This window comes from Klebsiella sp. GN_Kp190, from assembly GCF_040061795.1.
Lineage (GTDB): Bacteria > Pseudomonadota > Gammaproteobacteria > Enterobacterales > Enterobacteriaceae > Klebsiella > Klebsiella michiganensis.
Map to the genome: position 1 here is coordinate 172,130 of NZ_JBEAFN010000027.1, position 115,343 is coordinate 287,472.

Annotated in this window: 108 protein-coding genes, 2 tRNA genes and 1 pseudogene (2 of these 111 running past the window's edge); 56 read left to right on the forward strand and 55 right to left on the reverse strand. The window is 50.3% G+C overall.

Annotated elements, in window-relative coordinates; translation table 11 throughout:
• The 6 genes from ABLU67_RS15715 to ABLU67_RS15740 all read left to right on the forward strand — a co-directional run.
• Positions 1 to 116 carry the 3' portion of an integrase arm-type DNA-binding domain-containing protein gene (locus tag ABLU67_RS15715; RefSeq protein ID WP_049112341.1) on the forward strand. 1,135 nt of this gene lie to the left of the window's left edge, so the window shows 116 of its 1,251 coding nt (coding positions 1,136-1,251); the start codon falls outside the window, past its left edge; the stop codon is at positions 114 to 116.
• 759 nt (positions 117 to 875) lie between these two features.
• On the forward strand, positions 876 to 2,324 hold the full coding sequence (xylB, locus tag ABLU67_RS15720; RefSeq protein WP_072351807.1) for a xylulokinase: 1,449 nt from the start codon (positions 876 to 878) through the stop codon (positions 2,322 to 2,324).
• Positions 2,321 to 3,346: an ABC transporter permease gene (locus ABLU67_RS15725; RefSeq protein ID WP_032693575.1), complete on the forward strand. Its 1,026-nt coding sequence runs from the start codon at positions 2,321 to 2,323 to the stop codon at positions 3,344 to 3,346. Before xylB ends, ABLU67_RS15725 begins: the two co-directional genes overlap by 4 nt.
• Before the next feature lie 41 nt (positions 3,347 to 3,387).
• Complete coding sequence (locus ABLU67_RS15730; protein ID WP_049112342.1) at positions 3,388 to 4,368, forward strand: substrate-binding domain-containing protein; 981 nt, start codon at positions 3,388 to 3,390, stop codon at positions 4,366 to 4,368.
• Between the two features lie 19 nt (positions 4,369 to 4,387).
• Positions 4,388 to 5,899 carry a sugar ABC transporter ATP-binding protein gene (locus ABLU67_RS15735; RefSeq protein ID WP_223226851.1) on the forward strand — a complete coding sequence of 504 codons (1,512 nt, stop codon included), beginning with the start codon at positions 4,388 to 4,390 and terminating at the stop codon, positions 5,897 to 5,899.
• A 260-nt stretch (positions 5,900 to 6,159) separates the two neighbouring features.
• Entirely contained in the window at positions 6,160 to 6,444 is a 285-nt protein-coding gene (locus ABLU67_RS15740) for a DUF3892 domain-containing protein (RefSeq protein ID WP_064375576.1), read from the forward strand.
• Positions 6,445 to 6,495: 51 nt separating this feature from the next.
• On the opposite strand, the gene hxlB is transcribed toward ABLU67_RS15740, so the two are convergent.
• The 12 genes from hxlB to ABLU67_RS15800 all read right to left on the reverse strand — a co-directional run bounded on the left by hxlB (position 6,496) and on the right by ABLU67_RS15800 (position 17,205).
• Complete coding sequence (gene hxlB / locus ABLU67_RS15745; RefSeq protein WP_049112345.1) at positions 6,496 to 7,056, reverse strand: 6-phospho-3-hexuloisomerase; 561 nt, start codon at positions 7,054 to 7,056, stop codon at positions 6,496 to 6,498.
• A 15-nt stretch (positions 7,057 to 7,071) separates the two neighbouring features.
• Positions 7,072 to 7,824, reverse strand: coding sequence for an SDR family NAD(P)-dependent oxidoreductase (locus tag ABLU67_RS15750; RefSeq protein ID WP_015697030.1), 753 nt, complete (start codon positions 7,822 to 7,824; stop codon positions 7,072 to 7,074).
• Between the two features lie 109 nt (positions 7,825 to 7,933).
• On the reverse strand, positions 7,934 to 8,578 hold the full coding sequence (gene rpe / locus ABLU67_RS15755) for a ribulose-phosphate 3-epimerase (RefSeq protein WP_049089944.1): 645 nt from the start codon (positions 8,576 to 8,578) through the stop codon (positions 7,934 to 7,936).
• A gap of 24 nt (positions 8,579 to 8,602) precedes the next feature.
• Entirely contained in the window at positions 8,603 to 9,856 is a 1,254-nt protein-coding gene (locus ABLU67_RS15760) for a PTS transporter subunit IIC (protein WP_020439340.1), read from the reverse strand.
• A gap of 24 nt (positions 9,857 to 9,880) precedes the next feature.
• Positions 9,881 to 10,174, reverse strand: a complete 294-nt coding sequence (locus ABLU67_RS15765; RefSeq protein WP_024359913.1) for a PTS sugar transporter subunit IIB — start codon at positions 10,172 to 10,174, stop codon at positions 9,881 to 9,883.
• Between the two features lie 18 nt (positions 10,175 to 10,192).
• On the reverse strand, positions 10,193 to 10,642 hold the full coding sequence (gene gatA, locus ABLU67_RS15770; protein WP_047611334.1) for a PTS galactitol transporter subunit IIA: 450 nt from the start codon (positions 10,640 to 10,642) through the stop codon (positions 10,193 to 10,195).
• A gap of 419 nt (positions 10,643 to 11,061) precedes the next feature.
• Positions 11,062 to 12,030, reverse strand: a complete 969-nt coding sequence (locus tag ABLU67_RS15775; RefSeq protein ID WP_015697025.1) for a sugar-binding domain-containing protein — start codon at positions 12,028 to 12,030, stop codon at positions 11,062 to 11,064.
• Positions 12,031 to 12,228: 198 nt separating this feature from the next.
• Positions 12,229 to 12,540: a hypothetical protein gene (locus ABLU67_RS15780; protein WP_072351805.1), complete on the reverse strand. Its 312-nt coding sequence runs from the start codon at positions 12,538 to 12,540 to the stop codon at positions 12,229 to 12,231.
• A 223-nt stretch (positions 12,541 to 12,763) separates the two neighbouring features.
• A complete protein-coding gene (gene dsbG, locus ABLU67_RS15785; RefSeq protein WP_049112396.1) occupies positions 12,764 to 13,525 on the reverse strand; it encodes a thiol:disulfide interchange protein DsbG in 762 nt (253 codons plus the stop codon).
• A 90-nt stretch (positions 13,526 to 13,615) separates the two neighbouring features.
• Entirely contained in the window at positions 13,616 to 14,968 is a 1,353-nt protein-coding gene (gorA, locus tag ABLU67_RS15790) for a glutathione-disulfide reductase (protein ID WP_064375575.1), read from the reverse strand.
• Positions 14,969 to 15,002: 34 nt separating this feature from the next.
• Positions 15,003 to 16,226, reverse strand: coding sequence for a PatB family C-S lyase (locus tag ABLU67_RS15795; protein ID WP_049112349.1), 1,224 nt, complete (start codon positions 16,224 to 16,226; stop codon positions 15,003 to 15,005).
• A 130-nt stretch (positions 16,227 to 16,356) separates the two neighbouring features.
• On the reverse strand, positions 16,357 to 17,205 hold the full coding sequence (locus ABLU67_RS15800; RefSeq protein ID WP_049112351.1) for a DMT family transporter: 849 nt from the start codon (positions 17,203 to 17,205) through the stop codon (positions 16,357 to 16,359).
• 188 nt (positions 17,206 to 17,393) lie between these two features.
• Between ABLU67_RS15800 and ABLU67_RS15805 the strand changes: the two genes are divergently transcribed.
• A complete protein-coding gene (locus ABLU67_RS15805) occupies positions 17,394 to 17,888 on the forward strand; it encodes a thioredoxin family protein (protein ID WP_024359916.1) in 495 nt (164 codons plus the stop codon).
• Between the two features lie 244 nt (positions 17,889 to 18,132).
• On the opposite strand, the gene ABLU67_RS15810 is transcribed toward ABLU67_RS15805, so the two are convergent.
• From ABLU67_RS15810 to ABLU67_RS15825, 4 genes are all read right to left on the reverse strand, one after another.
• Positions 18,133 to 18,885: an alpha/beta hydrolase gene (locus ABLU67_RS15810; RefSeq protein WP_007374395.1), complete on the reverse strand. Its 753-nt coding sequence runs from the start codon at positions 18,883 to 18,885 to the stop codon at positions 18,133 to 18,135.
• 87 nt (positions 18,886 to 18,972) lie between these two features.
• The gene (locus ABLU67_RS15815; RefSeq protein WP_032693564.1) at positions 18,973 to 19,746 is read right to left on the reverse strand and encodes an SDR family oxidoreductase; all 774 of its coding nucleotides are present in this window, start codon (positions 19,744 to 19,746) and stop codon (positions 18,973 to 18,975) included.
• Positions 19,747 to 19,808: 62 nt separating this feature from the next.
• Positions 19,809 to 20,510 (reverse strand): DsbA family oxidoreductase, encoded by a 702-nt coding sequence (locus tag ABLU67_RS15820; protein ID WP_032693563.1) that lies wholly within the window; start codon positions 20,508 to 20,510, stop codon positions 19,809 to 19,811.
• A gap of 81 nt (positions 20,511 to 20,591) precedes the next feature.
• Entirely contained in the window at positions 20,592 to 21,698 is a 1,107-nt protein-coding gene (locus ABLU67_RS15825; RefSeq protein ID WP_029669914.1) for an alkene reductase, read from the reverse strand.
• A 368-nt stretch (positions 21,699 to 22,066) separates the two neighbouring features.
• Here ABLU67_RS15825 and ABLU67_RS15830 point away from each other — a divergent pair, with 368 nt between their 5' ends.
• On the forward strand, positions 22,067 to 22,630 hold the full coding sequence (locus ABLU67_RS15830) for a YbhB/YbcL family Raf kinase inhibitor-like protein (RefSeq protein ID WP_032693561.1): 564 nt from the start codon (positions 22,067 to 22,069) through the stop codon (positions 22,628 to 22,630).
• Here the strand turns inward: ABLU67_RS15830 and ABLU67_RS15835 are convergent.
• Positions 22,614 to 23,459: a helix-turn-helix transcriptional regulator gene (locus ABLU67_RS15835; RefSeq protein WP_049089937.1), complete on the reverse strand. Its 846-nt coding sequence runs from the start codon at positions 23,457 to 23,459 to the stop codon at positions 22,614 to 22,616. The two genes, ABLU67_RS15830 and ABLU67_RS15835, sit on opposite strands and share 17 nt — an antisense overlap.
• A 288-nt stretch (positions 23,460 to 23,747) precedes the next feature.
• Between ABLU67_RS15835 and ABLU67_RS15840 the strand changes: the two genes are divergently transcribed.
• On the forward strand, positions 23,748 to 24,077 hold the full coding sequence (locus ABLU67_RS15840) for a thioredoxin domain-containing protein (protein ID WP_015697014.1): 330 nt from the start codon (positions 23,748 to 23,750) through the stop codon (positions 24,075 to 24,077).
• A gap of 121 nt (positions 24,078 to 24,198) precedes the next feature.
• Here ABLU67_RS15840 and ABLU67_RS15845 read toward each other — a convergent pair whose 3' ends face one another.
• Entirely contained in the window at positions 24,199 to 25,518 is a 1,320-nt protein-coding gene (locus ABLU67_RS15845) for a 6-phospho-beta-glucosidase (RefSeq protein ID WP_032693560.1), read from the reverse strand.
• A 141-nt stretch (positions 25,519 to 25,659) separates the two neighbouring features.
• Between ABLU67_RS15845 and ABLU67_RS15850 the strand changes: the two genes are divergently transcribed.
• Positions 25,660 to 26,562: a LysR substrate-binding domain-containing protein gene (locus ABLU67_RS15850; protein ID WP_032693559.1), complete on the forward strand. Its 903-nt coding sequence runs from the start codon at positions 25,660 to 25,662 to the stop codon at positions 26,560 to 26,562.
• Between the two features lie 127 nt (positions 26,563 to 26,689).
• On the opposite strand, the gene ABLU67_RS15855 is transcribed toward ABLU67_RS15850, so the two are convergent.
• From ABLU67_RS15855 to ABLU67_RS15865, 3 genes are all read right to left on the reverse strand, one after another.
• On the reverse strand, positions 26,690 to 27,031 hold the full coding sequence (locus ABLU67_RS15855; RefSeq protein WP_032693558.1) for a carboxymuconolactone decarboxylase family protein: 342 nt from the start codon (positions 27,029 to 27,031) through the stop codon (positions 26,690 to 26,692).
• A gap of 16 nt (positions 27,032 to 27,047) precedes the next feature.
• Positions 27,048 to 27,617, reverse strand: coding sequence for a TetR/AcrR family transcriptional regulator (locus ABLU67_RS15860; RefSeq protein WP_024359925.1), 570 nt, complete (start codon positions 27,615 to 27,617; stop codon positions 27,048 to 27,050).
• A gap of 183 nt (positions 27,618 to 27,800) precedes the next feature.
• A complete protein-coding gene (locus ABLU67_RS15865; protein WP_032693557.1) occupies positions 27,801 to 28,358 on the reverse strand; it encodes an OsmC family protein in 558 nt (185 codons plus the stop codon).
• Positions 28,359 to 28,818: 460 nt separating this feature from the next.
• Here ABLU67_RS15865 and ABLU67_RS15870 point away from each other — a divergent pair, with 460 nt between their 5' ends.
• Genes ABLU67_RS15870 through ABLU67_RS15885 form a run of 4 tightly spaced genes read left to right on the forward strand, consistent with a single transcriptional unit; the run spans position 28,819 to position 31,796 of the window.
• The gene (locus tag ABLU67_RS15870) at positions 28,819 to 29,538 is read left to right on the forward strand and encodes a cupin domain-containing protein (protein ID WP_024359926.1); all 720 of its coding nucleotides are present in this window, start codon (positions 28,819 to 28,821) and stop codon (positions 29,536 to 29,538) included.
• 21 nt (positions 29,539 to 29,559) lie between these two features.
• A complete protein-coding gene (locus ABLU67_RS15875; RefSeq protein ID WP_024359927.1) occupies positions 29,560 to 30,135 on the forward strand; it encodes a DJ-1/PfpI family protein in 576 nt (191 codons plus the stop codon).
• A 4-nt stretch (positions 30,136 to 30,139) separates the two neighbouring features.
• Entirely contained in the window at positions 30,140 to 30,871 is a 732-nt protein-coding gene (locus ABLU67_RS15880) for a hypothetical protein (RefSeq protein ID WP_049112354.1), read from the forward strand.
• Between the two features lie 43 nt (positions 30,872 to 30,914).
• Complete coding sequence (locus tag ABLU67_RS15885; RefSeq protein WP_015689823.1) at positions 30,915 to 31,796, forward strand: polysaccharide deacetylase; 882 nt, start codon at positions 30,915 to 30,917, stop codon at positions 31,794 to 31,796.
• Positions 31,797 to 31,834: 38 nt separating this feature from the next.
• Here the strand turns inward: ABLU67_RS15885 and ABLU67_RS15890 are convergent, their stop codons facing one another.
• Complete coding sequence (locus tag ABLU67_RS15890; RefSeq protein ID WP_015689822.1) at positions 31,835 to 32,737, reverse strand: LysR family transcriptional regulator; 903 nt, start codon at positions 32,735 to 32,737, stop codon at positions 31,835 to 31,837.
• 425 nt (positions 32,738 to 33,162) lie between these two features.
• Positions 33,163 to 34,080 (reverse strand): LysR family transcriptional regulator, encoded by a 918-nt coding sequence (locus ABLU67_RS15895; RefSeq protein ID WP_032693554.1) that lies wholly within the window; start codon positions 34,078 to 34,080, stop codon positions 33,163 to 33,165.
• 142 nt (positions 34,081 to 34,222) lie between these two features.
• Between ABLU67_RS15895 and ABLU67_RS15900 the strand changes: the two genes are divergently transcribed.
• The 22 genes from ABLU67_RS15900 (at position 34,223) to mobC (ending at position 53,069) form a co-directional block, all read left to right on the forward strand.
• On the forward strand, positions 34,223 to 34,927 hold the full coding sequence (locus ABLU67_RS15900; RefSeq protein ID WP_024359930.1) for a type 1 glutamine amidotransferase domain-containing protein: 705 nt from the start codon (positions 34,223 to 34,225) through the stop codon (positions 34,925 to 34,927).
• A 3-nt stretch (positions 34,928 to 34,930) separates the two neighbouring features.
• Positions 34,931 to 36,124 carry an MFS transporter gene (locus ABLU67_RS15905; RefSeq protein WP_049112356.1) on the forward strand — a complete coding sequence of 398 codons (1,194 nt, stop codon included), beginning with the start codon at positions 34,931 to 34,933 and terminating at the stop codon, positions 36,122 to 36,124.
• 220 nt (positions 36,125 to 36,344) lie between these two features.
• Complete coding sequence (locus ABLU67_RS15910; RefSeq protein ID WP_049112358.1) at positions 36,345 to 37,271, forward strand: hypothetical protein; 927 nt, start codon at positions 36,345 to 36,347, stop codon at positions 37,269 to 37,271.
• Between the two features lie 139 nt (positions 37,272 to 37,410).
• Positions 37,411 to 37,605, forward strand: coding sequence for an AlpA family transcriptional regulator (locus tag ABLU67_RS15915; RefSeq protein WP_009635172.1), 195 nt, complete (start codon positions 37,411 to 37,413; stop codon positions 37,603 to 37,605).
• A gap of 14 nt (positions 37,606 to 37,619) precedes the next feature.
• Positions 37,620 to 38,207: a DUF2857 domain-containing protein gene (locus ABLU67_RS15920; RefSeq protein ID WP_049112359.1), complete on the forward strand. Its 588-nt coding sequence runs from the start codon at positions 37,620 to 37,622 to the stop codon at positions 38,205 to 38,207.
• Complete coding sequence (locus tag ABLU67_RS15925; protein WP_009635174.1) at positions 38,197 to 38,406, forward strand: TraR/DksA family transcriptional regulator; 210 nt, start codon at positions 38,197 to 38,199, stop codon at positions 38,404 to 38,406. The genes ABLU67_RS15920 and ABLU67_RS15925 overlap by 11 nt, the downstream gene beginning before the upstream one ends.
• 396 nt (positions 38,407 to 38,802) lie before the next feature.
• Entirely contained in the window at positions 38,803 to 39,024 is a 222-nt protein-coding gene (locus ABLU67_RS15930; RefSeq protein ID WP_049112361.1) for a hypothetical protein, read from the forward strand.
• A 77-nt stretch (positions 39,025 to 39,101) separates the two neighbouring features.
• Complete coding sequence (locus tag ABLU67_RS15935; RefSeq protein ID WP_049112363.1) at positions 39,102 to 39,749, forward strand: lytic transglycosylase domain-containing protein; 648 nt, start codon at positions 39,102 to 39,104, stop codon at positions 39,747 to 39,749.
• On the forward strand, positions 39,749 to 40,027 hold the full coding sequence (locus ABLU67_RS15940; RefSeq protein WP_049112398.1) for a TrbC/VirB2 family protein: 279 nt from the start codon (positions 39,749 to 39,751) through the stop codon (positions 40,025 to 40,027). Before ABLU67_RS15935 ends, ABLU67_RS15940 begins: the two co-directional genes overlap by 1 nt.
• Before the next feature lie 10 nt (positions 40,028 to 40,037).
• Positions 40,038 to 42,785: a VirB3 family type IV secretion system protein gene (locus ABLU67_RS15945; protein WP_064375573.1), complete on the forward strand. Its 2,748-nt coding sequence runs from the start codon at positions 40,038 to 40,040 to the stop codon at positions 42,783 to 42,785.
• A 23-nt stretch (positions 42,786 to 42,808) separates the two neighbouring features.
• The gene (locus ABLU67_RS15950) at positions 42,809 to 43,537 is read left to right on the forward strand and encodes a type IV secretion system protein (protein WP_064375572.1); all 729 of its coding nucleotides are present in this window, start codon (positions 42,809 to 42,811) and stop codon (positions 43,535 to 43,537) included.
• 1 nt (position 43,538) lies between these two features.
• Entirely contained in the window at positions 43,539 to 43,814 is a 276-nt protein-coding gene (locus ABLU67_RS15955; protein ID WP_064375571.1) for an EexN family lipoprotein, read from the forward strand.
• Positions 43,815 to 43,886: 72 nt separating this feature from the next.
• Positions 43,887 to 44,918: a type IV secretion system protein gene (locus ABLU67_RS15960; protein WP_064375570.1), complete on the forward strand. Its 1,032-nt coding sequence runs from the start codon at positions 43,887 to 43,889 to the stop codon at positions 44,916 to 44,918.
• Between the two features lie 90 nt (positions 44,919 to 45,008).
• Positions 45,009 to 45,149: a hypothetical protein gene (locus tag ABLU67_RS15965; RefSeq protein ID WP_024359940.1), complete on the forward strand. Its 141-nt coding sequence runs from the start codon at positions 45,009 to 45,011 to the stop codon at positions 45,147 to 45,149.
• On the forward strand, positions 45,142 to 45,825 hold the full coding sequence (locus ABLU67_RS15970) for a type IV secretion system protein (RefSeq protein ID WP_064375569.1): 684 nt from the start codon (positions 45,142 to 45,144) through the stop codon (positions 45,823 to 45,825). The genes ABLU67_RS15965 and ABLU67_RS15970 overlap by 8 nt, the downstream gene beginning before the upstream one ends.
• Positions 45,825 to 46,712, forward strand: a complete 888-nt coding sequence (virB9, locus tag ABLU67_RS15975; protein ID WP_064375568.1) for a P-type conjugative transfer protein VirB9 — start codon at positions 45,825 to 45,827, stop codon at positions 46,710 to 46,712. Before ABLU67_RS15970 ends, virB9 begins: the two co-directional genes overlap by 1 nt.
• Positions 46,709 to 48,013: a VirB10/TraB/TrbI family type IV secretion system protein gene (gene virB10 / locus ABLU67_RS15980; RefSeq protein ID WP_064375567.1), complete on the forward strand. Its 1,305-nt coding sequence runs from the start codon at positions 46,709 to 46,711 to the stop codon at positions 48,011 to 48,013. The genes virB9 and virB10 overlap by 4 nt, the downstream gene beginning before the upstream one ends.
• Complete coding sequence (gene virB11, locus ABLU67_RS15985) at positions 48,003 to 49,031, forward strand: P-type DNA transfer ATPase VirB11 (protein WP_064375566.1); 1,029 nt, start codon at positions 48,003 to 48,005, stop codon at positions 49,029 to 49,031. Before virB10 ends, virB11 begins: the two co-directional genes overlap by 11 nt.
• Before the next feature lie 49 nt (positions 49,032 to 49,080).
• A complete protein-coding gene (locus ABLU67_RS15990) occupies positions 49,081 to 49,383 on the forward strand; it encodes a TrbM/KikA/MpfK family conjugal transfer protein (protein WP_064375565.1) in 303 nt (100 codons plus the stop codon).
• 18 nt (positions 49,384 to 49,401) lie between these two features.
• Positions 49,402 to 49,707 carry a hypothetical protein gene (locus ABLU67_RS15995; RefSeq protein WP_064375564.1) on the forward strand — a complete coding sequence of 102 codons (306 nt, stop codon included), beginning with the start codon at positions 49,402 to 49,404 and terminating at the stop codon, positions 49,705 to 49,707.
• Between the two features lie 746 nt (positions 49,708 to 50,453).
• Positions 50,454 to 52,313 (forward strand): type IV secretion system DNA-binding domain-containing protein, encoded by a 1,860-nt coding sequence (locus ABLU67_RS16000; protein ID WP_058683320.1) that lies wholly within the window; start codon positions 50,454 to 50,456, stop codon positions 52,311 to 52,313.
• 9 nt (positions 52,314 to 52,322) lie between these two features.
• A complete protein-coding gene (gene mobC / locus ABLU67_RS16005; protein WP_001593446.1) occupies positions 52,323 to 53,069 on the forward strand; it encodes a MobC family replication-relaxation protein in 747 nt (248 codons plus the stop codon).
• Positions 53,070 to 53,129: 60 nt separating this feature from the next.
• Here mobC and ABLU67_RS16010 read toward each other — a convergent pair whose 3' ends face one another.
• From ABLU67_RS16010 to ABLU67_RS16020, 3 genes are all read right to left on the reverse strand, one after another.
• A complete protein-coding gene (locus tag ABLU67_RS16010; RefSeq protein ID WP_064375563.1) occupies positions 53,130 to 56,654 on the reverse strand; it encodes a DEAD/DEAH box helicase in 3,525 nt (1,174 codons plus the stop codon).
• Positions 56,638 to 57,417 carry a Hachiman antiphage defense system protein HamA gene (locus ABLU67_RS16015; RefSeq protein WP_001593448.1) on the reverse strand — a complete coding sequence of 260 codons (780 nt, stop codon included), beginning with the start codon at positions 57,415 to 57,417 and terminating at the stop codon, positions 56,638 to 56,640. Before ABLU67_RS16015 ends, ABLU67_RS16010 begins: the two co-directional genes overlap by 17 nt.
• A 303-nt stretch (positions 57,418 to 57,720) precedes the next feature.
• Positions 57,721 to 58,668 carry a zincin-like metallopeptidase domain-containing protein gene (locus tag ABLU67_RS16020; RefSeq protein WP_001593449.1) on the reverse strand — a complete coding sequence of 316 codons (948 nt, stop codon included), beginning with the start codon at positions 58,666 to 58,668 and terminating at the stop codon, positions 57,721 to 57,723.
• A gap of 840 nt (positions 58,669 to 59,508) precedes the next feature.
• Here ABLU67_RS16020 and ABLU67_RS16025 point away from each other — a divergent pair.
• Positions 59,509 to 59,868, forward strand: coding sequence for a mCpol domain-containing protein (locus ABLU67_RS16025; RefSeq protein ID WP_001593450.1), 360 nt, complete (start codon positions 59,509 to 59,511; stop codon positions 59,866 to 59,868).
• A gap of 957 nt (positions 59,869 to 60,825) precedes the next feature.
• Here ABLU67_RS16025 and ABLU67_RS16030 read toward each other — a convergent pair.
• The 7 genes from ABLU67_RS16030 to ABLU67_RS16060 form a co-directional block, all read right to left on the reverse strand.
• Complete coding sequence (locus ABLU67_RS16030; protein ID WP_223340727.1) at positions 60,826 to 61,233, reverse strand: Mov34/MPN/PAD-1 family protein; 408 nt, start codon at positions 61,231 to 61,233, stop codon at positions 60,826 to 60,828.
• A 40-nt stretch (positions 61,234 to 61,273) separates the two neighbouring features.
• Positions 61,274 to 63,043 carry an E2/UBC family protein gene (locus ABLU67_RS16035; protein WP_064375562.1) on the reverse strand — a complete coding sequence of 590 codons (1,770 nt, stop codon included), beginning with the start codon at positions 63,041 to 63,043 and terminating at the stop codon, positions 61,274 to 61,276.
• Positions 63,043 to 64,341, reverse strand: a complete 1,299-nt coding sequence (gene dncV, locus ABLU67_RS16040) for a CBASS phage resistance system c-GMP-AMP synthase DncV (protein ID WP_001593454.1) — start codon at positions 64,339 to 64,341, stop codon at positions 63,043 to 63,045. Before dncV ends, ABLU67_RS16035 begins: the two co-directional genes overlap by 1 nt.
• Entirely contained in the window at positions 64,341 to 65,414 is a 1,074-nt protein-coding gene (locus ABLU67_RS16045; protein ID WP_032142592.1) for a CBASS cGAMP-activated phospholipase, read from the reverse strand. Before ABLU67_RS16045 ends, dncV begins: the two co-directional genes overlap by 1 nt.
• Before the next feature lie 421 nt (positions 65,415 to 65,835).
• Positions 65,836 to 67,581 (reverse strand): hypothetical protein, encoded by a 1,746-nt coding sequence (locus tag ABLU67_RS16050; protein WP_064375865.1) that lies wholly within the window; start codon positions 67,579 to 67,581, stop codon positions 65,836 to 65,838.
• 60 nt (positions 67,582 to 67,641) lie between these two features.
• On the reverse strand, positions 67,642 to 68,535 hold the full coding sequence (locus ABLU67_RS16055) for a nucleotidyltransferase (RefSeq protein WP_001593458.1): 894 nt from the start codon (positions 68,533 to 68,535) through the stop codon (positions 67,642 to 67,644).
• 15 nt (positions 68,536 to 68,550) lie between these two features.
• Positions 68,551 to 69,513: a patatin-like phospholipase family protein gene (locus ABLU67_RS16060; RefSeq protein WP_001593459.1), complete on the reverse strand. Its 963-nt coding sequence runs from the start codon at positions 69,511 to 69,513 to the stop codon at positions 68,551 to 68,553.
• Between the two features lie 495 nt (positions 69,514 to 70,008).
• Between ABLU67_RS16060 and ABLU67_RS16065 the strand changes: the two genes are divergently transcribed.
• Positions 70,009 to 70,218 (forward strand): hypothetical protein, encoded by a 210-nt coding sequence (locus ABLU67_RS16065; protein WP_348852372.1) that lies wholly within the window; start codon positions 70,009 to 70,011, stop codon positions 70,216 to 70,218.
• Between the two features lie 237 nt (positions 70,219 to 70,455).
• Here ABLU67_RS16065 and ABLU67_RS16070 read toward each other — a convergent pair whose 3' ends face one another.
• The 3 genes from ABLU67_RS16070 to ABLU67_RS16080 are packed head-to-tail and all read right to left on the reverse strand — an operon-like array spanning position 70,456 to position 74,110.
• Positions 70,456 to 71,667: an aminotransferase class I/II-fold pyridoxal phosphate-dependent enzyme gene (locus ABLU67_RS16070; protein ID WP_348852373.1), complete on the reverse strand. Its 1,212-nt coding sequence runs from the start codon at positions 71,665 to 71,667 to the stop codon at positions 70,456 to 70,458.
• Between the two features lie 21 nt (positions 71,668 to 71,688).
• A complete protein-coding gene (locus ABLU67_RS16075; RefSeq protein ID WP_025106093.1) occupies positions 71,689 to 73,020 on the reverse strand; it encodes an LLM class flavin-dependent oxidoreductase in 1,332 nt (443 codons plus the stop codon).
• Between the two features lie 4 nt (positions 73,021 to 73,024).
• Positions 73,025 to 74,110: an iron-containing alcohol dehydrogenase family protein gene (locus ABLU67_RS16080; protein WP_048260960.1), complete on the reverse strand. Its 1,086-nt coding sequence runs from the start codon at positions 74,108 to 74,110 to the stop codon at positions 73,025 to 73,027.
• A 366-nt stretch (positions 74,111 to 74,476) separates the two neighbouring features.
• Between ABLU67_RS16080 and purB the strand changes: the two genes are divergently transcribed.
• The 4 genes from purB (at position 74,477) to ABLU67_RS16100 (ending at position 79,150) form a co-directional block, all read left to right on the forward strand.
• On the forward strand, positions 74,477 to 75,859 hold the full coding sequence (gene purB, locus ABLU67_RS16085) for an adenylosuccinate lyase (RefSeq protein ID WP_348852374.1): 1,383 nt from the start codon (positions 74,477 to 74,479) through the stop codon (positions 75,857 to 75,859).
• Positions 75,856 to 76,392: a GNAT family N-acetyltransferase gene (locus ABLU67_RS16090; protein ID WP_064358829.1), complete on the forward strand. Its 537-nt coding sequence runs from the start codon at positions 75,856 to 75,858 to the stop codon at positions 76,390 to 76,392. Before purB ends, ABLU67_RS16090 begins: the two co-directional genes overlap by 4 nt.
• On the forward strand, positions 76,393 to 77,577 hold the full coding sequence (locus ABLU67_RS16095) for an amidohydrolase (protein ID WP_064375751.1): 1,185 nt from the start codon (positions 76,393 to 76,395) through the stop codon (positions 77,575 to 77,577).
• A 238-nt stretch (positions 77,578 to 77,815) separates the two neighbouring features.
• Positions 77,816 to 79,150, forward strand: coding sequence for an MmgE/PrpD family protein (locus tag ABLU67_RS16100; protein ID WP_265800191.1), 1,335 nt, complete (start codon positions 77,816 to 77,818; stop codon positions 79,148 to 79,150).
• Positions 79,151 to 79,152: 2 nt separating this feature from the next.
• On the opposite strand, the gene ABLU67_RS16105 is transcribed toward ABLU67_RS16100, so the two are convergent.
• The 5 genes from ABLU67_RS16105 to ABLU67_RS16125 all read right to left on the reverse strand — a co-directional run bounded on the left by ABLU67_RS16105 (position 79,153) and on the right by ABLU67_RS16125 (position 83,540).
• Entirely contained in the window at positions 79,153 to 79,914 is a 762-nt protein-coding gene (locus ABLU67_RS16105; protein WP_048260955.1) for an amino acid ABC transporter ATP-binding protein, read from the reverse strand.
• Positions 79,907 to 80,845: an amino acid ABC transporter permease gene (locus tag ABLU67_RS16110; protein ID WP_025106086.1), complete on the reverse strand. Its 939-nt coding sequence runs from the start codon at positions 80,843 to 80,845 to the stop codon at positions 79,907 to 79,909. The genes ABLU67_RS16105 and ABLU67_RS16110 overlap by 8 nt, the downstream gene beginning before the upstream one ends.
• Complete coding sequence (locus ABLU67_RS16115) at positions 80,842 to 81,738, reverse strand: ABC transporter substrate-binding protein (protein ID WP_025106085.1); 897 nt, start codon at positions 81,736 to 81,738, stop codon at positions 80,842 to 80,844. The genes ABLU67_RS16110 and ABLU67_RS16115 overlap by 4 nt, the downstream gene beginning before the upstream one ends.
• Before the next feature lie 404 nt (positions 81,739 to 82,142).
• Positions 82,143 to 83,102, reverse strand: coding sequence for a zinc-binding alcohol dehydrogenase family protein (locus ABLU67_RS16120; RefSeq protein WP_102803816.1), 960 nt, complete (start codon positions 83,100 to 83,102; stop codon positions 82,143 to 82,145).
• A 42-nt stretch (positions 83,103 to 83,144) separates the two neighbouring features.
• On the reverse strand, positions 83,145 to 83,540 hold the full coding sequence (locus tag ABLU67_RS16125) for a RidA family protein (RefSeq protein ID WP_025106083.1): 396 nt from the start codon (positions 83,538 to 83,540) through the stop codon (positions 83,145 to 83,147).
• Between the two features lie 141 nt (positions 83,541 to 83,681).
• On the opposite strand from ABLU67_RS16125, the gene ABLU67_RS16130 reads away from it, so the two are divergent.
• Positions 83,682 to 84,602 (forward strand): LysR family transcriptional regulator, encoded by a 921-nt coding sequence (locus ABLU67_RS16130; protein ID WP_182243024.1) that lies wholly within the window; start codon positions 83,682 to 83,684, stop codon positions 84,600 to 84,602.
• A gap of 59 nt (positions 84,603 to 84,661) precedes the next feature.
• Here the strand turns inward: ABLU67_RS16130 and ABLU67_RS16135 are convergent, their stop codons facing one another.
• On the reverse strand, positions 84,662 to 85,564 hold the full coding sequence (locus ABLU67_RS16135; RefSeq protein WP_014229897.1) for a LysR family transcriptional regulator: 903 nt from the start codon (positions 85,562 to 85,564) through the stop codon (positions 84,662 to 84,664).
• Positions 85,565 to 85,691: 127 nt separating this feature from the next.
• On the opposite strand from ABLU67_RS16135, the gene ABLU67_RS16140 reads away from it, so the two are divergent.
• Positions 85,692 to 86,099, forward strand: coding sequence for a cupin domain-containing protein (locus ABLU67_RS16140; RefSeq protein ID WP_185220006.1), 408 nt, complete (start codon positions 85,692 to 85,694; stop codon positions 86,097 to 86,099).
• A 73-nt stretch (positions 86,100 to 86,172) separates the two neighbouring features.
• On the opposite strand, the gene ABLU67_RS16145 is transcribed toward ABLU67_RS16140, so the two are convergent.
• From ABLU67_RS16145 to ABLU67_RS16155, 3 genes are all read right to left on the reverse strand, one after another.
• Positions 86,173 to 87,102 carry an alpha/beta hydrolase-fold protein gene (locus ABLU67_RS16145; RefSeq protein ID WP_014838862.1) on the reverse strand — a complete coding sequence of 310 codons (930 nt, stop codon included), beginning with the start codon at positions 87,100 to 87,102 and terminating at the stop codon, positions 86,173 to 86,175.
• 188 nt (positions 87,103 to 87,290) lie between these two features.
• Positions 87,291 to 89,978, reverse strand: a complete 2,688-nt coding sequence (locus tag ABLU67_RS16150) for a cation-transporting P-type ATPase (protein WP_254539948.1) — start codon at positions 89,976 to 89,978, stop codon at positions 87,291 to 87,293.
• 50 nt (positions 89,979 to 90,028) lie between these two features.
• Entirely contained in the window at positions 90,029 to 90,460 is a 432-nt protein-coding gene (locus ABLU67_RS16155; RefSeq protein WP_014229901.1) for a universal stress protein, read from the reverse strand.
• 533 nt (positions 90,461 to 90,993) lie between these two features.
• Between ABLU67_RS16155 and ABLU67_RS16160 the strand changes: the two genes are divergently transcribed.
• From ABLU67_RS16160 to ABLU67_RS16170, 3 genes are read left to right on the forward strand one after another with little or no spacing between them, the layout of a single operon-like run.
• Positions 90,994 to 92,079: an efflux RND transporter periplasmic adaptor subunit gene (locus ABLU67_RS16160; RefSeq protein ID WP_348852375.1), complete on the forward strand. Its 1,086-nt coding sequence runs from the start codon at positions 90,994 to 90,996 to the stop codon at positions 92,077 to 92,079.
• The gene (locus ABLU67_RS16165; RefSeq protein WP_049083413.1) at positions 92,079 to 95,141 is read left to right on the forward strand and encodes an efflux RND transporter permease subunit; all 3,063 of its coding nucleotides are present in this window, start codon (positions 92,079 to 92,081) and stop codon (positions 95,139 to 95,141) included. Before ABLU67_RS16160 ends, ABLU67_RS16165 begins: the two co-directional genes overlap by 1 nt.
• Before the next feature lie 38 nt (positions 95,142 to 95,179).
• Positions 95,180 to 96,103 (forward strand): acyltransferase family protein, encoded by a 924-nt coding sequence (locus tag ABLU67_RS16170; protein ID WP_160741211.1) that lies wholly within the window; start codon positions 95,180 to 95,182, stop codon positions 96,101 to 96,103.
• A 34-nt stretch (positions 96,104 to 96,137) separates the two neighbouring features.
• On the opposite strand, the gene pagP is transcribed toward ABLU67_RS16170, so the two are convergent.
• Positions 96,138 to 96,713: a lipid IV(A) palmitoyltransferase PagP gene (gene pagP, locus ABLU67_RS16175; protein WP_025106074.1), complete on the reverse strand. Its 576-nt coding sequence runs from the start codon at positions 96,711 to 96,713 to the stop codon at positions 96,138 to 96,140.
• A 226-nt stretch (positions 96,714 to 96,939) separates the two neighbouring features.
• Between pagP and ABLU67_RS16180 the strand changes: the two genes are divergently transcribed.
• Positions 96,940 to 97,872 carry a nucleoside recognition domain-containing protein gene (locus ABLU67_RS16180; RefSeq protein WP_014229906.1) on the forward strand — a complete coding sequence of 311 codons (933 nt, stop codon included), beginning with the start codon at positions 96,940 to 96,942 and terminating at the stop codon, positions 97,870 to 97,872.
• Here the strand turns inward: ABLU67_RS16180 and ABLU67_RS16185 are convergent.
• A complete protein-coding gene (locus tag ABLU67_RS16185) occupies positions 97,864 to 99,399 on the reverse strand; it encodes an alpha/beta fold hydrolase (RefSeq protein WP_014229907.1) in 1,536 nt (511 codons plus the stop codon). The two genes, ABLU67_RS16180 and ABLU67_RS16185, sit on opposite strands and share 9 nt — an antisense overlap.
• A gap of 175 nt (positions 99,400 to 99,574) precedes the next feature.
• Here ABLU67_RS16185 and ABLU67_RS16190 point away from each other — a divergent pair, with 175 nt between their 5' ends.
• Both ABLU67_RS16190 and ABLU67_RS16195 read left to right on the forward strand, forming a co-directional pair.
• Positions 99,575 to 99,832 (forward strand): histidine kinase, encoded by a 258-nt coding sequence (locus ABLU67_RS16190; RefSeq protein ID WP_014229908.1) that lies wholly within the window; start codon positions 99,575 to 99,577, stop codon positions 99,830 to 99,832.
• Between the two features lie 132 nt (positions 99,833 to 99,964).
• Positions 99,965 to 101,419 carry an AMP nucleosidase gene (locus ABLU67_RS16195; RefSeq protein WP_014229909.1) on the forward strand — a complete coding sequence of 485 codons (1,455 nt, stop codon included), beginning with the start codon at positions 99,965 to 99,967 and terminating at the stop codon, positions 101,417 to 101,419.
• A 762-nt stretch (positions 101,420 to 102,181) separates the two neighbouring features.
• On the opposite strand, the gene ABLU67_RS16200 is transcribed toward ABLU67_RS16195, so the two are convergent.
• Positions 102,182 to 102,257: transfer RNA gene (locus ABLU67_RS16200), tRNA-Asn, on the reverse strand.
• Positions 102,258 to 102,382: 125 nt separating this feature from the next.
• Entirely contained in the window at positions 102,383 to 103,840 is a 1,458-nt protein-coding gene (locus tag ABLU67_RS16205; RefSeq protein ID WP_025106072.1) for an EmmdR/YeeO family multidrug/toxin efflux MATE transporter, read from the reverse strand.
• 194 nt (positions 103,841 to 104,034) lie between these two features.
• Here ABLU67_RS16205 and ABLU67_RS16210 point away from each other — a divergent pair.
• Positions 104,035 to 104,110, forward strand: a tRNA-Asn gene (locus tag ABLU67_RS16210).
• 52 nt (positions 104,111 to 104,162) lie between these two features.
• Here ABLU67_RS16210 and ABLU67_RS16215 read toward each other — a convergent pair.
• From ABLU67_RS16215 to ABLU67_RS16230, 4 genes and pseudogenes are all read right to left on the reverse strand, one after another.
• Positions 104,163 to 104,495, reverse strand: coding sequence for a type II toxin-antitoxin system PemK/MazF family toxin (locus tag ABLU67_RS16215; RefSeq protein WP_196546838.1), 333 nt, complete (start codon positions 104,493 to 104,495; stop codon positions 104,163 to 104,165).
• Entirely contained in the window at positions 104,496 to 104,753 is a 258-nt protein-coding gene (locus tag ABLU67_RS16220; protein ID WP_004852307.1) for an antitoxin, read from the reverse strand.
• A gap of 260 nt (positions 104,754 to 105,013) precedes the next feature.
• Positions 105,014 to 105,207: pseudogene (locus tag ABLU67_RS16225) on the reverse strand (helix-turn-helix domain-containing protein).
• The gene (locus ABLU67_RS16230; RefSeq protein ID WP_050595132.1) at positions 105,204 to 105,677 is read right to left on the reverse strand and encodes a hypothetical protein; all 474 of its coding nucleotides are present in this window, start codon (positions 105,675 to 105,677) and stop codon (positions 105,204 to 105,206) included. The pseudogene ABLU67_RS16225 and the gene ABLU67_RS16230 overlap by 4 nt, the downstream one beginning before the upstream one ends.
• Before the next feature lie 484 nt (positions 105,678 to 106,161).
• On the opposite strand from ABLU67_RS16230, the gene ABLU67_RS16235 reads away from it, so the two are divergent.
• The 4 genes from ABLU67_RS16235 to ABLU67_RS16250 all read left to right on the forward strand — a co-directional run bounded on the left by ABLU67_RS16235 (position 106,162) and on the right by ABLU67_RS16250 (position 112,847).
• On the forward strand, positions 106,162 to 109,341 hold the full coding sequence (locus ABLU67_RS16235) for a hypothetical protein (protein WP_348852376.1): 3,180 nt from the start codon (positions 106,162 to 106,164) through the stop codon (positions 109,339 to 109,341).
• 164 nt (positions 109,342 to 109,505) lie between these two features.
• Positions 109,506 to 110,057: a hypothetical protein gene (locus ABLU67_RS16240; RefSeq protein WP_348852377.1), complete on the forward strand. Its 552-nt coding sequence runs from the start codon at positions 109,506 to 109,508 to the stop codon at positions 110,055 to 110,057.
• 4 nt (positions 110,058 to 110,061) lie between these two features.
• Positions 110,062 to 112,521 carry a hypothetical protein gene (locus ABLU67_RS16245; RefSeq protein ID WP_032693824.1) on the forward strand — a complete coding sequence of 820 codons (2,460 nt, stop codon included), beginning with the start codon at positions 110,062 to 110,064 and terminating at the stop codon, positions 112,519 to 112,521.
• Positions 112,522 to 112,652: 131 nt separating this feature from the next.
• A complete protein-coding gene (locus ABLU67_RS16250) occupies positions 112,653 to 112,847 on the forward strand; it encodes an AAA family ATPase (RefSeq protein WP_223240603.1) in 195 nt (64 codons plus the stop codon).
• 52 nt (positions 112,848 to 112,899) lie between these two features.
• Here ABLU67_RS16250 and ABLU67_RS16255 read toward each other — a convergent pair whose 3' ends face one another.
• On the reverse strand, positions 112,900 to 113,814 hold the full coding sequence (locus ABLU67_RS16255) for a LysR family transcriptional regulator (protein ID WP_172868950.1): 915 nt from the start codon (positions 113,812 to 113,814) through the stop codon (positions 112,900 to 112,902).
• Between the two features lie 100 nt (positions 113,815 to 113,914).
• Here ABLU67_RS16255 and ABLU67_RS16260 point away from each other — a divergent pair, with 100 nt between their 5' ends.
• The gene (locus ABLU67_RS16260; RefSeq protein WP_014229982.1) at positions 113,915 to 114,913 is read left to right on the forward strand and encodes an aldo/keto reductase; all 999 of its coding nucleotides are present in this window, start codon (positions 113,915 to 113,917) and stop codon (positions 114,911 to 114,913) included.
• 37 nt (positions 114,914 to 114,950) lie between these two features.
• On the opposite strand, the gene ABLU67_RS16265 is transcribed toward ABLU67_RS16260, so the two are convergent.
• Positions 114,951 to 115,343, reverse strand: partial view of a LysR substrate-binding domain-containing protein gene (locus ABLU67_RS16265; protein ID WP_348852378.1) — the final stretch only. Its footprint extends 534 nt past the window's final position; 393 of the gene's 927 nt are visible here — the last part of the coding sequence; its start codon lies beyond the right edge, outside the window — the gene reads right to left on this strand; it ends in the stop codon at positions 114,951 to 114,953.

Genomic DNA, 115,343 nt, shown 5'->3' on the forward strand with positions numbered 1-115,343 from the left:
ACATCCATAAAGCAGAATATCTCGATGCCCGTAAAGCGATGATGCAATGGTGGTCAGATTATTTGGACAGATGCAGAGAGGAATTCGTGCCACCCTATGTCAGGGGCCGCCAGTAGCAGATGGTATGAACCTTAGGATGTGACTAATTGGTAATTTTGAAAAAGGGTTCAGCTAATGGACCCTGTTTTAATTTGCATAAACAGCCATAGAAATGATCGGTCCACAGTCATTTCTCATAGCCAGATAGGCATTCTCACCACGCATTTTTTGCCGCAGGATATCTCGGTAACATCAGAAATGTGGAAACAAGATCTGGTTGAGGCGAAAAGTTCATTTAACTCAACAATCCCCCCTGAGGTTATTATCATAGTGCCGTTTGATTTCGGATAAACCATGGCATACTGCCAATGTATGCGGGGAATTGCTTTTATTAACCGTCTCTTAAACATTGAGACCATTTATTATGAGCTTTCTGTATCACATCCCCAGCACGTTCATCTCACTTGATTATTTGCAAATAAAACCCCTTCAAATAACTGCCCTTGCCAAAATAAACAATCTTAAACTCCATACAGAAGATCAAGCTCAGAGCTAATTTCTACCTGACCGCAAAAAATCAAGGTTATTTCACTGTTCAAACGAACAAACCATCAGAGCTGCCAGGTGAAACTAAAAGTGAGAGCTACGTAACGTTCCCTTAACACGACAATTGACGAATTTATTACGGTGGGTATTGTTTATATCTTACAAACGAGCAAACAAAACTGATCATATGAGCACAAAACTGAGTATCTAAAACCATAACCCAGTTTGCTTGTCATTCAGTTATCGCTTTCAGCTCTGTCATTTCTTAACGATAGTTCAGAGGTAGTTCAATGAAACAGGACCTTGTTGCGGGTATAGATTCCTCCACCCAGTCTTGTACCGTCATGCTGCGTAGTCTTGAAAATGGCAAGGTGATCGCACAGGCTCGTAAGTTGCATCCACCGACCACACCGCCGTGTAGCGAGCAGGATCCGCAAGCCTGGTGGGATGCATTAGTCTCCGCGCTCACTGAATTAAAACAATGGTGGCCACGTATTGCAGGTCTGGCTGTCGGTGGCCAGGGGCACGGCCTCGTCATGCTTGATAATCACGATCGCCCGCTGCGTCCTGCGAAGCTGTGGAATGACACGGAGTCTGCACCGCAAGCGCGTGAATTGTGCGAGAAGATTGCTCCGGAAGAATGGGCACGCCTGACGGGCTCCGTTCCGGGGCCAGCAATGACCATTTCTAAACTGGCCTGGACAGAACAAAATTATCCGGGGCTGCTGGAAAAAGCCCACCGCATCATGCTGCCGTTTGATTATCTGGTTTACCGTCTGAGCGGTAGCTTTGTGTGCGAGCGCGGCGGGGCATCCGGTACGGGTTACTTCAACCCCTTCACCAATAGCTGGGAACCACAGCTGGCAGCGGTGGTTAACAGTCAAATTGACTGGATTTCCCGCTGGCCCACTATCATCCCGTCGCATCAACCTGCAGGCGTGGTGAAGTTGATGCCTGAGCTGGAGGAACTGGCGGGTGCAATCGTGGGTGTCGGGACCGGCGATAACATGTCTGCCGCACTGGGTATGAACCTGAAAACCGGTGATACCGGTATCTCTATCGGGACCAGCGGTACGTTATATGGCATCACCAGGAAAGGGATTACCGACAGCACCGGCACCATCAACGGTTATGCCGATGCGGCCGATCGCTTTATCCCCATGATTACTACATTGAACTCCGCCAAAGTCACCGATACATTTCGCAAAATGCTGCGCGTTACCCCTGACGAATTCGACGAGCTCGCGCTGAGTTCGCCACCCGGCGCCAACGGTCTTCAGCTTGTTCCGTGGCTGGACGGCGAGCGCACCCCCAACCTTCCTGACGCCACGGGACACATGCGCGGATTACGTACCACCACAACGATGCAGGATATGGCTCGCGCCACCGTGGAAGGCGTACTGTGCGGCCTGCTGGCGGGCGGTCTGGTACTGAAACAACATGGCTTCACTGACGACGGTCGCATTGTTGTCACCGGCGGCGGCGCAAAGTCACGAGCCTATCGTCAGATTCTGGCTGACCTGACGGGCAAGCCCGTTTGGATTTCTCCGGTGGGTGAAACGGCAGCCGCGGGTGCAGCCATTCAGGCTGCTGCTGCCGTGCTGGGATGCACAAATATTGAAATGGCCGATCGCTGGAGTGTGCCGCTTGAGAAAGTGGCCGAGCCACAACAAGATGCGCGCCATGTCCTGGACGCTTACGTTACCTATGCCAATGCATTATCAGGAGAGCTGCAATGAGTTCAATAACTACCCCTGCAAAAATCAAACCGCCTAAGCAGCCGCTCAAAGTCCCTGCAGAAGCGGGTATCGCCGTTGTTTTCTTACTGGTCATGCTGGGCGGGTTTATCGCCACGCCTAACTTCCTGACTGTTTCGAACATGATGGTGTTGCTTCTGAACGGCGCGGTCATCGGCTTCCTTTGCCTGGGACAATCCTTTGTCCTGCTGACCGGGGGTATCGACCTCTCCTGCGGCTCCATCGTGGCGATGACCTGCGTGGTTGCAGCTTTGCTGATGGAGAAATTTGGCATTCCGTGGCAGCTTGCCGTACCCATCGTTTTGGCGGTGGGTGCGCTGAGTGGGCTGGTAAATGGTCTGATAATCGAACGCACCGGCGTGCCGCCATTCATTGTCACTTTTGCGATGATGGGGGTTGCGGCATCCATACCACAAATTATCACCGGCGCCGAATCGATACGCGTGACGCAAATTGGTTACAGCCTCATCGGTCAGTCAAAACCGCTGGGTATTCCGTTCCCTGTCATAGCGCTGCTGCTGGCCATTGTTATTGGTGTCATCTTCCTGCGCCGCACCATCACCGGGACTCACATCTATGCGGTAGGCGGTAACGCAGATGCTGCACGCTTATCGGGGATCAGCATTCCACGCATCACCCTGTTGGTGTATGCAATTTCCGGGCTTTGTGCGGCATGCGGCGGCCTGATTTATGGATCGCGTCTGATGACAGGCTATCCGACGGCGGGCCGTGGTGACGAACTGTTCTTCTCAATAGCGGGTGCGGTGGTAGGTGGCGTCAGTCTGTTTGGCGGCACTGGCAGCCTTATCGGCGCGATGATTGGCGCCATGCTTATTGCCTCAATATCGAATCTGATGAACGTGCTGAACGTCAGTGCCTACTGGCAGCCGCTGGTCATCGGCCTGATCATCCTGTTCGGCGTCACTTTCGATACCTTACGTACCTCGAAAAAAATCGTGATCCCCTGGCTCAAAGTCAGGAAGTCACGCAAAACACAACAATAACGCTTCTTAAACCCTGACCTACATATATCCAGGAGATAAACATGAAACTCCGTACCACAATCACCGCAGGTGCAGCGATAGTCGCACTGTCCTGCATGCTCGCCGGCTGTAACCGTGAGGATACTGAAAGCACCGTGGGTGCCGGCAAAAAAACATTGGGCGTTACGCTGCCGAACCTCACCAACCCTTATTACGTTGCCATGAAAAAAAGCTTTGAAGACAATGCAGCGGCACAGGGCTTGAACGTAAAAATTTCGATTGCTGATAATGACGATGCCAAGCAACTTTCGCAGGTGCAGAACTTCATTGAACAGAAGGTGGATGCGGTCGCAGTGAACTGCGTCTCCTCAGGCCCGTGCGTGTCGATCATAAACCAGCTTAATCAGGCAAAAATTCCGGCGTTTGCCATCAACATCCTTCCGGATACCGAGGGGATGAAGCAGCAAAACGTCACGCTGGTTCAAGGTGTTCAGACCGATCAGCGTGAAGGCGGCAAGCTCATTGGCCAGCAGTTGTTGAAAGACATTGGTGAAAATGGCACGGCGACAGTGGGTATCGTGGGAGAACCAACATCCATTGCCGCAAATGCACGTGATGAAGGCTTCAAGGAAGCCGTGGCATCCAACAAAAACATTAAGTTCGTCGCGCTGGTCAATGGCAAAGTAGAAGAAACAACCTCCCTGAAAGTCACCACTGAAATGCTGCAGGGCAGGCCAGAAATTAACGTCGTGTACTCAGACACCGAACCTTCCGCGCTCGGGTCACTGGCGGCAATCCAGCAACTGGGGGTCAGTGACAAAGTGAAGCTGTATGCGTTTGTGGATAAAGAAGGCGTCAAAGCCGTTCAGAACAACAGCATATTGAAAGCCGGTGCGATTCAGGAGCCGGTTAAACTGGCTCAGTTGCTGGTTGAAAATGCCAAGAAGAGTCTGAACGGTGAACAGGTTCCAGCCATGATCAACAACCCACCGCTGCTGGTCACCAAAGACAACGCAGCATCGGTAATGGGTTCAGCATACTGACTTAAGTGAAAGGCGAAGAATGATGAATTATGTGGCGAAGCAGGTCAAAATCGGTTTTTCGGGTGTGCAGGTTCTCCACGGTGTGGATTTCAGCGTAAAGCCTGGCGAGATCCACGGCCTCTTTGGCCATAATGGGGCGGGTAAATCAACGCTACTGAAAATCCTGGCGGGCGTTAACACGCAGGATAGTGGAGAGCTGATGATCGGCGAAACGCCGGTGCACCTTGCTTCGCCACGGGATGCACTCAACAAAGGTATTGCTTGTGTGTATCAGGAACTCCGTCTCATTCCCGGCATGAGCGTCTGGCAAAACCTTTTTCTCGGACGTGAATGTCGTAAAGGCAGTGGCTTTATAGATGATGCAAGTATGATCGCGCATACCGAGAAAGTACTAAATGATTACCATCTGAGTTTCAGCGCTACCGCGCTGGTCAAAAATCTGTCACATCCTGAAAAGCAGATGCTGGAAGTGGTTTCTAACCTTGATCGCGACGCCCGTTTTCTTTTCCTCGATGAACCGACGACCGCGCTGGAAGGTGCGCAGGCAGAAGAACTGCTGCAGGCAGTACAACGTATCGCACGCGAAAAGCAGATTGGCGTAGTGCTGGTCTCTCATAAATTAGACGAAGTGTTGGGTGTTTGTGATGAAGCAACCGTCATGTGCGGCGGCCGAGTGATTTATAACGAAGGCAAAAAGACGCTGAGCAAAAGCGCCATCATTGACGCTATTGTGGGCGATGCAAATGCTTATCAGGCGCCGTCTAACAGCCGTAGTCTGATCCGCGGCGCGATGGGCAAACCCTGGCTCTCGGTCACAAACCTGCAGACTGATCGCCTGAAAGGCATCAACCTTGAGGCATATCGCGGGGAAATTTTGGGTATATACGGGCTGGCCGGCGCAGGCCGAACGCGCTTGTGCCAGACGCTGTTTGGGTTGGAAACCGTTACCGGTGGTGACATCCGGCTGGGTCACAAAGAATACCATCCTTCTTCACCGGCAAAAGCCATTGATAAGGGGATTGCTTACCTGACAGAAGAACGTAAAAAAGATGGCTTCATTCCTCAGATGTCGAGTTATGCCAACGCCATGCTGCCGGTTCTGAAAAAATTCCGTTCTGGCGGATTTGTCAGTCACAGCGCTGCGCGGCAGGCCGCCGCTGAGTTGCTAAGCAAGATGAATACGCTGGGAACGCTGAGCGGACCGATTAAATCGCTTTCCGGCGGCAATCAGCAAAAAGTTCTGCTCGCCAGGGTCATTGCGCAAAACGCCAATCTGGTATTGCTGGATGAGCCGACCAAAGGCGTCGACATTGGGGCAAAAGCGGATATTTATCGCATCATCCATCAGTTGGCAGATAAAGGCTGCTGCGTCATCGTGGTATCGAGTGAGGAAGAGGAATTGCTGGACGTGGCAGATACCATTACGGTGTTCCGACAGGGTAAATGCGATGGTGTGATCATTCCTGCACGCGACCTTAAACCCGCAGATCTTCGCAAAGCCGCATGGGAGCATGCTGAAGCCCAGGCTTAGGGCACTCATTCCGAACAGAACGCATCCAACGGCCAGCTAAGCTGGCCGTTTTTGTTTCAGCATTTGATTAACGTTATAGCTGCCCTCCTGCAGAAGACCCAAACAAATTGCATCAAGTGAGTTACCCCGCATACAGGCTCTGAGCGCTGGCGCAAAATGAGTGGAAAAATTGTGCAATCTGTCATTGGCATATTTGCAACAGGGCAGATATTAAGTTGTGCAAAGTGGCTATACGGCATAGCGCAGCAGGGGCAAGAGAAATGGCAGACTTTTACATCTCGGGTGTACGCAGAGACAATGCAGGGCAACACATTCAGTACGTTAAAATCATCAAAGCCGGTAATGGGGAGAAGGACGCATCAATTAACTCGCGTCAGTTTGTCGCTGAGTTGATAAATGCCGGTAAGACAAGCTTTCAAACAATTAACTACGTGAATGACAAGTGGGTTTATGGGGCAATGGTTCATGTTATTGATGGGATTTATCTCACGACTGATCCTAATGATACCAAATGCGATGACCTGGGTAATTTGCCCACTTATTAATTATGCGATGTTATAAGCGAATGAGCGCTTCCAGCGAAGCGCTCAGTGTCATTACTCAAAATCAGCGTGTCGTTTAAACATGGTTTCACTGGTTTCACGCAGTTGGTCCATGAGTTCAAGCACGATGGCATCGTAGGTGATAAAGCAGAGTTGCTCGAAAGAGGAACCCATTGGCTGCGAAAACTGGCCCAGAGTGCGATCGTTTTCAGTTTTGACCGTTCCCGGTAATACCAGCACGCAGTTGGCCAACTGGCCAATCGCAGAGTCTTTTTTCATGGTGACCAGCGCCACGTCGACACCACACTCAACGGCTTTCTGCGCAAGGCTCTTGAGACTGCCTGTTTCGCCACTGCCTGAACCAATAATTAACAAATCACCCGCTTTCGTATGAGGTGATGAAATTTCCCCAACTACGCTGACCGAGAAGCCTAAATGCAATAAACGGTTAGCGAACGCGCGGATGGCAATACCGCTGCGCCCTGCACCTTGCAGGAAAATATGCTTCGCATTGCGGATCTTTCCGATAAAATGCTGTGCCTGATCATTGTCGATATTGAGCGCGTTTTGTTCTAGTTCCCTGAGAATACTGACAGTATTTTCTTGAACACCCATTTTCTTTTCCTCCGGTCAGGCAATTGTACGGCCACCATCCATGAGGATCGTCTGTCCCTGGATGTAAGAATTTGACTTATCAGCAAGGAAGATGGCCAGGTTTGCGACATCATCGATTGTGCCCAGACGACGGACCGGAATTTTCTCCAGTACTGCGTCTAAATCTGCCTGCGTCGGGTAATTAACACGCATCATTTCGCCGGTGTCGATAAGACGCGGCGCGATAGCGTTGACGTTAACACCTTTTGGACCCAACTCCTTCGCCAGACCACGAATAAGACCTTCCCCCCCCGCTTTACTGGCCGGATAGCTCACCCCCCCGCCAGTACCTGACAGCGCAGAACCGGAGGAGATGTAAACGATTGAACCCTGGTTAGTTAAAAAGTCATCGTAGAAGGCTTTGACCGTATTGAATAAACCCGTCAGGTTGATTGAGAGTGTTTTGTTCCACTCTTCGAAAGTAATGTCTTTGACTTTATTGGCAAAAGCGACACCTGCGTTCAAAACCAGAATGTCGATACGGCCATAAGTTTCGATAACTTTTCTGCGCACTTCAGCCAGTGCCTGCGGATCAGAGACGTCCGTTTTGACAAAGAGCGATTTAACATTGCCAAAGGTCAGTTCTTGCGCAGTTTTGATGCCATTAGCCTCGTTATAATCGACAATGACGGTATGCGCACCGCGTTCGGCGAATTGTTTTGCAATTCCTTTACCAATCCCATGCGCACCACCGGTAATTAGCGCAACTTTACCTTCAAAATGACTCATCGGTTGTTCTCCTGAATCTTTGTACTTAACGTGAGAGGAATCCCCCACGTCTGCGGTCTACATAATGATTACGCGCTCAATTAAGAGCGCGTGAATGTATGTTGGATACTTAATGCATGACAGACTTTAATGCCTGATAGCTTGCTTTAGGGTTGTCATTAAATAATGCGCCACCGACAACAATTAAATCAGCACCCGCCTCCTGTACTTTTTCCGCTATTTCCAGATTAACGCCACCGTCGACTTCAATTTGAATGTGTCGGCCAGCAATCATTTCTCTGGTTTTCCTGATTTTCTCGAGGCTTTTCTCGATGAAAGTCTGCCCGGGTTGCCCCGGGTTAATGGTCATAATCAGGATGTAATCAATATCGTCCAACAAATATTCCAGAACACTTTCAGGCGTACCCGGATTGATGACCACACCGGCTTTTCGCCCGGCCTTTTTTATTTTCTGTAAAATAAAATGCACATGCGGCGTTGATTCATAATGCACTGAGATCATTTCTGCGCCAGTATTGATAACATCATCAATATGTCTTTCAGGATTAGCCAGCATCATGTGTACGTCGAAAGTCATTTTGCTGGCTTTTTTCATTGCAGAAATTTGATTCGGCCCAAAGGCAATATTATTTACGAAGGTTCCATCCATTAAATCAACATGCAATATTTCAGTGTTCTCTTCTTCTAAAAAACGGAGCTCATCTTGCAGACTTAAGATATTCGCGCCAAAAATTGATGGTAAAATCTGTGCCATGGTAAGCAAACCTCATTTTTAAAATCAATGGAATACAGTGCTCAACCAATACGTCAATACTTCCCACGGGCCAGTCAGTACAAAGTCAGTACCCTGCCCCTGCAAGCCGACGCCTGCGCCATGCAGGAATTGGGTTGCACCCGGAGCCACATACCCTCCTAAATACATCACGACAATACTGAACAGTAAGGTTGAAATAATTGAGCGGATGACGTTTCCGTTGCTGGCCATTACGGTCATGGTTGTCATATAGATGATTGACATCAGAACGCCGATGGGGAAAATCATGATCCCCGGTAAAATCAGTGCGCAAAGCATGGTCAACGGAATGGTGATAACGGTGACGGTGATGGTCGCTGGGTCGCCCAGTGCCAGGGCACAATCCATACCGATGTTCAGTTCGGCGTCTTTACCCATCTGCTTTTGCATAATCTCTTTGGCACTTTTCCCAATTGGAGACAGTCCTTCCATCAGGACACCCACCACTTTAGGCAGGAGCACCATTACCGCAGCCACCCCCATTGCCATCGGGACAATAGTGGTCACAGGCTGTTTCGTCAGCAGTCCAAGCAGACAACCTACAATGACACCGATGATAGCGGGTTCACCAAACACACCCAGACGTTTCTGTACGCTCTCCAAATCAACGTCGAGCTTGTTCAGGCCGGGGATCAGGTCGATAATTTTATTGACCAGCAGTGCAAAAGGTAATGTCCAGCCTATATGGATCATGGTGGTACAGGTCGTCCCTTCCAGGCCATAATATTTCTGCCAACGGGGAGCAATTAAATCGCCAATAAACAGAGCGATAACGCTAAGTGCGACTGCCACGCCAAAACCGATAAAGAAGCTGTCAAACACGAAATAGGCCAGCGCGCCGGGAACCAGGAAGTGCATATAATTCCAGATATCAACGTTCAGCGTTTTGGTTAATTTAAGCCGAACAAGTAGCAAATTAAGAATAATACCCACTGGAACAACTAAAGCGGCAAAGGGTGCCACCCATGCGGCCGCGCCCACCGCAGGCCATCCGATATCAGCCACAGTGAATCCGCTTCCCAGTTTTGAATAGTAGGCAATTGCCGGCTGCAGGGATGTACTCAACAGATTAACAACCAAACCTAAACCAATAAAACCGATACCCACGGTGATACCAGACTTAATGGCAGCACCGACTTTCATGCGGAAAACCAAACCCAAAATGAAGATGACAAGTGGTAGGATTGCCGTTGCCCCCATGCTTGTTATCGTTAGCATTATGTTTTTTAACATGTCCATCTTGTCATCCCCTGTGTTTTCTTATTAGTTTTTAGCCAGCTCTGTTAATAAATCCCCTAGTTTTTTTCGTAACACAGCTTCATTAATCCCGGTGATAAACCCGGCCACACTCATATGCGGTTTTCCGATATCACCTTTGTAGTTATTCGTGGTTAAAATCACATCAGCATTCTGTAATTCAGAAGGAAGTTCTGACATGCTGCATTTATTTATTTTGAACTGAGTAATGCCATATTCTGTACACACGGATTTCACTTCATCAGCAGCGATAGTTGACGTTGCGACACCGCTCCCGCAGGCTACGAGGATATTAATCATCATTATGCTCCTGAACTCTTATTGCATGACGGTGGAAATAAAAAGTGCCTGCGCTTTCTCGGAAGGAAGCTCAAGTAAATTTTGATAAAAGTCTTCCATTTGAAGATTACTAAAAAGGGCCTTCAGCAGTTGCAACTGATTAGCCGGATCGGTAACGACCAAATTGATAATGAGTTTGACCCACAATTTATCGTCGCCATCAGCCTGATCAACCTGAACCGGTTCAGGTAAGCGAATAATATAAATCGACGGGCTGTTGGCCTGGTTGCTGTCGCAATGTGGGATCGCCACAGAATAACCATCAAGCAAAATACCGGTTGGATACATGGCTTCGCGTTCGCGCAGTGCTGCCAGATAGGTCTTTTTCACTATCCCTTCTGAATACAGCTTTTCATGGATGTGCTGCAGCACCTCATCGTAATTTTTGAATGCTGCACCATCTGCAACATTAATAGCGACTGTACTCACCTTTTCACCTCGCTTTTTTGCTCATTAGAGCAAACACAATCGATCACATGAGCATTTATAGCATGCCAATTTTCCGCGCAAACAGAAAACATGCAAAAGTTATAAGCTGATCACAAAATAAATGCATAAGTGCACGCAAATAATTGCTCATATGAGCAACATCGAGTAATTCATCTTTTAGATCAATCAAGTCAACCGGAGAGGGGAAGTAAAATTTTTATTATAAATCAGACGGATAATAGATTTTTTGAAGGATTATATATGCGAACTGACCTATGTCAGAGGATTTGGCCATGCTCTGATCTAAGTCATGAGGGTTTACTGAATGACTGATAGCAGTGCCTAATGCATGCCTGAGAGGAAGGTGATCAAGGGCGCGGGCTACGCCCCTGTTGCTGATGTTCCGGGATCTATTTCAATCAGGAATTGACAAGCTTCACCGCAGTATCGAAGTCAGTGATTAACACATCTAAAAGGCCTGACTTGAGGGAAGCGACGATGCCTTCATACTTCTGTTCTCCCCCCGCCACACCAATCACGGTTTTCGTGTTACGCAATTGTTCGGTTGAAATACCAAACCCAAGACGGCTCATCGGGCTATCAAGGATCTCGCCTTTACTGTTAACGAGAGTAATGCAGACATCCGCAGCGATATCTTTCTCAAACAGATTTTTTTGCCACGACTCGGGAAAAATATCACACAAACTGGATGAGCCCGTTTTCCAGGCGCCAATACCGGTGATGACAACATCCAGCTGAGAATAATATTGTTGGGTATCCACCACAGCCGGATCACTGGCCAGTTTTTGGGCCAGGCTTTCATCATCCACCCACATCGGCACATACATAGGATGAGCCTTGCCCTGAGAGATAGTCGACAGTCTGTGGATAAGGTCGATCGGACCCTGGCTAAATTCAATGCCGGGATGAACGCCAGATAGCTGAACAACATCTAATGCCGGCAAGCTGGTGAGTTGACTCACTGTGCTGGATAAAACGCGTCCCCAGGCAATACCAACCTTCATTCCCTCAGCGAGATTATTGTTGAGATAACTTGCAGTGATACCCCCCAGCTTCTCATTCAGTTCTTCCTGATTGGACCAGGATTCTGACACGGAAAGCACGATTGCCTTCTGCAGACCATACTTTCCGCAGAGATTAAGTGCGATCTCTTCGTCAAGCAGTTGCTGCTTTGGAAAGAGAAACTTCACATACTCTTCCTTTATTGCCTCATCGATAAGACGCGCCGCTTTAAATCTCGAAATCTCGAGTTCTTCAGCAATCTCAGTTTTGGTCTTCATCTCAACAAAGTAACGTCGGACGACGAGAGAATAGATATAGCGGGGATCGTAACCTGACCAGCGGCTGTTTTTTATACGTTTAGGCATAGAGCATTCCATCTTCATCCAAAGACAATATCAGCTGAGTTAAACTGTTACCCCTGCAATTTACTCATAAGAGTACACTTTTACCTGCTCTTTTGACATGAGCAAATGAGTCTTATCTTTTGGCGGTGTGATAGCTGACACATCTGATGATAATGGGTGAAGAGAGCAGAGTTTTTTAGACGGTGGCAAGGCTTTACATTATGTGCTCTCAATCAGTGACGCTGTGGCCTGTGATTTCTGTTTTTTGGCGTGAAACGGGTTACATTGCTCATGTGTTCCTCGCAGATAAAAATGCCCATCTGGTGTGGCCTGAGTTCCACCGGGACAACCATTCATCCCAGATTTTCCGTTTTTTCCATTAAGACCAGCCCCACCGTTTTGATTACCGATTACCACGGATCCCCCTTTTCCTCCAGTTCCGCCTTTCCCGCCTTCACCTCCCTGACAGGCAAACGCTATAACGGAAAATCCCGTTAAAAAAAGATAAGAAAACAATTGAGCTCTGTTCATGTCTTTTCTCCAGGTTGCATCGGGTTTCGTTAGTTAGGGTAGCTGATTTACATTTCAATCCGTTCACTTTGCGCTGCGCCATTCTAAAGCAGTACAAAACACATAGCGAAAAGATCTGATAGCCACATAAGCACAAGATAAAAATAGGATTTTAAGGGGTGTACTCATAAAATCCCCACATCCATGTGTGAATTTACCCATTTCGCAGCCAGTGACTCAGAAACTATTTACACGCTATAAGATTGGCCATCTGTTCCTGGTCCGGCAGACCGACGATCTGTTGAAGCATGTTGGCGTGGTTAAGATAATAAATTGCTGGCGTACCGCTTGCCCCCACATCTTCCATCAATTTCTGGTTGTATTGGATCTGCGAGAAAATCGGCTGCGGCGTTTTCTCCAAAAGTGCAGGCTTGTTTTTGCCACCCGACAACTCGAAATCCTGCCAGACCTTCGCGGGGTTTTCAGAAGACAATATCGCAGCCGCGTAACGGCCACTGTCGGGCTGCATGACACCCACTAACTGCGTTTTCAAAGCGATTGTATTGTCCTTAATATAGGGCTGCACTTCCTGTCTGAATTTTGTACAGTAAGGACAAAAAGGATCGGCAAACACGACAATCTGACAATTTGCATTATTGCTGCCTTCCGTGATACCGGCAGCTTTGGACAGTGTTTTCCACATCTCGCGGCCAGCAGGGATGTAAATCTCCTCTTTTATGACCTGTTCGCTGAGGTTACTTCCATTCTCATCGTACATATAACCTGATATGGCATGTTTTTTATCGGGGGTCAGATAAATTGTCACCCCCGTTCCCTGATATTTTCCCAACCAGCCCTGAACCCCACCGGGAGCCGTGAAGGGTTTGATTATTTCTATACCTTGTTTTTCCAACTGCTTGATCGGTGCGGGAAGCGCTGCGGGCGTTGCTGCCTGAACCTGCGAGCCGATAAGTGCAGCAGATAACGCGAGGATGTATTTGTTCATTCTTATCTCAATATAATACGTACTCATTACGGGCCGTTGTTTAACAAACCTCCAGCCCTCCCGTCACGTGCTAAATGGCACTACTCACCATTATCTCATCGTGACAAATTCTTCTGCCGCAGTTGGGTGAATTGCCACGGTATTGTCGAAGTCTCTCTTCGTTGCTCCCATTTTCAGCGCAACAGCAAAGCCTTGCAGTATTTCATCCATGCCTAAACCGATACCGTGGATACCGACGATTTTCTCTTCCAACCCCACACATACCAGCTTCATGCGGGATGGCTGGCGATGACGCGTCACGCCGGTGTACATGGCGGTAAAAGATGACTGATAAACTTTCACCTGATCATCACCATATTCCTCACGCGCCTGGGGTTCAGTCAGGCCAACGGTACCTATTGTTGGGTGGCTAAAGACGACTGTGGGGATATTGTTGTAATCCAGATACTCATCCGGCTTGTTGTTAAACAAGCGTTCTGAAAGGCGACGGCCCGCAGCAACAGCTGCCGGTGTTAACTCAACCGCACCGGTATTATCACCCACCGCGTAAACACCCGGCACGTTGGTATTCTGATATTTATCAACTTTGACGTACCCTTTTTCATCGAGTTCAACACCCGCCATCTCAACGTTCAACTTGTCATTGGCTGGCTCACGGCCAATCGCCCAGATCAAACAGTCAACCGTTTGTTCACGACCATCTTCCAGCTTCAGTGTCAGGCTGCCGTCCTGGTTTTTGACCACTGCAGTGGGGATCGCTTGGGTGTGCAACGTTGGGCCTTCGACGTTCATGACTTCAACCAGTGTTTCTGTGAGCAACGGGTCAAAACTGCGCAAAGGCGCATGCTTACGTACGAACAAATGGGTTTTTGACCCCAATGCATTGAGAACACCTGCCAGTTCAACAGCAATGTAGCCTGCACCAACAACTGCAGTGCGCTCCGGTAGCGCCTCAAGCGCAAAAAAACCATCTGAATCAATTCCGTATTCCGCTCCCGGAATAGAGGAATGGCTAGGGCGACCACCGGTGGCTATCAATATATGGTCAGCGGTAATCGTTTCCCCGTTGACCTCCACCGTATGCGCGTCCACAAACCGGGCAAAACCTTTGATGACATCTACCTTGTTTTTACCTAACACATTTTCGTATGAAGTATGAATACGATCGATATAGGCACTGCGGTTTTTTAGCAAGTTAGCCCAGTCAAGGCGGTTTAATGTGGTATCGAAGCCATAGTCTGGGCCATAAAGATGAATGGCCTCTGCGATTTGCGCAGCGTGCCACATTATTTTTTTCGGTACACACCCCACATTGACGCAAGTCCCGCCCAACTCCCGCGCTTCAATCAAAGCGCATTTCTGCTCATACATCGCCGCACGGTTGATTGAGGCGATACCACCGCTACCACCACCAATCGCGATATAGTCATAGTGTTTCGTCATTTTGTTCTCCAGGCAGCATCGCTGCGGTCATCGTTCAGGTAGCATCGCCAGAACTCGCACTCAATGCCTTGCTTATGCGGTTGAGCCCCTCAGCAAGCATAGCGCGTGGACAAGCCAGATTAAGGCGGATGTGCCCGTCGCCGTTACTGACAAACATTTGCCCCCCTTCAAGCAATACACCCGCATGTCTGGCAAAAAAGAGGGTTACCTCTTCCTGATTACTGACATCTACCAAACGAGAGATATCAATCCAGGCAAGATAAGTCCCTTCCGGAATGATAAAACGGGCCAGCGGATGATATGTCCCCAGGTAGTCCTGCAGAAAACGGAAGTTCTCGTCAATGTAGTGCCTGACCTGAGTCAACCACTCATCGCACTCGGACCAGGCGGCCTTGTTAGCCACCAGGCTCAGCGGAGAGATAAAATCATCATGCAGGCGAAGCCATTCGGCTCTCACTGAGGCATCAGGGATCATGATGTTTGCAAGCAGGTTACCCGCCAGGTTGAACGTTTTGCTGGTCGACATGCAGGTGATAATTTTATGATTTTCAGGAAAAATTGACGCGGCGGGGATATGCGTGACACCCGAGCGGGATAAATCACAGTGGATTTCATCAGAAATAACCCACACATCATGTTTAAGGCATAACGCTATCATTTTCTGCAACTCATCACGTCGCCAAACTCGCCCGGTGGGATTATGCGGGTTACAGAGAAAGAAGGCTTTAATTCGCTGCTGCTCATCGCTCAGGGCTTGTTCCATTGCCTCAAAATCTACCGCCCAGTGGCCTTCGTTATTTCTAAGCGGGCAATCGACGACGCGACGACCGCTATAGTCTCCGGCTTTTTTAAACGGTGCGTAAGAAGGGGTCAGGATGAGGATGCTGTCTTCTTCGTGGGTCAGTAACGGCACCAATCGGTTAAGCGCAGGGATAATACCAGGGGAGAAAACAATGCTTTCTTCCTGAAACCGATATCCGTAATTCCTTTCACACCAGGCCCCAAAAATCTCATAGTAATCCCTGTCATAAATGCGGGTGTAGCCAAGAATTTTTTTATCTAACCGGGAACGTATGGCTTCAAGCACCGGCTCGGGGGTGGAAAAAGCCATATCTGCTACCCAGAGGTTTATAAAACCATTGGCCGGTACTTCCGGCGCGGGGCCTTCATGGGCACCAAACATATATTCACGCCAGCCGTCGACGGTTAAGCTGTCTGTCCCTGCCCTGTCCACTGCTTCATCAAAATCGTATTTCATAGAGGTTACCCGATTAGTTTATCCAAAGAGGTCACAGCGTCACTGATTTTGCTAACGATTAGATATTCCTTTGCTTTAAAACCTAAAAAACCATTTGCAGAGTGATCAAGTCATGACTGGCACGTTGATATCAGTGCCGTATTTTCTGCCCCGGTGCCTTGATCACCAACATAATGCCCGCAAGGACTGCCAGCGTTGAAAATGCCATTCTGAGGCTCAGTGACTCGCCCAAAAATGTTACGCCTCCCAGCATCGCCAGACAGGGCACACTCAACTGAACCGTACTGGCTGCAACAGACTCAAGACGAGGTAAAAGTGAATACCACAGCACATAGGCTCCGGCAGAAGCACCCGCACCAGAGAGCACTGCCAGGAGAATTCCGATACCGTCGAAGTGCGCTCCCTGGCTAATGAACGGCGACAACACCAGGGCAAAAGGTACAGCAAGGATGAAATTTGCCGCAGTGGCCTGCGCTGCGCTGGGAGAGCGCTTTCCGCAGAGGGTATAAGCCGCCCAGGCAAGGCCTGAAAGCGCCATCAGAACAGCGCTGCCCAAGGGGGGCGTTTTGGCACCAGGTAAGAGAAGAGCAGCCATGCCGGCTACAGCCAGCCCAAGCCCCGTTGCTCTGGAAAAAGACAGCCTTTCCCCATGGAAAAGGCCATGGGCCACCATCGCCAGTTGCACAACGCCAAACAAGAGCAAAGCACCTGTTCCTGTATCCAAATGGATATAGGCAAGGGAGAAACACAGGGCGTAGGCCATAAGAAAGAACCCGCTTTTCAAGCTCCAGACGCCCTGCTTTTTCCCCTCACGTCTCAACAACAGTGGTAATAAGACCACCGCCCCGCTCATCAGGCGAAGGTCACTGAACGTCACCGGGTCAATATGTTCGCCTTTCAACGCAATCCGACAGAGCACAGAATTGGCTGCGAATGCCATCATTGCTATCACTATCTTGAATCCAACAGACCGCCCCATCAGCGTGACGCCTCAAAATTAACAAATTACGTGATAATCTATCAATTAGTAGGTAGGATGGCAATATCTACTTATGGCAGCCAGACACTAAAATGGTACGCCTTTTCAGGTCATGCATGGAGAATTGGCCTTTATCATTGCCAGATTTATGTGAAGCCTTAGCCCCCGTTACTAACAAAGGAGAACATATGCAAGATTTCAACGTACTGCTCGAAGCAGCATCAGATTATAACGAATTTGTTGGCAGCGGAGCAGAAGAAGACCGCAATGCATTACGGCATTTTGAGGGGCTTGCCAACGAGGCATTACCTGACGATGTCATTAGTAAGCTCTCGCAACTTCCGGGTTCGTACAGCATTCTGGTAGCTGCTGAAATGTGGTGCCCCGACTGCCATAAAAACTTGCCTGTAATCCATGCCATTGCCGCGTCAGCGCCGGCAATACGTCTGGGTATTATCACCCGCGACAAGGCTGAAGCCGTCTTTAAGGCACACTTTGGTGTCGATAAAGTCAAAATTCCGTTTGCCGTGGTACTGGATGAGAACGCGACTCCGCTGGGGCAGTTTATTGAACGACCTGAAAATGCTACCGGCAACAATGGAGAAGTGAGCGAGAGGTACAAAAACGGTGAGCTTCTGGTCGATACCGCCCGCGAAGTGACTTCAATTTTTCCAGGAAAATAAGAGAGCGTTAAAGTTAAATTAATTGAATCTCAACTTGAAGGTAATAAACCTGGAAGTTGAGCAATGCCAGGGAAATAATAAAAATAAACCATAGCAACAATGCCCTTAGCCCTGCATCTAAGCAGGGCTTTTTTCGCGTAAAGAAAGCATGCTACGCAGTTTTGTATGTGCAATCAAAATGCTACACCCGTTTATTCAGTGGCCAACGACAGCACCAGCAGCTTCGCGAAGCTTTACACGCCCTCTAAATGTAAGCAGAACTCCAGGCAACGATAATCCCGGCAACATATTCCGCATCCTGAGGATGCGTCAGAAGATGATCTGCTTCACCCAGTGAGATAAAGCTTTTGGGGTGTCTGGCGGCTTTAAAAATTTTCTCTGCCTGTTCAATCAGCACGGTATCATCATTGGGAGCATGAAAAATCAGCAGCGGCTTATTCATGGTAAATACCTTCTCCGCTATTTTATGCTCCTGAATGTTATCCAGCATTTGCTTTTTGAGCGTGAATACCCGGCCTGCAAGCTCTACCGGGAAAGCGCCATGGTTCCTGATATCTTCGATATTGTCTTTGAACAACCGCTGTACATGCGTCAATTCGCCTGGCGAACCTATGGTTACGACCGCTCTGGCTTCAGGCACTTTGGCTGCAATAGAGAGGATTGCCGAACCGCCAAGGCTGTGACCAATCAGCAGCGAAGGAGCCTCGTATTCCCGACGAAGATAATCGACCGCGCACAGCAGGTCAGAAATATTCGAGGAAAAATTGGTATTGGAAAAATCGCCTTCGCTGTTGCCTAACCCGGTGAAATCAAAGCGAAGCACCGCAATTGAATTTTCTGTCAGTTTCCTGGCAATGCGTGCAGCACCTTTCAGATCCTTCCCGCAGGTAAAGCAGTGCGCCAACAGGGCAAAGGCTTTTGGATTTTCTGGCAATTCAAGCAACCCGGCAAGTTCCTCACCTTCTGCATTTTTGAAGGTAAATTTCAATTTTTTCATTATGTTAACTTTAAGAATGGTTGAATTACAAGCAAGATGCCTATCAGCCGCCCCATCATGGGGCGGCTTTGCGAGGTTACGACGAGCTTATCTGCGAACGGCCATGATACCGGCATCGACATCCCAGATTGCGCCAGTCACCCAAGAGGCTTTGTCGGACAACAGGAAGAAGATGGTATTGGCCACATCTTCCGGCGTGCCGACACGCCCCAGCGGATGGAAAGCGTTCAGCGATTGCATTGCGCCGGCAATGTCTTCTTTCGCCATGAAGCCTTCATAAATCGGGGTATGCACGATCCCTGGCGAGACCGCGTTCACGCGGATACCCGCACTGGCCAGCTCAATGGCCAGGTTGCGTGTCAAGGCGTGGAGACCGGCTTTGGCCATGGAGTACGCGGAAGCCGGTGAGTCGCCGAGTGCGGCTTGCGCGCCAATGGAGCCCACGTTCACAATCGCCCCTTCACGGCCGTCGGCCAGCATGTTCTTCACCACGTCCTGCGTGATGAAGAAGGTTGCCCGGTTCAACATCAGGTACATGTCGTAATCGGCTTCCAAATGCTCGGTAAAGCCTTTCGGCATGAAGATCCCGGCCGCATTGACCATCAGGCTAATATCGCGATGATTAGCATTAATCTCCTGACGAATGGCGTTCATGCCCTCTTCGGTCATCAGGTTTGCCGCAATCACGGACACGGAACCCAGTGGGCTCAGCTCTTTCTGAACCGCTTCTGCCTTGTCTTTTTTGTTGCCCGTCAGTACCACGCTGCCACCGGCTTTCAGCACCATACGCGCCGTTTCCAGACCCATGCCGCTGGTGCCACCCACGACAAGCATTTTTTTGCCTTTAAAGTAATCGCTCATTTTGAACTCCGTTATTTGCAGGGTAGATTTGCCGGCAGTCATGCAGCCGGCTCGTTCAGGTTTCAGATGCTGCAACCGTCAGCGCCGCAGGTCTGGCCGTCGGTTTTTGCCAATTCGGCCGCTTTTTCTTCCCAGACTTGCTTCAACGCGTTCAGGAAGTTGTCCGCAGATTGCGCGCCGCTGATGGCATATTTTTCATTGAGCAGGAACAGCGGGACACCGCTGACCCCGATCGACCGGGCATGGGCTTCATCTTCAGCCACCGATGCACGGAAGGCCTCATTGGCAAGGGCACTTTCAGCGTCGGCTCTGGACATGCCCACTTCTGTAGCTAACGCAATGAGCTCCTGCGGATCGAAAATGGAACGCCCCTCAGTCACACTGGCCCGATAAAACCGTTCTGCCATGGCGTCGCCCATATTGGCGTGACGTGCAGCCGCGAGCAGCGTATGGGCATCTTCGGTATCGCCAAAGAGCATGGTGTCAAAGTTATACTGGAGCCCTTCTGCCTTCCCGGCCGTGCCCACCTGATTCATCATCAGTTCCGCCCCATGTTCCCCGCCAAACTTCTTGTAAAGGGCTTTGCGGAACGGCACGGCAGGCCGGTCGCCGGAAATACGGAAACTGTGGTGGCGGACCACGACCTGTTCCTTGTGTTCAAAGGCGGCAAGGCCCTGTTCGAAACGCTTTTTGGCAATCCAACACCAGGGGCAGACCAGATCTGACCAGATATCTATCGTAATAATCGGCTTAAGGGTTTGCATATTGGCTCCTGAATACCCCATTAATGTCGTCTGGCGGTGCCTCTTTATGTGAGCACCGCAAATACCACCAGCTACGTGGCGTTAGTTGGCTTCCCAGGCGGGATAATCGGTGTAGCCTTTTTCCGGCGACCCCGTCACGCCGTAATACGTCGTGCGATCGCTTTCAGCCAGCGGCCAGCCGTTCTGCATTCTTTCGACCAGATCAGGGTTGGCGATGTACGGCACGCCAAACGCAACAAGATCCAGTTCGTCTGCCTCAAGTGCGGTTTCGGCAATCTCGCGGGTGAAGCCGCCGGCGGCAATAACGGTGCCCCCCAGAGTTTTACGGAACGCGGCTTTGAAACCGGCAGGTACCGGTGCCTGGGTATAAACAGGTTGATAATAGAGGTGCACATAAGCCAGCTCACGTTGGCCGAGGGCCGCAGCGATACTGGCCCAAATCTCTTCTTCACCTTCATAAGGCGCCAGGTCGTAAATCCGCCCGAACGGTGAAATGCGCAAGCCCACCTTATTGCTACCAATAGCCGCAGAGATGGCATCAACCGTTTCCAGCAGGAACCGCTGACGGTTTTCCACAGAGCCACCGTATTCATCAGTGCGAGGGTTCAGTTCACTGCTGAGGAACTGGTCGAAAATGAAGCCGTTCGCCGCCATGATTTCCACGCCGTCAAACCCGGCCTCCATTGCCAGACGCGCTGAATGGACAAAGTCAGCGGTAACGCGTCGAACTTCTGCGGTTTCCAGTGCACGCGGCTGGCTTGGAACGACAGGTCCCGGTTCGCCAGACTCGGTCAGTGCAAAGACGGTGGTGTTAACCGCTTGTACGGTACCGGCGGAAACTGGCGCGATGTTGCCCGGCTGAATTGAGGTATGAGACATCCGGCCCACATGCCACAACTGAGCAAAAATACGGCCGCCCTTCGCATGTACCGCATCGGTCACTTTGCGCCAGCCCTGAACGTGTGCAGCGTTGTAGATCCCCGGGGTATACAGATAGCCGCGCCCTTCTTCAGAAACAGGCATGCCTTCGGTGATAAGCAGCCCCGCAGAGGCGCGCTGGGCGTAGTAAAGTGCAACGACGTCATCCGGCACGTCGTTCATTGTGCGGGTGCGGGTCATCGGGGCCATGACCACGCGGTTTTTTAACTGCATGCCTGACAGATTGTAGGGGGTGAACAACTTACTCATCGTATACCTCGCAAGGCGAAAGTGAGAAAAGCCCCGCTGGGGCCGGAGTTAATACTTAGCGGGCCGGGGAGCTGACGATCGCTTCCTGATGCCGGTTAAGCGTATGGCTGCACTATACCTACCTACTAGTTGATTGGTCAATAGGTAAAAGAACAAATCATGCTGTCCTTTTGTCACCGGAGACAGGCACAGGGAATGCTGTGTAAGGTGAGCTCCCGTCGGTGAGATGGTCGTCATCCTGTGAAATCAGGGAATTACAAATATCATTATTGGGCGTTATGGAGCTAAGACTGGCCGGTTCAGGGCGGCGAGGAGTCTTTCTCTCCCCTTATCATTGGGATATTAATCACCCCGATGGAGAAGAGTAAATGTCCAAACTTCACCTTACTGTTATCAGTACATTATGCCTGGCGTTGTCGAGCCAGGTCGCTTTTTCAGCCAGTTTTACGCTGACAAGTCATGAGCTTGAAAAAAACCGTTTCCCCGCGGCTCAGACCCTGAGTTCACCTTATGGATTTGGGTGCAGCGGTGGAAACCTTGCCCCCTCTTTTAACTGGAGTGGCGCGCCGGCAGGAACTCAAAGCTTCGCTCTCAAAATTTATGATAGGGATGCGCCGACAGGCCTCGGTTGGATCCACTGGCAGGTGGTGAATATTCCCTCATCTCTTCACTCGTTACCGGCTGGGATAACGGCGGATAACAAAAATCTCCCGCAAGGGGCTCTTCAGACCCGGACTGATTTCGGTATCCCGGGTTATGGCGGCCCTTGCCCGCCGAAGGGTGAAACGCACCGTTATGAGATCACGCTGACGGCACTTCGTGTCGACAAACTTCCGGGAATAACGGCGGACTCGACGCCCGCCCTGGTCGGCTTTATGGCAAAAGCGAACTCACTGGGCGAAGCGCATCTTCAGATTACGCAGGGCCGCTAACCGCAGCCAGGTTGCCGATAGCCTGGCCGGAAACCCGGACCAGGCTGGGGCTGAATCCGAAGCGAGTTCGAAATCTGGCGGCGAACTTAGACGGATTTTCATAGCCGACTTCCAGGGATATGCGGGTGACTGAAAGATCGGTCACCTGCAAAAGTGTCAGGGCGCGGCACATGCGAATGTCAGTCACCAGATGGGTGAATGACGTATTTTCGGCATGCAGATGGCGTCTCAGGGTGGTGGCCGACATACCCAATTCAGCCGCCACCTGCGCAGTATTCCAGTCTTGTGATATGTCTGCTGCAACGAGTTTGCGGATTTTTATCGCCAGTCCGGTATGTTGTTTCAGCGCGAAGAAAATTCGGTATTCATCCAGCCAACTCAGCATCTCTTCCATACGCCTGGCCACGATACTTTCAGGTATGTTTTCAGTATCTGTAATGGCCTCCGCAGTGTGATAAAAGGCCTGGCGAAAACTGTTGCCTGGCTCTGCCATTTTATTTGCTTCGTTCATGCTCATACGTGGGGCATGCATGAAGCAGTAGTTTTGGACGAAATCGGCACAAAAACTCAGCCATGATGCTTCGTACGTACCCGTTAAAGGTGATGGTGTATTGATGATATCAAAAGAGTGCCCCTCCCCGATGACCACCGCGTCCCCCGCTTCCAGCGTTATCTCCTCTTGCGCCCAGCGGATTATTTTCCTGCCATGGCGGACCAGGATGATTGTGGGTTCATCTATAGTGATATGGCGCATCATCAGGGGCTGCGTATGCAGCACATGCGCTGTACTCCCCACATTAATACGACTGGATAATGTTCTTTCCATCATCGCCTTACGAAAAGGAATAGGCCTGCCCTGTAGGCCGACACTTTATGGATGGGCTTGCTTTTTTATAAAGTAGTCCCGATTTTACAATACGTCAGTTTTCTCATTCAGATGGAGTGAAATATCATAATCCTCAGCACGCCGTCCACATAAGATGACGCTTATCCATTGATAAAACATGGCATTATCTTCGCTTAAGCACCTTTCTATCGATGATAGCTTTTTATGTTAATTAAACAAACCAACTAGTAGGTAGAATTACTATCAAGTTACATCCTGCAGGAGTGAATGATGCGTGAATTAACCCTTTACAATGAAGATAATTTTAGAGAAATCGAGAGGCATGAAGGGGTTGCGGTGGTGCGCTTCTCTGCCCCCTGGTGCCCACCTTGTCAGATGAGCGAAGACATTTTTAACCATTTTGCCGAGCAGATAGAAAGCGACGTCAAAGTCGGCAAAGTGAATGTGGATCTGGCACCGGTACTGACCACCAAATATGAAATTTGGGGACTGCCTTCCGTACTCATGTTCAAGGATGGGCAGTTGGTCCAGCGTATACCGGGTGTTAAATCGGCAGGGTTTTATCAGCAAGCATTGTCAGAGCTGAAAAAAGGGCAGTGATGCCATTTTATCTATGTTTAAAAAAGTCTCTTAGCGGTCTGATGCATCATCGGCAAGCGGTTACCCCTCGTTCAGAGTGATAACCGCTTTGTTATAAAATAACCGACCAGTCTGCTTAGCGTTATTTATTGCGTTGGAAGGCCGGCATCAACGCTTTGTTATGTTCGATCACTTCATCCAATGCATTTTCAAGCAGTTGACCGCTTTTGACTAGGGGATTAATAACCAAGGCACGCCATGCCGTATACCGATTACCACTGATGGCTGCCTCAATGGTCAATTGCTCAAAGCTTTTCATCAGTTGAATCAGACGAAGTACATCTTCCGGGAAAGGTTCGACATTCAGTGGTATAGGTCCTGAACGGGTGATCATTGAACTGACCTCAACCGCACAGTCATCCGGCAGGCCCGCAATCGCACCATCGTTTCGCGTATTGACATGCATGATGATGCGTTTGTCGTTATATATTGCGCTCATCAATTCACATGCCGCATCCGAATAGTACTGCCCTCCCCGACCTTCCAGCGCTTTCGGTTTCTCGGCGAGTTCCGGGTTTCGATAAATTTCGAATAGTTCTCTTTCGAGCTCCTTTACGATCTCACCACGAGTCCCTTCCCCTTGTGCTTCGCCAAGCTCCTGACGGTACATGTCGTCGCTCATGTAGTAATAACGCAGGTAGGGGCAAGGTATCATTCCCATATTCGCCAACAACCGATCCGGCCATTTGAAAGGAGGAATATTTTTAGGCACCAAAGGATCATTCCCCTCTGAAATCAGCTCAATAACCTGAGGCAGCTTATCCTTACCTTCATGAAAAATATGGCGCGCAAAAATGAAGTGATTAAGTCCCGCGACCTGCATGATAAATTCATTGATGTCACTGACACCTAAAGCACTGGCAATACCTTTTTGCATGATAACAGGCACATTGCACAGCCCTACGGTTTTGACTTTGCTGTATTTCAGTATCGCTTCAGTGACCATTCCCGACGGGTTGGTAAAGTTCAGCAACCAGGCATCCGGGCACAGTTGTTCCATTTCTTTCGCTATAGCCAATGCAATCGGGATAGTGCGGCATGCATTGGCAAACCCACCCAGCCCATTGGTTTCCTGACCGATCATGTCGTATTTCAGCGATATCCTTTCGTCGCTGATCCGTGCTTCCAGGCAGCCGGCCCTGAACTGAGAACAAACAAAATCGGCACCGAGCAGTGCTTCTGTGCGGTCAAGGGTTTCATAAACCGGTATATCCAGCCCATTTTTTTCCAGCATCCGTCGGGTGAGGCCAGCAATGATCGCCATTTTTTCACGGCCATCCTCAATATCAACCAGCCATAACTCGCGGATCGGAAATTCATTTTGACGCTTGATAATGCCTTCCATCAGTTCAGGTGTGTAGCTTGAACCCGCTCCAATAACCACTAACTTAAGACCCTTCATTAGATATTCCCCTCATCGTTGTTGTCAGGACGTCTGTTGGGCCAATTAAAGAGGACAAGGGGCTTAGTGGACAAACGATCAATTCCGGGGTATGCATTACTGTAAATAATGCATAAGAAAAATTAAGAAGGAAAATGATGAATGCTCGCTCAACAGAACATACTGGCACTATTGCATACGTTTGAAACGGCAGCACTGCATATGAGCTTTACTAAGGCGGCGACTACCCTCAATCTGACGCAAGGGGCCGTTAGCCAACGCATTCGTTCTCTTGAATCCATGCTCGGATTCAGGCTATTTATCAGAATGACCAGAAAGCTTCAGTTGACCGATGAAGGGGAGCGTTTACTTGGCGTACTCGCGTTTTCACTTAAACGCATCAGTGATGAAATAGAAGATATTCGCGTGCAGGGGCTGAGAGGAACCTTGTCTGTCGGCCTTCCACCTACCTTCGCTTTTCTCTGGCTGATGCCGCGCTTACCGGTATTTACCGAACGGTGGCCGGGGCTGAATATCAATTTCAGAGTGAGAGCCGGTCTGGTAGATTTTAATCTTGAACGGGTAGATGTCGCTATCTACTACAGTAATCTGAAATACCCCGATCTCTACTGCGAACGGTTATCTGAAGAGACGCTGGTTCCCGTCTGTATTCCATCTCTTGCAAAAAAAATCAGGCAAGCAAACCATTGGTTAGCTGAAGTCCCATTCATTCATACGTCTGAATCCGTTGACTCCCAGAATGTTTTTTCCGAATGGCGAGAATGGTGCAGGGAGTCTGGCAAAAACCTGCCTGTTGAAGATAATTTTTTGAGCTTCAACAATTGTCAGATGTCGATTGAAGCGGCACTCAATGGCGGCGGTATCATCATGGGCAGAAAACGACTCATTCGACATTACCTCGATGAGGGCCGACTGATTGCCCCTTTTGAAATAGAAATACCCGCCGGGCGAGGATATGACCTCATTATGCCACGAGAAAACCTTAACCGACCAGGCGTTCAGGCTTTGGCCGAATGGGTAAGAAATGTGTTTAACGAGGAATAAAGTCTGTTTTCGTTCTGATAAGTGGCAATGTAAGTCATATCAGACCTAATGCCAGAGAGCATGATGACAATGTCTGTCAGAAGTGAAAAAAGGGCAGTCATGCCCTTTTATATTTTCAACGCGATAACTATTGCGCTTTCAGTTGCTTAATCGCATCCAGCGTACGTGCGGAATAGACAACGGCAGCGCCTGCATTCAGGTTGATTGCCACACCCAGGGCTTCAGCAATTTCTTCTTCTGTGGCGCCAGCTTTAACGGCAGCTTCGGCATGGACGGCGATGCAACCATCACAGCGAGTCGTCACCGCACAAGCCAGTGCAATCAGTTCACGCACTTTCGCGCCCAGGAGGTTGGTCTTATTGCCGGCGTTGCCCAAAGCCATGACGCCTTTTAGTGTTTCCGGGGTCAACTTACCCAGATCACCAACACGTTGCATCACTTCTGAGCGGTATTCATTCCAATCTAACATGGGGTCATCTCCAGAATTATTTTCTTTTAACAATCATTAGGATCTGTTCAAGCGTATCGTTGAAAAGCTCAGGCTTATTAATCGCCCGGGAAACAACGCTTGCGCCCTCGCATAAATTCAAAATAAGCAGAGCCATTTTTGATGGCAGCAGGTCAGCAGTCAGCTCCCCTGCATCAACGCCACGGCTGACAATCTTGGTCAACCAGGCAATCTGCATATCGAAATATTCGGTCGCCTGTACTCTGATATTCGGTGGCAGATTGGCCATTTCCGAAGACAAAGCACAGCATAGCGGCATACGCGACGTGCGATAGCTTTCGATGAAAAGCTCTACATAGGCGGTAAGCATCTGCGCAACCGTATTCTCCGTCGCTTCAATCTGTTCAAATCGGTTTTTGGTATCGGTATGGGCCTGAATCACCACTTGTTCGCCCAAAACGTCTTTTGTTGGGAAGTGGTGATGAATACTGGCCTTGGTGATACCAATGCTCTTTGACAAATCAGCATAGCTGAATGCAGAGTAACCCCGTTCGCGCATCAGATGGTCCGCTTCATTCAGAAGCCTTTCTCGTGTCATGACTGACATATAATCCTCACAATTATAATCTACTAGTTGGTAGATATTATCTGCGCCTGTTGTTCCCTGCAAGGGGACATCAGTTCACAACAGCGATTTAACCTTCTCTGATAACGCGTTTTGGTCGGGGTTAATAGCCATCAGGCAGTAGGGAAATGACAGTGTTCAGGCATTTCCCTCTCTGAGGTTTACCTACACCAACCGGGTATCAATACTGACCGGGTTCGCCAACGTATCGTGGATCGGCGAGCTTTCTGGCAGTGCACGAACCATTTCTTCAAGCTGTTCACGGCTGGCGGTCGGACTGGAGAGCTTAACGCCAACACGGATCGCTTTCGCCCCGTTGCGAACTTTTTCGTCAAGACCCAGGAAACCGTTCAGATTAATGTCGAAGTTCAGGTCAAGTTCAATACCATCAAGCTCAATGCCCTTTTCTGCCGCCATCACAGTCAGAGTCGCGGTATAACAGCCGGCAAGTGCCTGCAAAATGTACTCAGCTGGGCCCATACCGCTATCAGTACCCGATAAATCAGCAGGTTCATCGCCAACATTAGCAAATTTTCCGGAGCGACTGGTATCAACCTGGCCGTTCTGGATAGTCGCATGAGTTTCCACACGGACGGATACCCCACCGTTGGATTTACTCTTCATGTTAAAGGTGAGATTGCCCAGCTCTGGCTGCTGGCGAATAGCTTCTCGTGTACCGCGAATAACATTAGCGTCAGCAAAAGGTTTTTTTGAATTAGTCATGACAACTCCTGAAGTGTCGAGTGATCTCAAAGATAAGGTTGGTGCCAAACGCAATCAACCTACTAGATGGTAGATTACTTTAAGATTGAGGTGTTGTCTACCACTATGGGGGCAACTTCTTAAGATAGAGCTACAAACAGGGACGTAAACGCTGCGATATCTACATTATGCGATGTATCGTGCTGACGTCCGAGTTCGGCATCTTGCTAAGCATCTTAATCGCTTGTGAGCTATGACCTCCTGACGGCATAGAATCTATGCATCTTTAACAGTACCCAAGTATAGAAGCATAGTTTTCAGTAATTATTGAGTATGAAGGACTGATCAAAAGAAACAATATAGGCAATCATCATAAAAGTTATTTCTCTCGTACTAAATAACCGTTATAGACTGAAATCACAGAACGATTGACCGAAGTGAAATCAACATTCAGCAATTCAATTAGCGGGGGAGCGACCATATGGAAATCCACAACCGGACTCCAAATGTATATGACTTGCTTGAAATAAACAAAATCCTACTTTCAACTTCAAATAATGGTGAGTCATTTGAGAAAGACTTACATCTCAATGGATTCATAGAAAAACCATGGGGATATGAGTATAGAGTTTATTGTGATTCTATTTTTGATGTATGGCGCCTTCATATATCAAAGAATCAATCCACGTCAATGCATTGTCATATACTCAAAGACACCGTCCTTATATGCCTACATGGTGATGGCGAGACCAGATTTCTTGATGGTACACATCAGGCGTTAAAATCTGGGGACAGCATATATATTGCAAAAGGTGTATTCCATCAGACTATTTCGGGAAAATCAGGCATCGAATTAATCGAAGTTGAAAATCCAAGAAACAAATTCGACTTACTCAGACTTAAAGATAATTATGGCCGGCAAAATATGGCATATGAAAAGAAATCACAGGAACATGATCTTTTACCTCCTTTGCAACAGATAGCTGCAGGCACATTGATCAGAGAACATGACCTACACAAATTAGCATACTTTTCCGTCAAAAATCTTGATAGAAAAATGTTGAATGACGAGGATGATTTTATTTTTATTTCATTAGATGTAAAAAGCCATCTAATGGGAAAGATTCATATCCTACGAGCTAAAGATGCCATCTCAGAAATGTACTGTGGTCAGAATGTATTTTTAATTAACGTCCCGTAACGCAATAAGAAGGAAAATAACATGTCTAATCCGACACGAGTAGTGATAATCACTGGTCCAGGTTTTCAGGATCACGATGTAGTTTATACTTACTATCGTTCTAAAGAGGAAGGATACGATATATCTATTGCAACAAAGGATGGAAGTGCAGTGACAGGGAAATATGGCATCACTGTTCCTATGGATAAAAGATCCAAAGACAATATTAATTTTGATCAACTCAACGCCACTGATTTTGATGCTGTTATTCTCACTGGCGGTCATGAAGCGCCTGATAGAGTTCGCCAAGATCAGAGAGTTAAAGATTTTCTAAAGCAGATGGTAATACAGGGGAAAGTTGTGGCTGGGCTCTGCCATGGTCCCTGGATTATGATTTCTGCCGGTATTCTAAGAGACAAACTCACCTGCGCTTATGTTGGTCTGAAAGACGATATGGTTAATTCCGGCGCCAATGTAATTGAAGCAGATGTAGTTGTCGACGGGAATATCATAACTTGCTCCTATTATGCTGAATGTGGAAAATTTATGCGTCAGACATTCGATGCAATAGATAGATGGAAACGCGGCGAAACTCTTAAAGAACCGCTGGTGGTATAATTCGATGTTAATAGCAATGGATTTCGACGGGGTCGTGGTTGATGGAGTAGACGAATGCATGCTAATTACATGGAATGTATTACATGACAGACCTCTCAGTGATTTTAACCAAGATGTACTTCAAAACATCCCACGCCTGATGGCTAAACGATTCAGGAAATTAAGGAATTTTGTACGCCATGACGGTCACTTTATTGCCTCATTCACTGAATTTGGTAATGAAGCTATAGATAATGACAGATTCACTGCTATATATGAATCAATTCCAACTGAAGATAAGAAAATATTCAGGGATAAGTTCATCCATTATAGGAAGCTGGCAAGAAGTCTCTACCCTGATCTTTGGGCTGAACTACACCGTCCGCTATTGGATGTTTCAAATTTATTTGAAACAGCTAATGATATCTATATTGTATCAGGAAAGGATGAAGAGTCTATATTATACATTCTAAGTAAATATGGTTTAAACATACCCGCGAATAAAATATATGGGAGGATGACTGACAAAAACAAGACTCTTACCTTGCTAAAATCAATAGCCTTCGATAAAAACGAGGATATTCTATTTATTGATGACAATATCCAAAATGTTATTGATGCATTAGATCATGGCATTCAATCATTTTGGGCTAATTGGGGATACAACATCCCTGAGCATAAATTAATGGCACTTCAAAAAGGAATTAATGAATTAGATACCGAGGATCTCTTGAAATTAGTCAAGAAACCCTCTTAACGCAATATTATTTCAATTTTTTCTGTATGAGGAGTAATAACTCATGGCGAAAGAAATACTATGTGGTTTTGGAGTGGGTGTAGATGCCGTTGCAGGCTGGCTATCTTCTTATGGGGGAGAAGATTCTCCAAGCGATATATCTCGCGGTATGTTCGCTGGCGAAGTAGGTACTCCACGTCTTCTGAATCTATTTGACCAGTTTAATATCCCCACCACCTGGTTTATGCCTGGTCATTCCATCGAAACCTTTCCTCGGCAAATGGAAGCAGTTGTCAATGCTGGACATGAGGTAGGGGTTCATAATTACAGTCATGAAAACCCAATATCTATGTCGCCTGACCAAGAAAGAGAAGTCCTTCTAAAAGGCATTGACATGGTCACAAAATTAACAGGGAAGAGACCTACTGGGTATGTCGCTCCATGGTGGGAATTTTCTCCTGTAACCACAGATCTTCTATTAGAAAATGGCATCAAATATGACCATTCACTAATGCATCATGATCATCAGCCTTATTATGTCAGGAAAGGTGATTCCTGGACCAAGATAGATTATTCCAAGACACCGACCGAATGGATGAAACCGCTGGTACGCGGAGAAGAGACGGACCTTATTGAATTACCCGCCAGTTGGACAATCGACGATATTCCTCCTTTCATGTTCATGAAAACAAAACCCAACAGCCAAGGTTTCATGAATCCCAGGGACATCGAACAGTTGTGGAGAGATCAATTCGATTGGGTCTACCGTGAGCATGAATATGCGATCTTTACTTTTACGATTCACCCGGACGTATCTGGACGCCCGCACGTGTTAATGATGCTCGAACGCCTCTTAACTCATATGCTTGGTCATCCAGGGGTGAAATTCCTAAAATTGAATGACATTGCAGATGACTTTGCCAAGCGATCTCCACGGATAAAATAATGACACGGCAGCCGATAAGGCTGCCTGTTTTATGTATCTCAAACCATAAATCCGCTATTTTTTGATAGTTCGAGAATTCTGTCTCTTATTCCTGAAACGAGTGGGTTACGTAATGAGCTATCAATCCATACCAAATAGATTGAATTTATAGGGAGTCTCTCATGGACATTCACTTCAACGATCTGACCTCCTGCTATGCTTTGGGCGCATAAATACTCAGGCATCACAGTCCAACCAATATTTTCTCGGATCATTCTTTCTAAAATCCGCAAATCCGGTACAGTAATAGACGGACGAAGCAGTGCAAAAAATCGCGAAGAATCCTGGAAAACTTCCCTTATCAAGGGTAACTGTTCATCGTAAGCTATTAGAGGAAGCTTCGACAGCGTATCAATCACGTCCTCATTTTCTTTGAAGTTGTCTGCTATGAGTGACGCTACCACAACTATTAACTTTTCCATTCCAATTTCAGCATATCCAAATTTTTGTTTATCCGGCATAGAAGTTGTGAAACCTAGTTGACAACTTCCGTCCAGAAGACAGCTGTATATGCGCTTCCTATTTCCTGTCAAAACTTTAAATTTAATACCTTCATTGAATAATATTTTCACCAAGTACGGTAATTTTGACCACATTAATTCTGCTGGCCCGATGAAAGATACTGTCCCCGAGGACTTTCTTGTACGTGATCTAAGCATCGACAACTTCAGTTCAATCGTTTCTAAATCTGAAGCCACCAATCTCGCCAATTCCTCCCCATCCACTGTAGCCACCACACCATGTGAACGACGAGTAAAGAGAACACACCCGGTAAAAGCCTCAAGTGAATGAATGTGGGCAGACATTGCAGGCTGGCTTATGCCCAACCGCATTGCCGCTTTTGAAATCGAACCAGCTTTGTATACTTCAACAAAACTTCGTAACTGAACCAGATAGCTCATACTGCGCATCCTTAAGAGCCTGAAGCTCTCCGATTACGACATAAAATCGAAAGCCTGCACAGTATTATGTTATAAACATGTTCCGTTAATGCTTCTATACATATTAACTTATTTTAACAATTAAAGGATTTTATAGGGCAAGGATAGAACATATCAAGATAACCCATTGATATACCTATATTTTACGTGCGTTATACTGGTTGGCATTAAGGTTTCAAGCATGCCATGAGATTCGGATTGGCGTGTTGTCTTCTATTACATACTCTGGGGAGTGATAGTCGCTAAACCTTTAAATTGACTAAACAATCATTGTATTTTTATCTATTAACGTTGACGACCTCAACTCAAATCGAGTTATCACAAATTCCGTTGGTCAGTGAAGCGGTTAGCTTCTTTTAGACCGGTTCGGACTACCTCTCGGAACATTAATCATCATCCCATGGTGCCCGTTTCCATTTTTCAGTCATGAAATCAATAAATACACTTAGCCTACGGGGTATTGGTTCTCGCCGCGCCCGGACAACACTGATCTGAGATGTGTTTGCTTCCCAATCAGGCAGAACTCGGCAAAGTTTCCCAGCTCTCAATTCATCATGAATATCCCAAGTTTCTCGAAGAGATATGCCAAGCCCCGCCAAACTCCAGGCATGCAATACGTCTCCGTTGTCACTGATAAGGTTGCCAGTAACGCTGATGCTTCTTTCATGACCGGCTTTACGTAACGTCCATGAATTGTGTAAAAAACCCGGGTAAGCGAATACTAAGCAGTTGTGATTTAAAAGATCTTCTGGTCGCTCAATGGGTGGATGATTCTTCAGATATTCGGACGATGCGATGAGAATACGTCTATTATTTGCTATTTTTCTGGCCAGAAGGCGAGAATCAGCCAGATCCCCCATACGAATAGCCAGATCGAAATCACCACTATAAAGATCCTGGATTTGGTCAGATAACCTTAAATCAAAGCCCACCCTCGGATGTACTTGGCAGAATGCAGCGATCGCAGGAGCAACATATTTTCGGCCAAACGGTGCGGGCGCAGTCAAACGAATATTTCCGCTTAACTCCTCACTATCCCCTCGGGAAAGTTCCTTCATCTCATCCAGAACGGCCAACGCTACGCGAGCCCTCTCAGCTATAGCTCTGCCCTCGTCTGTAATACGTAGATTACGGGTGTTTCTTTCAAAAAGTGTAGTGCCAAGTGCAGTTTCCAGCCTGGCTATCTGCTTGCTCACCATCTTGGGGAGTATCTGTAGGTCTCGTGCTGCGGCAGAGAAATTGTTTCTGTCGACGACGTGTAAAAACACTTCAAGGTCGTCATTTCTCAAGTTTATTTTGTTCATTTTGGGGTAAGTGTTTGTCCGTTTAGGTCTATTTAAAGGATAAATAGATTGTTCCACAATAAGACTCAATATGACAAGTCTGTTATGTCGCATGCAGTCAGAAGAATTTTGCTTTAAGTCCCCCCATATAGAGGAAGTTAAAATGCCCAAACGTATCCTGTTTGTATTGACCAGCCATGACCGTAAAGGTCAAGCCGAGAGTAAAGATGCCGCACCCAGTGGTTTCTATCTTTCTGAGGTGTCTCACCCCTACGATGTACTCACAAAAGAAGGATATGAAATTGATTTCGTGAGTCCCAAGGGAGGCAAGACACATGTTGACGGTTTAGACCTCAGCGATCCGGTTAACGCCTCCTTTTGGAATAATGATTCCTTACGCGAGGCAACTAAAACCACATTAAAACCCTCGCAGATTGATCCTGACGTCTATGACGCCGTCTACTATGCAGGAGGGCATGCGACGATGTGGGATCTCCCTGACAATATAGAGTTGGCGGGTGTTTCATCACGAATTTATGAAAAGGGTGGCGTTGTCGCTGCGGTTTGTCATGGCCCCGCCGGATTGGTGAATATTCGGCTTTCCGATAATGAATATCTGGTTGCGGGCAAAAAGGTGTCAGCTTTTACCAACGATGAAGAACGTGCTGTAGGGTTGTACGACATTGTTCCATTCTTACTTGAAGACACGCTGAAGCAAAGAGGTGCTGAGCATCTTGCAGCCGCAAATTTTCAGCCACAGGTGATTGTCAGCGAGAGATTAGTGACCGGACAGAATCCCGCTTCCGCAAAAGGAGTCGCTGAGGCAATGCTGCCTTTGTTGGCTTCTATTGAAAATAGAAGAGCCTGAGTTATGAAAGAACGCATGCCTTTTGTTATATATGTCTTTGCACTCTGCGCTTTTGCTTTGGGATTCACTGAATTTGTCACGATCGGCTTAGTTTCCAGGATATCAGCTGATCTAAACGTCAGTGTCAGTCATGTAGGTACAGCGGTGACAGCCTACGCCCTCGGTGCCGTAATTGGTGCTCCGGGATTAACTGCGTTGGCAACACGATGGCCTCGTAAAAGATTATTACTTGTTGCTATGGGCCTGTTTACAGTTGGCAATGGTATCGTCGGTGCGTCTGAGTCCCTAACGCCTATGTTGATTGCAAGATTTGCTTCCGGTTTAGGGCACGGAGTGTTTCTTGCTGTTGCTTCAAGTGTGGCAACCCAACTGGCTGGGCGACATCGTGCTGGCGCCGCTGTTTCGGTCGTTTTTGGCGGTCTTACAATTGCGTTGGCATTAGGCGTACCACTTGGTACCTACATCGGTAGTCTGTTGAGTTGGCAGTCTATATTCATGGCAGTAACGGCAAGTGGAGCGATCGGTTTCATTGGATTGGCAATGCTGATGCCCACGGATCAAAATGATCCCTCCTTGCAAGCAAATGCCATGGACGGTTTAAAAGCCATGTTCAACCCACTACTGCTTGCGGGAGCAGGAATTACAGTTTTGGCCTATGCAGGATCTTTTGCCCTGTATACGTATATTTCCCCGATTCTACTTCAGGTAACGCATGTAGACGAGCGTACGAGTAGTTTGCTTATGTTGGTCTACGGCGTGATGGCCGCTATCGGGAATGTCTGGGGTGGTCGCCTGACTGACAAGCAAGGTGCAGATCGTGCCGTGATGACAATTCTTATTGGTCTGGCGATCGTCCTCTTTGCTATGTGGTTCTCTGTCTCATCCTTAATGTTAATGGCACTGTTTATTGGGTTGCTTGGAGCATTGACATACGCAGCGGTCCCCTCAATGCAAGCAAGAGTGATAGGGCTATCTCACATACATGCACCTGAAGCTCCAGCTGTGGCAGCAGGACTGAATATTGCCGGTTTTAACGGAGGAATTGCATTAGGGTCGCTATTGGGGGGGGTAGCACTGAATGTTACTGGTCTTACAAGCCCTACTTGGGTTGGAGGCGGAGTAGTAATCGTTGGTATTTTATGGATGTTATTACAAATAAATTCTAATAAAAGACGCACCACCTCCGATTACTCCTGATAGTACACATAGCATTTAAAATGGCTCAGTGAACACCAAATCACTGAGCCATTTTATTTTACCTCTTTGAAAAATGTCACAACAAAACATAGGTTATTTTTTATTTTATAAAATCAGCCCATATCATTCTGATCTATTTCATATCAATCAGAATTTTAAACATCTTTCAAAAACACAGCGAAATTCATCAGCAATATCATTGTGTGAAAGGAGATGTATTATGTCAGACAATCCAACTTGCCTAAACATTAGAGATGGAATTCCAGACTGGATAACTATAAGGGAGGCGGTAAGACTTCTCAATGCATTGAATGGGTGTAAAATAAGAAAAAGTGATTTTTATCGATTTGCTCTGCAAGGGAAAATTCGGTTTTCAATATATTTTCAATCCCCAGTAATATTGAGGAAAATTAAATCACGAAATCATAAATTAAAGCTAAGACCAATAGAAAATTCGTCAACGATGAAATCATTCATGCCTGCCGAAAGTTCCTTTGTCAACGAGAACAATTTAACTTTCAGTACTGAAGGAAGATATATCCACCCTGTACAAAGAGTCATTGACACAACATTACTCGGCTATGAATATGTCCTTATACAGCGTTTACTTGCACATTCATTAAAGATACCATCACCTGTAACAGGAGCAAAGTCGAATAATTATGGTATTACCGTCTGTTTATTGGGGGAATCGTTTCAACTTTTCGAAAAGATGACATGGCATGAAAGAATCGAACGACACGTAAAAAGGCTACCTAAAGATATTTCATCAGATGATTACGAAGATATAATACTAAACGCTACAAAGAAAGATTCGCATAAATATTATTTTCCTATGCATGAATTACCGAGTGATGCCTGCTTTGTCCTCAGAAAAAGTGAACTTGATAAGTTGATCAACAAACCGATCGAAAAAGAAATACTTCAACCGTCTCCAACTCGGATATCCACCCCTCTATCACGCCTCTTCTGGCTTGCCTGCAAAAATAATGAAACTATCAGTCCGTTAATCATGCAACCGTATAAATTATTGTCCATTTTTGAACAATGGGCATCTGAGGAAGGCATTACTGATCGATTCAGTGGCGACACGCTGAAGACAGCGCTTGAGCGCGGCTCGCCCTCTTCCATATCGGCACAAAAGTAAGATGATGTCCCTTTGCAGTGTAAGTCCGTATTAAGGATTGTATTTTCCGTAATACGGACTCATCAGCTTTCGCCACACCACGACTTTGTGTTGTCGTGTGTTCTCCCGGCTAGCGCTATATCTGCCACAGGAGAATACCGTGACATCTCATCAGTTATTACGTCTGAAACAGGTTGAGGAAAAAACGGGCCTGAAGCGCTCTCAAATCTATCTGTATATGAAAGACGGCACCTTCCCCCGCTCAATCAAGATTGGCCCGGCCAGTGTCGCCTGGCTCGAATCGGAAATTGACGAATGGATCAATATTAAATTAGTCCGCCGCTCAATAGGCTGAAGGGAGAAAATACCATGATTATCCCGTCACTGAATTACGCCGTATTAACCGATGCCCTGCATGCATTGAAGGATGGCAACATTCGTTACTGTGAATCGCTAGGATTCACTTTCGACGAAATGAATGCCCTCAACCAATTATCACTAGACGAGCTGTTTATCATCAGTCGGGAGTCTGCGCAGTTTTTGGCTGTGACGGTTCATCACGACGCGTTACACCTGCTTCTGGCGAAATCCCGTGAGGAGGTTCTGCAGCAGCAACGTATCAACCACGCTATCCGGCTGGGTGGGTCAATTGCGCTACTCAACAAGTATTTTGGCCTCACCTCCAACGAAGTTTGCCTTCGCCGCCGCTTACTGGGCGTCCGTGTGCCTTATGGCCGGACGCCAGAGCCGGACGAAGAGACGGATGCGGCCATCTGGCGGCAATGGCAACAATGCCGGGTGGCCAACCTGGAATCGACCGATGCGTTGGCCGCCATGATGCAGGTAACGCAAACCCTGCTGCCGAAAGTCGAAGGGTTGTCACTGACCATCGTCTGGAAGCGTATCGCACTTTGCGAACAGGAGGCGTCAGACCGGAGGGCCGCCCATGCCAGATGAGATTGACCGCGATCAGGAATTTAATGAGCAACGACTGGAGGATATGATTGAACAGAGTCGTTTTAAGCCAGGGTCTACGCCATCATTATTCCATTGTCGTGTATGCGGTAAGCCCATTCCTGAAAAGCGACGGCAGGCACTTCCGGGCATAACCACCTGCACGGAATGTCAGGAAAAACTTGAACGCCGAAGACGTTAATAATGGTCACAGAGACATGCAGGAATATTTCCCCTGCATGTCTCTATCATTAACTATAAATCCACAGTCGTCTTTATTAACTATTTCACTTCCTTTTATTTACCCCAAAGCTTATCCGCTTCTACCGCTAATTTATCTCTCTCATTTTAACTTTGAATTTATCGTTTATATACCGCCCCGGATATCTGATCCTGAAAGCGTCATTACATAATAGTTACCCGTATTGACGTAAATTTGCCTGAATCAGGCGTTGCTCTTTAAAAATAAGGTTCGGGCTGTCACGAAACCACAATTCAGGGTGCCGCTGAATGTTCTCGCTGACCCGTTAAAACCGGAATGCAGAATTGGGATGTGACATTTCTTTAACTCATCCTTGTTTTTAGTAGAGGAGGCCACATGCGAAAACCCATTTATCAGGTATTTGTCACCCATGAAAGTCAGCCCGACCCGCAGGGTGAAAAAAACACCTGGTGGACGAAAGTCGGCGTGGCTTTTGCCCATCACGGTAAACCCGGCCTGAACGTGGTACTGACACCCGGCATTGCCGTTTCCGGCAAGTTAGTGCTCCTTGAGCCCAGGGATGACGGCGACGCGACACAGGATACTCAGCCCATTTAACCGACCTTCCCTCTTTTCCCGGCCCTGTGCCGTCTGATGGCGGTACGCGTTGCCCGGTTTACCATTCCGAGGCCACCATGCTTTCCACCACCGTATTTCTGGCGGCGGCCATGCAGTGCGCCGCCAGCGTTCACCCGTCGACGGCACTTGATGTGGCGCGGGTCGAATCCGGTTTGAATCCGTATGCCATCGCTGAAATTCTGCCCGGTGGCAAAGGCGTGACTTCACATTTCCCCACAAGCAAGGATGAGGCCGTCAGTCTAACCGGACGGCTGGCGGCACAGGGCCGACGTTATTCGGTCGGGCTGATGCAAATCACCAGCACCAATTTCCGTCATTACCGCGTGAGTGCCCGTGACCTTCTTAACCCCTGTACCAACCTGTCCGTTTTTGAGCGCATCCTCACCGACTGCTACCGCCGCGGCGGTTCCCTCAAGCGTGCGCTCAGTTGCTACTACTCAGGAAATTTCACGACCGGCCAACAGCCGGAATCCGCGTTTAACCACACCAGCTACATCCAGCGCATCGGCTACGCCGTGCCGTCGACGCAGGAAGACCGGCAGCGACCTCCCGCCGAAAAGCTCATGCCGGAAATCCATTACCCCACCGCCGTCATGCGTGGCGAGCTTACCGATAACGCCACGCCAGTACTGGCATCCCTGCGCTACCCCAATGCCGTGATACGCGGCGCGTTACCCATTCCCGGCCCCCAGGAGGAACAATGATGAAAAGAAAAGAGTATGACTGGCCCGTCCTCTCTTCCTTGTTAATGGCAAGCCCGGTGCTGGCAGCAGACAGCGGATTTAATAAAGCCAATGAGACGCTGAGTAACACTTCCACAGGCCTGCTCGGACTGGCCGCCGTCACCATCACGCTTGCCACCATGTGGGTAGGATACAAAGTCTTGTTTGACGGCAAGAGCCTCCATGACGTGCGCAACGTCATCATTGGCGCCATCCTTATCGTCGGTGCGTCAGGTTTCGGTGCCTACTGGGCGTCATAAGGAGGTAACGATGGCTACGCTGAACAAAGCGCTGACGCGGCCTGCCGCCATAGCCGGCATTCCCCTCGTGCCGTTCGTGATGGTCAGCGGGGCCATCGTCCTGCTGGCGGTCTATGTCAGCTATTACCTGATATTACTGCTTATTCCGGCCTGGCTGGAGATGAAGGCAAAGGCCAGAACCGATATTCACTATTTCGGGCTGCTCTGGCTGGCCTTTAAAACCCGTGGCAGGTTTGGCACCAATAAACATTTTGGTGCCAATGCCCTGCTGGCAAACCGCTATGGCGCTGTCGACATTTCGGAGTTTATTGAAAAGATGAAGTTAAACGAGCGCGTTACGCTGGAGAAATACATTCCGTATTCCTCCCATATTCACCCGCACGTCATCAGAAACCGCCAGGGTGATTTGGTTGCCAGCTGGGAGCTGGAGGGCACCGTTTTTGAATGCGAGGACGAACATCACCTGACGTTAATGGCGACGCATCTCAATAACGTGATTCGTGCATATGAAGGCCTGCCAGTCACTTTCTATCTTCACCGTATCCGGGAAAAATACCACGATGCCTTTGATGCAAATTCAGGTATTCCCTTTTCTGATGAAGTGACCCGGCTGTATTCCCAGCCGATCAGCGAAAAGCCGTTCTGGCGGCACCGGCTGTTTTTCACCCTCTGCTATGCGCCCTTCTCTCCGCTGGAGAAAAAGGCCATGAAGGCACAGCCGTCAGGTAAACGCAAAACGGTGCTGGATGATGCCCTGAAAGTGATGCTGGAACACCGGGATGCGCTGGCTTCGGCGCTGTCCCGCTATACGGCGACGCCACTGGGGATGTATGAAGGCAACGGGAGGGTGTATTCCGCCCAGCTGTCCTTTTATCACCGCCTGCTCACCGGCAAGTGGCAAAAGGTGGCGGTCACGCGTGCGCCGTTTTATGAAACATTAAGCACGTCGGATGTCTTTTTTACCACTGACACCGCCGAGTGCCAGACGGTCGGCGGCGCGCGTTTTTTCCGCAGTCTGGAAATCAAAGATTATTCGCCGGAGACCGCGACCGGCCTGCTGGACGCGCTGCTGTATGCCGAAAGCGAGTATGTGCTGACGCAGTCCTTCACCTGCATGGCCCGCGATGAGGCGCAGAAGCATATTCGCCTGGCGGAAAAGCGCCTGAATTCGGCGGATGACGACGCCATTTCGCAGCGCGAAGAGCTGATTGTCCTGCGTGACCTGCTCCAGTCCGGGCATGTGTCCTGCGGAAAGTACCACTTTTCCCTGCTGGTATCTTCAGACAGCGCCGACCAGGTGGTCAAGGACACCAACGTGCTGGCGCAGCCCTTCGCCGACCTCGGCATCATGACGACGCTGTCCACGCTGTCGCTGCCCGCCGCGTACCTGGCGCAACTGCCGGGGGTGTATACGCTGCGCCCCCGTCTGGTGGCCGTCAGCAGCCAGAACTTTGCCGACCTGGCGAGCCTGCACAATTTTCATCCTCACAAACGAAACGGCAATCCCTGGGGTGACGCCATCGGGATACTGAAATCCCCCGGCGGTGGCGGGTATTACCTGAACCTGCACGACAGCCAGAGCGGGCGGGATGACTTCAACGAAAAAACGCCGGGTAATACGGCGATTATCGGTAAAACCGGCTCAGGGAAAACGATGCTGATGACCATGATGCAGCAACTGATGCAGAAGTACCGCAATCCGGCGACGTTCTCTGAATCAGCCCCCCGTAAGCAGCTAACCACCGTGTATTTCGACAAGGACCGGGCGGCGGAGATGGCGATACGCCAGATGGGCGGACGCTACTTCCGTATCCGTACCGGCACGCCCACCGGATTTAACCCGTTTAAGCTTGCGCCGACCCGGCGGAATATCAGCTTTATCAAACGACTGGTGCGCATGCTATGCGGCCGCAACGGCAAGCCGCTCGATCCGCGCGATGAGGAGCGCATCAGTGCCGCCGTAGATACCATTATGCTCGACTACCCGCCGGAATACCGCAAGTTCGGTATCACCCGGCTGCTGGAAGTCCTGCCGGAGCCGCCAACCCCCGACGCCCGCATCAACGGGCTGCGTATTCGCCTTAAACAGTGGGCGCAGGGCGGCGAGTTCGGCTGGGTATTCGACAATGAGGAGGACACCTTCAATATCAGCGACGTCGAAAATTTTGGTATCGACGGTACGGAATTTCTCGATGATGACGACATTCGCGGCCCCATCACGTTTTATCTGCTTTACCGCGTCACCAGCCTGCTGGACGGTCGCCGGCTGGTGATGTTCATGGACGAGTTCTGGAAATGGCTGGCCGATGTCGAATTCTCCCGCTTCTCGCTCAATATGCTGAAAGTGATCCGCAAACTGAACGGCATCTTCGTCCCCGCCACGCAGTCGCCTGACGAAATCGTCAAGCACCCGATTGCCCCGGCGATTATCGAGCAGTGCAGCACGCAGATTTTTCTCGCCAACCCGAAGGCCAGCCGGGAGGATTACGTGGAAAAGATGAAAGTGCCGGAAAGCGTGTACGACATCGTCAGAAACCTCGATCCGGGGGAGCGCTCTATGGTGGTCCTGAAAACGCCGTTACGCGCGGGTGAAACCCGGCCTTTTGTGGCGATGGCGAAAATGGATTTATCGGGCCTCGGGAAACTTACCAAAATGCTCAGCGGCAGCGAAGACAACCTGAAGCTGTTCGACACCCTGTATCTGGAAGGAATGCAGCCTGATGACTGGAAAGCCACCTTCCTTGAACAAGCCCTGTAATATTCATGACGGAGGTAATAAAAATGCGGTTCAGAGATATCATACTGGCATTATCACTGTTTATTTCCAACCAGGCGATGAGTGCCGGAATACCGGTATTCGACGCCGTACAGAATACCGAATCCATGAATCAGTGGATCCAGAAACTCCAGCAGTGGCAGGAAACCGTCACCCACTACAGAAGTGAACTTGATGCCTACAAGCAGCAATTAGCCACGGCAACGGGCGTGCGTGACGTTCAGGCATTTCTCCGCGAGGCCAAAAGCCTGAACACCGATATTGAAAATCTTCGTCAAAACGGTATTTCACTGGATGACCTGCTGAGCAACCAGAGCGGGTCATATTCGTCTGAACTGAATAGCTTGTATAACAAATATAAAACGTTCGATACCTGTAACCCGTCCAGCGCTTCACAACGCTATCTGGACAGCTGCAAACAGATGATCCTGAATCAGGCCGTAGCGATAGAAAATACGTCCGAGGTTGAAAACAAGATCACGGGCACGCTCGACGATATATCGGATTTATCAGACCGCATTGCTAATGCGCAGGATTCGAAAGAGTCACAGGACCTGGCTAACGCCATCGCGGCCAAAAGCGTACAATTAAATGCGCTGACCGGCCAGTGGGAAATGTCAGTCAAACAGGCTGAACAGCGAACAACGCTGCTGGAACAGCAAAAACAGAAAGCCTTTGAGCAACAGCAATTAACTGCGCCCGTTGCCGATCTGAACTCTCTACAGGGAGGTTAACATGTTAAAACCCGTATTAACCTTATGCGTCATGTCAGGCATTCTCGTTTTATCAGGTTGTAAAGAGACGAAATCAGAAGCCTGGTATAAAGAACATCCCGATGAAACCTATAAGGTCTATACGCAATGCCTCACGGATGGCGAGGCAAGCGACAACTGCGAGTTTGCGCACCGGGCAGCACTCATGTTTGCCCAGACAGGCAAACCCGGCATCAGGGAAAAATTCGAGACGCTGTTTCAGCAGGAAGCCCAAAAAAGAAAATCCGTAACTCAGTAAGAACCCCGCCAACAAAAACAGGGACCCTCCCTGTTTTTATCCCCTGTCTGTTCCTGACTAATGAGAGGCACCATGTCCGGTGGTATTTTTGTTGGTATGGACAAAAACATCATGGATGGACTCAATGCCGTGTTAGAAGGTCAGTCTTCTACCTACGGCACCCTAATCAGTGTGATTATCGTCAGTTCTTTCACCCTGTTTATTACGTATCGCGGGTATCAGACGCTGGGCGGTAAACTCCAGACACCGGTTGAGGATGTTGTCTGGGATGTGGGTCGTATGTTGCTTATTACTACCTTTGTTTTAAACCGCGAGGGCTGGCTAAATGCCATCATTGCGGCCATTGAAGGGCTTAAGGACGGCATCAGTGGCGATGATAATGTCTGGGCGCTGCTCGACACGGTGTGGGAAAAGGCACAAGCGCTGGGGCAAACGCTGTTTAATCTCGATACCTCCACCTACGTTAAAGTGAATGGCGGTTTTGCCGAGGTGCTGGTCTGGGGCGGAGCAATCGTTCTGTTACTGGCTGCAACCTTTGTCAACCTGCTCGCCGAAATCACCATTCTGTTAATGACCACCACCGCCCCACTCTTTATTTTCTGCCTGCTGTACGGTTTTCTTAAACCCATGTTTGATAACTGGCTGAAAACACTATTTACCGCAATCTTAACGATCATGTTCTCTGCCCTGTCTGTCCGGATCGCCATCAACTACCTGAATAAAATACTGGATGCCGCCACAGCAACGTCTGCTGAAAGCAATATGGTGACCCTGGCGGCGCAATGTTTGCTGGCCGGGATTGCCGCAGGCGTCGTGGTGTATTTTTCAGCGAAAATAGCCACTGCGCTGAGCGGTGCCGCCGTGCAGGCAGTGTTACAGGGTGCAGCCATGAGCGGACTGCGCGGGCTGGCGAGCAAATCTGCCGACGTCGCCGGACCCGGCATAAAGGCCGGGGGCCGACTGACCGCCAAAGGTGGCATGGCCGCAGCCGCGACAACCGGCAGATTCATTGCCGCAGGGGCGGGCAAAACCGTGAGCGCCTGGCAGAAACGTGCCACCGCCATTGACAGCATGAAACGCCAGAACCAGCAGCGTCACCGTTAATTCCTCCCGACCGTTAATCTCATTTCCCCGTCACGCCGTGGCCTCAGCCAGCGGTGCGGCCTTCCTGCATTAATCCGATAAGAGGCTTCCATGAAATTCAGCATCTTGTTTTTGGTGTTGTGCGCGCTTACGGGCTGCGCGCAGCATCAGGGCGACCTCCCGCCGGTGTCCGGCGATCCCCAGCCGGTGAATTCCCCCGCCATCATTCAGGAGCTGACTCACCATGTCTGATATTCAGCGCATCATTAATGTCTCGCGCTCTTTTGAATCCATCCTGCTGGAAAAGGAAGAGCGTTCCCGCAAAACCGCCTGGCGGGTGGCCGCTGCCGGGCTGATTCTGGCTGCACTGACGATCACGGCCATGATTATTCTGCTGCCGCTGAAAACCACTGACATTGAATTGTGGTCGGTGAACAAGCAGACCGGTCGTTATGAGTATATGACCCGCATTAAAGAGCGGGATATTGCGTCTGAAAAAGCGCTGGCCCATTCACTGGCGGCACACTATGTCAGACTCCGTGAGGGATATAATTATTTCTCCCTCCAGCGTGATTACGACGACATACAGTTATTTAACAGCGACAGCGTGAACCGGGATTATCTGGACGGGTTTAACGGCGACCAGGCTCCGGACGTTATTTTTAATAAAGCCGAATATGTCGTCTATATCGACATTATTTCTAATGTGCATGCGCCTGCCACCGGACCGGATAACCTGGCAACACTGCGTATTAAGCGCACCCTTCGCCGTATTACTGATAATTCAGTGAAAACGGACTTCTGGAATATCCGCCTCACTTACCGGTATGTCCCGCATCAGCAACTGACGGACAGTCAGCGTGAAGTGAACCCGCTGGGCTTTATCGTCACCAGCTACCAGCGCGATAAAGAACTGAGGAACGAATGATGCTGAAAAACATCCTGCTCCTGACCGGCTTACTGGCGTCATGCGCGACATGGAGCGCCGCCACCCCGCGCGGCAGCGCCTATGACAGCCGGATGCAGAACGTATCGTATAACAGCCAGAACGCCACCGTGGTGAATACCCGCCCTGGCTACGTCACCACGCTGCTGTTCGACGACGGTGAAGCTGTGATTGATGCGCAAGCGGGTTTTCCAAAAGGCTGGACGGTGACGAAAAGTGATAACCGGGTCGGCGTCAGCCCGAACCCCATCACCCAGCCGGTGACGGACGCCAGCGGCAACAACGTCAGCCAGGTGTTCCTGCCCACGGCAAAGGACTGGAAGACCAACCTCTTCGTGGTGACCTCAAAGCGTGATTACAGCCTGGAGCTGAACGTGCTGGACCACGATTCCCCCGCGCAGGCGTTCGTTATCCGTTTCCACTATCCGACCGAGGCTCGCCAGCAATCTGCCGCCGCCAGCGCCGCGCGTCAGACGCAGCAGCGGGAAAGACAGGAGAAGCAGCAGATAGCGTCGGCATTCGGACAGGCCAGCACGCCACGCAACTGGCGCTACACCAAACGGGTAGCCGCGGGTTCCGCCTCCATCGCACCGGATTTTGCCTGGGATGATGGTCGTTTTGCTTATATCGGTTTTTCCCCCATCAGAACCCTGCCTTCCTTTTTCCGGGTGGTTAACGGACGGGAGCAGGCAGTCACGCCCCGGACGGTTAAGCAGGGTAATTACACCGTGATGGTGGTGCCGGCAGCGCCACAACTGGTGTTGCGTTACGGCACCTCGGTGGTGGGGATCGAAAACGACGGATTCGGGCGCATCCCGATAACCCGTAGCGACACTGTTTCACCGTCCGTTACGCTGGAGGCGAAATGACCGATAAACCTGTCCCGGACGAACCGGAAAAAACCACCGCAGAACGGGAAGCGGAAGCCCGCGAACGCGCCCGTGCGGCAATGGCGTATCAGGAACCGGAGCAGAGAACATCCCCCGGCCAGCCGGAAGTGACCCGTTTTCGTAAGGTATCCGGTCGCCGCACGCTGATCGTCAGCCTGCTGAGTCTGACTCTGGTGATCGCCCTGGCATCCGGCGGCGATCGTCTTTTCAGTGCATTGAAAGGGGGTAATGAGAAAGAAGCCAACACCGCGCCGCCGCCCTCCGCCGGGAAGACGCTTCATGAGCGTCAAAATCTGGGGATGGACAGTAACCCGTTTGGCCTGTTCGGGCCGCACACACAGGACGGAACAGACCCTCTCAGCCAGACCGTCTCCTCCGCACCCACCCTGCCACCGGCCCCACCCGCCCTGAACAAGGCAGCCGCGCTGGCTGACGGGGTGAACAACGCCCGAACAATGCCGGGCGATAATGCACACACGTCCCCGGGTGAAACGCGCAGCCACGCAGAAACATCCGACAGTGGGTCATCATCCACAACGTACACATCCTGTCCATCAGTACTGACCAGGGGAAAGGATGGCAGCCTTCGCTGCCCGGAGACTGCCGCGCCGGAATCGGGTAACAACGACAATCCGGGCGTCGCCCGTGTCACCGGCGTCAGACGACTGGGTCTCGATCCTGATCTCTATATCCCGGTGGACCGCTATATCCCGTGTTCGATGATGTGGCGCTTCGTGTCCGATGTCGGGGGGCATATTTCCTGCCTGATCAGTGAAGATGTTTACAGCGCCAGCAACCATGTAACGCTGATCCCGGCGGGAACGATCGCCCGTGGCATCTACCGCACCGGGGCGCTGCAACACGGACGCAGCCGGATGTTTGTACTGTGGACGGAGCTGCGCACGCCTGAGCCCGGCAGCCTGCAAATCCCGCTCAGCAACACGCAGGCCAGCGGCCCGCTCGGCGAGGCGGGGATCTCAGGCTGGATCGACAATCACTTCTGGGAGCGCTTCGGCAATGCCCTGATGCTCAGTACGGTGCAGGACGTGGCAGCGGCGGCGTCGGATGCTGCCCCGGGGAAAGACCGCAATACCGACTACACCGAAAACACCCGCGCCGCCACGGCGGAAATGGCGAAAACGACGCTGGATAACAGCATCAATATCCCGCCCACCCTGTATCTGAATCAGGGTGATGTCATTGGCATCATGACCGGCACCGATATTGATTTCTCATCCGTCTGGCGGCTGCGACTGAAAAAGAGGTGGTATGAACGCTGAAAACCTGTCGCTGGATTTTATGAAAAACCAGCTGTTTGGTGAGTTTATTGCGCAGGACGGCCTGACGGAAATTGCCGTTAACCGGCCGGGTGAACTGCATACCAAAATCCGGGGGAAATGGCGAAGACATGAAGCCCCGATTACGCTGCGTCAGTGTTACGCCTTTGCCAGAGCGCTGGCGTCCTGGCAGGAAGATAATATCGACGACACCTCGCCGATCCTTTCTGCCACGCTTGAATCAGGCGAGCGCATTCAGGCCATTATTCCCCCGGCCTGTGAGCGTAACACCGTGTCTATTACGCTGCGCAAGCCCGCATTTGGGCAGAAAACACATCAGTCATGGATTGATGCGGGATTTTATAACCGGGTGACCGGTAAGGAGCGAACGGAAGGCAAAGATGTTGAACTGACCCGCTATTATCAGAGTGAGGATATGCCCCGCTTTATGGAAAAAGCGGTGGAATACGGCAAGACGATTTTTATCGTCGGTGAAACCGGCTCCGGTAAAACCACCTATATGAAAACGCTGCTGCACTCTATTCCCCGGCACCTCAGGCTGACCACCATCGAGGATAATCCCGAAATCCGGTTCTATCACCACACCAATTATGTCCATCTCTTTTATCCGGCGGATGCCGGGGATAATGCCATTATCACGCCCGGCAGACTGATACGCGCCAATTATCGTATGAACCCTGACCGGATGTTACTGGCAGAAATTCGCGGACAAGAAGCCTGGGATGCGCTGAAAATCGTCGGTTCCGGGCATGAGGGATTGATGACCTCCCTGCATGCGGGCAGCCCGGAAGAATGTATTGAAGGGTTAATTGACCGCTGCTATGAAAACCCCGACTGCCGGAACATGCCTTTCGACGTGCTGTTACGCAAGGTGCTTAAGAGCGTTGATGTGATAGTCAGCATTGATATTCACGGTGACATACGCCGGATGAGTGATGTTTATTTTAAACCCCTTCATCTCAATGACATGAGAGGTGTATTCAGTAAAGGGCTTCAATAAATAACTTATCGAATTACGCAACCCTCGTTTAAATATGAAGGTGACCGAAATGAAAAAAGCAATATTTTCCGCATTATTACTCTGCATTATGGCGTCATATTCAACCTCCGTCATGGCCGCTGACGCCTGTGAAGTGGTGTTATGCATGTACGGTAAAACCACCGGGAACGGCGGCGGCAATGAATGCCATTCTGCTGAACGTGCATTCTTTAATATCATCAAAAAGAACAAGCACGGTTTTCTGCCGGACCACACTGCCGATGCCAGAAAATCGTTCTTACTTGAGTGTGATTCGGCAGACCCGGCAATTATCAGCCAGATTATCAATAAATTTGGCCGCATGCATGGTTAATGAACGGAGGTAGTCATAATGACAAAACCGGGTTTTATTCAGCATCCCGGGACACATCAGCGCGGGGATTCCATGCGCGCAGCCTGTGTTATTGAGCATATTGAAAATGAGGCGATGCGCGGATGCGGCCTTTATTATGAAATTTATCACTACCGGGTTGTCTGCCGGTTATTGCAATTACTGCAAACGCTGAACGCCACTGACAAAATAACGCTGATAGAAGAAGCTAACCGGCGAGGATTTACGCTGAATGAAACCAGCATTAAAGAAAGTCGTCAGTGTTATTCCAACATCATCAGAGAAATCCGCGAGAGCCAATATTAACCCCTGCCTTAATTTTATTAGCAGGTCCCCTATAGCGCCAAAACATTTCAGCCGAATCAGGCTTAAGGCGTGGTGGTTTTCAGGTTTTTACGGCCCCACATTTTTCGCGGATTAAGGAGTGAAGAAATGCGGTCCGTAAAAATGAGGCAGCGGACAGAATTATTTTCGCGGGTTAAGGAGCGAAAATAGTTCAGGCACCGAGCCTCACCGGCAAACAGCCGCGCCCACGCGGATTTTGTCGGCCGGGGGGAGCCGAATAAATTTCGCCGCCCCAGCGAGCGAAAAGCTGTCGCCCACGACAGCGCTTTATTTGGGGGGCATAGCCCCGCACACCGTCGCGGCTAAGTCTCCGGCCAAAAGCCGGTAGCGTGGCGCGACCACCCTCTTTAAAGGTCAGCTTCCCTTTTATTCCCGCTGCGAGGAACGAGCAAAGGGAAGAAAAAGGCGAAAGCGACCGTCTTAAAGGGGGTGGTCGCGCGTAGCGTGCGACGGTGTGCCGCCTTTGACCCTGGGGGTTTTGGCGTGGCGTCCAGCCGCGACATTACCCCCATGCGACAGGCAATAAGGGCGTCCAGCCCGCATGTACTGGCGCACGCCGTTTCGTGCAGGGAAGCATGCTTTCCGGTACACGGCCGCACAGCGGCCACCTTCTTTACCCCATACGCTCGCCCCGTCTTTTCGCCCGACACCGTGGGGCGAATTGATGGGGCGATGTCATGGGGCGAATCGCTGACGAAGGAGGCATGATGATTTTAAATAAGCTTACCGCTTCACTGTCCCCGATAGTGAACGGGATGCTGGCGGTGCTGGCTTTTGTGCAACAGAAACAACTGGTGCTGGCATTATTAGCGGGGCTGACGATGCCGTTTTTTGCATCAATGAAAAGCGATGAACGGCAGAAAGCCCCGTTATGGAAAAGGTTGATTATCGCTTTTTCCCTGCTGTGTTTTCTCTCTGGCACACTGGCCCCGATAGTTATCGGATCCTTCCAGTGGCTGTATAAGACCAGACTCACCAGTGATAATACGGTACTGGTCTGGTCAGTACGGATTGCTTTCACTGTAACCGGAATTATTTTTCATATTATGCTTCGCCGGGTATTCACGCCGGAACTGGACAAAATAAAGAAACATCTTGTTAAAAAAACTACCCTTGAACGCGAATTGCGCACCGATGTCCGCACCGTAAAGTCCCTGCTGCCGGAAACACTGCATTATGATCCGCTGGATTATATTGACCTGAATAAAGGCATTTTTACTGGCATGGACAGGGAGAACGAACCAATGTATCTCCCGTTAAAAGACTGGCAGAAACAACACGCGGATATTATCGGCACCACTGGAGCTGGGAAAGGTGTTGCCACCGGCATATTGCTTTATCAAAGTATTCTGGCCGGTGAAGGTGTGTTTGTTATGGACCCCAAGGATGATGAATGGGCTCCACACCTTTATCGGAAAGCCTGCGAGGATGCAGGAAAACCCTTTGCCTTAATTGACCTGCGAAAACAGCAATACCAGCTAAACCTGATTGAAGATATTACGCCAGATGAACTGGAAGAATTGTTCGTTGCAGGTTTCAGTCTGGCGGAAAAAGGTCAGGAATCTGACTTTTATCGGATCGACGACCGGAAAGCCGCCCGTATGGCCGCACAATTTGTCAGCGATAATCCATCGACAACAATCCGGGATGTTTATAACGGTGATTACGTTCAGGGTATTGCCGAAAAAATCAAAGCATTTTTTGGCAAGATTGAGGAGCTGGCATTACTCAATGCCATTAATTCACCGGAGGGTTTTTCACTCAAAAAAATATTTGATGAAGGTGGCTGCTGTTATGTTATCGGCTCCATGCGAAACAGCAAAATCATTACCGCTCAGCGTATGCTGCTGGTTCGCCTTTACCAGTTAGCAGAAAGGCGCGAACGTGTAACAGACGTACCCCGCCCCATTGCTATTTATCTTTCCGAACTGAAATACCATTTATCCAGGCCAGCGCTGGAAGGTTTAGGCGCGGCTCGGGATAAAGGCGTGCATATTATTATGGATCACCAGTCCATTGCCGATTTAAAAGACTGCCCGGCAGATTTGAAAGGCGACGCCGTTGTCGGTGCGGTCGTTGAAAATGCCAAATTTAAACTGGTTTACCGGGTTATGGATCCGGATACAGCAGACTGGATAGCGAGAATGTCAGGAACGATTCTGGTGGATGACGAACTCCGTAAGGCTAAGACGGATAATATGCTCACTGAAACCATCGACAGTGAGCGCACAATCCGCCAGGCCGAGCGTTTTTTTATTGACAGCAATATGATCCTGAACCTGCCTGATTTTGTCAGTTTTATCTTTACGACAACAACGCTACCTTCTGCCTCCCTGATTTCACCGATAAAGGTCAGAAAGCGCCGGTTAAAAACCTTTTCTGTTTCCCCTGATATTGCCGCAGCGGCGGCACCGGTGAAGATCGCACTGGATTTTGGCGACGATGATAAACCAACCGCGCTGGATGTGATGGCATCGCACCCGGCTCTTTTCTTCGACAAAAGCGAAGTAAAACCGACAAAGCCAAAACCTGATGATGAAAAAGACCTGTCCCCGCTGGATTTTTAAGGAGCGGTTATGCTGATTTCGACATATCAAGAACGCCAGACACGCAACAGAGAAAAAATAAAACAACTGCTGAACTTCCTGAAAGAAGAAACCTACAGCGATTTTAAAACGCTGATACTGCTATTTGGTTTCCGGGATCATAAATCGCTTTATACCCTTCTTTCAAAAGTCGAGAGAATGGGGTTAATACAAAAGCATGTCCTGGTATCACGCACAATAAAAATTTCATTGTGGGGCATAACCAGTGACGGACTGGCCGTTGTGTTAACCCCCGACGATGCGCTTTTCCCCGCACGATTTGAGCCTTCAAAGATTACCGGCTGGACGCTGGAACATCACCTTGATAATCAGGCGGCACGGATCATCCTTGAGCAAAAAGGCGCGTCCGGCTGGATAAACGGCGATCGCACGACCTTCCTCAGCCGTTATCAGGTCAATCACCGGCCAGACGGGCTGATCACTCTCCCTTGCGGAACCGTGATCGCCATTGAGACCGAGCGCCGTCTGAAAACCAGAGCTCGCTACCAGTCAATCATCGCAAGCCATTTACTGGCCCGGACCCGGAAAGACTGGATTTACGTTTTTTATATCGTGCCGGACCCGCAGAAAAAGCGCGGCCTTGAACGGCTGTTTGACAGCATCAGACACGTTATCGTTAACCATCAACACATCCCGCTGGAAACCCGCCACCGGAATGTCTTCCGCGTCTACACGCTCGACGAGTTGCAACGGCTCAACTTGGATAACAATATATAGCTACGGTCTCACCGATTACGCTAGATGCATGCACCAATCATAAGTCGCTCGAACCAGAAATCAGGTAGAAATAAAGTCGTCCGGTCCTAAATAATCGAACATGGCACGACCATTCTCATCATCCACCTCAACTCTAAGAAGACCTCTTCTGTTTGTGTTAATTCTGCCATTTATACTTCCCAGAGGAGTGCCATCATCAGCCAGTACGTGATGAATACCATCAACAGTGTAAAGCTGCAATGGTGTGCCGATCACTGCCGGAGTATCTCTCCAGTCCACCATTCCGTTATAACGATGACGACTCCAAACCTGGCTGCCTTTGGGGCTGAGACTACCCAAGAATTCCAGCCACATCACTCTGGTTTCAGGTGTAGGCCAGTCATGATTATCCGTGCGGCTTATCACTTCTTCAGAGTTCAGCCACCTTCTAAGCTCCTGGCCGGATTGAAAATCGGCAGTAGTGTCTGTAACCACTTTTATGGCTGCAAGCCTAGAGCTAAAACCCGCCTGAATAAGCAGTGAAGACGAACGGCTCAAGGTACCTGTTTCAACAGCAGCAACCGCAAAACCTAACTCATAATCGTCTAGCGTGGTATCTGTAGCACCTATGAGGTCTCCATTAGCTGTTGCACGTACCCTAATAGCCTCCATTGCCCACGGAAGTCGATACACCAGCCCATTCTCGACGAATTGAAGCGTTTCAGACGCCTGCGTATTCGCGACGTTAGTCATGGGTTCACCCAATAGCCAGGAACGTAAAATACCTCTCCAGTCGCCAGGCAATGGATCGGGTATAAACGGATAGAAGATAAAGACCTCTTCAGCGAGCGCCGTGATAGCAGCAATTGCCTCTTCGGCATCACCGCCCATTATAGCCGCATTCGCATCAATCAATAGTTGGTTGGCCTTAGCGGCAATAGCATCAAGTCGTAGCCCGGTTGTAAGTCCTACCCCCGACAGGAAATACCCCCGGCGCCCTGATGCCGTTGAGCGCTGCCAGATGTAGCGGCTGCGGGACAGGAGTCCCGATTTCAGCAAAATCCGTTCATTCTCATCCCTATAACGCTGCAAACTGCGTTGCCAAAGTGAAGACTGAAGAATGTCATCAAGAGCAGTTTCAATCTGGTCATCCGGGATATCATTCTCACCAAGAAGGCTCAGAATAGCAGTATCAAGCGTTGAAAGTTGTTTTTCCCAGATGGCCTGCGCAATATCTCTTTCTTGCGGAGATTCGGTCATAATTTCTGGAAATTCCCACGCTACGGCGTTGTTGGTCACATATTCAGTGAGTGCTTTTAAATCCCCACCAAGCCGTGTATGCATGCGAATCAATAACACACAGACAAGCTGTATTAGTCCGCTCTCCATCTCACGGGCCCCCGTGTCAGATGTGAGGGTATGCCAGTTAGTCTGGCGTTTATTTAATTTATCGAATATTGGATAAATCACCAGCCCTTCAACATCTACATATGCGCGCCCTGCTCTGCCTATGACGTTTCTGAACTCGGACACTTTGATAAGCTCGCGATTCCGATGAAGAGAATGCATGACGATAGCTGTTGCCGAAAGATTAAGACCTTGTGCTAGCGTCGGTGATGAGATCGTCACTTTAAGTACCCCATCTCGCAGCAAACGTTCGATTTCTTTGCGGTAAGCCGTAGGCAATGCGCCATGATGAAGAGCCACGCCCAACCGTAGGCAGGCAAGTATCGGGCTGTGTGCCCCCAACCATTCTTCTCCCAGCGAGATAGCCGTATCCAGAATGTCCGGGGCAGCATCAAATAAAGATGGCAGTAGTCCGCGCTGATGCAGATCGACAATTGTCTCGGCAAACGGTTCGACGCTCCGGCGAAGTGGGCAGTAGATAAGTACGGTCTGTCCATCTTCAATTAGACGCCAGGCTGTCGCTAAGCAGAGCTCCTTGTTATCAGAGGGAAACATTTTTGTTCGCTGCTTTTTATTAGGTAATTTAACCTTTGGCGGTTGTCTGCTGACGATAAAACGCGATACCCAAGCCGCCTCATAACCGACGCTGAGATTAAGCCGACCTGCTGGAGCGGACCATATGACCTCGCCAAACTGCAAGCGGGTCGGTCGCCAATTATTTTTGATTGGTCCTCCGGGCTTGTCACGACGGAGCCAACCGGCAAAATCATCGAGTTGCTCACCATCAGGTAGAATTGCCGAGAGGCAGACAATTCTGCGCGTATCGGCATCCTGTCTGCGCAACAGCCGTTGAATTTGAACTTCATACCGAACCTCTCGTTCATCGGCCCCAATCATGTGCCCCTCATCAAAAATAAAAAGTCCTACATCATTAATAATTGACGGGTCATTCCGGAGAGCAAAGTCAAGTTTTTCAGGCGTGGCGACGACGATGTCACGCTGGCGAATTGCATCCTCATCCATACCACTTACGCCAATGCTTCCATACAGCATTGATATTGTTTTCCCAAGCGGCCCAAATGTTCTGGAGAGAGTGGCTTCTGTTTGTGCAGAAAGCGCACGAAGCGGGGTGATGAAAACAACACGCTTGCCACCCGCCAGACAGCGAAGAATACACAATTCAGCAATACGAGTTTTTCCAGCGCTGGTTGGCAACGAAACAACCAAATCGTCATTGTCATTAACAGAGCGTCCGGCGGCCTCTCTCTGCGATGGCCAGAGATCAATTTCGGCTCGAGGTCGTCTTTGAAGCAGTGCAATAAACAGTTCCCGAAGCACGGGCCATTCAGCAGCGTCACCACCAACTGGAACCAGTGGCAATCTTTCATGGAATGTATCTGACCAAAGGTCAGATAACAGATGAATGGTAATAAAGTTTAGCCACCACTGGGGTAGCATATTAAACTGAGCACATATACTTAGACTAATTCTTAATTTTTCAATAGCCCTGGAAAGCAAACGTGATTCTCCCCTTTCTACAGCGAGAAGGTAGAGAGAAATGGCCGACATATAGGCGTCAGTCAGTGCCAAATCAAGCCCATCAAAAAGGATGTCCTCCTCTGACTCACTGTCACCGTTCTCGTCTTGCGGCAAGTTTAGGCGAGCCTGGAGGATTTCAGTAATTTTCACGTCACTGCCATCACCTCTGAGCCGAAAGCCCAACGCATTATCGCGCAGAGTACGCAAATCACGCCGGATCAGTTGTGTAAGAGCCCTCTCTATTGGTGAAAAATTATCATCCTGACCAACCATTGCGAGTAACGAATAGGCTCGTGCTGAAAGATGCGCAAGGTGATAGCTTGCAGCAGCCATTACGAAGTGAAAATCTGTATCCCGGCTGTCTCGTTTTCCTTTAGCAATAGCCGACTCGAGTGCGGTTCCGGCCTGTTCAAAAGCAATTCGCGCATAGGCGTCGTCTCCATTAAGTTCTCGAAGACGAAGGCCGAGATCGATTAGGGCATAAGCATAGCCTTGAAGGTCCTGACTGAGCAGTGCGCTAAACTCCGGTGCATCCGGCGGCAAGTCACCGTCTCGCCAGATCACCGACCGGGCTTGCCCGCGTGCAATCAGGCGCCCGCGAAAACCTACAGCTGAAGCTTCCTTAATAGCTTCGATAATTTCATCAGCTGTTGCTGGCATCGCTAATCACCTTTTCAAAAGTTGCGGCAATAAACTCACCATGGCGAGCAATTCTTAGACAAACACCCCACTGATTATTTTGACCTGTATACTTTTCAATTGAAGTGGTCAGCATAGTTTCTGAAGAGTTGCCCGATAATAGAAAGATAAGATGCCGGACGCATCCTGGAACAATTCCTTGCCGAAGCGTTGCATTTAAGATCGCTTTAGCCAAAAGCTCCTCACCCTGTTCATTCAGGCGATCTGCTATGAACATTAGGGCATGTGAAGATGGCAGCCCTTGCTCTTTATTCAAGTTATCACGGGCTTCAGAAACCACCTCTCCCGTCATTTTGGCGCGACTTTTCGCTTCGGTTTTAAGGAAAAAAAGTTGTTGAGAAGACTGATCTATGTAAATACCAATGACGTCCTCACCACGCATCGACATATTGCGATGATCTTTCCAGCGCAATCTTTTTATAGGCGTTTTATAGCCATTGCTACGTGCATTTATCCATTCAGTTGCAAATATCTCACCCAAATCACCGGAACGAATCTGTTTCGTTTCAGGCAATTTTCCAGCAATGTATGCCGCCAGCCCCGGTTTACCTAGAGCTTCAAATGCGTTAGCGATATTTCTTGGTGACGCATAGTGTTCAGGTATTAGCGCGGCCATAACCTGAACGCCGAACATACACTCGGCATCCCTGGCCGTTATTGACTGCAAATAATGGTCGCTGATATTACGCTCTGTCGAATCACACCAGTCCTCGAAATTTGCCATACTAATTCCTCTATATGGTCTTCTTTTTGGTAGTACGGAACCAAGGAGGGAGAAACACCAGAATATCTTATTGTCAACCGTCCGATCAACATAACTTCAGAGCTTCAACTCTCAGATTTAAAAGAAGTTCTAATGCCAGACACCATAATCAACGCATAGAATGCACTATTCCGCTGTAGAGGTATGATTGTTCGGTGCTCGTTCCGACTCCGCTCCGTCTCACTCATACCTCTACAGCGTTACCGGTTAAGCCTATCCCAGCACGGAAAGCCACACTCCTTTGCGGCCCTGAGACCTTGCGGCTCAGATTTTGTCCATCAAATAACGATGTGCTTTAGAGGCTGCGCTGACCGCTTTGAAAATATAACGCTTGTCGTTTTTCAGCTCTTTCAGCCAGGAAGCAATATAGCTTTCATGTTGTACCTCTCCCTCAATGCCAAGATCAGCCATCAGAAAGGCACTTCCCAGCTCTGCTATCAGTTCTTCCTCTGCATAATCCGCACTGCCAAACTTCCCTTTCATTTCACGGTTCAGACGTTTTTTGCCACCACTCCAGTGAATCAGCTCATGCAGACCTGTAGCGTAGAAATTAGCCGCATCTGAAAACAGATGGCGCTCCGGTAGCCAGACTTCATCTGTTGATGGGCTGAAAAAGGCGTTTTGTCCTTTCTCGATGATGTTTGCGCCACTCTTCCGTAACAGGTTCTCAACCTGCGGCACCGGGTCAAAGGTTGCTTCCGGGCTGACAGTTTCAGTTGTCAGGGCCAGGCCGTCGATTTGCTGAACGTTAAACACGGTAAAGGTTTTCAGCATCGGAATATGTTCAACTTCTCCGGCGGCGTTTTCCTTCTCCAGGGTGGTGTAGAAAATGGCTGTTGTGCCACGTTCACGTGTGCGAACCTGTCCACCTGCTGCCTGTGCCTGTTTGTAGGTCATCCAGCGTGAATCGCTGAAACCCTGTTTTGATGCACTGCACCATAGCAACATGATATTCATACCGCTGTAGGCTATGCTGGTGGCGTAATTCGATGGCAGACCAGACATGCCGGATACACGCTGCCACGGGCATGACCAAGGTTTCACACCGGCTTCTAGCGCTGCAATGATGCTGTCGGTAACGGTCTGATAAATATCCGTTCTGGTTTTAGAAAATTTCGTTTTTGAGGAGCCTGACGGGTCCAGCGGGGATATGCTGGTCGCCGCTGCGGTGTTAGGGGCGCTTGTCCGGGGGTTATGCAGGGAAATTGTCATGATTTTTTCTCCGTCAGTGTGTTTTTTTCGTCTTCGTATCGCCTGACGGTTCGCTTTCCCGGCATCGTTCTGTCCTGCAAGGGCGCAGCAAGCGTGCCATTTACCCTTGCAGGACGGGTTGTGTTGGGAAACGATTAACAGGAAGCCGATACAGGAACGAAAAGCGCACAGGAGAAAAACTGCCCCTGCATAGCCGGGCGTAGCGCCCCTTACTTCGCAATGGTGAAAAGTAAATTGGTGGTGTTGAGTCTGGGGCCTGCACTGACAGGGACTTCATGTAGGTGTTAGCATGCTTTCCTGCCGGACGAGACGATCCTGCTAACCGGGGGCGGTTTGTTCTTAAATTAATTGTCTCGTTCCGGCATCACTTACAACCGGAGCCGGGCTGTCTCATTATTGAACGCAGCATCCAGTCTATCCACCACCACCTAGATCTGGGGTGAGAGATTTCTTGGAAATGGCCACAGCACCGTAACCGGAGAATCATTCTCAAAGGGCTTAACAGGTATATTATTTCACTTAATTATAATGCCAATGTCATGAGAAATCTTTAGTGTAAAGATTTAATAATTATCATTTAAGTGTAGATTACAAGCAGAACAATTGAATTAATCGCCACATTGAACATATAAAACCTCAACACACTTGATGTATTTAACAAGACATAGGATTAAACCCATTAAAATTAAAAAAATTTAAAATACAAACCTCGTTTTGGCCGGGTATAAATACAATTTAAACCGCAACGTTTTTAAGTAAATAAATTCATTTGCAACTAAGCATTCAGGGTTGATATAATATAACCACTTAGATAATAATCCATGTTAGTTTGGAGTTAATATGTACATAGCGATAGATGGCGATGATGTGGGGAGAAAAATAACCTCATCATACTTATCCAACTCAGAAGAGAGGTTGACATACATAAGCAACAAATTAAATGATACCACAAAAAAAATATCTAAAATGCTTTTATCCAATGGATTTGAGATAATTTTCCAAGCCGCAGATGGTGTTACAGCGAAAACAGACAACGAGGTCAATCTTAACTTTGTTTTTGATAAGATAAAATCCTATTCCTTTGACGAAATTACATTTTCAGCTGGTGTGGGAGCGAATCTAAGAGAAGCCTATGTTGCACTGTTAAATTCTAAAAGCAACGGTAAGAATATGATTTCTATTTACAAAGACATATTATAATGGTGCGAAATGTTTAGAATAATAAGATTTGACTGGTTGTTAAAAACGGTATCACTAATCTCTTTGTTTGTCACAATACTTTCATTTTGGATCTTTAAGACAGTTCTGTCTTCTGACTTAAGCCTGCTCAAATTGTTATCAATATCATCATTAGCATCCATTATCATAAACTTCTTTCTCCTTTCATCAAAGATATCAAGACTAATATGGGGAACAATAAGGTTTTTCAAGAAAGACATATATCCTGACTTAAATGGAATTTGGGTTGGACATATAATCACAGAAACAAATGATGAATTTGAAGTCCGCGCAAAAATAAAGCAAGCACTCCTTGTAACAAAGATAGAAATGCACGGCCCCACAGTTAAATCTGTTACGCTAGAAGCAACGCCAACTAAGGAACTGGATAACAACAAATTGTATTATGTATATAAATCAACCCCTAAAAACCCTAGTTGGAGCGAGTATATTGGCTCGACTATATTCGACGTAATTGAAAGTAACAATGCGCTCCAACTTTCCGGTCGATATTATACAGACAGAAAATCCGTGGGGAGAATATCAATAAAAAGAATATCACTTAACACTGACTCCGATATATCTTTTTATTAACTTTCGGAATGTTTAATTACCACAACCAGCCATGTTCGTTCTTTTAAAATAGAAGGATAATTCGCGCTACTGATATATTAATCATGGAAAAACTCCTTTCAGTAGCCATTTTCCCTAGAAAAATACCCCTGCATACCTCATATACTCCATCGAAACTGATTATTATGGAAGACTCCACTTATAAAGAATTGCGAGGGAAATTCGAGTGGTGTTTTTTTCGTCCTCTCCCCATTAGATGCCCCCAAAATAGCCATCATATTAAATTTATTTTAACACATAAACTATACTGTTAAAAATGACTAATATCTGAAAAATGAGTGCAACTCAACAATTTCATCTATTTTTTTACTTCTCTCTTATACTTTTTATATCATTTCCGTTTTTTATTCCTACCCACTCAGATTTTCTGCCTACAATAATCAGGAGCATTGTCTCTGTTGCGATCAGTCCAGTCAGCCAAGATTTCATGTCTGTATAAGACGGTTGAGGAAAATCTTCGGGATGTGTATGCCATTCGCCTAAATAAACAAGAAAGCCATTTGACTGTTCAAACAGTTCATCTACTTTCAGCTGATGATGGTCACCTTTTCTTTCAAACCGATTACGTGTCCTGATGTCACCCGGCCCTGGTTCCGAAATGTGAGTAATAACGATGTGAGGTCCCCGGCGTTCTCCTATCAGAACCCCTCCAGCTTCTGTGCTGACATATTGCATTTGGCGATATGACTTGAGCAGTCGAACGACTTCGCTCATGACCACTACATGATTGTCAAAATTATCGATGAATACCAATTCATTTATGTTCATTACACACAGGGCAATTCGGCTGATGTGGCAAAAATTGAGGTCTGAGCGAACGCCCCCCCTCAAGGATATGTTCATTGTAAGTCCACTTTAACTCTGGTTCTAGAGTACTTAACACGGCCATCTGGGCCAGAGATGACGTTATGCTACTAACTGCTGCATCATAAAGGGTGTAAGTGCTGCCACAACTTTTATTTTTTTCGCTTGATATATCAAGATCATTAAACCTTGAATCGGTTCCTTTATGGTATTTTGCAGGGTTAGAAACCATACACCCGTAACAGCTTCGGCCATCATCAATAAAGACTTTTGATGCCCGGCCGTTGCCATCATTGAACGCGTGAATAATATATGGTCTTTGCTCCAGTGGAATCTGTCTAACCACCGCAGCGATGCGTTTTGACACAGGTGGGCGTCCTGTCGCATCAATAATGATGTCGTACTTCTGCATTTCATCTGCGCTGATACGGAATTGTTCCATAAATCCTACAACCTTTGTCTGTAAATGCACAGACTCCTGTAGCTTTGCCGCAAGTGAAAGGGATTTAGGCCACCCGAAATCATGTGACGATAGGGTATGACGGCCAAAATTACTGGGTTTGTAGATATCATCATCATAAAGATGCAGATAACCCTTACCACATCCGGCTCCGTTGCGTAGTAATAATTCGGCCAGATACCCTCCAATTGTTCCACAACCTATCAACGCTATACGCTTTGTTGAAAGACTTACTGCCCCCTTCCGTCGTGTATTCCGGCTAAGGAGCGTCGCAATGTCAGCACGAATGACACCCAGCCTTTGATATTCCGTGCAAACACTTTTGCCACCCAACATCGCCGCAAGCTTGACCGTTGAGTTTTTGGCTGACTTCCGGTACCTTCTGAAATCAACAGACTGCGCATTGAACTCAACATAGATAGCTAAGATGTCCTGGTTTAAAACATCAAAGAGAAAAATGTACCTTTTCTTCCCTTCGGCTTTGATGTTTTCAATGACTCTATCTCTGGCATTGTGGTCTGATTTTTCAAGCCATTCCAGTAAGTCCCGGAATGAAGCCGGTGGCCATTTCATCCCGGCTAGACGGCTGGGATTTACAGAAATGTAATGCGTGCTGATGGGTATTTCTTTTAACGAAGTTCTGGGGAAATACCTTTGTTTGAGCCACTTGGTCATAACGGCTTCCGAGTCCTCCGGGGATGATTCCTCAACCGTTATGTACTCCTGTCTGGTAGTTCCATCAGACTTAAGTAATTTTGCCAAAGAGGTTTTAAGTGTGGTCCCCCGACTTGCGTTTGACAGAAGAAAGAGTGTCTCGCTGGGACGCCAGTATGCAGCAAACTCCCCTTCCAGTTCTCTCTTATCATTTACCCCTTGCGTAGCAGCGGATACCGAATTAATGAGGGTCTGGTGTATCTGTGCATCAACTTCTTTATATGTCGCTTCCAGATCGTTGGAATCCCAGTCTGCTTCCATCTGCTCAACATAGCAAAGGAACCCTTCCAGGGCGACATGGGGCATAAGGCAACTTTTGAACTGTTCAGGTTGCTCAATAATGAATGCTGTCGGCAGTTCTGTGAAAGGGTCGGGATGAATCACCAATGCAACATTAAAATTACCGGCATCAGTCGCGTATTCTTTCGTGTAATATCCTGCACCTCGCTCCCTGCTGTGCAGAATCGATTTTTCAGGAAGATTGCGGGCACGCGTATAGCGATACCCGCATCCCGTCATCACTTGATGGAGCTGCCCGTCCTTCATCAGCCACTTACCATCGTTTTGTTGATTGGTTTAGATGATGGCTCTTTGGATGGTGCATTGAGAAATGCCGGAGCTGCAGCACTTGACGTGATTAATAGGGCATTAGTCACACGTTTACCAAATGCTTCGTTGATTTTACGTAACGCTTCTTCCCGACTTTCTGATTGCTCAGCGGCAAGTAAAATACCGTACAGACCTTCCATAGTTTCAACGATAGCTCTATGGTGCACGTTATGGTTACTTTCCGCAGGGAACAATGGTTTTTCGTCAGTATCGTCGGGACTTTCCACACCGCGATTGAATTCCTCAGGCAGCAACCTGGCAATAAGTTTCATCGTCCCGGTGAGGTCGGAGCCATTATGAGATTCTCTATCGAGGATGTTGACGACTGCAGTCATCAGACTGATTGATGAAGGGCCCCCAACTTCCCATTGTGCATCCCGCCAAGCCTTCATAAACCGGCAAACTGAACGCAGATGCCCGCCGATACGTTTACAGCTTTCGTTGAACCAGTCTTCAACAATTTTGGGGTCGCTGACTGACCATCTTCTGACCCCTTCGCGAAGTGCCAGGTTCACTTTGTCGGACTCAACGGCATAAGCCTCGCGTCCCCCCCGGTTCAATGCAAAAGATTCAAACACCGAATCTGACTTTATGAGGTGTGCTGAATCTGCTGCTGTTTGTTTTTTCTGGAATTGTTCTTTAGGGATCGCATACATCGGTACATCAATGTGTGTTTTCTCCCGATAGATTTTGATGCGTCCGCAGGTATTCTTTTCTTCAAATACCCAGCCATCGTTTTCAGCTTCTAGTGATTTCAGTGATGTATCCACGAGAAGGAGAAGCAGAGTGTGTCCAATGCTCGGTTCGGATTCAAACACCGTCATGGGCATGTAGGTGCCATCATCAATATCCATTTCCTGCCCCGGATGAAAAGGCCTGTTTAACGTATCGTACTGAAAACTTCCTTGAGTCCAGAAACGAGGCTGGAATTTGATGAAGTCATCGCGTGCTTCATCTTCCATTTCAAAAATAAGTCGCGCTAGATCAGCACGTTCTTCGGGGGAGAGGTAGCGAACGTTTGTTTTCTCAAGTTTTAATCTGACACTTTCAAGTGTCAGCGCTTGCCTTCTCACGTCAATTGCGACTTGGCGAGCTTCCTGAAATACATCTCTCGTCCTTTCACGTACGATCTGACGAAGTGCTTTGAGTTTATCGGATTCAGTCTTGCTCAATTTGAGCTTACTGATTAAGCCATCCATATTGTGACTATAGTAATTGTTAAAATCCCAAGGCATCAGAGTTTCTCCTGCGCGATTGCGCGCTTAAAGGGTTTTGCAGGTGTAGTGAAAAAGCTCTTAAGCTTCTGGTTCTGAGCGAACTGCACAGTAGCGAGTTGTCTTCCCCTTGCGCGCAGGTTTTCAATGGAACTTTTCGTGGCATTATCCAGAGTGATGTCGCTGGCTGCTTCATTAGGGATCACTTCATCCAGACTGGTGTAGTTATCGGAGGCACCATGGAGCGTAAGCTCGCGCAGGAGCATATTTTTATGGAGATGTTGGTTAGCCGTCATGGTTGTAAGGACCAGTTTTTTACCTACGCCCCAAAGTCGGCAGTAGCCATTCCACCATTTTTTGCTCAGCAGCCTTGGGCTAAGTGAATACTCTTCCCCGGTAGTACCGATATTAAGTATGTGTATGTCTTTATGAGCAACATCAGGAAAATCAGACTTCATGTCCCTGAAAACTTCCAAAAATCCGATATAACTGGGGTTGTTGGCGACCAGACCTCCATCAGCAAAATAAGAACCAAGGTCTTCACAATGGTGTGGTGCAAAGAACGTCGGTGCAGCGGAGGTTGCGAGTGCGGCATCAATCAATTTAAGTGCACCGTCGCGGGTAAAATCTGGGTTATGTGGTGTCTTGAAGAACTGAGGTTTTCCTGTTGAAAGATTGACTGCCGGGACCATTACTCTCCGGGCCAGGTCATTAAAGGTAGTCTCACCACCGATCATCGTTTCAATTGTTTGTCGAAGTGGTTTACTACTATAAATGGGAGAAACAAGTGATTTAAGGAGATTGAATAGCCACCATCTTGGTGGAAAAATATCATTCGCTTTATCTAAGAAAACACATTCCAACTCGCGAGCACTCTTGCCTTTAGCAAGGCCGAGAGCCAAGATCCCACCTATCGATGTCCCTGCGATGAGGTCAAAGTAATCGCCAATTCTGATTTCTTGGTCAGGGTGCCTAGAGGCAAGTATCCTCTCAATCTCAGCAAGCACACTGATTGTAAACATCCCTCTGGCCCCACCACCATTTAGGCAGAGTAGCCGTACTCCATGGTCATTGACTACATGCAATTCAGACATTGAAAACCCCATAACCAGAGAATATAGCTATAAGATATGTCTGTTTTTATTCTTTTCAATGTACAAATAATCAGTGTTTTTGTAATTAGTATAAAACACTTTTAATTCTATAAAACATACTGATTTAACCTGTAAAGTTAGAATTTTTACATTTTATATCCAATCAAAGGAAGGTCTTCATTTGAAACGAAGAAGAATCATTCGATGACTCTTTGCGGTACGTGACATCCACTGGCACTATCAGGCAGTGTCCGATGAACCAAACTCTTGAAGCCTGCCTGACCTAAAGTGAAGCCCCCACAGGCAAGATAATTCCTAACGATAAGGCCAACGACGATAACATCCCTACTAACACCAACAAACGTTAGGCCATGATATTGGCACGAGGTACCTAATATTGACATCACGCAACGGTATTCGGTCAGTCTATGAGATAGCTTTCGTCCATCTCTGGGTCAACTTCAAATCTCTCAGTTTCAAAATAGATAAGACCTACTTCTTTTGGAACGGCATCTAGTTTGTCGAGTACGGCATTAATTCGAGCGCATTGCTCAGCGTTGATATAGAAGCGATGGTCGTTTAACCAATTCCGAGAATCATGATAGTTGTCGAGCGTTGCCGCCTCCAGTGTTACGACACATTGTTCTATTTTTGAACGACTGCACAGTCGCTTGATTTGAGGAATGATATCGACTGTTCGATCATCCGACACGACGATCGCAAGCCTTCGAGTGCCGCTCGTTTGCACGTAACGCACTCCGGAATTATACCGAGATCCCCTTGATGGCGTACACTCATCGGTCGCTTCACCGTCGAGAATAATCCCGATAGCATGGCAAAGACCAGCAGGATCAAGCAGTATTGTGCCATCAATACCGCTGACACTTCGAAGGAGTGATTCAGTGAGCTTAGTTGGCACGATTCTAGTACCTTGCTTGCAAAGTCGATTCGCCTCGCAGGCCGCATCTTCCGCAACGACAATCATGCTCCCATGCCCCTGACTGGTTTGGGTCATCAGAAGGTTCCACAAGTGCAATCCACTATCTTGTGAAGACAACGGAAATAGTCTCGCGTAATTTGCCAGGAAGGCAGCTTTGTCAAAAGGCTCCTGTGGAAGTTTGGGCACAGCATATTGACTGAGAAGCAGTGCTTGGTTACCGCAGTACAACTGCCAGTGATAATGATCTATAAAATCTACCGTGAACGCATCTTGTGCACTGGGATCGTGCGACTCCTTCAGTCTCCCAAGTCCATAGATGTACTGACTATTTGCGATAATGCCGACACCTGATGCCGCCATCTGCAAGACTTTCCGAACCCATCGTGGCTCACGAAAGGGAACTGGCTCAACAAACTTCGCCAGGAACTCAACCGCCTCGTTATCTGGATCGACGAGAATGAGCTGACCTATGCCTTTCGCCCCCTCGTACATAAGAGAGGAGACAAGGTTCAAAGCATCGAAAAGATCAGTATGAATGTATCTTCGTTCGATCGAGAGGCCTGCGGTGTGCAGAAAGTCCTTTGCAGCAATCCGTATTATTTCCTCGGCATCTCTCATACTGCCATGGATAAATCTTCCTGGATCAGGGTTATGCAATTCCTCGGTAGCCTCACGAAGAACCGCATACATCGCTGCATGTATCAGACTACGAAATCCATGTCCTTGTTGGCTTTCGTCAACAGAATTGGAGAGCAAAGGAGGGAATTTCTCGAAAGTGTCGTTTGGAATCTGTATGACTGGGGTGACATAATAGTCGTCTATTCGCCTAGACTCTCCGCAAAATGACGTTACGTTATGCTCGGTATCAAAAGCATCAAGTGCCTTACTAACCGATGTTCGCACTGAGTCGCGACGTATCCACTCTGGCTTGTCGCGCATGCTTGGCCCATCACCAAAAATCATACTCTGTAACCGATGATTCTTGTAAATCGATTCAACTGAATCCAGCAATCCTTCAAACAAAGATAGATGCCACTTACCATCTTCTGGCTCTACGCATATCGGATTCGCATTTTTACTGCCAGGGCGGCGAGCACCAACAAGTAGCACTTCTGCATCAGCCGGTGCACCCAATTTTTTCAGTACATTACGTGCCAGAATCTGGATGTGAATTCTGTAGCTGTCCTGATATCCCCACATAAAAAGGTTAATGATGCTACCTGCCACCTCGATTTCTCCTGCTTGCTGTTTGCCGTGCCCTAAGACCAGCAGTTTTGTCGACTCACTTCACCATTCATTCCACATTTTTATTGCAGCGTCGATAAACGCTTCCGCATCGGCTTTCTCCCATGAGGTATGTGTCCCCTCCCAAAGCAAGTAATACTGTTCATTGGCGCATACCAGCTTGTCTTTATCTGCTTCTGTCTGAATCCAATTCATGGCATTGACAAAACAATCAGCATAACTGGTGCCAAACTTTTCATTTGGCACGTTGTAGAGTAGACCTTCAAGGTAATAGGAAGGTGCAAGTCCTGACTTCAATTTTCCGTCAGCAATGAGTTTACTTCGAAGGTTCTTCAGTACGCGAACCATGGGCTTTAGCCATTTATTACTGGCCTGATGTTTTAAGGTGAGATTTTCTGAATGCTGCTTGGGGTAATTGGCAATCCGTTCACCAGCGCCATTAAAGAAACAGATGCCCTCATCGTATTGTGAGTCGTAATGCCCCTTGAATTTCCAATAACGACGAAACTGCATTGATGCGATAACGTCAGCTTTGCGCCTACTTCCATTTGCCGCTACAACTATGGCCTTATCTCCGACCTTAACATCAGACCCGAAGCGCTCTGTAAGAGCCTCAAGCACATCTTGCTTAAATTGAGTATACGAGTAGGTTGCAGGAACAAATGCACGGTCATACGCATCTTTGTCTTCTGGTGATAACTGTGTGAGGTCACTGTAGTAGACATCATCAAGACATATGACTACATCAACGTCACTTTCAGCATAAATGTTAGTATCGTTTCCATAGGAGCCCTGAAGGAATACTTTAAAATTCTTTCCATGATACTTAGTGTTTGCGCTCTCTAATGCATTCTTTATAATGCTATAAGTCGAGGCAGACTGTGCAATAGATCCTTGGTGGGACCATGTATCGAGCTGTGATTCAGGTATTCCCATATTATTTCGCCTCACTCATATCAGAAACTCTCTTAATTGTGCCTCACGAGCTCCAAAAGACTCCCTACCACGCTGTCGAAGGGTATTCAGTTTATCTAAATTGTACTCAAGTAAATCTGTCGCCATCTCAGGCCGTTCGAATGTGTCGCTGATCCGAATCGTCGGAATATCTTTGAATAGAATGTCGCGTAGTTGATCCATCGATTGTGTATTGATCTCTAGAGTTTTTTGAAGCAGCTGGACTGCGAGCCATTTCTTAGCAATCCGCATAAGGAGACCTGGTTTAGGTTCTGGATAGATACCAACACCGACATTTATAACCCGGATATCCTTGTGATCTTTTTTCAGAGCGACAGTGGCGTCGGCGATTGCAAACAAGGTGGGGTTGTTTGCGCAGTAACCTCCATCGATCAACTCAACCTTATCTCCTGCTGCGGTAACAATCACTTTCCTTTCGAAGAACGGATAAGCCGAGCAAGACGCTTGCACTGCATCAGCGATGCTGACCCCGAATCCTGGACTGAAGGTTCCCTTGCGACCATGGGCCTGCACAACATTACCTTTGAAGATCATTGGTCTTTCGGTCATCCATCGAGTTGCGACGATGCCAATACCCATCAGAACATCTTCGAATGTCTTGTCTTGAAAAACTTCCTTAGCCAAATCCTGGAGCGCCATTGTTCTTGCCGCAGCCGACCGGCTGGACATAACTCGTGGTACATGTTCGGTGTACAGTGCGTGTATTTGATCTACTTCGTATCCTAGAGCGATGAGCGCGGCAATAATCGCACCGGTGCTAGTACCAAATACAAGATCAAACCTCTTATATAATGGGCACCCAAGCATAGCCTCAATTTCCTTGAGGACACCCAGCGTATAAAAGCCCTTTGCACCGCCACCATCAAGTGCGAGAACACGGCATATGTTGTCGTTGCCGTACTCGGTGAGTAGTGATGACGGCGAAACAGAGTAAGTCATTATTTTGCACTCCTTGTTCACTACGAGGATATCCAACTAGTACCGAACAATTTATAAAAGCTGGAGACTTCAAGTAGTCCGAAACCTGCATAAACCAACAGCGTGAGCGGATGGATCTCCATCAAATCGCATAGTAGGCTAACTTCTTCGAGGTAGGACTTTTAAGGTCGCGTTCTATCGAAATAAGGTAGATAAAATACCTCTTGACTCACACCACGGCCTCCCTCATCTGTTGCAGAGCATTGGGCAACGATGCTTTAAGCGTCTTCATTCTGTACTTTACCTAAACACCTAGAGTTGCGGACATATTACACAATAGGGCCTAAACCTATACTATTCATTGATCTATTTTTACGCATTTGCCACTTTAATAAAATCCACAACTGCGGCTTCACTCAAAAGTGGAGAGTCCGGCCAGTATTTACTGCATTACGTGCGTCAATTGCTGTACCCATACGGTTCTGCGAATAGATAACTTTCATATCCACCCCATCCATGGAACACCAAAGTAACGATCAGCATATCCGAGGTTCACTCAACCCAGCCTTACGTAACCCGCTACTATTGGTGGTCATTTTGGTGGTCTTGACAGAAAGTGGATTCAGGTTTAGCTTGAATATTAGCCAGTTACTGGCAAAGGCGATCCCAGTCAGAGGAGCCAAATTCTTGTTTTCATGCATCTTCACGAATCTTTATACGATTTAGATTCAACAGGTTAGCGTGAAAAGTCTTCCTGATGCATTTTCATTTTCCCCTGCGCATCGGGCAAGATTGGTAGTCTGATTTGGGGTCATTTCAGTTTGATTATGGAGTGACCACCCTATGCCACTGAACGACACTAAAATCCGCAGCTTAAAATCATCCGCTAAACCTTTCTAAGTTTCCGACTCTCGTGGCCTGTACCTTTTAGTCAATCCAGGCGGTTCAATAATTACGTTGAATTTACTGAGCGGTGCTGAGCTTCGCGCAAGCCGATGCAATACGCCGCCCGGCTTCAGCTACTGTAGCGTTATCGGTGGCAATCGATAAGCGGAAATAGGGCGACAAGCCGTATGCGCTGCCGCCAACGCCGGACACGCCGCTTTCCAGCAGATAATCCAGCACGTCAGCTTCGTTTTCGATTTTTGCCCCGTCAGGCCGGTAACGTCCGATTAATCCGGCGCAGCGGCAAAAGACAAAGAAACCGCCCTGCGGCACCCGCAACTCCAGCCCGTCAATATTCGCCAGAATCTCGGTTATCACATCGCGCCGTTGTTGATATGCCGCAACCTGTGGTGCAATAAAATCCAGCCCGCCGTTAAAGGCTGCAAGCGCAGCTGCCTGACTCACCGAACTGGCACCGGAACTGATTTGCGACTGCACCACGGTCATGGCGGTAATAAGCGCCTTCGGCCCGGCACCGAAACCAATCCGCCAGCCGGTCATCGCATAAGTTTTGGATACGCCGCCCACCAGCAGGCTACGCGCCTGAAAATCATCGGCCACGTTGAGCAGATTCTGATGTTCACAGCCATCAAACAGAATCTGCTCATATAAGTCATCGAGCATGACCAGCACCTGCGGATGCCCGCGCAGGACGGCGGCCAGCGCCTGTAATTCAGCGGTAGAATATACCGCACCGCTCGGGTTTCCCGGATGATTGAGTACCAGCCAGCGGGTACGCGATGTAGTGCTGGCAGCCAGTTGTTCCGGCGTCAGTTTGTAACCCTGCTCCAGATGGCATTCGATAAACACCGGCGTGCCGCCGTTAAACCGCACGCTGTCCGGAAATGTCGGCCAGTACGGCACCGGTACAATCACTTCATCGCCATCATTAAGCGTGGCGGCAAAGGCATTGAAAATGACCTGCTTGGCACCGTTGGCAATAATGATGTCTGCAACAGCGAATTCCAGCCGGTTTTCCCGCTGTAATTTCTGCTGCACCGCCTCACGCAACGCCGGAATCCCCGGCGTCGGCGTGTATTTTGTTTCGCCACGCGCAATCGCCTCGTATGCTGCCTGTTTGATGTGATCGGGTGTATCAAAATCCGGTTCGCCAGTGGTGAGATCCAAAATATCCACCCCGGCTCTTTTCAGTTCATTGGTGCGCTGTTTCGCCGCCGCATTGGCGGAAAGTGACACGCGCTGAACGCGGTCTGACAAAGAAATCGTCATCGTAATTTTCCAACGCTAAAGTTAAGTCTGAGGGTTAAAGTCAGGCTCAGGCAGACCGAGGTTTTCACGCAGCGTGCTGAATTCGTATTCTTCACGGAACAACCCACGGCGACGTAATTCAGGGATCACCAGCTCAACAAACAGCGAAAGCTGTTCCGGCATCACTGCAGGCATGATGTTGAAACCATCTGCTCCGCCTTCTTCCAGCCAGTGCTGGAAATCATCGGCGATATCTTCCGCCGTACCGACCAGCACGCGATGCCCACGCGAACCGGCAGCAATTGCGGCCAGTTCACGTAAGGTCAGATTTTCGCGATATGCCAGATCGGTCAGCAGTTTCACACGGCTCTGATTACCTTCACCGGCAGGCACATCCGGCACCGGCCCGTCGAGCGGAAACACGCTCAGATCCATATTAAAGCGAGTGGACAGCTGGCGGATGCCGTTATCAATATCCACCAGCGAATTCAGTTCGTGCCAGGTTTCGCGCGCCTCTTCCCGCGTGCGGCCGACAATGGGCATTACACCCGGCAAAATCAGCATATGCTCCGGATTACGTCCGGCCTCTTTCACCTGCTGTTTCTGCGCACGGTAAAATGTTTGCGCTTCTTCCAGCGTTGCGGCAGCGGTAAACACGACTTCGGCGGTGGCCGCTGCCAGTTTCTGGCCGTCAGCGGAAGAACCCGCTTCGATAATTACCGGACGCCCCTGCGGCGAACGGGTAATATTCAGCGGCCCCTGTACCTGAAAATACTTGCCCTGATGGTTCACCGGATTGATTTTCTCATTGACGAAATACTGACCGCTGGCATTGTCCGGCTGTACCGCCCCTTCCTGCCAGCCTTCCCACAGTTTGAACGTCACCTCGAGAAACTCATGCGCCACGGCGTAACGTTCGGCATGCGCGGGCATATCGTCACGGCTGAAATTACGCGCCACGTCCGTTGAAAACGACGTCACCACGTTCCACGCCGCCCGGCCGTGGCTGATGTGATCGAGAGAAGAAAAGCTGCGTGCCAGATTAAACGGATCGCTGAATGTCGTTGAAGCCGTGGCGGCCAGCCCGATATGGCGGGTTTGTACCGCCAGCGCCGACAGCAAGGTCAGCGGTTCAAGCCGCGCCATGGTGGACGGTAAACGGTAGACGCTGGTCGCCAGGGCATCGCCGATGAAGAACATATCGAATTTACCCTCTTCGGCTTTTCTGGCGATCCACGTCAGCCAGTCGATATCGGTCGGCGAACCGAGGTTTTCAGTTAAGCGCCAGCCACTGACGTGATGCCCGAGCGGCTGCACAAACAGACCAAGACGCAATTTACGCGTGTTTTCTGAAGAAGATGAAGAAGAGGTCATGGCGTTATCCCTGAGAATAATGATGAACTTCAGTTGCCCGCAGGGCTTTTTCGATATTTTCCGCTGCCACTGAGAACGGCAAACGGTCGGCATTTTCGGTGGAGAATTTCACTTCGCGGGCAATGGCCGCGATGATCGTGTCCCGGTCGCCATTCAGTGGCGGCAGTGCCAGCGGCGCGCCATATTCACGCAACAACCCCAGCAACTGCAGCTCCGGCTGGCCGTTATAGCTTTCCATCAGCGACTGCACCAGCAACCCGAAACCCACTTTCTCGCCGTGCAGCCAGTCATGCAATTCCGGCTGATGGGTGAAACGGTTGTGGATCGCGTGCGCCACGCCCGGCGCGGGGGTTTCATCGCGCATGCTGTTAGCCATACCTGCCACCGCGATATTAGCGTCGATAACTTTCATCAGCGCCGGCGTGACTTCATGACGGGCGTTGTCTTTCACCGCCTGAGCGCCATATTGTTCAAAGACGTCCACCGCCAGTTGTGCGGCCTGCACTTTCAGGTTCAGCGCCAGACTGTCGTCGCTTTTCTGTTTATACGGGCGGAATTCGTACCATTTAGCCAGCGCATCCACAATGCCTGCTTTGAGATAACGCACATCGTTTTGCGCAATCACATTCGTGTCGACCAGCAGCATAAGTGGCATACGCGACAATGGCTGGCTGCGCACATGCCCGCCGTGCTCATTATAAATGATGCTGACCGGCGACCAGGCGGCGCAGGTCGCGGCAACTGTCGGTATTGTCACCAGCCCGACGTCGGTCAGCAGGTTCGCCACCGCTTTGGCACAATCAAGCACCCGCCCACCGCCAATGCCCAGCACCAGCGTGGCGTTTTGTTCCCGCACGCTGACCAGATGTTTTTCGATAGCCGCATCGGTGCATTCCGTGGTGAGAAAATTGACCTGCCAGCGAATACCGGCTGCCTTCAGGCTGGTTTCCAGTTGCGGATTCACCGCCCGCCACGCTTTCGGGCTGGTGATGATCGCGATATCGGAGGAATGAACGGCAAGCAGCTCACCGGTACGTGAAAGCAGGCCGGGCTGATGATGATAGGTCTGCGGTGATTTTATGGCGAACACATCGATGCCCTGTATTTGTCGTCTGGTTAAAGAGAAACTGCCCGTAATTAAACAGGAATTTGATATGGGATATATTCAAGTGTTATTAAAAACATCCTACGAGAATTGAAAAAATTAACAAAGTGCTAAGTGGGGATCCTTATTAACTTATTCTCAATAGCATAGATTGATTTTTGCTATAGTCGATAAACCCCTTGCATGCTGTGCTGGATCAAAGAAATGATAGTGTCAGGCAGGGCTAATTTAACGCAATGAAAACAGACGCATCTGGCATCTTCCTATACCTGATACGCTATTTCGATGATTTGTTTTTAATTACGGCCTTAAAAACAACGTTAATTAACCCTTATATAAGAAGAGAGTATTATGTCCTCACATCCGATAGATTTTCTTTTACTTGGTAACAATTTTGGCACACCAGAAATGCGGGAAATCTGGTCAGAGCAAAATCGCCTGACACAGCAAATAAATGTCGAAGTTGCGCTGGCATTAGCCGAAGGTGAACTGGGTGTAATCCCGCAACAGGCCGCGCTGACCATTGCGGAGCTGGCCGATGCCGGCAAGCTGAATATTGAGGATATCGCCGCTTCTGGCTCGCAGATGAAGCATTCCCTGATGCCGGTGCTCAGCGCACTACAACAGCAATGTGGTGACGCAGGGGAATACATTCATTACGGCGCGACCACGCAGGATATCGTCGATACCGCCACCGTTTTACAGCTGGCACAAACCCTGAAAGCGATCGTCCGTGACAGTACCGCCGTGGCGAATGTGCTGAAATCTCTGGCGTGCGAGCATCAGTACACGCTGATGGCTGGCCGCACCCACGGCATGCAGGCGCTGCCGACCACATTTGGTTTTAAAGTCGCCGTCTGGCTGGATGAATTTATCCGCCATCTCGACCGCCTGGACACCATCACGCCGCGCCTGCTGACCGGCAATATCAGCGGAGCGATCAGTACCTACGCCGCACTGGGCGAAGCGGGTCCGGAAGTTGAACGCCGCACACTGGCGCGCCTGAACCTTAATACGCCGAATATCGGCTGGCAGGCCGCGCGTGACCGCTTTTCTGAATACGCCTCGGTGGCGGTGCTGATCAGCGGCACGCTGGGCAAAATTGGCAACGAACTTTACAACCTGATGCGCACCGAAATTAATGAAATCGAAGAACCATTCAGCAGTGGAAAAATCGGCTCCACCACCATGCCGCACAAACGCAATCCTGCAGCCCTCGAAGGTCTCGCCAGCCTGACCCAACCGTTGTTGCACAGCGCATCTCTGATTTATCAGTCAATGCACGTGGAGCATGAACGTGATGCGATGAGCTGGCGCGCCGAGTGGATCACACTGCCGGAAATCTCGATTTATCTCTCTGCCCAGCTGCAAAATGCCCAAGCGATTCTCTCCGGCCTGACGGTCAATAAAGCCCGTATGCTGGCGAATTTACAGATGCAGGACGGCCTGCTGCTGTCCGAAAAAGTGATGTTTGAGGTCGGTAAAAAACTCGGCAAACAAACTGCACATCATCTGGTGTATGACTGTGCCATGCAGGCGTTTGAAAAACGGCAATCATTTAAAACTGTTCTGCTTGCGCATCCGGTGCTGGCAGCCAGTATTACTGAACAGGATCTTGACTACTGGTTAGATCCGGCTCATTACACCGGCTGCGCCGCGCAAAAAGTCGATGACGTCATCCGTTTTGCCGTGCAGTCCGGTCATCTGAGTTCTCCTGAGGAGCACGGGTTATGACGCACCATTTCAGGCGTCTGACGCTGGATGATAAACACGATTATCTGGCGCTGATGCTGGCCGCCTACGCGCCGATTAAAGCGCTCGGGATTCAGTTTGATGCTGCCACCGCCGATCTGGCACGCGTGACGCAACATCTCGACGATCATGCGGTGTTTGCGCTGTTTGATGACCAGCGAATGGTCGCTTCTGTCACCTTGCGTTTCCCGTGGGGCGCAATACCGGGGCCGATGGGCCTGCCGCATATTGGCTGGTTCGGCACGCATCCGGACTACACCGGTCAGAGCCTCGGCAAAAAGCTGCTGGGCTGGCTGGAAGACAACATTCTGATCCGCGAACTGAAAGCCCCGGCATACTCCCTCGGCACCGCCACCAGCCATCCGTGGCTGCGCGACATGTACCTGAAACTGGGTTTTCAACCGGTCTTCGAAAGAGACCTCGGCAAAGGGCATATCACGCTGTACCTGAAAAAAATTCTCGATGAAAAAAGCCACACCCGCTGGCTGGAACGTCAGCCACCTACAGGAGTTTAAATGTCAGATATCACGCAAGACCATCAGCCTGTGGCGGCGTTCATTCAGGATTTCCGCCACCACATGCACCGCTATCCGGAACTGTCCAACGAAGAAGTTAACACCACCGCCAGCATCCGGGAGGCACTGGAGAAGTATCAAATCCGCGTGTTGGATTTGCCGCTCAAAACCGGTCTGGTAGCAGAAATTGGCGGCATCAATCCCGGTGAACTGGTGGTGCTACGTTCTGATATCGATGCTCTGCCAATTGAAGAACAATCCGGCGTGGATTACACCTCGCAAAATCCCGGTGTGATGCACGCCTGCGGCCACGATTTCCACACCTCGGCGGCGCTCGGCGCGGCGATTTTGCTGAAAGCGCAGGAAGAGTCGCTTTCCGGCACGGTGCGCATACTGTTTCAGGCGGCGGAAGAAACCGGTCACGGAGCCCCGGCGCTGATTGATACCGGCGCGCTCGATAACGCCGCCGTCATTTTCGGCATTCATAACGATCCCTCTTTGCCGGTCGGCGTTATCGGCAGCAAAGACGGCGCATTAACAGCGGGCGTGGATCGCTTTGCGATCGCCATTTCCGGTACCGGCAGCCACGCGGCACGTCCGCACGAAGGCAACGACCCGATTATTATCGCCGGACAGGTGATTTCCGCACTGCAAACCCTGATCGCCCGCAACGTGCCGTCCGCACACAACGCGGTGATATCCATCACTCAGGTTCACAGTGGCAGTACCTGGAACGTAATCCCGGATTCCGCCTGGCTGGAAGGCACTGTCCGCACCTTTAATCAGGATACACGAGAACTGATCGAGCGCCGTTTCCGGCAGGTTCTCGCAGGCATCGCTGCGGCATTTGATACCGACATCAGCCTGGACTGGCAGCCAGGCCCGCCGTCAGTGGTCAATACGGCTAAGTGGGTGGATTTCGCGCTGGCGCGAGGCGAAGGCTCCGGCTTCGAAGCCCGTCGCGTTGAAGCCAGCCCGATTGGCGAAGACTTCGCGTTCTATCAGCAAAAATTACCCGGCGCGTTCATCATGATCGGCTCCGGTGGTCCTTACGCGCTGCATCATCCGCAATTTCGCGTTGACGATCGCGCCCTGTTTCCGACTGCACATTACCTGTCGCAACTGGCGGTACAGGCACTGCAAACGCTGAGTGCGGAAATTCTCAGCAAAGAAAAAAAAGATTGAATAAGCAGAGACATTTTTCGGCGCAATGACTTCGTCAGCAAGCCATGATCATTTTTACCGGGTGGGGAATGCCCAATATCGGGCATTTCTTTCTGGCGCTGGATACGGCCGCGTTTGGTGATCCCGATGTGTTTAGTTTCAGACGCCCTTCTGGCGCAATTGCATGCTCTTTGCGAGCGTGAACATTTCGTTGATTTATTATCTCCGGTCATTCGGGCCTGAAGCGGGAAATACACCTATGACATTAACGCAGTCGCTGGCGAAACTTATCGTCAGTTCATCCCCTACTCCAGCCGCTCATGAGGCAGCCCGCGAAGGGTTACTGGATTTTCTGGCGGTTACCCTGCCGGTTTTACGCGGCGATTTACCCGATGCAGGGCTGAACAGTTTGCATCAGGTTTACCGCGCTGGCGATCGGGCCACCCACGCGTTACTGCTCGGATATGCCGGTCACGCGCTGGATTTTGATGATTTCCATCCCGACTTTCGCGGCCATCCCGGCGTGGTGATTTTGCCCGCGCTGTTGGCGCTGGCCTCACAACGGCCAGACATCAGCGGCGGGCAGTTTCTCGATGCGTACGTGACCGGCGTGGAAATGGCCGGACGCCTCGGGCTGGCCGCCGGTTCTCAGCATTACAAACTCGGTTTTCACAATACCGCCACGCTCGGCACGATTGCGGCCTCCGCTGCCTGTGCGCGGCTGGTGGATGCCACTGAACGGCAAACGGCGTTGATTCTGGGTTTAGCGGCGACGCAGTCCGCAGGGTTACGTGCGCAGTTCGGTAGTGACGTCAAACCGCTGCACGCCGGGCTGGCGGCTCAGACCGCCGTCATTGCCACACAGCTGACGCTGGCAGGCTTTCACGGCCAGGCAGACAACGTGCTTGACAGCTTTTTATCGGCTTACTGCGCCGGTCAGCAACAGCCGGAAAAACTCATTTCAGACTGGGGCGCGCCGTGGCGGATTGTCTCGCCCGGTCTGGAATTCAAACCCTATCCGACCTGCGGTGGCACGCACAGCGCTGCCGATGCCGCGCGGACTATTCGTTATGACTGGCTGCAAACCGGTCAAGGCACAGATGCACTGATCGGCGCCATCGAACGGATAGAGGTGTCTTTCCCGCCGGGCGGTGATATTGCGGCGTCGGTACGAAAACCGGCAACCGGCGTTGAAGCGCGGTTCAGCCTGGAATACGTGATTGCAGCCTGTCTGCTGCGCGGAGACTTACGCTTAGAGGATTTCACCCCGCAAGCGGTGGAAGCCGACATTGCCGCACTGGCAGAGCGTGTCTCGCGTTGCCCGGATTTCTCCGCACCGCCGGACGAGCTGAACCCCGCTGCGCGTTTTCATCAGGTGACGGTATTCCTGCGCGACGGCACCCTGCTGCAACGGCGTTTCACCCGTCAGCAAAGTCTGGCGATCCCGTTTGATTTGCCGGCGAAACTGCGCACCTGTTTGCCGGATTTCACTGACGCACAGCGGACAGAAATCGTGGCACTGAGCAGGCTGGAAAGCCGCGACAGTCTGCCACGGCTTGCAGAGATATTGTTTGGGAAACGGGTTAAGGAATAACGTTATAAAACAGTCGACAGAAAATGGCGGACACGGACGTTCTCCGTTTCATCCAGCACGCTTTTCGTCGGCCCTGACGCCACAATTTTTCCGCCCTCCATAAAAATGACATTATCCGCCACTTCACGTGCAAAGCCGATTTCGTGGGTGACGATCACCATCGTTATCCCTGAATGCGCCAGCTTTTTGATCACCTGCAACACTTCGCCCACCAGTTCGGGATCCAGCGCGGAGGTCGGTTCATCGAATAACATCACTTCCGGGTCCATCGCCAGCGCACGGGCAATTGCCACGCGTTGTTGCTGGCCACCGGAAAGCTGCTGAGGCCAGTCATCTTCGCGGTTGTCTAAGCCGACCTGCCGGAGCAACGCGCGGGCTTTACTGACTACCTGCTGACGGTTTTGCTTCTTCACCCGCAGCGGTGCATCGATAATATTTTGCAAAACCGTACGGTGCGGAAACAGGTTAAATTGCTGAAACACCATGCCGGTACGGCTGCGCTGTGCGGCAATTTTGCGGCTGCTCAGTTCATACAGCGCGGAACCTTTCTGCTGATAACCGACCAGTTCACCTCCGATACGGATTGTGCCGCCATCGAGTTTTTCAAGATGATTGATACAGCGCAGCAAGGTGGATTTCCCTGAACCAGAAGGCCCGAGGATCACCGTGACCGAACCGGCCGGAATATCGAGGCTGATTTCATCCAGTATGGTATTACCGGAGAAACGCTTGGTGACTTTGCGAAATTCAATGGCCTCACCCATGGCTGGTTTCTCCTGCGCTGAGACTGACGGTGCTGACCGTGCGGGCTGCGCCGGTTTTCGTGACTTTACGTTTTACCTTCCTGTGGCTGCTGCGGCTGAAATGTCGTTCGACGTAATACTGAATCACCGACAGCAACGACGTCAGCAACAGGTACCATAATGTGGCGACCAGCAGCAGCGGGATCACTTCATAGGTGCGCTGATAAATAATCTGCGCCGAGAACAGCACATCCTGTAATGAAATCACCGAAACGACCGCGGTGGTTTTCAGCTGACCGATCACTTCATTCCCCGCAGGAGGCAGAATAGCCCGCATCGCCTGCGGCAAAATGGTGTGGCGGAATATCTGTGACGGGCGGTAACCCAGGGCGCGTGCCGCCTCGACTTGCCCGGTGCCGACGCTCTGAATACCGGCGCGGATAATCTCTGCGGCATAGGCAGACTGATGCATGACTAATGCAATCACGGCGGCGCTGAACGGGCTAATCAGTGAGTTCGCGGAAGCGCTCCAGATTTCACCTGCCCACGGCAGAGAAATCGAAATATTCGGGTAAAGCGCGGCAATGTTGTACCAGAGAAACAACTGGACCAGCATCGGCACCCCCCGGAAAAACCAGGTATAACCCCAGCTGACAGCGACCAGCACCGGATTGGATGACAGGCGCATCAGCGCAAGAACCGTGCCGCCTGCAAAACCAAAAACCACGGAAATTGCGGTCAACTGCAACGTCATCAGTACGCCCTGAATGATTGACGGACCGGTAAAGTTTTCGGCGATTACCGACCATTCAAAACGCGGATTGCTGAGCATGGAGTTCCCCATAGCCAGCAATATCAGCAATACGATCAGGGCGCTTATCCAGCGCCCGATATATTTTTTACCGACGATCCGTAGTTCTTCCGCCTGCTGATCGTGTGTTTCACTGCTCATCCGAAAATCTCTTCATTACGTTTTGACTCTTTGACTGCGCCAAAACCGATGGACCATTTATCGAGGATCTGCTGGTAAGTGCCGTCTTTGATCAGCGAGTTCAGGGATGCCTGCACCGCCTCTTCCAGCCCCGACTGTTTAGGGAACGCCACAGATACAGGCGCATCATCCACATGAATGGTGCCGGTCAGCGTCAGCGGTTTGACCTGACTAACCTGATACGTCAGACCTTCATACGGGCCGAAGAACATCGGTACCCGACCGCTGACCACGGCCTGTACGCCTGAAGGGCGATCCGGGAATACGGCAATCTTGATCGGGGGTTTACCGGCATCAGTACAAATTTTGCTGGCCGCTTCAAGGCGCCCGATCTGCGTAGTACCCGCTCCTGCGCCCACTTCCTGCCCGCACACGGCGTCAAAAGAGGTAAATGGCGCAATGTTTGCGTCTTTACGCGAGATCACCCCCAGGCGCGACGCATCGTAATAACTGACGAAATCGACCTGCTCGAGACGTTTTTTGGTGGCATTGATATTGGATAGCGCGACGTCATAGCGACCGGATTTCAGCCCCGGAATGATGTTGTCGAAACCGCCGGTATCCTGCCAGCGCACTTCCACACCGAGCCTTGCCGCCACGGCATTCATCACATCAATCTCACGCCCGGCGAGCGTTTTATTGTCTTCCTGGAAAAAAGTGGTTGGCGGAGTATTCGGATTAGTACCTGCAACAATATATCCGCGTTTGGCGATGTCCGCCGGAAGCTTACTTTTCAGCGCATCATCAGCGGTGACATGAAAGGTGGTCGAAGACGGAACAACCTGCTCCGCAGCCCATGCAGAAGAGAGATTTCCGGCAATCAGCAAAGGGAGCAGTAATTTAGATAACGTCATAAAGAAGCCTTTTCCTGGTTAAAAGCTGTGAAAACCACAAAAGAGGTGCGGTAAAAGAGGCAAGGCCATCAGAGGGGTTTTATCATTTATAGAGCAACACCCGCCCTGCCTTAGACCTGATTTTGCGGGCATATACCTTTTATTGACAAATGAGAAAAAGAGATAAAGATTTCGAAAAAGTGGGAAAGTCAGGGGCAGACTTAAGGGCTCTTTTAATTCAAATTCAATGTCCACACCGTGGGCTTGCCGCCCACACTGGCCCAAAGGGTTGGCAGACTGATACGCGCCAATTATCGTATGAACCCTGACCGGATTTAACGCCTCAAAATCAGAAAGTTAGTACCATCCGAAAAACGCTGCTAATAGCATCCTGCCGCCACGCACTCATCCTGGTCAAACGCGCGTCATGGCTTCATCACGATCCGGCCAAGCGGTTTCGCTGTCTCAGCAAATTCGTGGGCCGCGGCAGCGTTAGCCAGGGGGAAGATGCGGTCAATGACAACCGTGACGCGCCCTGCTGCTACAGCCTGCAGCATGTCGTCCACGCTTGTTCGAACTCCATGCCTTGCAAAAAGAGGTCCCATGAATACCCCCATGAGCGTCTGGTTAGACTGCATTGCCGGCCATAAGTCGACAGTCAGACTGTTGCCGCCGGCATTACCGACGAAGACCAGACGTCCTTCCGGAGCGAGTGCAGAAAGCGAAACAGGCAACGTCGTCCCCACCGGATCGATGACGAGGTCAACACCGGTACCATGGGTGTACTGTCGGACACTGTCCACGATGTTATCCTTTGTACGATCCACAACATGATCGGCACCAAGTTCACGCAACCGACCTCGTCGCTGCGTTCCGCTTACCACGGCGATGACCGTTGCGCCTGCTTGTGAGGCAAGCTGAACGGCCGCGAGCCCCACGCCACCCGCTGCGGCCTGAATAAGAACGGTTTCTCCCTGCCGGAGCATGCCTCGCGTGAAAAGGCAATGATGCGCGGTTCCAAATGAAATCGGCAATGCCGCCGCTTCTGCCATTCCCACCCCATCGGGTATAAGCCAGGTGCGTTCCGCGGGCACAGCCCAACGTTCCGCATGCGATCCCTGCATGTGAAAAGCAGCGACTCTGTCCCCAACCGTACGGCTTCGGACTTTCGATCCGACGGCAACAACTGTGCCCGCGGCCGCGTAGCCAACGATCCATGAAGGAAGCGGCGGCGGCGTTGAACGGCGGTTGATCAAATCGCCACCCTCAATTGAGATAGCCTCGACAGAAATCAGAATGTCGTCGGGCCCTGTGACCGGCTCCGGGACATCGACATATTTCAGGACGCCGGGAGCGCCTTCCACGTCATAGACCGCTGCTTTCATAAATTTTCCTCTGTCTTATCTTTTGACTGGCGGAAAGCCCCGTCACGCGCAGGGCAGCCTGGCAATCACCTTAATCTCAAACTGGAATCCGTAAAGCCACGTCACGCCGATCCCGGTCAACGTAGGGTAAGGCGCTTCCCCCCAATATTCTGGCAGGATACTCCAGATAGCGTCGAGATTTGACTCGGGATCGACGACAAAGAGGGTCACGTCAACCACGTCACCGAACGTGCAGCCCGCAGCCGCGAGAACAGCATTGAGATTATTGAATGCCAGCCTGACCTGCGCTTTTAGATCGGGCTCAGGCGAACCATCCTCGCGGCTACCAACCTGCCCGGAAACGAACAAGAAACCATTGGATTTGATGGCCGGTGAATAGCGATTGCGCTCATAGAGCGCCTGCCGACCGAGGGGAAAAACGGCTTCGCGTGCTGTCATGTTTGTACCTCTGCAATGGGGCAAAATCAGCCCGGTGAACGTAAAGGCACTTTACAGGTGCGGGATCGGGCGGATAAACAAGCGACTTTGTCCATCATTGTTTGTAAAATCCAAACAATCGGTGAAAAGGGGGGGTAAGGAATGGATCGTTTCGATGCGATGCGCGCCTTTGCTCGCGTGGTGGAAGCAGGGAGCTTCACAAAGGCTGCCCAAACGCTTCATATGAGTAAAACCACGGTGACGCAGCTCATTCAGCAGCTGGAAGCGCGCCTGCGCGTCAAGTTGCTCCATCGCACCACCCGCAGGCTCGGCGTGACTGCCGATGGCGCGGTCTACTACGAGCGCGTCATCCGCCTGCTGGCGGACATGGAGGATGCTGAAAACAGCCTGTCCAGTGCGGCGATGACCCCCAGGGGACGGCTACGGGTGGATGTGCCCAGTCCGCTGGCCCGCCTCGTCCTGGTACCGGCGCTACCGGCTTTCCACGCGCGCTACCCTGACATCCAGTTCGACATGGGCGTCAGCGACCGGGTGGTGGACCTGATCGGCGACAACGTGGATTGCGTCCTGCGCGGTGGCGACATCAACGACCAGTCCCTGATCGCGCGCCATGTCGGCGATTTGCAAATCGGCGTCTACGCCGCCCCTGGCTATGCGGAACGCCTTGGCGCCCCTGCGCACCCGCGAGAGCTGGAAAACACCGACCATCGCATAGTGGGATTCTTGTCCTCGCGCACCGGTAAGATTGATCCTCTGGTCCTGCGCAGTGGGAGTGAACATATTGAAATCACAGGCCGCTATGTACTTGCCGTGGATGATGGCAACGCTTACCTCGAAGCGGGGCTCGCTGGCTTAGGTGTGATTGCGCTGCCAACCTATATGGCGGCAAAACATAGGGCCAGTGGCGCTTTAATTCCATTATTTGAACAATGGCGTATCAGTCCAATGCCATTGTACCTGGCGTTTCCGCCAAACCGCCATGTCAACGCCAAACTGCGTGTTTTTATTGATTGGATCGTTGAATTGATGCAGCAGCATGTTCCCAATTCCAATAATAAGTAACGCCATCCCGGTCAGAGGATCCCTGTTTAAGAAACCCGGCAGCCATCGCGCAGCCGGGATCACCCCCTGCGGTGCCAGCGCAGCGCGTCGACCACCAGCGTAAACGCCGCCGGAAGATGCTGTCGGCCCGGGTAGTAAAGATAGTATCCCGGGAAATGAGGGCACCAGTCGGCAAGTAGCGGTACCAGTTCCCCCGTGGCGATATATTTCGCCGCTAAGTCGTGAGGAACATAGGCAATCCCTGCTCCGTCCAGCGCGGCCTGAATCATCAGAAAGGTATTGTTAAAAACGGTTTGCCCATCAACGCGAACGCTGGTCTTTTGACTTCCCTTTTCAAACTCCCAGGCGTAAAGCGCGCCATGGGTGGGCAAACGCAAATTAACGCAGTTATGCGCCATCAGATCCTCAGGACGTCTTACTGCCGCCCTGCCGGCAAGATAAGCGGGGGCGGCAACCACCGCCATCTGCACATCGGGCGTGATGCGCACCGCAATCATGTCCTTATCCACCTGATCGCCCATCCGTACGCCGGCATCAAAACGCTGGGCGGCAATGTCGGTCAGCTCGTACCCGACGCTGAACTCAATATGAATATCCGGGTATTGCGTTAATAAAGGCCGCAGACGGGGCCACAGCACGGTGACGATGGCATGATCGTTGGCGGTAATGCGTACCGTTCCGGCGGGTTTATCTCGTGAAGCGCGCAGAGAAGCCAGTTCAGCTTCGATTTCATTCAGCCGCGGCGCCAGAACGGCCAGCAGACGGTTCCCGGCATCGGTTGGCGAAACGCTGCGCGTGGTGCGGATTAACAGCCTTACCCCGAGACGCGCTTCCAGAGCCAGCAGCGTATGGCTCAGCGCTGACCGGGAAACACCCAGAATCGCGGCCGCCCGGGTAAAGCTGCGCTCGTGAGCCACCGTGGCAAAAGCCTGCAGGTCGTTGAGTTTTTCTTTGCTCATCATTGGTGAATTTTGTGCACCAGTGTATTCATATTTGCGCATCTTATCATTTAATCAAACCTTCTCTACACTTTGTTCAACGAGTCGTAAGGGGCCGCTTAAAAGCCCGAAACTGAAATGTGGAGACATCATGAACCAACAATTTGACGGTAACGGTATCTTCCCCAGGGGGGAGAAAAACGAGGCCTATGCGCAGTATTTTCAGGGTACCAGCTACCTGAATATGCTCTCCACGGAAGGGGTCAATATCGGTAACGTGGTCTTCGAGCCCGGCTGCCGTAACCACTGGCATATCCATCATAAAGGCGGGCAAATTTTACTGGTGACCGGCGGTCGCGGCTGGTATCAGGAGTGGAATCAACCGGCGCGCGAGCTTACCGCTGGGGACGTCGTGAATATTCCCGCCGGCGTCAAGCACTGGCACGGCGCGGCCGCCGATAGCTGGTTTGCCCATATCGCCGTTGCCGTCCCTGCCGAAGGTGCGTCTAACGAATGGCTGGAGCCGGTCGCCGACGACGCCTATCGTCAACTGCCTTAAACATCGAAACAGCAGGGCTCGCCAGTTAATGCGCCCTGCTCTCATTCGGCGGTATGCGAAAATGCATCTTCGACTAATTGCCCGAGCCCCGGGGAAAACCGCTCATCGCCAGCAGCGCGCTTTGCAGCGAGGCGCTAAACATCTCCCCGTGAGATAGCCCGGGATAGGGCCACCAGTTGACCGCCACGCCATTTTTCTTGAGCAGGGAAACCGTCTGCAGAACGTTGCTCCGGATCTCTTCTGCCCCTGCGAAAGAGGCCCGCTGGGTCGCAACCGCCCCCTCCATCAGGTACAGGGACTTCCGGTTAAACGCATCCGCCTTCGCCGCGGCCATTTTTGCTAACAGCGAGGCGTTGCCCCGTCCCAGAGAAGGACTGGCAGAAAAATAGATTTGGAAGCGGGATGACGCCAGCCAGGCGTCAATGATGAATAATCCGCCATAGGAGTGCCCCCAGATAGCCCGCTGCTGAGGGTTGATAGCGATCCCGCGCTCAACTTTTTCCACGATTGTATTTTCTAATAGCTGGCGAAATGCCTCGCTGCCGCCGCTCTTCCGTCGGTCCCATCCGGCGTCGGCAGGATTCTCCTCTACTTTCGGCCGGTAGTCATAAGCGCGGGCGGGCTGATCGAAGGGCAAATTCGTTTGATAGCCGATGGCCACAATAACGGGCGGCGTTTTTTGCGTAAACGTCTCAAGCAGCGAGTCGGACAACCGGTCCATCACCGCGTTGCCGTCCAGGGCGTACAGAATCGGATACCCCTGCGCGGGCGGCGCCGCGTTCGGTATCGCCGTCCAGACCTTATAATGCCGTTCGCCATCAAGGGAATCGAAATAAGCAACGTTGAAGTGATAATACGCGGAGCCGCGGTCGGCGATATTCGGCCCCAGCGGGCGCATATCCGGCCTGGCGTAAGCGTTAATGCCATAAAGCGTGGAGACCAGCGCGGCGATAAAAATCCGCCCTTTCGGCGGAGAAGCAAAACAAAACTTGCGAAGCGACATCGGTTGATTGTTTCCAGCACACCCTTGGTAGTGATAATGATTGCTAATATCAATCTCAATTGCAAGCAACGAGGTTATCCCGGGAACGGCGCGTTGCGCCTGCCCGGGGAACCCATCATCACATCACGGGTAGCCCGGCTCGCTCTGCGCTTAGCCGGGCTACCGGGAATGCCGCGTTCTGCTCAATATCAGGCCGTACGCCATCTCCGGGTCAGCGGCTTCTCGACTTCCACAATCAGGAACATCACAAAACCGATAATAAAGGTGATAACCCAGTAGCGGAACGGCAGCGCTTCGGTACCAAACAGCATCTGCATAAACGGCGCGTAGATAATCAGCAGCTGCAGCACCAGCAGCACCCCGCTGACAATCCAGATCCCCCGGTTCGCCAGCAGCCCTTTACTCAGCGAGAAGCCGTCCGCCACCCGGCAGTTGAGCATATAGAACCACTGGGCGGTAACCAGCGTCTGCAGCAGCACCGTGCGGATAAACTCAGGCGAATAGCCGCGCGGCTGTAGCCAGGCTTCAAGCACAAAGGCGCTGACGGCAATCATCGAACCGACAAAAATCACCCGCCAGATAGCAAAGCCGTCCATTACGTGCAGTTTGGGATCGCGCGGCGGACGCCGCATGATGTTCTTCTCGCCCGCTTCGAACGCCAGGCCGAACGACAGCGTGGCGGAGGTCGCCATGTTCATCCACAGGATCAGCACCGGCGTCAGCGGAATTAAATTCCCCGCCAGCAGCGCGATAATGATCAACAGCCCCTGCGCCAGGTTGGTCGGCATAATGAAGAGAATGGTTTTCTTCAGGTTGTCGTATACCCGACGCCCTTCCCTGACGGCGCTGGCGATGGTGGCGAAATTATCGTCGGTCAGCACCATATCCGCGGCCTCTTTGGTCACTTCGGTGCCCTTAATCCCCATCGCGATACCGACATCGGCCTGCTTCAGCGCCGGGGCGTCGTTCACGCCGTCGCCGGTCATCCCGACCACCTCTTTCCTGCTTTGCAGCGCCTGCACCAGGCGGAATTTATCTTCCGGGCTGGTACGCGCGAAAATATCGAATTTCTGCGCCGCTTCGCTGAGCTGGGTATCGTCCATCACCTCCAGTTCTCTGCCGGTGATGGCGTTTTCCGCATTGCCGATCCCCAGCATCTTGCCGATGCTCATCGCGGTTTGCGGGTGGTCGCCGGTGATCATCTTCACGCGGATCCCGGCCTGCAGGCAGTCGCCGATCGCCGTAATCGCCTCCGGTCGCGGCGGATCCATCATCCCGGCAACCCCCAACAGAATGACGCCCTGCTGCAAATCCTCATGGCTAAGCTCCGTTTGCCCGTCGGCTGCCGGTTTCCACGCCGCCGCCACCATCCGCAGCCCTTCCCGCGCGTACTCTTCGATTTTCGCTTCCCAGTAAGGCTGATCGAGCGGCGCCAGGCCATGGTCGGTTTGCTGATGCTGACACAGACGGAACAGGACATCGGGCGCGCCGGTAATCAAAATCATCTCTTCATCGCCGATGCGGTACAGCGTCGACATATATTTATACTGTGAATCAAAGGGGATTTTGCTGCGCAGCTCGGTGTTGACCGTCGGGAGCGGGACTTTCGCCGCCAGCACCTTCAGCGCCCCTTCGGTCGGGCCGCCGGTAATTTTCCACAGCCCGCTTTCGTCTTTGATAAGCTGACTGTCGTTACACAGATCGATGGTGCGCAGATAGCGTTCCAGCAGCGTGCCGGGGACAACGGTTATCGGATCGGGCTCATCGATCGGATGAATATTCCCTACCGGTTCGTAGCTGTCGCCCTCTACGCGATAAACGTTATCAGCGGTAATAACGGCCTTCACCGTCATCTCGTTCATGGTCAGCGTTCCGGTTTTATCCGAGCAGATCACCGTCATCGCCCCAAGGGTTTCCACTGTGGGCAGCTTGCGGATAATCGCCTTCTGACGGGCCATGGTTTGCACGCCGAGCGAGAGGATTATCGAGATAATCGCCGGTAAACCCTCCGGCACCGACGCCACCGCGAGGCTAATCAACGACAGCATCAGCTCAGAAACCGGCATATCGCGGAACAGCAGGCTGAAGACAAACAGCGCGGCCATCATTACCAGAATGATGATAAAAATGGCTTTGCCGAGCTTATCCATTTGCACCAGCAGCGGCGTACGGTGTTTTTCGATATCCGACATCATCTGGTTAATATGGCCCAGCTCGGTATCGCCGCCGGTGGCGACCACCAGGCCTTTTCCGCCGCCCGAACTCACCGTGGTGCCGGAAAACAACAGATTGGTACGATCGCCTAGCGGCAGTTCGCCGCTGAGCGCCTCGGTGCTTTTCTCTACCACCGTCGATTCGCCGGTCAGAATCGCCTCTTCCACCCGCAGGTTATGCGCTTCGATCACCCGCAGGTCGGCGGGAATGCGATCGCCTGCGCGGATGACGACGATATCGCCGGGGACCAGAGCGGTTGTCGGGATCGTTTCATGGTTGCCCTGACGAATAACCACCGCCTCGCTGGAAAGCATGTTGCGAATGCTCTGAAGCGATTTTTCCGCATTGCTCTCCTGGATATGGCCGATCAGGGCGTTAATCACCGCCACGCCGAGGATCACCAGGGTATCCACCCAGTGCCCCATGACCGCCGTCAGCAGCGCCGCCGCCAGCAGCACATAGATCAGCACATCGTTAAAATGCGCCAGAAAGCGCAGCCACGCCGGCTTTCCCGCTTTTTGCGGCAGCGCATTTTCGCCATACTGCTGCAAACGCGTCGCCGCCTCGGCACCGCTGATACCCTCCGGGGTGCTGTTGGTGCTGGTCAGGGTTTCTTCTACGGAGAGCTGATAGAACGGGCCGCCCGGTTTTTCTTTATTCATAGTTATCTCCTCACTCCTGTAACGGAAATCAGGACAGCCTCAGGCCGCCCTTAACGCACCACAAAAACCGGAACATGGGCATAGCGAACGATTCCTGCCGCCTCCGACCCCAGCAGATGCGTCTGAATATTCGGGTTGCGCGAACCGATGATCACCACATCCGCTTTCAGTTCATCGGCCAGTTTGGTCACCTCATCGCGAATGTTGCCGCTGCGAATGTGAATCTGAATATCCTTTTCCGTCAGCGCGAGTTTCTTGATCAGCTCTGCCAGCTTTTCCTTAGCAGTATTAATTAGATAGTCCTCCATTTTTCGTGCATCGGAAATAAAACCGCGCGTCAGCACCGGAGAAAAAGAGGGAATGATGTGTACCAGATGAATCTGTCCCGAAGAGCTTTGCGCAAGGAATTGGGCGTGGGACAAGGCCTTGTCCGCCAGACCGATTTCAAAAACATCAACCGGCACGAGGATATTTTTATACATAGAGACAATCCTTTTATTACCTATAAAAAAAGGTGGTGAAAACAGCCCGGGCAATGGCGCTGAGGAAAAGTTCTCAAGAACAAAATCTGCAAGACGTGTAGGTATAATTAAACGTAGCACACCACGATAAACATTATTAAGTCGCCAATTAATATATTGAAAAATATCACAGAGTCAGGCGCAGCCAGACAATTCGACTACAAACCCGGTAAAATCGTCGCCATCGCCGTAATTTTTGCTCTTTTTAACATTTCCGTTTTACTACGACTATCCTCATTATCAGTGGCTTGTTCGCTTTCTGTCACCCCACAATAATTATTACGATAAGAATTTACTTAGCTAAGCGTTAGCGCTAAAGGAGGAACGATGTTCGGTTACAGTCTGTTTCGCCTGAGCCTGTTTATTGCCCTGGCAATAATCGCCTGTACGGCTACCGGTTTAATTACCTATTTCGTTGTCTCGGCCCTCGCTGAATAAAACCAGCGATTGTGAATAATATGTAAAACATAGCCTTTTACTTCGAGGGGAATACAGTGAACCGTTATTTTTCTCTCATTCCGCTTGTTATTTTAATAACAACGGCTTGCGATCGGAAAGCGCCTGAAATTACGCCGTTACCGCGGATGGTCAAAGTCGCCGAGGTGGTGGCTATCGGTGATGCGCAGCAGCGCGTATTTCCCGCCCGCATTGAGTCCGGGGACTCCACCGATTTGTCTTTTAAACGCGGCGGCCAGATTGAATCTCTTGATGTCCGTCAGGGAGCCGCTATTACTCAGGGGCAGACCCTTGCCCGCCTCAGCGCCCGGGAAGCGCAGCAGCGCGTGAATGAACGGCAGACCGCCGCTACCCTCGCCCAGCGGCAGTTCGATCGCTTCCAGACGCTGGCCGGGCGTCAGGCGATTTCAAAGGCGGAAATGGATATCCAGCGGGCCAACCGCGACGCCGCTAACGCCGCGCTGAAAATCGCCCGCGAAGAGCTGTCGCAAATGACGTTGACCGCCCCGTTCAGCGGCGTTGCCGCCAACGTGCCGGTACGTAACCACCAGGTTGTCGCCGCCGGACAGCCCATTGTGACCCTGACGCGAAACGATCTGCTCGACGTGGTGTTTAGCGTTCCGGAAAACCTCTTTACCGCGCTGGATATTCGCAACGCGCAGTATCGTCCTGTCGTCAAAATTAACGCCATGCCGGATCGCCAGTTTACCGCCGACTACAAAGAACACACCGGCAGCAGCGACAGCAGCACGCTCACCTGGCAAATCATACTGACTATGCCGAGGCCGGCCGACTTCCCCGCGGTGGGCGGCGTTAGCGGAACGGTGACAATCAACCTGGCGAACCTGCCCGCCAGCGCCGGACAAAACGCGGTGGTGGTGCCGGTTGAAGCGGTGTTTAACCCGGATAATCGCCCGCGCAATGAACCCCACGTCTGGGTGGTACAGGGAAGCGGCGACCAGCTCAAGCTGGAAGAGAGAAAAGTCGGCGTGGGCCCGGTGACCTCTCAGGGCGTGGTGATTACCGAAGGGCTCAGCGTCGGCGAGCGCGTCGTGGCGGCAGGCGTCAGCGAATTACATGCGCAACAGCCGGTTCGTATCTGGACGCGTGAACGAGGTTTGTAATGGATATTTCCCGCCAGTTTATTAACAACCCGGTCCGCGTCTGGCTGACCATTTTGCTGCTGGGCATCGGCGGGATCTTCGCTCTGCTGAATATTGGCCGCCTGGAAGATCCGGCGTTTACCATCAAAACCGCGGTGGTGGTCACCCACTATCCCGGCGCGTCGGCGCAGCAGGTGGAAGAAGAAGTCACCCTGCCGCTGGAAAACGCGCTGCAGCAGCTGCCGTATCTCGACAACGTCAGCTCAATTTCCTCCAACGGTCTGTCGCAAATTACCGTCAATATCGCCTCGCGCTACCACTCCCGCGAGCTGCCGCAAATCTGGGATGAACTGCGCCGCCGGGTGGGCGACGCCGCCCGCCAGTTCCCTCCCGGCGTCGCCGCTCCGTTTGTGAACGACGATTTTGGCGATGTCTTTGGCTTCTTCTTTGCCCTCTCCGGCGAGAGCTTTACCAACCCTGAGCTGGTTCGCTATGCCGAGCAGCTGCGTCGTGAACTGGTGCTGGTCCCCGGCGTCGGCAAAGTCGCCATCGGCGGGGCGATCCCCCAGCAGATCAACATCGATATCTCGCTGGCGAAAATGGCCGCCCGCGGAATCACGCTCAACCAGCTGGCGGCGATACTGAGCAGGTTGAACGTGGTGTCTAACGCCGGTGAGATTAAATCCGGCAGCGAATCGATTCGCCTGCATCCCACGGGCGAGTTTGCCAACCTCGACGAGCTTGGCGACCTGTTAATCAGCCCGCACGGCTCGGCAACGGCGACGCGGCTGCGCGATATTGCCACCCTCTCGCGCGGGCTGAGCGAATCGCCTTCCAGCATTTACCACGCCAACGGCCGACAGGCGGTCACTATGGGGGTGTCGTTTATACCCGGGGTTAACGTGATTGACGTTGGCCGCGCGCTGGAAAGCAAGCTGGAGCAGATGTCGGCGGAAAAACCGGCCGGAATCAACATTGACCTGTTCTACGATCAGGCGGCGGAAGTCGCCCATTCGGTCAACGGCTTTATCACCAACTTCCTGATGGCGCTGGCGATTGTGGTTGGCGTGCTGCTGATCTTTATGGGCGTACGCAGCGGCATTATTATCGCCCTGTCGCTGGCGCTCAACGTGCTCGGTACGCTGCTGATCATGTACCTGTGGGGTATCGAGCTGCAGCGTATCTCGCTGGGGGCGTTGATTATCGCCCTGAGCATGCTGGTCGATAACGCTATCGTCATCGTCGAAGGCGTGCTGATCGCCCGCCAGCAGGGGTCAACGCTGCTCATGGCGATTAACTACGTGATCCGCCGTTCGGCGCTGCCGCTGCTGGGGGCCACGGTGATTGCCATTCTCGCCTTTGCGCCGATTGGCCTGTCGCAGGACTCAACCGGGGAATACTGTAAATCGCTGTTCCAGGTGCTGCTGATTTCGCTCATGCTGAGCTGGTTCTCGGCGCTGACCATTACCCCGGTGCTGATTAAATGGTGGCTGTTTAAAAATCAATCACAGCCGGTAGCGCGGGCCGACGCCAACCCGTACGGCGGGCGCTTTTACCGTCTGTACCAGCAGGCTCTGCGTGCTCTTCTGCTGCGCAAAACCATTACGCTGACCGTCATGGCGGCGCTGCTGGCCGCCGCTATCTGGGGATTCGGCTCGGTGCGGCAAAACTTTTTCCCCTCGTCAAACACGCCCATTTTCTTTGTCGATCTCTGGCTACCCTACGGTACCGATATCGCGACCACCGAAAAGATGACCAGCGATATTGAGACCACCATTAACGGCCAGCCGGGCGTGGTCACCACCGTGGCCACCGTAGGTCAGGGCAGCATGCGGTTTATCCTCACCTACAGCGGGCAACGGCAGTACAGCAACTATGCGCAGATCATGGTGCGCATGGACGACCAGCGCAGCATTGCCGCCCTGACGCAGCATGTGGATCGCTATATTGCGCGCAACTACCCGCAGGTAAACGCCAGCACGAAGCGCGTGATGTTCGGTCCCTCCGGCGACAGCGCCATCGAGGTGCGGATTAAAGGTCCGGACCCCGACCGTCTGCGCCTGCTCGCCAGCCAGGTTGGCGATATCCTCTCCGCGGACCCGGCCACCGACGGCGTTCGCAACGACTGGCAAAACCGTAGCAAAGTTATTCGTCCGCAGTACTCCCCCGCGCTTGGGCGCGAGTTAGGCGTTGATAAACAGGATATTGATAACGCCCTGGAGATGAACTTCTCCGGCAGCCGCGTTGGATTGTACCGTGAGGGGGCCGACCTGCTGCCGACGATCGTCCGCCCGCCAGCCGCCGAGCGCCAGGACGCGAATCACCTGAATAACGTGCTGGTCTGGAGCCAGAGCCGCCAGCAGTATATTCCGCTCAGTAACGTGGTCAGCGGCTTTCACCTAGAATGGGAAGATCCGCTGATTCTGCGCCGCGATCGCAGCCGGGTGCTGACGGTACAGACCGATCCCGACCCGCTCAGCCACCAGACGTCGGGGGATATCCTGTCCCGCGTGAAGCCGCAGATTGATGCGCTCGCTCTGCCGCACGGTTACAGCATTGAGTGGGGTGGCGATGCGGAGAACTCCAGCGAGGCGCAGCAGGGGCTGTTTACTACCCTGCCGCTGGGTTACCTGGTGATGTTTGTCATCACCGTCCTGATGTTCAGTTCGCTGAAAAATGCGATCGCCATCTGGCTGACCGTGCCGCTGGCGCTGATTGGCGTAACGCCGGGCTTTTTAATCACCGGGATCCCTTTTGGGTTTATGGCGTTAATCGGTCTGCTGAGCCTGAGCGGAATGCTGATCCGTAACGGCATCGTGCTGGTAGAAGAGATTGAACAGCAGAAACAGGAAAAAGCGCAGCAGGAGGCGATTATTGATGCCGCCACTTCGCGTCTGCGCCCTATCCTGCTGACGGCGTTCACCACCGTGCTCGGCCTGGCGCCTTTATTACTCGACGTTTTCTTCCAGAGCATGGCGGTCGTTATCATGTTTGGTCTGGGTTTTGCTACTATTCTGACGCTGCTGGTTCTGCCGGTAATCTACGCCTGTTTCCACAATCAGAATATGAAGCGACAACCATGAACAGTACCGGATTAAATATTATTAAAACGCTGGGATGCATGACGGCGGTGACCTTCTTCACCATTTACAACACCTGGGATAGCTATGATTATGACTATCACTGGATCCTCGGGTTTTTGACGTTTATTTCCACTATCGCCACGCCGCTGTTTTTTGTGGTGGCGGGATATCTGGATTCACAGTCTCGCCACGACTCACAATGGCAGTTGGGCAAAATCAAAAGCGTGGTGATCGTCTTTCTGTTCTGGATGACGGTGTACTATCTCTGGGAGCCCTACCAGCGCGGCTATCTTATCCAGCCGTGGTTTGTATTTGCGTTTATCGTCATTTACACCTTTCACCCGGTTATCGAGTGGCTCAGCCAAAGACGCACAGCGTTCTTTGCCGCGGTGTTCACGCTGCTGCTGCTCTCGTATGGTTACGATCTTTTGTCCGCGCTGTACCCGGATGTTCATGCGCTGAGCCTGGCGCCGCAGTACCGCCTGTGGACCTGGCTGCTGTTTTATCTGACCGGTCAGCTGTTCAGCGACCCGCTGGTCGCCGACTGGCTCAGGCGAGAAAAAGTGGTCAAAGGCGCGATGATCGCCATTCCGTTTATTTACCTTTTTACCTGGTTTTACGAGCGGCATTTCTTTTTCGCCCTGTTTAAGGCCGACAGAAATGCGTTCATTCTGACCGGTTCACAAATCTATATTCTGGTGGTTGCGCTGGTTATTGCCGCCAACGGCGTGCGGTTTCGCAAAAACAGCGAGTTTAAAGAGACCCTTCTCGCCACCATTAGCAAAACGATGACCGGCGTCTATATTCTCCACTACTCCGTTTTTCACCTGCTCACCGCGTTTATCCCGATTAACTCGCTGGGGACAAAATTAATGCTGATTGTCCTTACGTTTATCACTTCGGTACTGATTTCGATGCTCGCGCTGTCCAATTCGGTGGTCAAAAAAGTGATTACGATTTGACGCTCGCCGGTTCAGGTCATGGCCGCCTGCGCATTTAAAAACCGTAGCGCAGCCAGGCAAACAGTACGTTGCCGTTATTATAGGTGCCGGGAATATAGGTGAACTGCACGCTCAGACGGCGGTAGCTGGCGGAGAAGAGCGGCAAAATAATCGGCAGAGGTACGTAGTTGGCAAAGTCATCGCGGGCGGTGATCCCGGCGGTGACGCCAAGACCCAGGCGAAAGTCACGACGGCTATCAAGATACCAGCCCTTTTCCCAGCCGTAGCCGACAATCGGCTGCCACTCGTTGTGCGAATCTTTGAACATCATGGCGTAGAGCGAACTCCAGTTACCCTCCGCGTTATATCTGGAAACGCCGAAACCTCCGCCCCACGGCATTTCATTATAGTTATCCGTTTTCTCTTTATCGTACATAAAGCGGTTGTGCCAGCTGAGAAACGGCAGATATAAATCGTAGTTTTGCGGCTCATTCCAGGTCTGCGAGACGTCGTTTTTCAACCAGCTCCACCAGCCGCTGATGCGCTGCTCGCCATAGACCTTCGTTTCAGCCTGTACCGACAAGGCGAAAATAAACGCTATTCCCCACGCTAGCCGCAGACAACGTCGCATCGTTTTATCCTTAAAGAAAGTCGCCCGGTGTTCATTCAGTTTGGGAACAAAAAACAGGCTTTGCAAATATCAACCAACAAATTTTCTGCACCGTCCCGGGCTAATTGCAAGTCCAGTTAAACGCCCGTTTCAGGACAGAGAGCGCCGCCGCGGTGATTTCATTTCCTTGCCGCTGGGATTATGATGGCGCTAATTATCCTTTCTGCCCGCAGTGATTGAGAAATAGATGGACTTCATCAGCATTATTATGTCGGCGGGGAAAACCTCCGTCGATGTGGCGCTTTATACGCTGTTGCCAATCATGGTCGTCATGCTCATCGTGATGAAATATCTGGAGGTCCGCGGGGTACTGGACGCCATCGTTCGCTGGCTCGCCCCGCTGCTTAAGCCGTTCGGCTTAACCGGGATGAGCGCTTTTGCCCTGATTCAGATGAATTTTGTCAGCTTCGCCGCCCCGCTGGCGACCCTCGCGATTATGGATAAACGCGGCGCTTCGGACCGGCATATGGCCGCCACGCTGGCGATGCTTTTCGCCATGGGTCAAGGCAACGTTTTCTACCCGTTAACGCCCTTCGGCCTGCACTGGCTGGCCTCAATCATCATTTCGATTGTCGGCGGGCTGTGCGCCGCCGCGGTCACCTGGCATATCGCCGGCCGCAGGCTATCGATGGTTGAAAACGTGCGGGCCGACGCGCTGCCTGAGGCGGAGCAAAATAGCCAGGGGATTATCGCCGTTATCAACAGCGCCGGTGCCGACGCCATCCGCCTGGCCCTCGGCGCGGTGCCCATGCTGATCCTGTCGCTGGCCATCGTCGGATTTATGCAGGCGGCAGGCCTGATTGAGATGCTTCAGCGCCTGCTGCTGCCGCTGCTGCTGTGGCTGAATATTCCGGTTAACTTCGTGCTGCCGGCGCTGGTCAAATGCGTTGCCGGCGGTACGGCCTATTTCGGCGTGGTCTCCGAGCTCGTCCAGCAGGGTAAAGCGACCGTAAGCCAGATCAACGCCTCGGCGGGCCTGCTAGTGCAAACGTTCGATCTTCCCGGCATCGGCATCTTTCTGGGCGTCAGCTCGCGCTTCGTACGCCTGTTCCGCTTCGCCGCGATTGGCGCTATCGCCGGGATCGCCATCCGCACCGTGATGCACCTCACGCTATTCTGAGGCCGCCTCCTGCGAACGGAGACAGGCAGCGATATCCGCCTGCTCGCTACAGGCGATATGATGGTTAATGCGCGCCATCATCCACGGGAAAAACGGGTTGGACGTGACGCGCATCAGCGTATCCAGCCCGACGCTCAGGGTTGAGGTTTCCCCGCGTAACGAGATCGTGCCGATGCTGATCCCGTAGCGATTTTTCTCCGCCGGTTCGCGGCCATAGAGCGAGTCGGTCAGAGGGAACGGCACCGCCACGTGCGATAGCGAATACATATCCTGCGGCCAGGCGATATTCAGCGGCGTCACGGTTTCGCTTCGCATCCCGGCAAGCGTGGTGCGAGCCACCGTCTCGTAGGTGTCGGGCGCGGCGTTGGTAATCACCGTGGTGCCGTAGGGCCGAGGCGCCGGCGGCAATAACGTATTCACCGCCGAATAGAGCGAGGGACGAAATAGCGCGCGCAAATTCGCCGCCTGGTTAATGTCGAAAATCACCAGTTCGCTACCGTTATCCGGCAGATAACGATAGAGCGAATCCACCACCGCCCGGGTGCTCACCGTTGAATCCATCACCGACTGAAAAGTTAACACCGGCGCCAGTTCAGAAAGCCGCTGACGCTGCGCTTCCTGCACGATTTGCTGCTGCAGCGCCTGCGACAACAGCCATGACTGCCTTGCCGCCTTCACCGGGAACGAATTGTATTTATAGGGATTAAACTCCGGGACGACGTTCAGCCACGCCGCGCGGGCGAAAGCCGGGAATACAGAAGGCAAACCGGCCAGCCCGGCAAAACGCGCAAACGCGGTAACGCCAATCATCGGCGACAGCAGGATGACCTGCTGCGGCCGGCGCAGCGATTTATCCTCAAGGCTATCGAGGGCGTACTTCAGCGCCAGCGCCCCGCCGTTGGAGTAGCCAACCACGTGCAGCGGCGCGTCATCCCCCGCCAACCGCGTCGCTTCGCGCACCGCAAGCCGGGTTGTCGCTATCCACTCTTCGCGGTCCACGGCGGTGAGCGCGCCGGGGGCGGTACCGTGTCCAGGCAGCCGCGGCGCGACGGCGACAAATCCCAGCTGCTGATAGCGCTGCGCCAGATAATGTACGCTGTAGGGCGAATCCGTCAGGCCGTGCAGCAGCACCGCCGCGCCGCGCGGTTTGCCCTGCGGCAGCAGAATAAAGGAGCGGTTCCAGTCGGGATGAAACTTATCCGGATAGACCAGACTTTGCGCGTAAAAGCGGTTAATGGCCGTTTTTTCATCGTCGCTCAGCGTGTCGGTAATGCTGCTTTTCATATCGCGGAAAATCGCCGCTTCCCGCGTCTGGTATTCGGCAAAAGTGGCGCGGTCAATCTCGCTGGCGCTCATTTCATTCGCCGTCCAGGTATGCCAGCGGTGCAGCGCCGGACCGCGCTGCGATTCGTAAATACGGCCAATAAAAAAGACGATCACGACCACCAGCAGCCCAATGATGGCTTTTTTCGCCACCGAGACTAATCTTAATCCCGACTTATTCAGCAGCCGGGTAAAACGCATCATTGCCATATTTCTGTCCGAATTATCTCTTTAGCTGCCAGGGTGGGCTATTATGCAGAAGGAATCCGATCCTGCGATTCACTTATTAAACATAGACTAAACCAACCGCCTGTTCTTATTGTCAGATGAGGAGCAAACATGAATTATCGCCGGAGTGTAACAGGTCAGGAATAAACAAATGGAATGGTGGATTAAGAAACTACGCGAGGCCTCGACGTCTACACATACCCACGCGGTTCTGCAAAGCGGCCAGCTAACCATCATTGCGGAACTCACTTCCTGTGGCCGGCGTCTACAGGAGGGCGATAAGCTGACGCCGTTGGCTAACGCGCTGTACTGCATTAACGACAATAAGTCGATCACCCTAAAAGTGCTCAACGCCACGCATTTCAGCGCTGAACGCTGGGGCGCCATCGCGAATATCACCGCGCATTAATCGACATCCCCCAGCATCAACTGGTTCTAATCTCAGTACTTTCTCAACTAAGCGGGTTAAATTGTCCTGCGCCTTTTTCAGTCTGTGACATACTAAGCAAAACGTCAGCAGAGCAGAAACAAGGAGTACGTCATGAATCAGAAAGCCGCCAGGCTGACCCCAGAACAGGCGCTTACGCAGCTCGAAGCGCTCTATGAAAAATCGGTCAATGCGCTGCGTAAAGCCCTCGGCGATTATATTCACCATAATATCCTCCCCGAGAATAGCGCCCGTGCGGAAGGACTGTTCGTTTACCCGCAGCTGTCGGTGTCGTGGGACGGAGCGGAACATAAAGCGTTAAAAACCCGGGCCTGGGGTCGCTTCACCCATAGCGGTTGCTATACCACCACCATCACCAACCCTAAACTGTTTCGCGCCTATCTGCTGGAGCAGCTCACCATGCTGTATCAGGATTACGATGCCGCGATTACCGTCGGGCTGTCGCAGCATGAGATCCCCTATCCGTACGTTATTGATGGCTCTGAACTCACGCTCGATCGCTCAATGAGCGCCGGCCTGACGCGTTTTTTCCCCACCACCGAGCTGTCGCAAATTGGCGATGAAACCGCCGATGGCCTGTTTCATTCGACGGAATACTATCCGCTTTCCCACTTCGACGCCCGCCGCGTCGATTTCTCGCTGGCGCGCCTGCGCCACTATACCGGCACGCCGGTTGACCATTTCCAGCCGTATATGCTGTTTACCAACTACACCCGCTACGTCGATGAGTTCGTGCGCTGGGGCTGTAGCCAAATTCTCGATCCCGAGAGTCCCTATATCGCCCTCTCCTGCGCGGGCGGGATCTGGATAACGGCGGACACGGAGGCACCGGAGGAAGCGATTTCCGATCTGGCGTGGAAAAAGCACCAGATGCCCGCCTGGCACCTGATAACCAAAGACGGACAGGGGATCACGCTGATTAATATTGGCGTCGGCCCGGCAAATGCCAAAAATATCTGCGACCATCTGGCGGTGCTGCGTCCGGACGTCTGGCTGATGATTGGCCACTGCGGCGGCCTGCGTGAAAGCCAGAATATCGGCGACTACGTGCTGGCCCATGCCTATCTGCGCGACGACCACGTGCTGGATGCGGTGCTACCGCCGGATATCCCTATTCCGAGCATCGCCGAAGTTCAGCGCGCGCTCTACGACGCCACAAAGCAGGTCAGCGGCATGCCGGGCGAAGAGGTAAAACAGCGGCTGCGTACCGGAACGGTGGTCACTACCGACGATCGCAACTGGGAGCTGCGCTACTCGGCCTCAGCGCTGCGCTTTAACCTCAGCCGCGCGGTGGCTATCGATATGGAAAGCGCAACCATTGCCGCCCAGGGCTATCGCTTCCGCGTTCCTTACGGCACCCTGCTGTGCGTCTCCGATAAACCGCTGCACGGCGAGATTAAGCTGCCGGGACAGGCTAACCGATTCTATGAAGGGGCCATTTCCGAACATTTGCAGATTGGTATTCGGGCGATTGACCTGCTGCGCGCCGAAGGCGACCACATGCATTCGCGCAAGCTGAGAACCTTCAACGAACCGCCGTTCCGCTAAGCGCTGATATCATACGAGCAGAATACACTCAGTCCGGATCGCGTGAAATATTTACGCGGCCACCAGCCGGACTGAGCGTTATAAAATAAAGCGTTTATTTTCGTTAGGGGTAAAAATTTCTCAGAACACATCCATACGGGATATCCGCGCAATATTATTATTGCTATGCCAATTAAAAAAATAAACATTTTATTAACATATCAGCATCATTTGCCCCGTGGTCATAAAACGCCCAGCCAGGGCCTGATTAACACTTGAATTGAGTCTTGTAACCTCTTAAATTAATTAGATAAATTCACACGGAACAAAAAAGCGGTACAAAATAGCCAGCGCCAGGGAGAGATTAAAATAATCAAAGAGTTACCTATGGGCGCTACTCTACTCTGGAATCATCCTTTAATAGCGACAGGTTATTTGCAACAAATACCTTGTTACTAAATTACCAGAGATAAAATTGCGCATGTCGACAGTAAGCAACCATGGATATGCTTATCTATCGCGACCGGCAATGTACTATTTTCGTAAAAGTATGGACGACAGCTTTATGAAATTAACCGTAGGGAATATCCGCCTGTTTATTTTATTAGCAACTCTTTTTTTCTGGACTGCCGCGATCGGGCTAATTTCCCTTATTGTATCCTGGTTTTAAGACCCTGATGGTGCGCAGGGAATGTTCTTGTGCCCCGGCGTTGCCACCATCGTGGCTATGGAATAGGAAAGCAAAAAGCCCGCTTAAGTTTCCTTAAGCGGGCTTCTTAAATATGGCTCCTCTGACTGGACTCGAACCAGTGACATACGGATTAACAGTCCGCCGTTCTACCGACTGAACTACAGAGGAATCGTTTGAACGAGGCGCATATTATCGATGGCGCCCCACCTTGTCAAAGGCTGTTTTCACATTTCAAACCGTTTGCCGAATAATTCTCCACTTTGGGCGAAAAGTCCCGTTTCGCCCACCGCATGTTACGTTTCTTCAACCTGCGCGCGGGTCTCGTCGGCCTGCGCTTTCGTTCGCGGATACTTCCACAGCCAGCGCCCGCTGACCATCCGGCAGTAAAACAAAACGCCGCGCACCGCCCAGTCAAGCACCATACCCAGCCAGACGCCGATCACCCCCATTCCCAGCACAATCCCCAGCGTGTAGCCCGCCACCACGCGACAGCCCCACATGCCGAGCATTGAGACCCACATGGTGTAACGCACGTCACGCGCTCCTTTAAAGGCGCACGGCAGCGTCCAGGCCATCGCCCAGATCGGCATAAAGAAGGCGTTCAGCCACAGCAGCTCTTTCACCACCACTTTGACGTCCTCTTCGCTGGTATAGAACGAGGCGATCAGGCCGGCAAGCGGCGCGGTTCCCCAGGCGATCGCCGTCAAAATGATGGTCGACAGCCAGAAGACGTGCCACGCCTGACGCTCCGCCTGAGCGATCTGCCCTTTTCCGAGGCGTCGGCCGGTGATAATAGTCGATGCTGAACCGAGCGCGTTCCCCGGCAGGTTGATCAGCGCGGCCACGGAGAAAGCGATAAAGTTACCGGCAATCACGTTGGTCCCCATCCCGGCAACAAACATCTGCGTCAGCAGCTTACCGCCGTTGAACAAAACCGATTCAATGCTGGCGGGGATCCCGATGCCCATCACTTCCCAGATAATGGCGAAGTTAAACGGCTTAAAATAGCTCTTCAGCGAAATGCGCAGCGCCGGGTTAAAGCCGATCATTAGCACCCAAATGGTGGCCACCGCGCCAATGTAGCGGGCAATCGTTAATCCCAGCCCCGCCCCGACAAACCCCATGCCGGGCCACGAGAAAATGCCGTAAATCAGGATGCTGCTGATAATAATATTGAGGATATTCATCCCGCCGTTGATCAGCAGAGGAATTTTGGTGGTCCCGGCGCCGCGCAGCGCGCCGCTGCCGATCAGGGCGATTGCCGCCGCCGGATAGCTCAGCACCGTCAGCTCCAGATAGGTCAGCGCCAGACCCTTTACCTCTTCTGTCGCATCCCCGGCGACAAAATTAATGATTTCCGCGCCGAAGGCATGGATGACCGCCGCGAGAATAATCGAGAACAGGGTCATTATCGCCAGCGACTGGCGCGCTGCCGCCCTTGCCCGCCGCCGGTCCCGTTTGCCCAGGCTAAACGCCACCACCACGGTCGTACCGAGGTCGATGGCGGCAAAAAAGGACATGATCACCATATTGAAGCTGTCGGCCAGGCCTACGCCCGCCATGGCCTCTTTACCGAGCCAGCTGACCAAAAAAGTACTCAACACGCCCATCAGCAATACGCAGGCGTTTTCCAGCAAAATGGGGACCGCAAGCGGGCTGATTTCACGCCAGTAGAGGACACGATAGCTCTTGCGTTTTTTAAACCAGGACGTGCGTTCGACGGACTGGCGTAATGCGGCGGTGACGTTCAAGGGAGACCTTAGTGAGAAAAGTTGAAACTACATTTCAAATGATGATAGAGAAAAGCTAATCCTGCAAAGCATTTTTCCCGATAAATTGTCGATAATGGCGACAATTTGTTGATGGATGCGCCAGTTGAGCCTCGGACGGCGAATAGATGTTTGACAAAAGTTTTTTCGCCGCTAAGATACGACTCCACAACGATTCCTCTGTAGTTCAGTCGGTAGAACGGCGGACTGTTAATCCGTATGTCACTGGTTCGAGTCCAGTCAGAGGAGCCATATTTGAAAAGCCTGCTTTTGAAGCAGGCTTTTTGCTTTTCTGCGTCCTGCGTTAACGTAAAATTGCATCCAGCCTGGCAAGCACGTCATTTACCACAGTGTCTGGTATGCGTTCCAGCCGCTTGCCGTTCCGGGCAGTCATATCAATGGTTCTGGGCTGGTCGCAGCGAATAACGCCCAACGTTTTTGTCCCTGCCCCTTCCAGTGAAACGGTGAAACCTGCCGTGCGAGCAAAGTTTCCGCCGCTGGTGATGGGAACAACAACGGGTAACCGGGTCAGCTTGTTAAACGATGCCTTCGATACGATAAGCACCGGACGTTTTCCGCTTTGCTCGTGGCCTGCAATCGGATCCAGTGAAACGAGCCAGATTTCCCCTCTGTCCATCTACAGGATCTCCTTGCCCACCGCAGGAGCATCAATCCATTCCCGATCCTCTTCGCTCATTTCGGCGTGCGGATCGCACTGCGCCAGCAGCTCCTCAAGAGAATAATGAGGCCGTTTCTGGGGTTCAATAATCAGGCAGCCATTATTAATGGTCATGCCGACTTCGCTGTCCGTCGACAGCTCCAGCGTTTTGAGCACGGCGGGAGGAACCGCCAGCATGATGGATCCGCCGACCTTTTTCAGGCGAGTGGTATACATAGAGCACCTCCGAATATTATATTTAAATATAACATCTACGGCAGGCGATGCACAATTATTCATCAGATTCATGGTGATTTCCTTTTCGTAATAAAGCGTGAAGAAAGCCGTTATCCATCGAAGGACAGTACAGGTGGGAACGAAACGCGTAACTAAGAAGGCTGATAATAGAAAACTGTTTTTGCGGTTTAAAGGATTATGGCGGTTCAGGTAAACGAAATGCGAGGCGGCTTCCGGATCGGAGCTGCTTCGTAGGAGCATCAGCGGCAGCGTGAAGGCCAGATTTTTCCAGGCTCGAAGTCGAACGCTTCAGCAATCAATCTTTCGCTATTGGGCCAGCGGTGGTTAAGCCCATTTGCCAGCGTAGAGGACGCCAGGCAAGCGCTGACAGCGACGTTCCCCGCTTTTTCAGCGCCGCAATAATGTCGGCGGGATGCCAGTTCTGTTGCATCATGCCGTCACCTCGCCGATAAATTTCACGCCCTCAGATGTGCGTAGCCAGCGCGGGGCTTTCATCTCCGCGACGAAATAATTGATCAGTTCATACAGCAGGCCGCTAAGGTGTTTCTCCATTTCAGAGTAAAAGCCTTGCCCTGCCAGCATCTGTGTCAGAGAGAGACAGTAGTGACAGAGCTCTGTGCATTCAGGCTCGAAACGAGGTGAATTTGCAGGGAGAGTGTCAACGGTCAGGCTTTCAATAAGATGGGGAGGAACGGGTTCTAACAACGTGGGCTGGAGCAGCGTCAGACAGGCATTGAGTCTGCTACAGAGCGCCATTTTCAGTGTGGGATCGTTGCTTTCAATCAGGGTTTCGGCGAATTTTTCGCAGCGATCGGCCACTACGGTGAAATCCGTGGCGGCACTGAAAGGAACGGAAAGTAACTCTCCGGGTGACTTAATGAAAGATGGAGTGAAATCAGGCATAAATGCCTCCGTGAAATTTTTTGAGATGACCACATAAAGTGGTGCCGGGAGGCTCAAGACGGCTTCACGAAACCGCGGACTTATTTCCCCGAAGGGTGTTGTATTAGTCGCCCTCCCGACTTTGATCGGGCAGCATACTCCCTCCGTCCGTAAGGACGGAGGGTATAAAAAAGCCAACACTGACGGGGTTGGTTTTGGCCGCGTGAAAGAGGTTTTGAGTCCTCGTTTACTCGGATATCAACGATTGGAGACTGACGGCAAGAGGGTTTTGTGGAAGGAGGATCGCAGATTGTTATAAAAGAGAGACCCGCAGAGCCAAATTCAAGCGTATAACACATCAATAAATCATCCAGTAAATGAATGTATCATAAGCGTTGTTTTATAAAGAGAAATTAACATTAAACATTGAAATGATACCCGATCGGCGTAACATGAATTTGCTGAAATTTTACTCTTCGATAACCTGACATGGATGAGGTGAAATGTGAGTGCCCCTTTATTACGTTCCTACAATGCCGTTATTGAATACACCCTTTCTCAGGCAAAAAAATCCAAAACGTCCCGTCGTATCGCAGGATTTTGCCAGCTTCAGGGGCCAACAGGTAGCGGGAAGACGAGCTCGCTTTATCGTCTTGGTTATGAAGACAACGCGCTTCCGGCACTGGAATCCATTAAAAAGGCAGGCTTTCAGGCCATTCTGGTTACCCACCGCTGGAACATACTGCACGATATTTATGAAAAAACAGCGGAGCATAAAGACAGTAACGGAGAGCCATTCAGGGTCAGTGTGCTTTATGCACAAGAGGACCAGATTGTATCTGCCGTTGAAGCAACACCTTTACCTCATGAGACAAATATTTCTCCAGCTTCGTTGCCCAACCCTTTTACGTCTATCGATGAGCTGCATGCCAGTAATCTGTTTGCCAGTAAAGATATAGCTGAAAAATTGCGCAAAAGTTGCAACAATATACTCCGTATCAACAGAACGCTAAAAAACTATCCCTCCCAATTTCGGGCTGCCATAGCCAGTGAGAAAGAAGCGTTAATCAATTCGTGTACAGCCATAGAAATAACGCTGATTCAGAACATTAAGTCTCTGGATAAAGAGTTCAAAAAGCAGAAAGAAAAATACGGCGAAATGAATGAACTTACGCAGGCAGCGAAGCAACGGCTCGATGATTTCCGTCGTCATGCCTGGGTTAGACGCATTCTTCCCGCCATTGCCTGGCGTGACGAAAAGCAACATCTGCTGATCATGACAACCCAAAAGCTGGTTTCATCATTTTTCGATGGGCGGCGCAAAGTACGTATGTCCAGTAAAGAGTTGCGTAATCACATCATTTTTATTGACGAGTTTGATTATCAGGCCGAGGTATTGCAGGAGTATCTGGCTCAGGCCCAGTGGGTTCAGGAGCCGCCAGAATGTCTGGGCCAGTTGCTGGATGGGGGGCGCAGGTTGTTGCAACGTATGCAGCATGTTGCAACGGAGCCAGCTCCGATGATCCGTGTACGCCTAGCTGAGTTTCTTGAAAATCTGGACAATACATTAGTTAACAAAGATATCGATTTAACACACGCCAGATCATTGGTTATGCCACTACAACAATATCTGACAGGTGAGTCATTCGGTGAGCATTACTTATTTCGCTCTGATCATTTAGTCACCAGCGAGCGGCTCATTATGCGAAAAGCGGAGCATGGATATGAAATTATAAAACCCAACGCTTTACCTCAGGACAATGAGTCAATAATTGATATCAGCGATTTTTTACGTCTGATGGAAAAGTTTATTCGGCAGTTTAACCTGATGCTAACAGATCTGACAGCCAGTGAAGACGAAGCGCATGAATACATAAAAAAGTTAACCCGACTTCTGTTTGACCCGGTTAATGACTACAGACCGTCATATTATGGCTCAACCCTGCCAAATATGTCTCGGTTTTTGTTACCACGTACCGATCTGCCTGAACTGCGGGAACTAAGAAAAAGTAATATTTTGCCCAATACACATGCCAGTATTTTTGGGTTAACTAACTGGTTGCTGAAACAAAATATTGCGGATACCGATATCGATCCATTACGAATACAGATCAAGCGTGCGTTCTTGCCAACAACAGCAGAAGGTTTACTACTGTCACTAGCCAGCCGTAATCTCGTTTTTGCACTATCGGCCACATCATATATTGAAAGGGCCTGCAACCACTTTGATGTCCGGTGGATAAACTCAGCCTTACGCTATATTGCAGAAGCACGTAACCCTACAGTTACGGAAAGCTTTCTCGGAACTACTTTTGAAAACCGACCTGATTCTTGGTTTAAAGAACCGATACCCTATGTTCAGACCGATGGTGACATTCAGTTACAGAATACCGCGATTGAAGAGATCAATAGCAGCAAGGAAAGCATCAGAAAGACACAACTGAATACTGAAATCCATGATTTTAATAAAATAAAGAACAGCCCGCAGTCAGCCGATCTGCTCGCTTCTCTGCCCCCCGATTTTTTCCAGAATGATGATGAACCTTCAACAGATTTCGAATCAGAATATCGCCAGAATGTTCTACTTAAACTGCTTGATGTGCTGGATCTGGCAGGAAAAAGACCTCAGCACCGAGGGCATCTGGCTTTTGTTAATTCCATATCTTATTTAAGAAAATGGCTAACTGCTGCAATAGCGACACAAAGCAGAGATTGCCTCACATGGTTAAAGCTGGATCCGCCTTTATCCGACAACCTTCTAAAGAATTTTACTGATGTGTTTATCCCGTTGACCATACATAACAAGCCCGCACTAATCTGTCTGTTAACCGCAGAATGTCAGAAAAAAAAGGGCTTCAGTGAAGCCTATCAGGCCGCATTTGCGTCCGGACGTATTGTTATTGTGCTGACACAAACTGCCTCCGCCACCAACGGTATAAATCTGGATTTCAGCTTGCCACAATCCGGCAAAAATATGGATTTGACCTGTTTATATTTACTGGAATCACGGCATTATTACTTTTCCGCTTTCCAGACCAGTGCAGATAGCAATGATGATATGGCACATGCAGGCTTCCAGTTACGCAATCTGGAAAAACTACTCCGTGCAGGAGAAATTTCACGTAAACAGCATCAGCGCTTCGTCCTGCCACTGATGCTGAACCGGAAGAACGAAATTTCCCGATTAAACGGAGAGTATAAGAGAACCAGCGATTATATAAAAAATACGGCAGCCAATGTTCAACAGCAGGTTGGTCGTATTGAGAGAGCCTGGTGTGAAGTACCCAACGCTGAAATTCATCTTGATTCTGAACTGGCAAAACATCTGTCCCGCTTTGCTTCACTGCCTATTTATACATCAAATCGTCGACAGCTTTCGGCACTCAATCGTCAATTACTGGATACACTTCGGGAGCGTGATGAACTGACACAGAACAATTTCTTCAGCCAGCTCATGACGCCGACACAACCTGGAAAACTAGCATTGGATTATATCGATCAGCGGCTGGTTCCTGCTATTCGGTTATTACGAGAACAGTCAACACCAAGAGATGACATCCCATTACTCTGGCGACAACTCGGTAAAGCAGTACTTCAACATGATTTAGCCTGGGAACCAGGAAAAACGCTTTCGACATTGATCTTGAATTATATAAATGGGCTTGCTTTGAAAAACCGAAATTAGCTAATACTGACGGCAAAATCTGGTACTCCCCACAGACATGGCAGTTTTTTGACAAAGCAGCAGAAGGGCTGCGCCAATACAACCCTCAGAGACTGTACCAGTATATCCAACGTCATCCTGTCATTACTGACTGGTTCAACCGTAAAGGTTACAGAACGTCTATTATGCCCTTCGCGAACGATTTGGAAGAACGTTACGCATTTCATCCACTAGTTGTACAACGCCTACTGATGGGACGTCTTGGAGAAGAGGCTATCCGGGCGCTTCTTTATTCAGAGAGCATCATTACCACCAGCCAGGTGAGCAATCACCGTCTTTTTGAGCAGTATGATTTCAGCATAAAAAATTCTGATTATCGTGTGGATGCTAAGTTTTGGAGACAAGATACTCTCGATAAGGCAGATGAAGAATATCAACAATGGTTGGCGTCTGGCGCAAATCAAGAGCATACCCCTCTGGGTTTGAGTAAAAAACTGGCACAAATTCGCGCTATCGAGGGTAATAAAACCAAATTGGTCATCGCCAACTTTGTTGCTCCACATGCTGATAGTCAATTACTGGGTTTCTCTCACCAATTAACCCCTGTTCAAAATCCTTATGATGCGGACATTCTGGTTCTCGGCGGATGTGTAACCCCGGACACTATTTCAGTGGAAACACCCGGATTCGGGCAACTCAAAAAAATCATTAATCAAAACATTATGGAAAGAGCATAACATCATGGCGAAACGTAATGACGAAATATTCCGTTCTCTCCCCCTTTCACACATGATTTACCGGGACAATGAGATCGATCGGGAAAAAGCTGAAAAAATGGTTGTCTATCATTATCCGTTAAGTAAAAACTATCGCTGGAAAGAATGGCAAACCCAAATTGATGATGAGTTAGGTGGACGTTATTACCCTTATTTGATGAAGTCTCATAAAGATCAATTTGGACTATACGTTGCTTTGGACTCTGAGCAGGATAATCCACCAGTAATAAAAAATGGTGATGGGATTATTGTTGAACCAACGCGTGTCCATTACAAGGCTATGCTGAATCCCGTATGGATCCGGCTTATCATGCGTAAAGTCTCCGCCTTTGGTTCGCATTGCAAAGGGAGTCATACTCTGGGATGCCCATTACTACAGACTGACGTCTGGAAAAGTAAAAACAGCTTCGGTATCAATGCAATTAGTCTGGACTGTCGCACTCAACAAAGAAGTGATAAAAATATAACTGAGGTTATATTATTTCATAAAAACGTCCCACTACGTCCAGTCGATATAAAAACCGAATCATTTAATATTAATCAACCATTATGGATATATGATAAAAATAATGTTCTTGTCCGCTGGAAAGCGGAAAAAACGACAAAACCTAAATCTCAGATTTACCGGGAAGTAGCCAAAAAAAAAGATAAACGCAAGCTACGCCCTTTTCTCGACCTTTCGTCCTCAACCTCACTTAAAAATAGCTGGCCCTGGATCCTTCAACCCGTACAAAATGAATTTATTGAGCAAGCAAGAAAATTTGGCTTCGGATTATCTCCAGTAGTACTTAAGTTACGCCCTTTACCGCTTAAAACAAAATTCAAAACAACTGACAAGGCTAAATTCCCAAGTGTACAGCTTGACAAAGAGATAAAGGTTCTTGATCTACGTTTTTCGAAAAATGTATCCCCACAATATATTGTTAATAACATTCAGTCGCTGCTGAATGAAAAATATCCTGAAGCACGCATGTCATTACTGCCCGATATAAAACCGGATCAGATTGTGAACATAGAAATTGATGGATCACAGTGTCTACTTGTTCTGCTGGATCAGACTCCGGGTATCATTGACGATCGCTATCCATTGACACAAACATTAAGAACAAAAGTTGCCTGCCAGCATATTAATGTTAATCCTTTTGATCTCACAAGCGACTCAGTTGCAGATAACTTACTAATAGAACAGTCTACCCTTGACGGTGACACGAAGCTTATTCCTACCACAGATTCTCGTTACTATGATTATAGTATCAGTGATTTTGAGAAAAAAGCGGTTCAGGAATCTTTGGCACGTAATGTTGAAATTGTATATAAAGAGTTAGTCCTGAAGCATTTGCTGCTATGCAATGAGACCAAAATTAGTATAACGCTTCCACAACAGAAGGATCTACTCACTAACAGTCTCGCTGTAATCACTAATGGCTGTTTGTTTACTGTTAAACAAGACCGCCCAATAATATTACCTTTCCATCCAGCTATGCCAGATGCTGTTTCTGCCTGTGATAATATACTCCGTTCATTTGATACCTCTGTAACAGCACTACTCGCTTTGCTTAACGAAAAGTGGCCTTACCATTATCGCCCCCAGGATATTACACAAGGGATTTGGAATGAAGCAGAGAAGTTGACTCGATTTATTAATCGATTGACGGTGATAATTCACAAAACGGAAGAGGTGACTATCCTCCTTCAGGATCCACAATATGGATCACCTCATATGCTTCCGGAGAAATTAAACGATTTAATGACTATTCTTGATTCTCAACGGCAACAGTTCCCTCTTAGTCAATGGTTATTACCTGAAATGGATGAACTAACTTTTCATATAGACCAACTTACTGAAGAGGGTGAATTATCCGATACAAATAGAAATACGTTGCTTCGTGAACTAGAATTGCTGTGTGAGCTATGGAAATGTGCTTTGAAAAAATATTATTCTGACAATGAATTCAATGTCACTTATGATATTTTAAAAAAATATGTTTTTTCCCAATGGCCTGAGAAAAAAAATGCGCTTATGGTGGGAGTTGCTCAAAAATCAGTAAAAAGAGCCAGTACATCATTAATAGCATCATGGAATAAATTATTATCTCGTGTCTTCGATTTACCTTTAGGCGATCCCCGAAACTGGCTCAAGAACGTACCGGGTATTACACGACTCTGGCATGACCCAGAGCAAAATTACGTCATTGTTGGCAGTCTTTCCTCCCCTCAACCTATTATTCAACGTCAGCCCAGTATTCGCCAATGGCATGCATTGCAGGGAGAACTTAATTACGAACTTCTTGCCGGACTGGTTGACGTTGATTGGGTCAGAATGAATCAACTAGCGGGCAATCCCTGTGTGGCTACGCTTGTGCGTCGGTGGAAAGAATGCCAGGTTCAGCCGGATGATGTGCGTGATGTATCAATGACAGAGTAAAGTTTCAATGCCTCAGGTAATAATATAGAATCTGAGGTATTGTGAACAACCAAGCTATTAGAAGGATGAAGCTCACATGCAATGTAATAACATCAGCTTTGTCGATATCCTATAAACAGATTGAGGGACGCATGCGCATTCATCAGGTTAAAATAAAGAATTTCCGACTTTTAGCTAACGTGGAGCTTGTATTAGAGGAACAGACGACAGTCATTGTTGGCCGAAACAACAGTGGAAAAACATCGCTCTCAGAGATAATATGCAGATTTTTAGCAGACGGTAGTGCGACTTTTCAACTCGAAGACTTTTCCAGTAATACAAAATAGCGTGATAAAATCAGTTTTTCATCCCGTCTATTTTCACCCGCCGTTTCACATGCTATTGCTCCAGGATATTTTTATTCATCGACATCACCCATGTTATAAATGTTCTCAGGGGGACCGGGATATGTTTGCGGCTCGGATAGTAAATATTAAAATGATCGGCAGGATAACGATAATCAGACAGTAAGCGGACAAGCCCGCCTTCTTTAATTTTATCCTGAACCAGATTCTCATACACAAAGGCAATACCTAATCCAGATTCCGCAGCCTGTATCATCGCCGCATCGGAATCCATCACCAGATCGCCCTTCACAGCCACTTCCGTTATAACGCCCGTAGCGCTAATAAACTCCCAGCGGTACAGATCCCCACCTGGAAAGCAACGATTAATGCATCTGAAATTAACGAGATCTTTTGGTGAAGAGGGTGCGCCGCATTTTTTTATAAAATCCGCACTCGCCACTGGAATAAGAGATAGCGGTTCTCCAAAGGGTATGGCAATCATATCTTTAGGCACATCTTGCGTATAGCGTATACCCGCATCAAATCCTGAATCTATAATATTAACTTTTCTGTCCGTGGTGAATAACTCAAGTTTAATATCCGGATACTCATTTTTGAACGGTGCGAAGTAACGTTGAAAGAAGAGATCCAGCACAATGCGTGGCAAATTTAGTTTCACCACTCCTTCCGGCTTTGCTCTGTGCTCATTAAGGTTATCAATCACCCGCCTGTAGTCATTGAGCACAGGAGTAACGTCATTCAGAAACTCCTCGCCGATAGCGGTCAGGGAAAGACTGCGCGTAGAACGATTTAAAAGCCTCGCGCCCAGTTTCTCTTCCAGATTATTTATGGCAATAGTTAACGTTGGTGGAGAAATATTCAACTCTTTTGCTGCCTGACGAAAACTTCCATGCTTCACAATAAGAATAAGCATTTCTACATGTTGCAATTCGGGAATATTTTTCATTGTTAACATCCGTAAAATACTGCATTAGAAAGAGATTAATTGTTGTGAATGGAAAAGGGAAGTATATATTTCAGCACATTGTACGAGTGAGGAAAATAAAATGGAAACACGTTATCTGGGAAAGAACAAATTTCAGGTGTCGGCATTAGGTCTGGGTTGTATGGGAATGAGTTTTGCCTATGGCGGAGCCGAAGAGTCGCAGGCAATTAACACCATTCACGCTGCGGTTGATTTGGGCGTCACCTTCCTTGATACCGCAGAAGTTTATGGCCCATTTGAGAATGAAGTGCTGATCGGAAAAGCAATCAAAGGCGTTCGCGATAAGGTACAGATTGCGACCAAATTTGGTTTCCGCATTCTTCCTGGCGGTCAGGGGCTTGAGCGTATGGCCGGCGTTGACAGCCGTCCTGAACATATCCGCGAAGCGGTAGAAGGCTCCCTAAAACGTCTCAACGTCGAGACTATTGATCTCCTTTATCAGCACCGCGTTGATCCCACCGTCCCCGTTGAAGACGTAGTGGGAACAATGGCAGATCTGGTCAAGGAAGGGAAAATTCTCCATATCGGACTTTCCGAGGTCTCTGCCAATACTTTGCGCCGGGCCTGTGAAGTTCATCCGATCGCCGCCGTTCAGACCGAATATTCTCTCTGGACCCGCGAGCCGGAAGAAAACATTCTCAAAACTTGCCGCGAATTAGGGGTAGGATTTGTGCCCTATAGCCCGCTGGGTCGTGGATTCTTAACCGGCAAAATCACCGATCGGTCCGGCTTCGCCGAGGATGATTTTCGGCGCAATCTTCCTCGCTTCCAGCACGATGCCATGCGGAAAAACCAGCAGCTACTCAGCCAGCTGCGGGATGTGGCCGATAAATATCGCTGTACCCTGGCCCAGCTCGCTCTCGCGTGGGTGATGAGTAAAGGCGATGATATTGTCCCCATTCCCGGCGCGCGCCAAATCGCACATTTGCAGGATAATGCCGGCGCAGCCAGCCTGGCTATTTCCGATGTTGATATTAAACTCATCGATCGCATCTTTACCCCTGACAATATTCACGGATTAAGATATACCCAGGGTGATTTTCATTTAATCGATAAGTAACATCCTGCTATAAATTCTCCCGCCTTTCCGGCGGGAGCTAAGGTTTACCGTCTCGCGCACATCTCTCCTCCACCGCGCCAGTTTGCTGGCGCCACGCGGTAACCTCCTCATCAAGCCAGGCCTTAAATAGAACGGCTTCGTTTTTCTGCTCTGCGCCCTGCGATGAAACCAGCCAGTAAGGCCACGGATAAGGGGCGGTGAAAGACGTAAGCTGTACCAGCTCACCTCTGGAGAGCGCATCCTGAACTAAAGAGCGGCGTTCCAGCGCGATACCTTTACCGAGCCGGACGGCCTCCAGTACCAGGTTTGAGTCGTTGATGCACAAACCGCCTGGCACAATCTCTCTTTCAAGCCCCGCGTTGATACACCATGCTTTCCACGACTCCATGGAAAAGATAATGTTGCTCTTCGCTATCTCTGACGGCGTACG

What these genes read in the sequence shown, in the direction of transcription:
- xylB (WP_072351807.1), top strand. Translation starts at nt 876, where the DNA reads ATGAAACAGGACCTTGTTGCGGGTATAGATTCCTCCACCCAGTCTTGT.
- ABLU67_RS15725 (WP_032693575.1), top strand. Translation starts at nt 2,321, where the DNA reads ATGAGTTCAATAACTACCCCTGCAAAAATCAAACCGCCTAAGCAGCCG.
- ABLU67_RS15730 (WP_049112342.1), top strand. Translation starts at nt 3,388, where the DNA reads ATGAAACTCCGTACCACAATCACCGCAGGTGCAGCGATAGTCGCACTG.
- ABLU67_RS15735 (WP_223226851.1), top strand. Translation starts at nt 4,388, where the DNA reads ATGATGAATTATGTGGCGAAGCAGGTCAAAATCGGTTTTTCGGGTGTG.
- ABLU67_RS15740 (WP_064375576.1), top strand. Translation starts at nt 6,160, where the DNA reads ATGGCAGACTTTTACATCTCGGGTGTACGCAGAGACAATGCAGGGCAA.
- hxlB (WP_049112345.1), bottom strand. Translation starts at nt 7,056, where the DNA reads ATGGGTGTTCAAGAAAATACTGTCAGTATTCTCAGGGAACTAGAACAA.
- ABLU67_RS15750 (WP_015697030.1), bottom strand. Translation starts at nt 7,824, where the DNA reads ATGAGTCATTTTGAAGGTAAAGTTGCGCTAATTACCGGTGGTGCGCAT.
- rpe (WP_049089944.1), bottom strand. Translation starts at nt 8,578, where the DNA reads ATGGCACAGATTTTACCATCAATTTTTGGCGCGAATATCTTAAGTCTG.
- ABLU67_RS15760 (WP_020439340.1), bottom strand. Translation starts at nt 9,856, where the DNA reads ATGGACATGTTAAAAAACATAATGCTAACGATAACAAGCATGGGGGCA.
- ABLU67_RS15765 (WP_024359913.1), bottom strand. Translation starts at nt 10,174, where the DNA reads ATGATTAATATCCTCGTAGCCTGCGGGAGCGGTGTCGCAACGTCAACT.
- ABLU67_RS15775 (WP_015697025.1), bottom strand. Translation starts at nt 12,030, where the DNA reads ATGCCTAAACGTATAAAAAACAGCCGCTGGTCAGGTTACGATCCCCGC.
- ABLU67_RS15780 (WP_072351805.1), bottom strand. Translation starts at nt 12,540, where the DNA reads ATGAACAGAGCTCAATTGTTTTCTTATCTTTTTTTAACGGGATTTTCC.
- dsbG (WP_049112396.1), bottom strand. Translation starts at nt 13,525, where the DNA reads ATGAACAAATACATCCTCGCGTTATCTGCTGCACTTATCGGCTCGCAG.
- gorA (WP_064375575.1), bottom strand. Translation starts at nt 14,968, where the DNA reads ATGACGAAACACTATGACTATATCGCGATTGGTGGTGGTAGCGGTGGT.
- ABLU67_RS15795 (WP_049112349.1), bottom strand. Translation starts at nt 16,226, where the DNA reads ATGAAATACGATTTTGATGAAGCAGTGGACAGGGCAGGGACAGACAGC.
- ABLU67_RS15800 (WP_049112351.1), bottom strand. Translation starts at nt 17,205, where the DNA reads ATGGGGCGGTCTGTTGGATTCAAGATAGTGATAGCAATGATGGCATTC.
- ABLU67_RS15805 (WP_024359916.1), top strand. Translation starts at nt 17,394, where the DNA reads ATGCAAGATTTCAACGTACTGCTCGAAGCAGCATCAGATTATAACGAA.
- ABLU67_RS15810 (WP_007374395.1), bottom strand. Translation starts at nt 18,885, where the DNA reads ATGAAAAAATTGAAATTTACCTTCAAAAATGCAGAAGGTGAGGAACTT.
- ABLU67_RS15815 (WP_032693564.1), bottom strand. Translation starts at nt 19,746, where the DNA reads ATGAGCGATTACTTTAAAGGCAAAAAAATGCTTGTCGTGGGTGGCACC.
- ABLU67_RS15820 (WP_032693563.1), bottom strand. Translation starts at nt 20,510, where the DNA reads ATGCAAACCCTTAAGCCGATTATTACGATAGATATCTGGTCAGATCTG.
- ABLU67_RS15825 (WP_029669914.1), bottom strand. Translation starts at nt 21,698, where the DNA reads ATGAGTAAGTTGTTCACCCCCTACAATCTGTCAGGCATGCAGTTAAAA.
- ABLU67_RS15830 (WP_032693561.1), top strand. Translation starts at nt 22,067, where the DNA reads ATGTCCAAACTTCACCTTACTGTTATCAGTACATTATGCCTGGCGTTG.
- ABLU67_RS15835 (WP_049089937.1), bottom strand. Translation starts at nt 23,459, where the DNA reads ATGATGGAAAGAACATTATCCAGTCGTATTAATGTGGGGAGTACAGCG.
- ABLU67_RS15840 (WP_015697014.1), top strand. Translation starts at nt 23,748, where the DNA reads ATGCGTGAATTAACCCTTTACAATGAAGATAATTTTAGAGAAATCGAG.
- ABLU67_RS15845 (WP_032693560.1), bottom strand. Translation starts at nt 25,518, where the DNA reads ATGAAGGGTCTTAAGTTAGTGGTTATTGGAGCGGGTTCAAGCTACACA.
- ABLU67_RS15850 (WP_032693559.1), top strand. Translation starts at nt 25,660, where the DNA reads ATGCTCGCTCAACAGAACATACTGGCACTATTGCATACGTTTGAAACG.
- ABLU67_RS15855 (WP_032693558.1), bottom strand. Translation starts at nt 27,031, where the DNA reads ATGTTAGATTGGAATGAATACCGCTCAGAAGTGATGCAACGTGTTGGT.
- ABLU67_RS15860 (WP_024359925.1), bottom strand. Translation starts at nt 27,617, where the DNA reads ATGTCAGTCATGACACGAGAAAGGCTTCTGAATGAAGCGGACCATCTG.
- ABLU67_RS15865 (WP_032693557.1), bottom strand. Translation starts at nt 28,358, where the DNA reads ATGACTAATTCAAAAAAACCTTTTGCTGACGCTAATGTTATTCGCGGT.
- ABLU67_RS15870 (WP_024359926.1), top strand. Translation starts at nt 28,819, where the DNA reads ATGGAAATCCACAACCGGACTCCAAATGTATATGACTTGCTTGAAATA.
- ABLU67_RS15875 (WP_024359927.1), top strand. Translation starts at nt 29,560, where the DNA reads ATGTCTAATCCGACACGAGTAGTGATAATCACTGGTCCAGGTTTTCAG.
- ABLU67_RS15880 (WP_049112354.1), top strand. Translation starts at nt 30,140, where the DNA reads ATGTTAATAGCAATGGATTTCGACGGGGTCGTGGTTGATGGAGTAGAC.
- ABLU67_RS15885 (WP_015689823.1), top strand. Translation starts at nt 30,915, where the DNA reads ATGGCGAAAGAAATACTATGTGGTTTTGGAGTGGGTGTAGATGCCGTT.
- ABLU67_RS15890 (WP_015689822.1), bottom strand. Translation starts at nt 32,737, where the DNA reads ATGAGCTATCTGGTTCAGTTACGAAGTTTTGTTGAAGTATACAAAGCT.
- ABLU67_RS15895 (WP_032693554.1), bottom strand. Translation starts at nt 34,080, where the DNA reads ATGAACAAAATAAACTTGAGAAATGACGACCTTGAAGTGTTTTTACAC.
- ABLU67_RS15900 (WP_024359930.1), top strand. Translation starts at nt 34,223, where the DNA reads ATGCCCAAACGTATCCTGTTTGTATTGACCAGCCATGACCGTAAAGGT.
- ABLU67_RS15905 (WP_049112356.1), top strand. Translation starts at nt 34,931, where the DNA reads ATGAAAGAACGCATGCCTTTTGTTATATATGTCTTTGCACTCTGCGCT.
- ABLU67_RS15910 (WP_049112358.1), top strand. Translation starts at nt 36,345, where the DNA reads ATGTCAGACAATCCAACTTGCCTAAACATTAGAGATGGAATTCCAGAC.
- ABLU67_RS15920 (WP_049112359.1), top strand. Translation starts at nt 37,620, where the DNA reads ATGATTATCCCGTCACTGAATTACGCCGTATTAACCGATGCCCTGCAT.
- ABLU67_RS15925 (WP_009635174.1), top strand. Translation starts at nt 38,197, where the DNA reads ATGCCAGATGAGATTGACCGCGATCAGGAATTTAATGAGCAACGACTG.
- ABLU67_RS15930 (WP_049112361.1), top strand. Translation starts at nt 38,803, where the DNA reads ATGCGAAAACCCATTTATCAGGTATTTGTCACCCATGAAAGTCAGCCC.
- ABLU67_RS15935 (WP_049112363.1), top strand. Translation starts at nt 39,102, where the DNA reads ATGCTTTCCACCACCGTATTTCTGGCGGCGGCCATGCAGTGCGCCGCC.
- ABLU67_RS15940 (WP_049112398.1), top strand. Translation starts at nt 39,749, where the DNA reads ATGAAAAGAAAAGAGTATGACTGGCCCGTCCTCTCTTCCTTGTTAATG.
- ABLU67_RS15945 (WP_064375573.1), top strand. Translation starts at nt 40,038, where the DNA reads ATGGCTACGCTGAACAAAGCGCTGACGCGGCCTGCCGCCATAGCCGGC.
- ABLU67_RS15950 (WP_064375572.1), top strand. Translation starts at nt 42,809, where the DNA reads ATGCGGTTCAGAGATATCATACTGGCATTATCACTGTTTATTTCCAAC.
- ABLU67_RS15955 (WP_064375571.1), top strand. Translation starts at nt 43,539, where the DNA reads ATGTTAAAACCCGTATTAACCTTATGCGTCATGTCAGGCATTCTCGTT.
- ABLU67_RS15960 (WP_064375570.1), top strand. Translation starts at nt 43,887, where the DNA reads ATGTCCGGTGGTATTTTTGTTGGTATGGACAAAAACATCATGGATGGA.
- ABLU67_RS15965 (WP_024359940.1), top strand. Translation starts at nt 45,009, where the DNA reads ATGAAATTCAGCATCTTGTTTTTGGTGTTGTGCGCGCTTACGGGCTGC.
- ABLU67_RS15970 (WP_064375569.1), top strand. Translation starts at nt 45,142, where the DNA reads ATGTCTGATATTCAGCGCATCATTAATGTCTCGCGCTCTTTTGAATCC.
- virB9 (WP_064375568.1), top strand. Translation starts at nt 45,825, where the DNA reads ATGCTGAAAAACATCCTGCTCCTGACCGGCTTACTGGCGTCATGCGCG.
- virB10 (WP_064375567.1), top strand. Translation starts at nt 46,709, where the DNA reads ATGACCGATAAACCTGTCCCGGACGAACCGGAAAAAACCACCGCAGAA.
- virB11 (WP_064375566.1), top strand. Translation starts at nt 48,003, where the DNA reads ATGAACGCTGAAAACCTGTCGCTGGATTTTATGAAAAACCAGCTGTTT.
- ABLU67_RS15990 (WP_064375565.1), top strand. Translation starts at nt 49,081, where the DNA reads ATGAAAAAAGCAATATTTTCCGCATTATTACTCTGCATTATGGCGTCA.
- ABLU67_RS15995 (WP_064375564.1), top strand. Translation starts at nt 49,402, where the DNA reads ATGACAAAACCGGGTTTTATTCAGCATCCCGGGACACATCAGCGCGGG.
- ABLU67_RS16000 (WP_058683320.1), top strand. Translation starts at nt 50,454, where the DNA reads ATGATTTTAAATAAGCTTACCGCTTCACTGTCCCCGATAGTGAACGGG.
- mobC (WP_001593446.1), top strand. Translation starts at nt 52,323, where the DNA reads ATGCTGATTTCGACATATCAAGAACGCCAGACACGCAACAGAGAAAAA.
- ABLU67_RS16010 (WP_064375563.1), bottom strand. Translation starts at nt 56,654, where the DNA reads ATGCCAGCAACAGCTGATGAAATTATCGAAGCTATTAAGGAAGCTTCA.
- ABLU67_RS16015 (WP_001593448.1), bottom strand. Translation starts at nt 57,417, where the DNA reads ATGGCAAATTTCGAGGACTGGTGTGATTCGACAGAGCGTAATATCAGC.
- ABLU67_RS16020 (WP_001593449.1), bottom strand. Translation starts at nt 58,668, where the DNA reads ATGACAATTTCCCTGCATAACCCCCGGACAAGCGCCCCTAACACCGCA.
- ABLU67_RS16025 (WP_001593450.1), top strand. Translation starts at nt 59,509, where the DNA reads ATGTACATAGCGATAGATGGCGATGATGTGGGGAGAAAAATAACCTCA.
- ABLU67_RS16030 (WP_223340727.1), bottom strand. Translation starts at nt 61,233, where the DNA reads ATGAGCGAAGTCGTTCGACTGCTCAAGTCATATCGCCAAATGCAATAT.
- ABLU67_RS16035 (WP_064375562.1), bottom strand. Translation starts at nt 63,043, where the DNA reads ATGAAGGACGGGCAGCTCCATCAAGTGATGACGGGATGCGGGTATCGC.
- dncV (WP_001593454.1), bottom strand. Translation starts at nt 64,341, where the DNA reads ATGCCTTGGGATTTTAACAATTACTATAGTCACAATATGGATGGCTTA.
- ABLU67_RS16045 (WP_032142592.1), bottom strand. Translation starts at nt 65,414, where the DNA reads ATGTCTGAATTGCATGTAGTCAATGACCATGGAGTACGGCTACTCTGC.
- ABLU67_RS16055 (WP_001593458.1), bottom strand. Translation starts at nt 68,535, where the DNA reads ATGGGAATACCTGAATCACAGCTCGATACATGGTCCCACCAAGGATCT.
- ABLU67_RS16060 (WP_001593459.1), bottom strand. Translation starts at nt 69,513, where the DNA reads ATGACTTACTCTGTTTCGCCGTCATCACTACTCACCGAGTACGGCAAC.
- ABLU67_RS16065 (WP_348852372.1), top strand. Translation starts at nt 70,009, where the DNA reads ATGGAACACCAAAGTAACGATCAGCATATCCGAGGTTCACTCAACCCA.
- ABLU67_RS16070 (WP_348852373.1), bottom strand. Translation starts at nt 71,667, where the DNA reads ATGACGATTTCTTTGTCAGACCGCGTTCAGCGCGTGTCACTTTCCGCC.
- ABLU67_RS16075 (WP_025106093.1), bottom strand. Translation starts at nt 73,020, where the DNA reads ATGACCTCTTCTTCATCTTCTTCAGAAAACACGCGTAAATTGCGTCTT.
- purB (WP_348852374.1), top strand. Translation starts at nt 74,477, where the DNA reads ATGTCCTCACATCCGATAGATTTTCTTTTACTTGGTAACAATTTTGGC.
- ABLU67_RS16090 (WP_064358829.1), top strand. Translation starts at nt 75,856, where the DNA reads ATGACGCACCATTTCAGGCGTCTGACGCTGGATGATAAACACGATTAT.
- ABLU67_RS16095 (WP_064375751.1), top strand. Translation starts at nt 76,393, where the DNA reads ATGTCAGATATCACGCAAGACCATCAGCCTGTGGCGGCGTTCATTCAG.
- ABLU67_RS16100 (WP_265800191.1), top strand. Translation starts at nt 77,816, where the DNA reads ATGACATTAACGCAGTCGCTGGCGAAACTTATCGTCAGTTCATCCCCT.
- ABLU67_RS16105 (WP_048260955.1), bottom strand. Translation starts at nt 79,914, where the DNA reads ATGGGTGAGGCCATTGAATTTCGCAAAGTCACCAAGCGTTTCTCCGGT.
- ABLU67_RS16110 (WP_025106086.1), bottom strand. Translation starts at nt 80,845, where the DNA reads ATGAGCAGTGAAACACACGATCAGCAGGCGGAAGAACTACGGATCGTC.
- ABLU67_RS16115 (WP_025106085.1), bottom strand. Translation starts at nt 81,738, where the DNA reads ATGACGTTATCTAAATTACTGCTCCCTTTGCTGATTGCCGGAAATCTC.
- ABLU67_RS16120 (WP_102803816.1), bottom strand. Translation starts at nt 83,102, where the DNA reads ATGAAAGCAGCGGTCTATGACGTGGAAGGCGCTCCCGGCGTCCTGAAA.
- ABLU67_RS16125 (WP_025106083.1), bottom strand. Translation starts at nt 83,540, where the DNA reads ATGACAGCACGCGAAGCCGTTTTTCCCCTCGGTCGGCAGGCGCTCTAT.
- ABLU67_RS16130 (WP_182243024.1), top strand. Translation starts at nt 83,682, where the DNA reads ATGGATCGTTTCGATGCGATGCGCGCCTTTGCTCGCGTGGTGGAAGCA.
- ABLU67_RS16135 (WP_014229897.1), bottom strand. Translation starts at nt 85,564, where the DNA reads ATGATGAGCAAAGAAAAACTCAACGACCTGCAGGCTTTTGCCACGGTG.
- ABLU67_RS16140 (WP_185220006.1), top strand. Translation starts at nt 85,692, where the DNA reads ATGAACCAACAATTTGACGGTAACGGTATCTTCCCCAGGGGGGAGAAA.
- ABLU67_RS16145 (WP_014838862.1), bottom strand. Translation starts at nt 87,102, where the DNA reads ATGTCGCTTCGCAAGTTTTGTTTTGCTTCTCCGCCGAAAGGGCGGATT.
- ABLU67_RS16150 (WP_254539948.1), bottom strand. Translation starts at nt 89,978, where the DNA reads ATGAATAAAGAAAAACCGGGCGGCCCGTTCTATCAGCTCTCCGTAGAA.
- ABLU67_RS16155 (WP_014229901.1), bottom strand. Translation starts at nt 90,460, where the DNA reads ATGTATAAAAATATCCTCGTGCCGGTTGATGTTTTTGAAATCGGTCTG.
- ABLU67_RS16165 (WP_049083413.1), top strand. Translation starts at nt 92,079, where the DNA reads ATGGATATTTCCCGCCAGTTTATTAACAACCCGGTCCGCGTCTGGCTG.
- ABLU67_RS16170 (WP_160741211.1), top strand. Translation starts at nt 95,180, where the DNA reads ATGACGGCGGTGACCTTCTTCACCATTTACAACACCTGGGATAGCTAT.
- pagP (WP_025106074.1), bottom strand. Translation starts at nt 96,713, where the DNA reads ATGCGACGTTGTCTGCGGCTAGCGTGGGGAATAGCGTTTATTTTCGCC.
- ABLU67_RS16180 (WP_014229906.1), top strand. Translation starts at nt 96,940, where the DNA reads ATGGACTTCATCAGCATTATTATGTCGGCGGGGAAAACCTCCGTCGAT.
- ABLU67_RS16185 (WP_014229907.1), bottom strand. Translation starts at nt 99,399, where the DNA reads ATGATGCGTTTTACCCGGCTGCTGAATAAGTCGGGATTAAGATTAGTC.
- ABLU67_RS16190 (WP_014229908.1), top strand. Translation starts at nt 99,575, where the DNA reads ATGGAATGGTGGATTAAGAAACTACGCGAGGCCTCGACGTCTACACAT.
- ABLU67_RS16195 (WP_014229909.1), top strand. Translation starts at nt 99,965, where the DNA reads ATGAATCAGAAAGCCGCCAGGCTGACCCCAGAACAGGCGCTTACGCAG.
- ABLU67_RS16215 (WP_196546838.1), bottom strand. Translation starts at nt 104,495, where the DNA reads ATGGACAGAGGGGAAATCTGGCTCGTTTCACTGGATCCGATTGCAGGC.
- ABLU67_RS16220 (WP_004852307.1), bottom strand. Translation starts at nt 104,753, where the DNA reads ATGTATACCACTCGCCTGAAAAAGGTCGGCGGATCCATCATGCTGGCG.
- ABLU67_RS16230 (WP_050595132.1), bottom strand. Translation starts at nt 105,677, where the DNA reads ATGCCTGATTTCACTCCATCTTTCATTAAGTCACCCGGAGAGTTACTT.
- ABLU67_RS16240 (WP_348852377.1), top strand. Translation starts at nt 109,506, where the DNA reads ATGCCCTTCGCGAACGATTTGGAAGAACGTTACGCATTTCATCCACTA.
- ABLU67_RS16245 (WP_032693824.1), top strand. Translation starts at nt 110,062, where the DNA reads ATGGCGAAACGTAATGACGAAATATTCCGTTCTCTCCCCCTTTCACAC.
- ABLU67_RS16250 (WP_223240603.1), top strand. Translation starts at nt 112,653, where the DNA reads ATGCGCATTCATCAGGTTAAAATAAAGAATTTCCGACTTTTAGCTAAC.
- ABLU67_RS16255 (WP_172868950.1), bottom strand. Translation starts at nt 113,814, where the DNA reads ATGAAAAATATTCCCGAATTGCAACATGTAGAAATGCTTATTCTTATT.
- ABLU67_RS16260 (WP_014229982.1), top strand. Translation starts at nt 113,915, where the DNA reads ATGGAAACACGTTATCTGGGAAAGAACAAATTTCAGGTGTCGGCATTA.